The sequence below is a fragment of the Borrelia puertoricensis genome, from assembly GCF_023035875.1.
In the GTDB taxonomy this organism is placed as follows: Bacteria; Spirochaetota; Spirochaetia; order Borreliales; family Borreliaceae; genus Borrelia; species Borrelia puertoricensis.
Genome location: NZ_CP075379.1, coordinates 1 through 115,343, shown reverse-complemented (window position 1 = coordinate 115,343; position 115,343 = coordinate 1). Strand labels below are relative to the sequence as shown.

The window sequence follows — 115,343 nt, the reverse complement described above, 5'->3', positions numbered from 1 at the left end:
ATATTGAGCTAAACAATTCATTCTTAGGTATTGGTTCATTATGTGATGTGTATTTTTTATCTTTTTCAAACATAAACCTATTCTTCCCTTTGTGCTTTTTATTTTTTTTATTTTTAGAACATGCATTTGTTCTTATTTATTTTAGGTATATTAGTTCAAAAAAGTACATAAATCAAGTGATCAAGAATAGTTTAGTATGAAACTGAAGGCTAAATTGATGTTATTGCATAATTTTCTTCTTAAATTTTTTCTATTAATACCTTTTTTTTGTAAAAAAGCTATATAATGCATATTGTCTTAAGTTTTTGAATGGAGAGGTCTAGAGTGATAAATTTTTTAAAAGTTTTTAGATTTGCTAGTTTTCAAAAGTTTTCTAGTGCAGTAAGACTACCAATTTCTGTTGTGACAATTTTTTGTTTAATGCTTGGAATTGGATCTGCACTGCTAAATCCTTCTAATTTATTTTACATTGATAACTTTGTTGTTAAAGTTTTTTTGGGACTTATTAAGAGTACCAGTAATATCATTATTTTGAATATTCCATTGCTTTTTGTTATAGGGATTACTGTTGGGATCGCTAGAGTTCAAAAGGGGCCTGCTGCACTCTCAGGTCTTGTTGGATATTTGATTTTTAATATTACTGAAAATTATTTTCTTGATGTGTTTTCAAGACTTGTTGAGCCTAATTTAATGTCTTCTATTGGTCAAGTAAATATTTTGGGAATTCAAACTTTAAATACAGGTATTTTGGGGTCTTTATCAGTTGGATTATTAGTTGGATATTTGCACAATAAGTTTTATTGTATCGAGTTGCCTGGGCCTTTAAGCTTTTTTTCTGGTTTTCGTTTTGTTCCCATAGTAGTTTTTCCTTTTTGTATTTTATTAGGGATAATATTTGTTTTAATTTGGCCGTATTTTAATGAATTAATTACTTCTTTTGGATTTTTTATTGCTAAATTTAACTATTTTAATAGTTTTCTTTATGGATTTTTAAATAGACTGCTCATTCCTTTGGGGCTTCATTCCATTCTTACATTTCCTTTTAATTTTACTTCGTTGGGAGGAACAGAAGTTATTGATGGTCAAGTTGTTGGTGGTATTCAGAATATATTTTATGCTCAGTTAGCAGATCCATATCTTATTAGGTTTTCCTCAAGTATTTCCAGGTTCAATAGTGGGTTTTATCTCTCTATTATGTTTGGACTTCCTGGGGCAGCATTGGGAGTTTATAGAGGAATCATTCATGATGATAAGAGTAAAATCGTGTCTTTGCTATTTTCAGGTGCTTTTACAGCTTTTTTGACTGGAGTTACAGAGCCTTTAGAATTTTTATTTGTTTTTACTGCACCTTTGCTTTATTTTATACATGCCATTTATACTGGGTTTGCGTTATTGATTGCTAATATATTTGATATTGCAGTTGGTGTGACTTTTTCTGCTGGATTTTTTGATTTTCTAATGTTTGGGGTATTACAGGGACATGACAAGACAAATTGGCTTTATTTATTACCATTAGGATTTGCATTTTTTGCTTTGTATTATTTTACTTTTAAATGGGTTTATAATTATTTTGATTTTCAGATTTTTGGTGTTGGTGAGCCATTTTTTGCTGGTAGTGAAGGGGAAGTTGAAGGAATGGGCATTGCACATCTTATAGCTCAAGGTCTTGGAGGTCTTGATAATATTCAAGAGTTTAATGTTGTCTCAACAAACTTAAGGTTTGTAGTTTTCAGTCCTGAGCTTATATCAGAAAATTTTCTTAACAAAACAGGTGCTTTAAATATTGTTACAATTGATAATACAATTAAAATTGATTATGGAACAAATGTTTATTATATAAAACAAGCGATTAAAAATTATTCTCCTGAAAAACTTTTTAAGACCAGTGCTATTGTTGCATCTGATAATGTGAAACATGGTATTAAAGCATATATTGAAATGAAAGAAGATGATAAGCTTGAAGGACAAGGTTTAACAGGAAAAGTTTACAAACTCAATAAGGATGATGAGGATAATTAGAATTTATTTAGGTTAGAAGATGTACTTAAAATTATGAATTTGTGTGAGATAAGTTATTTTTTTGCTTTGTCTTTATTTTAAAGAGACCTTTTAAGAACTTAATATTTTTAACTGGGTTTATTGTATGGTGTATAAAAGGTACCTTTTAATAGAATAATTTTTAAAGATAGTGGGGGTAGGATTTTAATTGTTCTGTGAGGAGTGTTTTGAAAAGATTTTTTGCTCAATATTGAAAAAAAATAAGTATTTTTATATACTATTTAAATAATCTGTTATAGTATCGAGATAACCTTTGCCATAAATTTAAAGGGTTTATGGTACGATTAAGACCATAAGGAGTTATAATGATAAAAAAGTACGAAGCTTGTTTTTTGTTTAAGAGTGAAGAACTTGAATATAAAGCTGCTTTAGAAGAGGTAAAAAAACAGTTAACAGTTTTTAATGCTAGTGATTTTGCTGAAAATTCTCTTGGAGAGAGGGCATTAGAATATCCTATTAGGAAGCAGTTGCGTGGTAGATATGAAATAATAGAATTTAAGATGGATAGTGAGAATTTGAAAGAACTTGAAATTCAATTAAAACTTATTAAAAATTTGTTAAGACATATGATCTTGGTTAAGATTAACAAAAAGGTTAGTGTCAAAAAAGTTAAGAGAAGAAATTTTAGAGAGTTCAAGGATAATAGAGATATTAAAGAAAAAGAATCATCAGAGTTTAATTCTAATGTTGATGTAAAAGTAGATTGAGGAGGTTGTAGATGGCCGATATTAATTCCTTAGTATTATCTGGTAGGCTTACTAGAGATTCTGAGCTTACTTATACTGAGGCAGGTATGGCTATTCTTAAATTTGGTTTAGCTAATAACAGAAGGGTTAAAAAAAATGACGAATGGATGGATTATGCTCAATTTTTTGATTGTACTCTCTTTGGCAAAAGAGCTGAGAGTCTTGGTTCTTTTCTTAAGAAAGGAAAACAAGTTGTGATTAGTGGTTCTTTAAGGTATGAGAGTTGGCAAGATAAAAATACTGGAGATAAGAAGAATAGATGCAGTGTTTTAGTAGATGATATTCAAATGTTTGGCTCACTTATTGCTACTAAAGGTGCTAATGATGTTGGTTTTGAAAATTATAAGAAGCCAGATTCGTTTACGGATATTGGTTTTGATGACGGTTTTAATGAAGATATACCTTTTTAGGAGTTTGAATTTATGTATAAAGATATAGATTCCCATCAGAGAGATTCAAGGACTGATGGACATCAAGATGGTTTTAAAAAAAACCCTAATTTTAGATTTTTTAAGAAAAAAACATGTAGATTTTGTGATATGGACAGAGTTCCTGATTATAAAGAATTTGATTTCCTTAAGAAGTTTATTACAGAGCAAGGAAAAATATTGCCTAGGAGAATTACAGGCACTTCTGCTAAGCATCAGAGGCGTCTTGCACTAGAGGTTAAAAAAGCTAGATATATGGCTTTACTTCCTTTTGTGAAGAAATATTAAGGAGAGATGATGAGAGTAATTTTGAGAGAAGATTTTATTAATCTTGGAAAAGAAGGTGATATTGTTGATGTAAAGGATGGTTTTGCTAGAAATTATTTGTTACCAAAAGGTTTTGCTGTTTTTTCAGATAAGCATAATATTGATATTTTCAATCAAAAAAGGAGATCAATACTTAAGAGACAAGAAACAAGAAAAAAAGCAGCTTTTGAACTTAAAGAAAAACTTGATAAGATCAATTTAGAATTCGTAATGCAGTCTAATGATAGTGGAAAATTGTTTCATAGTATCAATAGCTTAAATATTGCCGATGAGCTTTTAAAGCTTGGGTTTGAAATTGAGAGAAGAAAAATAGATATACACCATGGTACATTAAAAACTTTTGGAATTTATGATGTAACTATTAAGCTTTATGAGGGAATTAATTCTGTCATTAAAGTTGAGATAAAAAGGGAAGAGAAAAAACATTCTCTTAAAAAGTCCAAAAGTGTTGAAAAGGAAGTTTAAAGAAGAGGTATAGTTTGTGGCTTTTACTTCAGTAAGTACAGCCTCTACACTTCTTTTTAACGAAGGCGCAGAAAAGGCAGTTATTTCTAGTATATTTTATAATCCAGGAAAGGTGGAAGAGGCATTATTATATTTAAAACCGGATGATTTTTATAGTCAAAATCATGAGATGATTTTTAAAGCGATGATTTCTCTTTATGAAAAAAGAGAAAATATTGATCCAATAACTGTATTTGAGGAAGTATCTTCTTTAACACCTAAATCACAGCTTTTAAGTAATTTTAAAGCTTTAACAGGATTGCAGGATTATTTGAGTTTTCTCTCAGGGTATCTTCCAACTGATAAGACTATAAATGTTTATGCGAAAATTGTTAAAGAACATCGCATTAGAAGAGATATTTCTAAAATTTCTAAGGAACTGAATGATTTAGCTAATGATTCTACAAAAAAAGTTGAACAATTTGTGGAAGAAGCACAAAGGCATATTCTTTCAATTGAATTAGATTGTTCTAGTAAAAATCTTAATCATGCAAAAATTATTGCTGAGAGAGTTCATGCTGAAATATATGAGAGAAGCATGAAAAAACGAGAAGTTAATTTTGGTATTCCGAGTGGTTTTAAGAAGGTTGATAGTCTTATTGGAGGTTTTAGAGAGAGTGATTTTATTATTATTGGTGCTCGTCCTAGTGTTGGTAAGACTGCCTTTGCACTTAATATTGCATCAAGTATTGCATTGAGGAATGATAAAAAGAGAAAAGTAGGTTTTTTTTCTCTTGAAATGACTTCTGATGCTTTGATTAAAAGAATAATAGCAGCTCAAGCTAATATTGATAGTTTTAAGATTCAAAATAGTATTTTGTCAGGTCATGAAATTAAGGCAATCAATGATGTTGTGAATGATATTAGTAATTCTGAATTTTATATCGAAGATACTGCTAATATTAGTTTATTAACGCTTGCAACTCAAGCTAGGAAGCTTAAGAGATTTTCGGGTATAGATATATTATTTGTTGATTATATTAGCCTTATTTCCCTCGAAGCTAGGAATATTCCACGTCATGAGCAGGTAGCCTCAATTAGTAAAACACTCAAAGAGCTTGCAAGAGAACTTAAGATACCAATTGTTGCTCTTTCACAGCTTACAAGAGATACTGAGGGACGTGAACCCAGTCTTGCTAGTTTAAGAGAATCAGGTGCATTAGAGCAGGATGCAGATATTGTTATTTTACTTCATAGGGATAAGGACTTAAGAAGTGGCTCTGATGATGAGAGAGTGATTAGTGCTATCGATACTAAAATTATTGTTGCTAAACATAGAAATGGGCCTACAGGAAGAGCTGATATATTGTTTTTGCCACATGTTGTTAAATTTGTGAATAAAGAACATGAAAATGATTATTAATATTATTTGTTGCATTCATATAACTTGACTAATTTGACGTATTTATATGTTTATTGTTATACCGATTCCAAGGTAATTAAAATTTAATTTATGTGTTTCTAAAGTATAATTTGTTGTGTTATAAACAATTGGGTGATAATTAATTTTTGTAAATATTTTTGCATTATATGTTACTTTATTGTATTTAAGTGTTTCTATTGATATGCCAGGTTCAATTTCAAGTCCTGCTTGCAGTGTATCTTTTATTTTTAATGGTCTGTAAATGGATTTTATATCTTTTTTATCTTGATTGTAAGATACAAATATTCCAGAACATATGTATAATATAAATCGATCTTTTGTGAATAATTCATACATCAATCCGGATGAAAATCTATTTGTACGGCTATTTAAGTCAGCTAAATTAATATCATAATTTGTTGCAATGGCAAAATAATATTTTAATGAGGGTATTATTATGTAATATATTAAATTTCTAGTTTGTAATGGAATCATAATGTCAAATCCAAAAGAAAAATTTTGGTTGAGGAGATATAAGTTATCTTTCGAGTGATTGTCGTATTCTTCAGTAAAGATTATGCCAAATCCTCCTACACTGAAAAATTTTTCCTTGGTTGAAAAATTGTTTAAATTAAGGTTATTTATTGTAAAAAAGTTTTTAGAATGAAGTCTGTATTGAATTCCAATTCCAGTTTCTGCTTCTTGTATTTTTGAATATGTTTCTATGCTATTTATTTTACTTTGAGTTTGATAAAAGAGTTTAGTTTCAATCCCTATAGACTCATTTCTAAAGTCCATTGCAATGCATGTTTTGAAAAAATAGTCTGCAAAATAAGATAAGTCTATATAATTTTCAATATTAAAAAATTTCATGTAAGAATAATTGATTGCTGTACTTAAGAAACCTCTGTAATTGTAATTTTCATAATTTTTAGGAATTGGTCTTAATTGTCTTAGGGTAAAATGCACTGCTTGTTGTATTAAAGCTCCGCCCCAGTTTCCATAGATTAAATTTTTAATACCAATACCAATATCAATGTTTCCAAAGTATTGTGTTTTTGTTTGTATTGAGAATGGAAAATAATACATAAATCCAATTTCTAAAAGATCAACTCTTCTTCTTAATTGTTCAGGAGAATCTTTATTTCCTCTAAAAGTTAACATGTGTGCTTCTGCATTTATCATGAAATTATATTTTGATTCATGGATAAATATTAAAGAGCCGCTTCTGAGGTCATCAAAAAAATCACAGAGTGCAAATCCAAGGCCGTCATTTAGATTGTTAAAATGGTATTTATTAACACTATCATTTTGATATTTGATTAAATGGTTATAAGCATGAGAATTAATTGCTAATATTATAATTGTCATTTTGAGGCTGAGTTTTGCTAAATACATTAGTAATTAATATAACATTTTTGTTTGAATATATCATTGTGTTTTTGGTGTATTTGATAATTAATATTGATGATAATTTTTATCAAATCATTTATAATATCTTTTATATTCTGTTTTTTCAAATTGTATTTTGTTATTATATAGTTGAAGATTAGTTTTTTTGTGTGGGGTTTTATATGAGAAAAATAGCAATCATTGACGGACTTAGATCACCGATTACTAAATTTGGAGGTGCCTTAAATGGAATGAATATTGTTGATGTGTCTTCAGATATTGTTAAGGCTTTGCTTGGGAGAAATAATATTGAGACAGTGGATGAGGTTATTATTGGAAATGTAATTTCTGCAGGGCTTGGTCAAAATATTGCCAGACAAATTGCTTTGAAGATTGGTTTAGGTGAAATTACTCCTGCTTTTACTGTAAACAAAGTTTGTGGCTCAGGACTTAAGTCTTTAGAACTTGCGTTTAATTCTATAGCTCTTGGTAATAGTGAAGTTGTTTTAGCTGGTGGTGTAGAAGATTTGAGTAATGCGCCTTATCTTTTGCCAAGAGGTGTCAGATTTGATGGTTTAAAATTTGGCGACTTTAAAATAGAAGATTCAATATATAAAGATGCATTAGTTGATACTCCAAGTAGTACTGTGATGGGACTTACAGCGGAAAATTTGGCTGAAATGTATAAAATTACAAGAGAAATGCAAGATCATTTTGCATATAATTCTCATATTAAGGCAACAGCAGCAAGAGATAGTGGATATTTTAATGATGAAATATATCCTTTATCAGTTTTTGATAAAAAGACAAAACTTAAAAGTGTTATATGTAGTGATGAGGAAATACGTGATAGTTTAAGTTTGGAGAAACTGTCGTCTTTAAAACCTGTCTTTAAGGAGGGAGGTACTGTTACTGCCGGCAATTCTTCTAGCTTAGATGATGGGGCTTGTTTTTTAATATTGGCAAGTGAGGATTTTGTTTGCAAAATGGGATTACAACCTTTAGCTTATGTTGGTGGTTTTAAAAGTGTAGGCTTAAATCCTCTTCATATGGGATTTGGAGCTTTTCTTGCTATTGAAGAGATTATAGAGGAATTTAACTTAACTCCAAGTGAAATTGATTTTATCGAAACAAATGAAGCTTTTGCAGCACAATCTTTAAGTGTTTTGAAAGCTTTACATCAAAAATATGATGTGAGAGATAGTATTATCAATGTTAATGGAGGGGCTATTGCCTTAGGGCATCCGTTTTCAGTTAGTGGCGCTAGGATTTTGTTAACCCTTGCACGTCTCATTAAAATAAATAATAAATCAAAAGGAATTGCCTCTCTTTGTATTGGAGGTGGACAGGGTATGGCGGCCTTTTTATATAGATGAATGATATTCTTATTTTAAACTAGATTTAAATTTAATGTTTTGTTAAAATCTTATGCAGTGATTTAGTTCGATGATTGATATAAAGGTGATTTTTATGGGTAATGTTTTGTGTTTTCTGTTATTTTTTGTTGTAGGAATAACTACTTTTGCTCAAAATACTCCTGTTGTAATTATTAATTTGCATAGTAATGAAATTATTACTAAGACAGAATTTGATTCTAAAGTAAATACATTGAAAAAGACACAAGGTAGAGAAGATTTAAGTAATGCTGAGAGAAAGCAAGTTTTGCAGATTTTAATAGCTGATGTCCTTTTTGGTCAAGAAGCTTTAAAGCAAGGTATTAAGGTTGAAGATTCGGAAGTTATGCAAACAATTAGAACTCAGTTTGGACTTTTAAATCTTACAGATGAGCAAATTAAACAAATGATAGAAAGTCAGGGTACAAATTGGAATGAGCTTTTATCTTCAATGAAGAGGTCTCTTTCTGCACAAAAGTTAGTTCTAAAGATTGCTCAGCCTAAATTTTCAGAAATAAAAATCCCAGGAGAAAAAGAAGTAGTTGAATATTATGAGGCTAATAAAACTAAGTTTGTTAATCCTGATATAGCAAGGATTAGTCATGTTTTCTTTTCTTCAAAAGATAAAAAGAGATCAGAGGTTCTTGCAAATGCAAAGGATATTGTAAATCAGATAAAATCGAAAAAAATTACCTTTGAGGAAGCTGTAAGAAAATATTCAAGTGATGAGGGTTCTAAGATTAAAAATGGTGATCTTGGATTCTTGACAAGAGGTGATCAAAATGCACAAAATGTTCTTGGATTAGATTTTATTAAAGAAGTATTTATGCTTAAGAAGGGAGACATTTCTCAGCCAATATCATCAAAAGAAGGTTTTCATATAGTTAAAGTTACTGAAATGTATTCTCAGAGATTTTTAGGCCTTCAAGATAAGATATCTCCTAATATTGATATGACTGTAAAGGATGCCATAAAAAATAATATGGTTAATATTCATCAGCAGCAAATTGTTGTTAGAGTACAACAAGAGCTTTATGATAAACTCAATAAGTCTGCTAGTATACAAATTTTGGATTCTAGTCTAAAATAAAGATAAGATATTTATATTGGTTATGGATTTGAGACATAAGGCTAGGGTATTAGCTTTTCAAAAAATTTACAGTATTGATGTTAATTGTAAGGCAAAAGATAATATTTATGATATTTTTAATCTTGAAGATCATGGATTTGAGTTAGAAGAAGATTTAAAATTATTTTATTCTGTTTTGGTTAATGGTACTTATGATAATTTAGAATCTATTGACAAATTGATTAGTGATATTTCTCTTAATTGGCGTTTAGACCGTATGGATAAAGTTGATCTTGCCATATTGAGGATGAGTGTGTATTCACTTAAGTTTCAAAATTTAGATGTTCCCAAGAGAGTTATAATAGATGAGGCTATTTTAATTGCCAAAAAGTATGGTAGTAAAAATTCTTATAAATTTGTTAATGGAATACTTGATGCTTTGTTGAAAAATATGGAGAGCTCATTTGAAAGTAAATAAGGTGTTGTTGTTTTTTATTTTATTTTTAGTCCTTTTTATATCAATTTTTGTTTATTTGAGCTTGCATCCATACGTTTTATATATGTTAAAGGGCGAACTAGATTTTAATGAGATTCTTGTAGAAGTTGATGGTTATCTTTTAAATGAAAGTTTAGAGAGTGCTGAAAATGCAATGAGATTTTATTCTTATTATGCTGATACTGAATACAAGTGGCTTTCTCTTATTAAAAGAGCAAAGCTTTATTCTGTTAAAATTAAACATTATTTATTGATGAGGGATATTTTGGACTTAAGTGTTAAAAGTTTGCCGGGAAATTTAAAGCTTAGGGCACTTGAAGTATATTCAAAACTTAAGGTGGGAGCTGTTTTAGAGGCTTATGATATTGCAAAGCAGTATCTTTTAGGATATAAGGAATATAAGCATTTGTATGATGAGGCTTTTATTAAAAGTTTAATTTTAAGCTATGATGTAAAAGATATTAAAAGCTTTTTAATCAAAATAGAACATGAAAGAGATGCTTTTGCTTTTGAGACTATAGGTTTAAATCTTCAGAATAATGCATTTTTAATTGATGCAATGCTTTTGTATATAGAGAAAAAGGATTTAGCTTCTGCTAAGAGAATACTTTTGAGGATAAAGGAAGATAAGGATTTTTCTAAAGAGCTTGCCTATATTTCTTATGGTCTTGATAATTTGGATTTTACTATTGCAAATCTTAAGCTTAATAATAGTAATGACCCAAGTTTGATGTTTTTGCTAGCAGACGCCTATTTGAAGAAGGGTGATATTAATAATGCTAAGATTGAATATTTAAAACTTTATACTGATTTTCCTGATTATAGTATGATGGTATATCTTGGTCTGGCATTTATTGCTAAGAAGGAGCATGATTTAAATCGTGCTATTGCTTATTTAAATAAGGCTAATGAAAATTTTAAAGAAAATGAAATTGTGAATTATTATTTGGCTAATGTTTATTTTGAAGCCAATGATTATTTTAATGCAAATGAGATTGCAAAAAAGTATAAAGAGAGTCCTTTATTTTTTAAACTTTACTTTGTGTTGAATTATTCAAATTTAAAATATGAGGCTAAAAAGTCTTTTTTATGGCGTTTATTTTATAGATCAAATTATAGTGCTGATGTTGCTCAGCTTTTGGCTTGGAATTTGCTTCTTTATTCTGATCTAAAAGATTTAGATTTATTTTTTAAGATTTATGATTCTGTCGATGAAGTTCAAGATTGGTATTATTTCTATAAATTTTATTATTTTTTTCTTAAAAAAGACTTAAGTGTTGCGGAAAAAGTGATTATTGAGAATCAAGTGGGCAAATATTTATATGGTTTTTATTATAATCTTGGGGTTTTAAAATTGTATCAAAAAAATTATAAAGAGTCTGAAGAATATTTTAGTAAGACAGTTTCTCTTTTGCCTTTCACTCTTGATGATAAGAGTAAAATTACTTTAAGAGAACGTGAAGATGTGGCAAAAGTGTATTTAAAGCGTGGAATTAATTATCTTTATTTAGGTGAATTTGAAAAGGGACGAGAAGCTATTTTAACTTCTAATTTTTTTTATGAAACTAATGAAGGTAAACTTTATATGAATATGATAGAAATACTTAAAGAGAGGAATTGATTATTTGAAATTAAGATTAAAGTCTAGAGCAGAGATTGAGAAAATTAGGGCATCTGCAAAACTTTTGGCCCAGACTTTTTTAGAGATTGAAAAAAATATTACTCCTGGAATTAACACTAAAACGCTTGATTTGATTGCTAATGATTTTATTGTTAAGAATGGGGCTAAGCCTGCTTTTAAGGGATATTCTGGATTTAAGGGAGCTATTTGTGCTTCTATAAATGAAGAAGTTATTCATGGAATTCCTGGAACAAGAGAACTGAAATATGGCGATGTTATTAGTGTTGATTGTGGGGTTATTTTAGATGGATTTTATAGTGATATGGCTAAGACTTTTAAGGTGGGTAAAGTAAGTCCTAGGATCAATAAATTATTAGAAGTTACAGAGTCTGCTCTTTATAGAGGAATTGATGAAATGAAGGCTGGTAATCGAGTTTTAGATATCTCAAAAGCTATAGAAAATTATATTAAACCATTTGGTTTTGGAATTGTTAGGGATTATACAGGACATGGTGTTGGTTTTGCTTTGCATGAAGAACCAAATGTTCCAAATTATTATGAGCCTTTTTTTAAAAATGTTAGAATTCAGGAGGGTATGGTTTTAGCGATTGAGCCGATGGTAAATTTAGGGAGCCATAAAGTTTCTGTTAAGAATGATGGTTGGACGGTGTTTACATCTGATTTTAGTTGTTCTGCTCATTTTGAACATACTGTTGCTGTTGTTGATGGTTTGCCTTTGATTTTGAGTAAGATTTGATAGATATTAATTAAGTGTTATTTAAAAGATTTGGTTTTATATTATGGAGGTGTATAAAATGAAGAAAAATTTTATTTCCGTATTTTTAGCAAGCTTTTTAGCTTTAACTATTGGATTTTTTGTTGGGATACATTATTTAGGATCTGATAAAAATACTATTGTTTTTGCACAGGAGAAAGGTGGTGCTGGCGAGTCTCTTCAAGATTCTTTTAGAAACGTATCTAAAAAGATTTTACCATCCACTGTGGAAATTTATGCTACTGGAATAGTTAAAACACGCGATCTTTTCCATTTATTCTTTTTTTTTGATATTCCAGGTCTTAACCTTGAAAAAAAGGCGCAATGGGGTGGTTCTGGAGTAATTATTGGAAGAGATTCTAAGAAAACAAATTTATTTTATGCTCTTACAAATAGTCATGTTGTAGATAATGCGATTGAATTTGAAGTTGGAACTTATGACAATAAAACTTATAAAGCAAAACTAGTAGGTAAGGATGATAAAAAAGATATTGCACTTGTTAGTTTTGAGGCTAATGATGCATCTATTGAAATAGCTGAACTTGGTGATAGTGATATGCTTGAGATAGGGGATTGGGTTATAGCTGTTGGGAGTCCCCATAACTTTAGTTTTTCAGTTACAGCAGGTATTATAAGTGGCCTTCATCGTTCGGTTAATCCTAATTTAAAAGCACGAAATTCATTTATTCAAACAGATGCAGCTATTAATCGTGGTAATTCTGGGGGACCTCTTGTAAATATTAAAGGAGAAGTTATTGGAATCAATACTTGGATATCAGCTTCTCCTTCTGGGGGTAATCTTGGACTTGGTTTTGCTGTTCCTATTAATAACGCTAAAAGTATTTTCGATGTTTTGATGAGTGGTAAGAAAAGTGAATCGGCTTGGATGGGAGTTGATTTGCATCGTTTAAGAAGTAAGGACCCGGAACTTCTTAAAAGCTTAGGTTATGAGGATAATTTTGAATCATTAGCAATTATTGCGGGGGTTTATGATGGTACGTCTGCTTTTAGAGCAGGGCTTAAAGCAGGTGATGTAATTAGCAAGATCAATGATGTTTCAATGAGTTTTTTCTATGATGTTAAGCAGTATATTAATGATTTTTATGCGAAAGAGAAAATTAAAGTTGAAATTTTAAGAGGAAAAGAGAAAAAGAATGTTGAAATAGAACTTGATGTTAAGCCCAAAATTAGTAATGAGAAAGAATATGTCTCAGAGCTAAAATTGATGCCAGGTTTTACTGTTTATCCTTTAACTAAGGAGGTTAGGACTCAACTTGGTTTAAGAAACTGGACTAATGGAGTTGTTGTAGACAGTGTTGATCCAACTTTAGGTACAAATCCTAAAATTTCAACAGGAGATATCATTATGGTTGTTAATTCAAAAAGTATTAAAAGCTTAAGAGATTTTTATGATGCTGTTGAACATAGGAAGAATACTTATACTGTTTTAAGAGATGGTCAAACTTTTAAAATATCTTTTTAGTAATAAACTTTATTTTTAGTTTAGGCTTAAAGAATGGATATCTTTAAGCCTATTTAGAGCTTAGAGTTATTAATTTTGTCTTATATTTTAAAATTTCTCAACTTTAGTAAGGCAATATTTTGTGAAGAGGTTAAAGTTTTAAATGGAAGTGATTCTAACTAAGAATTTATTTTTTAAGTGTTTTAGGAGAAGAGTTATTATTTATATTAATGAGTTTTGTTTTTAATTAAAGGTGAGTAATTATGAATTGTTTTGTAATGTTGAGCGCTTGCCAGAGTAGCAAATATGTTGATTTTATGCAAAGGTCAATATTTAGATAAATCTTAATTTTTATGCGTTTTGAGGTGTTATATTAATGAAAAAATTTGTTTCTTATGAAGAGATAAGAATAAATGGTCTTAAGCTTGCTTATAAAATTTATAAAAATGGATTTATTCCTGATATTATGTATGTTTCTTTAAGAGGAGGTGCTTATCTTGGTAATATTATTAGTGAATTCTTTAAATTTATTAAGCCAGAAAAACCCCTTCTTTATGCTGCTGTTGTTGCAAGATCATATGATGTTTCGAATAAGCAAAAAAAAATAATGATAGATGGATGGACTTATGATCCAAAATATTTAAGAGCAGGGGATAATGTTTTATTTGTTGATGATATTTTTGATACTGGTCGTACAATTATTTATTTGCGAGAAGAAGTTCTAAAGAGAGGAATAGATAGTCAAAATGTTAAGATTGCTGTTTATGATTATAAGGAACGTGGGTATTTGGATTATAAGCCGGATTATTATGTTAATAAATATTCAAGTGAAGATGAGTTAAACACATGGATACATTACAGTAATCATGAGTTAATAGGCTTATCAGAAGATGAGTATAAATTAAGTTTTTTTAATTTAGATGATGAACTGAATGATATTTTAAAATTTTTGTCTAGCAAACTTTAGTTTTGTTCTACTTTGATATATTCCAGTTCATTATACCCTATGATGTGTAATGCTTTTGTTATTTCTCCTAAATTATCTTCTGAGATTGGACCAATTAAAGCAAAATTATTTTCTATTTGTGTATTTATTTTATTTAGTGCTTTTATTTTTTTAAATCTATCTTTCGTATGAATTGAATGGACTTTAATGTTATACCATATATTTTTCTTTAATTTGGATTTTTGTATGTTGTTTTTGTCTTGGGGATAATATATTTTGTTAGATTTTCTTATTTTTACGATATTGTTTATGGTTTTTTGTGCGTCTTGCTTTTTATTGGTTTTATCAATTTGTAGATTTGTATTTTTTTTTCTTATAATGTTATGATGATAGTCTTCTTTTTTGTGTGGATAGTTTATTTTATTGGATTTGTTAATCTTGGGCGTTTCTTTACTGTATTGATAATTTGATTTTTTACCTGTGATTTCTTTGTCTATTGAATGTAACATCAATGCTGATAACATTAATGTTAGTTGACATAAAATTTTTATTTGCAATTGTTTCCTCATAAAGTTTTTTGTTAGAAATAAAGAGTTTTAGGAGTCCTTGGAAATGGGATGACATCTCTAATATTGGCCATTCCTGTTATATATTGTATTAATCTCTCAAGTCCAAGTCCAAATCCAGAATGAGGAGTTGATCCAAATCTCCTTAAGTCTAAGTACCAATTAAGAGTTTCTGTTTCTAAATTTAGCTCTTTTATTCTTTTATTCAACTTATCCAAATTATCTTCTCTTTCACTGCCTCCAATTATTTCTCCTATGCGTGGAACTAAAATATCCATTCCTTTAACAGTTTTATCGTCTTCATTCATTTTCATGTAAAATGCTTTAAATTCTTTTGGATAATCAATAATTATGGCAGGTTTTTTAATGATTTCTTCTGTTAAATACCTTTCATGTTCTGTTTGTAAATCCATTCCCCAGTAAGGTTTTATTTCAAATGTTTTTGTTGCATTTTCAAGTTTTTTAATTGCTTGGGTATATGTAATAACTTCAAAGTTAGAGTTTATTACATCTTCAATTTTTTTGATTAAGCCTTTTTCAATGAAATTATCAAAAAATTCCATATCTTGATTACAATTATTTAAAGTTTCTTTTAAAATGTACTTAAGAAAATCTTCTGCTAAATTGATATTGTCTTCAAGTGTAAAGAATGCCATCTCAGGTTCAATCATCCAAAATTCTGAGGCATGGCGTGTTGTGTTAGAATTTTCTGCTCTGAAGGTTGGTCCAAATGTATATATTTTTGATAAGGCCATTGCATAAGCTTCGCCGTGCAGTTGTCCAGTTACTGTAAGGAATGCTTGTTTACCAAAGAAATCGTCTGTAAAGTCAACTTCTTTTCCGTTTGTGATGTTATTAAAATCTAAGGTAGATACACGAAATATTTCACCGGCCCCTTCTCCGTCATTTGATGTAATAATTGGGGTATGTATGTATAAAAATCCATTTTTTTGAAAATATTCGTGAATTTTATAAGAAATTTGATTTCTAATTCTGGCTACAGCCCCAAATGTATTAGTACGAATTCTTAAATGAGGGATTTCTCTTAAAAATTCAAAGGTGTGCCTTTTCTTTTGTAAAAGATATGTTTCTTGATCCGCTTCTCCAATTATATTAAAATTTGTTGTTTTGATTTCATAGGTTTGTCCTTTTGCTGGGCTTAAGATTAAAATTCCGGTTAATGATACACTGGCACCTGTTGTGAGCTTTTTAAATTCTTTTTTTTCAAATTGATGATTTTCTTCATCAATGATCGCTTGAATTCCTTTAATATTTGAGCCATCATTAATTTCTACAAAAGAGATTTTACCATTACTGCGTTTTGTGCGAATCCATCCTTTCACTGTGATTATACTATCTAATATAGGATTATTTAAAATTTCTTTGATGCTCTTATGCATATTTTCCTCTTCTATGATTTGGTATTAATAATAATTATAATTTAAACTATGATAGTTTGAAAGTTTGTTAGGTTGTAAATATTATCAATTGTCATTGAAAGAGAATAAATTAATTTTTATACTTAAATTTAAGTAAGGCTTATGAGCAATTTAAAGAATGTTATAGTTATTTTTGATTCGGGTATTGGTGGACTTTCTTATTTTGAGTATATAAGCAAAAGGCTTGTTAATAGAAATTATGTCTATATTGCAGATAACAAGAACTTTCCTTATGGTGAGAAGAGTTCAGACTTTCTTTTAAAAGAGATTTTGAAACTAGTTTTGAAATTGGAACAAATGTATAATATTGCTGCAATTGTTATTGCTTGTAATACAGCTTCTGTTAGTGTATATGACAAGTTAAATTTTAGTTTTCCTGTAATATATATTTTGCCTTCAGTTGGTTTAGTAGAAGAGCTTGCATATAAGAGGGTTATTTTAATTGCGACACATGCTACCATTAATAGTAAATTTATTCAAAGGGAAAAAGATTGTCATTGGGATTTAGTTTTAAAACCTGCAAGTGATCTTGTGAATTTTGTAGAATATGGAGATAGATTTAAGGAAGATGCACTTAAATATTTAAATTTCTTAAAATTAGAGGTTAAAGCTAGTAGGCGGGATATGGTTTTTTTAGGATGTACACATTATTTGCACATTAAAGACATGATTGAAAATTTTTTAGGAATTCCTGTTTATGAGAATCGTGAACTTGTAACTAATGAGCTTGTTAAAGAATTAAAGAACATTGAGAGTTGTGATGATTGTTTTACACGTTATTTTTATTTAACACAAGATGAAAATTTGTATTTCTATAAGAATTTTTGTAAAAAATATGGTTTGCATTTTAAAGGAATAATCAATTGAATGACCTTAGATTTGAAGTTCTCTGGGGTGTGAATAATATTTATTCTATTGTTAATGTTAATACCAATAAAATTTATGAAGGAGTTATTAAGGGGAAGATTTTAAATATCCAGGATAAAGAATATAGTCCTTTAATTCCTGGAGATTTTGTTTGTGGAGATGTTTATGATGAGGGCAAGGTATATATTAAAGAGAGACTTAAACGAAAAAGTGTCATTTGGCGTTATAATAAAAAGGCTGCTCTTAGGCAAGTTATTGTTTCAAATATAGATAATGTTTTAATTGTTAGTTCTGCTAGTCTTCCTGAGATTAAAAATTCATTTATTGATAGAGTATTAGTAGTTGCTGAGGAACAAGGGATTACTCCTATTATTTTGATAAATAAGGTTGATGAGGGTATAAGCACTAAAGTTGAGACTCTAATTAAAATTTATGAAAATTTAGGTTATAGGGTTATTAAAACTTCTGCTATCACTTTGCAGGGAATTGAAGAAATAAAGGAAATTATTAAGAGTTCGAGAACTTCTTTTGTTGGGCAGTCTGGAGTTGGAAAATCTTCACTTATAAATGAGGTGGATTTAAATGCAGCGCAGGCTATAAATGAAATATCTTATAAATATGCACGAGGCAGACATACTACAGTTTATGCTATGGCTTTTCATTCTGATAATGGAGTGGTAATTGATACTCCTGGAATAAAGGAATTTGGAATTGAAAGCTTAGAACCCCTTAAGCTTAGATATTATTTTAGAGAATTTAAAGATTTGAATAATTTTTGTAGATTTAATTCTTGTTTGCATGCAAATGAGCCAAATTGTTTTATAATGAATCAAATTGGATTTAAAATTTCAGAAGTTAGATACAATAGTTATCTAAAAATTGTAAATGAGCTTAAGAGATATAAGAGTTATGCAAGAGAAATATTTGGAAAAAATTGATTTTTATCAAATATTAGCTTCAGTTGCTTCTTACGTAGCTATTTCAGATACGGTTAACCTTCTAGGTGAGCAACAAATATTGAAAACCGAGGAAGAAGTTAGTCGAGTATGTTTTTTTGTTAAACTTATCAAAAATCTTATTGAAGTTTATGATGAATATCCAAATTCTTGTCTTGAGAGTATAAGTGGTTCTATTGTTTTACTTCTTAAAGAGAACTCAAGAATTTCTCTTGAGGAGATTAAGAATATTATTTTTTTTCTAAGAGAAGTTTTAAGAATAATGCTTTTTTTAGATAAAAATGAGTTTAAGATTCAAAATGAAGTTGAAATTTTGAGAGAATTATTATTTGTAGATCCAAGTTTAAAGCATTTATTAGAGATTTTATGTAAGTATATTGATATTGATGAACTTAAAATAAAACGGGGTGTTGTCAAAAATTATGATGAGATTGATTTTGAAATTAGAAATTTAGATAAAAAAATTGAAAAACATCTCAAGCAGATAATAAGCTTAAATTTGCAATATTTAACCTCTACGCTTATTTATTATAAATCAGGCAAATATACTATTGCACTTAAATCTAGTTTTAAAAATAAAATCAAGGGTAATATCATATCTATTTCATCATCTGGTGAAACATTTTATATTGAACCAAATGATATAGTTAGTGAAAATAATAGATTAGGGTTTTTAAGTTTTGAAAAAAAGCGTATAGTTTTAAAAATTCTGCAAGAACTCTCAGATGAGATTCGCAAACATATTGTTCTTTTAAAAGCCCTTTATAATAAATTTTTATATTATGATTCTCTAAAGGCCAGAGCAATTTATGGAATAAAAAATCAGGGAGTATTTCCTAAATTTGATAGTAATATTAATATTATCAATGCCCGTCATCCTTTAATACAGCATGCAAAATCTATAAATTTTTGTCCTTTAAATAATAAAGTTGTAGTTATTACAGGTCCTAATGCTGGTGGTAAAACGGCAACTTTGAAAACAGTTGCTCTCTTGGGCGCTATGTTCCAATTTGGAATTCCTGTTCCAGTTGATGAGTCTAGTACTTTTAAGATTTTTGATAATATTTTAGTTGATATTGGTGATGATCAATCAATTGCGAATTCACTCTCAACTTTTTCAAGTCATATGAATAATATTGCTTATATTTTAAAGTGTGCAACAAGAGATAGTCTGTTAATATTTGATGAATTTTGTTCAGGTACTGATATTGAACAAGGACAAGCATTAGCTGTGGCTGTTCTTGAGCATTTAATTAATATTAATTCTTGTGTTATTATCTCGACTCATTACAATGTTCTTAAATATTTTGCATATACCCATGAATTTGTTGTTAATGCTTCTATGCAGATGGATTTAAACAAAATGGAACCTAATTATAATTTAATATTTTCTGTTCCAGGTGAAAGCTTTGCTTTTAGTGTTGCAAGTAAGTCTTCTATTGATTCTAATATAGTACTTAGAGCGAAAGAGATTCATTCATCTAATAAAACGGAAGTTAATGAAATATTGGAAAGACTTACAAAAAAGGAGCAGGAAATTCATTTACTTGAAGAGGAATTAAAAGATAAAGTTAAGCTTATTGAACTTAAGGAAATAGAGATTAATAATATTCGGAATAATATTATCTTGAAAGAAATAGATTTGGAAGAGAGATTGATAAATGAGCAGAAAGAATTTTTAAAAAATTCAAGGAAAATTTTAGAAAATTTAGTTAGAGAGATAAAAGAGGGCAGTGTTTGTACTACTAAAAATAAGGAATTTATATCTAATATTACAAATAATATAATTACCAAAACTGCTAAAATTAGATTGCTTAGTCAGGAGATTGCCACTAAGATTGAATTTAGTGTGGGTGATAAGGTCCGAGTCTCTGGGTCAAGTGCTTCGGGGGAAATAATAGGTGTTACTAAAAAAGGGTTTATTGTAAATACTGGTGTTTTTAATATTACGGTTGCATCTTCGAATTTAGAGAAAATATTGGATAATAAGAAGTCTAAAAATGATCGTGATAAAAATTTTAGTTTTTCTTTTGAGAGTCAAGATGATGAATTGAGTCTAACTGTTGATATTAGAGGAATGAGAGTGGTTGAGGCTATAGACTTTTTAAACAGGAAAATAGATAATATGTTACTGAGGAATGTTTGTAAATTTGAGATTATTCATGGCAAAGGAGAAGGTCTTCTTATGGAAGGAATACATGCATTCTTAAGAGATGTGAAATTTGTTAAAAAATATTATTTTGCTTATCCAAGTGATGGAGGAGTTGGAAAAACAATAGTAGAATTTTAAATGGGTATATCAAGATTTGAGGAATTTGAGAATGCATTGTTTAAGATTTGTCTTGATGTTGATTGTGTTCTTGAAGATGAATTTGGTAATTCTTATAAAGTGCATCCAAGTAGGCTCTCTAGAGGGACGGCAGCTAATGGACTTTTGGATGGGCTTTTTCGTGTTACTACTTCTTTTACCCTTGGATATGGTTCTAAATTTGGAAGAGGGTATTTAGTTATTATTGAAATAATAACTCTTGATATAGTCGATGTAGAATTTAGTAACAGAGTTATAGAAAGGGGTATTGAGGTTTTTGGTGAAAAGCTTAAGGAAAGATTTTCAGGAAAAAAACTTTCTATAGTTCATGATATGAATGTTTATAAAATTATAGGAGATTTTTTTAGTGATGTATAATTTTCAGTAATTTGGCTTTTAATGATTAAAAATTTATTGTTATACTTATTTATTGAAAGATTTGTTTATTAAGTATTTTGAGTTATTTTTTTGTATATTAAGGAGTTCTAGTGCAGTTTGAAGTTAAAGATCTGATAAATAAAATTAAAAAAGATGGACTTGAGGAAGCTGAAAAATTAGCAAATGAGATTATTCTTAATGCAAAGAGAGATGCTGAGGCTATTGTTTTAAAAGCTGAGAGTGATGCTAAGGACTTAAAAATACAAGCTGAAGCGGAAACTAATGAGTATAAAAGGCATTCTCTTGAGGCATCTCGTCAAGCAGTTAGGGATTTGATTATTGGTACTGAAAAAAATATTAAATCTCTTTTTAAGACTGCTTTAAAGGATTCTGTTTCTAGAGTGTATGATGATAATTTTTTGAGGGACCTTATTATTAAGGTTGTAGATATTTGGAGTAAGAACGATAAGATAGATATAATGCTTAATGAATCTGATTTTTCTAATTTATTATCTGTTTTAAGAGCAAAGATAGGAAATAGACTTGATGATTCAATTGAGATTAAACCTTTTGAAGGCATAAGTAAAGGTTTTAAAATTCAACAAAGAGATGGAAATTTGTATTATGATTTTACATCAGACACTGTTGCTGATATTCTTTTTGAATATTTAAATCCAAGGTTTAAAGAAGTTATAAAGTTGATTTAGGAGATGTAGTATGTTAAGTCCATATTACTATGTTATGTCGTCATTACCTTATCTTGATTTAAAAATTGGTAAGGGGGGAAATATATCAGGTTTTTTTGATAATATTGAGATTGCTTTAAGCAGGGAAGATTTTCTTTGTCTAAAGGGTTTGTCAGAATCTAAATTCGATAGGGTAAATTTGAAGGTAATTGATCAATTTCTTGAATTTGAAGAAATGATAAGATATACTTTGGCAACTATTAGAGCTGAGAAGTTGGGATTTCCAAAGGATGTGTATTTAGAATCCCCTTATTTTTCTAGTTATTATTTAGGAATTTTAAAACCTCTTTGTCTTAAAGAAAATCCTTTTGAGGTAGAATTAGGACTTGATATGTTAAAATGGCAGTTTCTAACAGAACTTGAAGTGGGAAATGATTTTAACTTTGAAAAATTAGTAATTTATTTGTTAAAGTTAATGTTAGTTTCAAGAAGAAATCTCTTTATAGAAGAGATAGGCGAGAAGAATTTTGATGATATTTGTCAAAAATTAAGTATGCAAATGAGTAAAAATTTTTAAAGGGAATTTGAATGGAAACTAGAGGAAAAGTAGTGGGAGTTATTGGAAATTTGGTTACTATTGAGATAGTTGGTACAGTTTCCATGAATGAGATTGTTTTTATTAAAACCGGTGGACGCAGTTTAAAAGCTGAGGTAATTCGTATTAGAGATGGTGAAGTTGATGCTCAAGTGTTTGAAATGACTAAGGGAATTGCCGTTGGAGATGATATAGAGTTTACAGATAAGCTTTTAACGGTTGAACTTGGTCCTGGTATTTTAAGTCAGGTGTATGATGGTCTTCAAAATCCATTGTCAGAACTTGCTGCTCAATTTGGTTTTTTTTTGGAGAGAGGTTTATACTTGAGTGCACTTGATAGGGGTAAGAAATGGAATTTTAATGCAACTGCAAAGGTTGGAGATATTGTTGTTGCAGGAAGTTATCTTGGATTTGTTGTTGAAGGTACAATTAAGCACAAAATTATGATTCCATTTTATAGGAAAGATTCTTACAAAATTGTTGAGATCGTTAGTGATGGCAATTATACTGTAGATGATAAAATTGCTGTTATTGAAAATGATGCTGGGGGTAGGCATATCATCACTATGTCATTTCATTGGCCTGTTAAAGTTCCAATTACCAGTTATAAAGAGAGACTTATTCCTAGTGAGCCTATGGTAACTCAAACAAGAATAATAGATACGTTCTTCCCGGTTGCAAAGGGTGGTACATTTTGTATTCCTGGGCCTTTTGGTGCTGGAAAAACAGTTCTTCAACAAGTTACAAGTCGTAATGCTGATGTTGATGTTGTAATTATTGCTGCTTGTGGTGAGCGGGCAGGTGAAGTGGTAGAAACCCTTAAAGAATTTCCTGAGCTTATAGATCCAAGGACAGGTAAATCATTAATGGAGAGAACATGTATTATTTGTAATACCTCTTCTATGCCAGTTGCTGCTCGTGAAGCATCAGTGTATACAGCTATTACTATTGGTGAATATTATAGGCAAATGGGTCTTGATATACTTTTACTGGCAGATTCAACTTCAAGATGGGCTCAGGCTATGAGAGAGATGTCAGGACGTCTTGAGGAAATACCAGGTGAAGAGGCATTTCCTGCTTATCTTGAATCTGTAATTGCATCATTTTATGAAAGGGCAGGTGTTGTTGTTTTAAATGATGGTAGTGTTGGTTCTGTAACTGTGGGTGGTTCTGTAAGTCCTGCTGGAGGTAATTTTGAAGAACCGGTAACTCAGGCAACTTTAAAGGTTGTAGGAGCTTTTCATGGTCTTACAAGAGAGAGGTCAGATGCTAGAAAATTTCCAGCCATTAATCCTCTTGAGTCTTGGAGTAAGTATAGAGGGGTTGTTGAATCTGAAAAGACAGAATATGCGAGATCTTTTTTGACAAAAGGGAATGAGATAAATCAGATGATGAAAGTTGTTGGTGAGGAAGGTATAAGTATTGGTGACTTTTTATTTTATTTGAAATCTGAGCTTTTGGATGCATGTTATTTGCAACAAAATTCGTTCGATAGTGTTGATACTGCTGTAAGTTCTGAGCGTCAAAATTATATGTTTGATATACTTTACGATATTTTACAATCGGATTTTAAATTTGAGAATAAATTGGAAGCAAGAAGTTTTGTAAATGAATTAAGGCAAAATATTTTGGATATGAATCTTACTCCCTTTAAAGAAGAAAAGTTTAATAGGTTAGAAAATACTTTAAAGGATTTAGTACGTTCTAAGAAGTTGGATTTTCGAGGTGCATAAATGAAGAGAGTATATAGCAAGATAGAATCTATTGTTGGGAATGTAATAACTGTAATGGCACAAAATGTTAAATATGGAGAACTTGCCATTGTGAGGTCAAAAGATGCAAGTTCTTTAGCAGAAGTTATTAAGTTGGATAGAGATAAAGTTTCTCTTCAGGTTTATAACGGAACTATAGGTATTTCAACTGCAGACGAGGTTAAGTTTTTAGGTCATCCAATGCAAGTGACATTTTCTGAGAATTTGCTTGGTAGAATCTTTGATGGAGCTGGTAATCCAAAAGATGGAGGACCGAGTCTTGAGGATGATTTGATTGAAATTGGCGGGCCATCAGCTAATCCTGCAAAGCGTATTGTTCCAAGAAACATGATCAGAACAGGAATTCCAATGATAGATGTTTTTAATACTCTTGTTGAGTCTCAAAAATTACCAATATTTTCTGTATCCGGTGAACCTTATAATGAACTTCTTGTAAGAATAGCTCTTCAGGCGGAAGTAGATTTAATTATTCTTGGGGGAATGGGACTTAAGAATGATGATTATTTGACGTTTAAAGATTCTCTTGAAAAGGGTGGTGCTTTAAGTAGGACAATCTTTTTTGTAAATACAGCTAATGATCCTGTTGTTGAATCTTTAACAGTGCCTGATATTTCTCTTGCTGTTGCCGAAAAATTTGCTTTGCAAGGGAAAAAGGTTTTGGTACTTTTGACTGATATGACCAATTTTGCAGATGCTATGAAAGAAATTGCTATTACTATGGAGCAAGTTCCATCTAATAGAGGTTATCCTGGTGATTTGTATTCTCAGCTTGCGTATAGATATGAAAAAGCTATTGATTTTGAAGGGGCAGGTTCAATTACTATACTTGCAGTTACTACAATGCCTGGAGATGATATTACCCATCCAGTTCCTGATAATACGGGTTATATTACTGAAGGGCAATATTATTTAAAGGGAGGTAGAATCGAACCTTTTGGTTCTCTTTCAAGACTTAAGCAAATGGTTAACGGGAATACAAGAGATGATCATAGAACGATTATGGATTCGATGATTAAGCTTTATGCATCTTCAAAGGAATCTATAGAGAAAAAAGCTATGGGATTTAATATGACAGAGTGGGATGAGAAGCTTATTAAGTACAGTGGTATGTTTGAAAGTAAGTTGATGGACTTATCTGTTAATATTCCTTTGGAAGAGGCCTTGGATTTGGGGTGGGAAATTCTCTTTAGTTGTTTTGAACCTAAAGAAACTGGAATTAGAACAGAACTTGTAGAGAAATATTGGCCTCAAAAAAAGGATGGGCAATGCCTAAAGTTAAATTAACTAAAAATGAGCTTAAAAAACAAAAAGATAGCCTTAAAATGTTTAGTAGGTATTTGCCTACTCTTCAGCTTAAGAAACAACAACTTCATTTAGAAATTAGAAAAGTTGAGGCTCTTAAAAGAACTCGCAAGCTTGAGCAAGACAGGCTTAAGAGGGATATTAAATCTTGGATTTCTTTATTTGGTGAAAAATTTACTTTCCAAGATTGGATTCAAATTAAAAGGGTAGTAAGGAGTTTTGCAAATATTGCAGGCATCAATATTCCTGTATTTGACTTTATTGAATATGAGGATATTAAATATAATCTTTTATTGACTCCTTATTGGGTAGATAGGGGAATAGAGGTTATTAAGAGTATGGTTCAGATAAATGCAGAGCTTGAGGTTTTAGATGAGCAGATTAGGTTGTTGGAATCCGAACTTAATACTACTTCTCAAAGGGTAAATTTATTTGAAAAAGTGATGATACCTGCTGCAAAAATTAATATAAAAAAGATTAATATTTATCTTGGTGATCAGCAAACAGCAGCTGTTGTAAGAGGTAAAATGGCTAAAGCTAGCTTGATTAAAAATAGATAGGGATGTGTTTATGATTGTAAAAATGAGCAAAGTTTTGATTTTGACTTTATTGAAATATAAAAGAGAGTCACTCGAAATTTTAAGAGAACTGGGAGTTGTTCATATTAATTTTTGCAATAGAATTTCAGAATCTTTAGAGAAAGTTATTGAAGACAGGGGAATTTTGGTTCAGGCTTTATCTTTACTTGGGGATGATTCTGAAGTAAAACTTTTAAGCTCTTCAAATGAGAATTTTTTAGATGTTGCAAAGAGTATAATTAGTTTAGGTTCTGAAATTAAAGATTTAAGGGATATGCAGCAGTCATTACTTCATAAGAGAGATATTATATCTTTTTGGGGATATTTTTCTCTTGAACTAGTTAATAAATTGAGAGAAAGTAATATTTACGTGCAATTTTTTAAGTCTGGGATTGGTGAATATAAAAAATTGTTGGCATGCTCTGAAACAAAAGTTGCTCTTATTAATAATTATAAAGGTATGGCCTATTTTGTAACTATTAATTATTCTAAACAAACAATAGATACAGCTGATGAATATGAGTTTGAGTTTGACCTTGATTTTATTGAGAATAAGTTAAGATTTGTTGATGAAATTTTAGATCAAAAGTTAACTCAATTATCAATTTTAAATAAATATAGGGATGTTTTAAGAGAAGAAATAAAAGAGTATGATCAAATTGTTGAGTTTGAGCAAGTTATGGCTGACATGGATGTAGTGTATGATAATTTTGTATATATTACAGGATTCGTTCCGGAAGATAAGCGGGAGGATCTTAAAAATCTTAAGGGTAAATTTGTGGTACAATTTGCAGAGCCGGATGATGATGTTGTTCCCACTTATATAAAGAGAAGGGGAATTGCTAAGCTTGCTAAGCCTATTTTTGATGTTTTAGATACAATTCCTGGCTATAAAGAGAGAGATGTTAGTTGTGTTTTTATGTTATTTTTCTTTATGTTTTTTGGAATGATAATTGGTGATGCGGCTTATGGAATAATATTCTTACTAGTAGGTATTTTTCTTAGTTTAGGCAATTTTATAAAAGGTAAGCCTTTAACATCTATTCATGCTTTAATATTTTATCTAAGTACATCAGCAATAATATATGGTTCGATGACTGGTACTTGGTTTGGCAGTAATCTTTTTATTCTTGAGTTATTTCCTATTTTAAAGTCTTTAAAACTTGGGTATTTGACGGGTACAAATGGTGTTCAAAATATTATGTTTATATGTTTTACAATAGGTGTTTTGCAAATATCACTAGCTCATATGTGGAATTTTATTCAAAAAGTGAAGGAAAAACCACATATACATTCAATTGCTCAAATTGGTTGGCTTATTATAATGCCTGGGCTTTATTATCTTGTTCTCAATTTAATACTTGACAAAGGTAGGTTTCCTATGCATAGCATTGTTCTTAATATGATATATTGTGGAGTTATACTTGTTTTTATTTTTGAGAAACAAGATGGTTCAAACTTTTTTATGTGCGTATTAAAGAGCTTTGGAGGCATAATAGAGCAATTTTTAGCTACTGTTGCAGGATTTGCAGACATAATATCTTATATTAGACTTTTTGCTGTCGGACTTGCGGGACTTGCAATTTCTGATAGTTTTAATAGTATGTCAGCAGCTTTATTAAAATCATCTAATATTGGTCTTATAATAAGTGGCATTATTGTGATACTTTTTGGACATATTTTAAATATAACGTTATCTTTGTTATCTGTTGTTGTTCATGGGGTAAGACTTAATATGCTTGAATTTTCAAACCATTTGGGGCAAGAATGGAATGGGTATTCTTATAGGCCTTTTAGAAAAATAAAAATTAAAGATTAGATAAGGAGGGAATTATGAATATAGGTTTAATAGGAGTTAATTCGGCTCTAGCAATAGCCGCAATAGGTTCAGCTTTGGGTATGGGAGCTGCTGGAAGTGCTGCTATTGGGGCATGGAAGAGATGTTATATGCAAGGTAAGCCAGCTCCTTTCTTATTAATTGTTTTTGTATCAGCACCTTTGACACAAATAATATATGGTTATATATTGATGAATACTTTAGCAGGGATAATGACACAGGCAGATCCTTGGTTATTATTTGGAGCTGGTTTTGGTGGTGGTCTTGCAATTTCTATTTCTGCTTTTGCGCAGGGTAGAACGGCTGCAGGTGCTTGTGATGCTTTTTCTGAAACTGGCAAGGGATTTGCGACAAATCTTTTGGTTTTAGGTCTCATAGAATCTGTTGCCCTTTTTGTAATGGTCTTCTTGATGATATTTAAATTTGTTTAAATTTGAAGGATTAGGCATTAAATTTTCTCGCAATTTGTGAGAAAATTTAATATATTTATAGATATGCTAAGGCTTTTTTTGCTCCTTTTTATTTTCAGTTTTGTCTTCAATTTAAGTTCATCAGGTGTGAAAGAATTTCCGTATTGGATTTTACTTGAAAAGGGACGACAATTTATTTATTCTAAGGAAGGATTTATTAAATCTAATCTTACTAGTGCAATTAGTTATTTGCAGGAAGCTTTGCTTAGAAAAGGAATATATCCAGAAGCTAATTATTATTTATCCATTGCTTATAGCATGATTGGCAATGTTGTGTTTGAAAAATTACATCTTCAAAAGGCTTTGGAAGATAAAGATTATTTATTAGATAAATCTTTTGAAAAAAATATACTTTTTGCTTTGGCAAAGATTGCTGAGATTGAAGATAATTATGTTGATATGATTGATTACTTGAATGAAATTTTGAGTAAGTTCTCAAGTAGTGATGATTATTATAATTATCACTACTTCGTTCAAAAATATGAGAATACTGCAGGTAATAAATTTAATATATCGTTTTATTTACATTCTTATTTAAAACAGGTAAGGGGAACTTCTGGTTTAGATTTTACTTTTAATCTTTATAGATTTAATAAATACAATATTATCGATACCCATCAGTCATTATCAAAAGTATATTTAAAGATTGGTGCTTATGAACTCGCAATTACTCATGGACTTGTAGCTGCGATTGGTATTTTGACTAAAATGTATGACTGTGTTAGTTATTATGAGCCGCTTTATGAGTTTAAAAATTTAAGATCTTTTGTTCAAAAAATAAATGAATATACTGATGTTAAAACTAGTTTTGAGTCTACAGATTTTTGGGAAATAGTGTATACCATTGCTTATGCTACTTATGGTTATGATGATCATAAACACACGTTAAGAGCTATAGATACTTGGAAGTTGATTGTTGATCTTGCTCCTAAATTTTCGCCTTATGTTTTAAAATCAAAAATTCATATCAGGAATTTTTTGCTTAATAAAAGTGTGTATTAGTATAATATTCCTAAATATTTTATTTTAATTTAGGGGAGGTTTGACAATTAGTTCTTATAAAAAAAATTTTTGTATTATTGCACATATTGATCATGGTAAATCAACTTTAGCAGATAGATTTATACAAAAGGCCAAGATAGTTTCAGATCGTGAATTTAAAAGTCAAATTCTTGATAGTATGGATATTGAAAGAGAGCGGGGTATTACAATTAAGAGTCAAGCAGTTACTATTGATTATAAGTGTAGTGATGGCAATATTTATGAACTTAATTTTGTAGATACTCCAGGGCATGTTGATTTTTCTTATGAAGTTTCAAGAGCAATTTCATCTTGTGAAGGAGCACTTTTACTTGTTGATGCTAGTCAGGGAATAGAGGCTCAAACTGTTTCAAACTTTTATATGGCATTTGAACATAATCTTGAAGTTATTCCTGTTATTAACAAAATAGATCTCCCAAGTGCTGATATTGATTTTGTAAAAGGGCAAATAGAACATGATTTAGGATTAGATTCAAATATTGCTGTTTCCATATCAGCTAAAAATGGAATAGGAATTGATGAGTTGCTTGAGGCTATTTGTAAATATGTTCCGTCTCCCAAAGGGAGTGTTAAGAGTCCATTAAAAGCTTTAATTTTTGATTCACATTATGATTCTTATCGTGGTGTTATTGTGCATTTTAGAATTTTTGAAGGACAAATCAAAACTGGCGACAAAATTAAACTGATGCATGCAGATAGGGAATATTTGGTAGAAGAGATTGGAATTTTTAAAATAATTCTTGAAAGAAAAGAGCTTTTGGAAGCAGGTGATGTTGGTTATTTTATTGCGGGAATAAAGAATATATCAGATGTGAAGATAGGAGACACTGTCACTCTTGTTGATAATCCAGCAAGTGCGCCTCTTGAAGGGTTTAAGGAAGTTAAACCCGTTGTGTTTTCTTCTATTTATCCAGTTGATGCTAATCAGTATGATGATCTTTTGAAGGCAATGGATAGACTTAAATTAAATGATGCGTCACTTACTTTTGAAAAAGATGCCTCGGCTGCTCTTGGGCATGGATTTAAATGTGGATTTTTGGGACTTTTACATTTAGAGGTAATTCAGGAAAGAATTGAACGTGAATTTGATCTTAATGTGATATTAACATCACCATCAGTGCGTTATAAAATTATTCCCAAAAAAGGGAATTCCTATTTTATTGAGGGTTCTGAACAATTTCCTGGAAATGAGAACATTGAAGTTGCTCTTGAGCCTTATATTAGAGCAAATATTATTGTTCCCACTGAATTTTTGGGGAATGTTATGAGTGTTTGTTTGCTTAAAAGAGGTGTGCAAGAAAATTTGATTTATCTTGATACAAAACGTGTTGAAGTTATTTATAAGATGCCACTTGCTGAGATACTTTTTGATTTTTATGATAAGGTTAAATCTGTAAGTCGTGGATACGCTTCTTTTGACTATGTACTATTAGGATATGAGGAAACAGATTTAGTTAAGTTGGATATTTTAGTTAATGGTGATAGAGTTGATGCATTATCTCAGTTAATCTTTAAGGATGGTGCTAGAACAAAGGCTTTAAGTATTTGTAAAAAATTAAAAAACGAGATTGCAAGACAACAATTTAAAATAGCGATTCAAGGAGCTATTGGTTCAAACATTATTGCGCGTGAAACAATTTCACCTGTTAGGAAAGATGTTACTGCTAAATGTTATGGGGGTGATATTACTCGAAAAAGAAAGCTTTTAGAAAAGCAAAAAGAGGGGAAGAAGCGACTGAAGATGATAGGGAATATTGAGATACCACAAAGTGCATTTCTTGCTATTCTTAAATCAGATGATAATTAATTTTATGCTTAAACAGTTAAATTTTTATTGCAGCGATATTAATTGTTGATGATTGGTACAATTATTTATAACCAAGTTATAAAATATTTCATTTTTATAAAATATTGTTAAATTGTTTTAAACTGTTATAAAATTATTTTATACCAATAAAATAATTTTATATGGAGATAGTTTATGCTTAAACGTAATAAGGTTGTTCTTGTTGGAGCTGGTGGTGTTGGCTCAAGCTTTGCTTATGCTTTGACAATAGATAACTCACTTGTTCATGAGCTTGTAATTATTGATTTAGCTCAAGACAAGGCTAAGGGTGAAGTCATGGATTTAAACCATGGTCAGATGTTCTTAGAAAAAAATATTAAAATAGAATTTGGCAATTATGATGATTGTTCTGATGCTGATATTGTTGTAATTACAGCAGGTCTTAATCAAAAACCAGGTGAGACAAGACTTGACTTGGTTGATAAAAATACTAAAATCTTTAAAGAAATTGTAACAAGTGTTGTTTCAAGTGGATTTAGTGGTATTTTTGTAATTGCAAGTAATCCTGTTGATATTATGACCTATGTGACAATGAAATATTCCAATTTTCCAACTCATAAGGTTATTGGTACAGGGACAACGCTTGATACTTCAAGACTTAGATATTTTTTAGCTGAGCGTTTTAATGTTAATACTCAAAATATACATTCATATATTATGGGTGAGCATGGAGATAGTTCTTTTGCTACTTGGGATGAGACTAAAATAGCTATGAAGTCTTTATCAGAATATCTTGCTGAAGGAAAAATAAGTGATGCAGAACTTGATGAGATACACAAGAATGTTGTTAATGCTGCTTATGAGGTGATTAAACTTAAAGGTGCAACTTATTATGCTATTGGACTTGGTATTAAAAGAATTGTCAATGCAATAATTAGTGACCAAAACCTTATTTTGCCGATATCTTCATATATTAATGGGCAGTATGGTAATTTTGTTAAGGATATTTATATTGGAGCACCTTCTGTTGTTTGTAAAGATGGTGTAAAAGAGGTTCTTGATTTTAAGATAAGTGATAGAGAACTTGAAAAATTTAAAATTTCTGCTACTCAACTGAAAAGTTATATTGATAAAATAGAGTTTTAATTTCGCCCCAATTGGGGCTTTTTTACTCTTCTAGTAATCTTTCTCCATGTTTTCTATGTTCAATTGCTTCTAGTAATGATTCTCTGGAGATATGGTTTTCTTCTTTTAAATCCGCAATTGTTCTTGCTATTTTTAAGATTGAATGAGTTGCTCTTGATGATATGTTAAGTTTATTTAACATATAAATCATTTCTTCTCTTAGTATTTTATCTAATTCACAAAATATAGCAATATGTTCTGGTTTAAGATCAGAATTCTTGTGAATATTTTCAGTATTTGCGTATCTTTTACTTTGTATGTTCCTTGCCTTTATTATTCTCTGTCTTATTTCACTCGAATTTTCATTATCTTCTTGGAATAATTTTGTATTGTCTACTGGTTTAACTGGTACTCTAATATCAATTCTGTCAAGCATTGCTGCTCCAAGTTTTTTCCAGTAGTTTGAAACCTCTTGTTGTGAACAAAAACATTCTGTATCATTTTTTCCAAGGTTGCCACAAGGACAGGGGTTTGTAGCAATCATTAACTGAAAATTTGCAGGATATTTGAATGATTTTGAACTTGCTCTTACTATTGATATCATTTTATCTTCTATTGGTTCGCGGAGTGATTGTAGTATTGATTTTTGGAATTCCAAAGCTTCATCTAAGAATAAAATTCCATTGTGAGCAAGTGATACTTCACCAGGAAGTGCATTAGAGCCTCCACCAATTATTCCTTCTTTACTTGCAGTTTGATGTGGTTGTCTAAATGGTCTTTGTCTTATGATTTTTGTATCTATTAATTTACCCGAGACTGACCAGATTCTATTTGTTTCAATGATTTCTTTATTTGTAAGTGGAGGTAAGATTGACTGTACACATTTTATGCTGAGAGTTTTTCCACTTCCAGGAGGACCAAATATCATGATATTATGACCTCCAGCGACTGCAATTTCGAGTGCTCTTTTGGTTCTATGTTGTCCTTTGATATTTTTAAAATCGTATTCAAATTTTTCTTCATTGTATTCTGTTTTAAAGTTAATTGTTGGTTTTGCTGGAAATATATTATTGTTAAGATTACTTATTATTTCTAGGGTTTCTTTTAAAGTTTTTACTCCCCAGATGTTTAGATTTTCTATTAAAAGAGATTCTTCTAAATTGTCGAAAGGTATGATTATACATTTGATGCCTCTTTTTTTTGCAAGTGAAATGGCAGGCAATACCCCTTTAATTGCTCGTATTTGTCCGTCTAATTGTAATTCACCTAGTATTAAAACTTCTAAGTTATTGTTTTGATTTTCTTTTATAGCTATAATGCTTGTTGCGATTGAAAGATCAATTGCTGTACCGATTTTTTTGATACCGGCTGGTGCTAGATTGATTAATATCCTGTCTTTTGGAAAGGTAAATTCTGAATTTTTGATAGCGGATTTTACCCTTTCTCTTGATTCTTTGATTTCACTTCCAGCTAGTCCAACAATATCAATTCCTGATATTCCTTTTCTAATATCTACTTCAATTTCAATGAGTTCTCCTTCATATCCTATTGATGAGTGAGAGTATATTTTCATATAATTCTCCTTAAATTAAAAGTTATATGTGGTATTTAAGATCTCTTTTAGAGCTTTGTATGGTAGCATGAAGCAATCTTTTCTATTTGTATATAAGAAATTTTCAAAATTTTTAAGGCTTTTATCAATTTCTTCTAAATTTTCAAAATCTTTATTGATTGTTTTTGTTATTATTTCTAATATTTCTTTTTTAGGTTTGTTATCACATAGCTTAGTTAAAGTATAAGCACTTGAGAGAAAAATTATGCATCCATATGCGTTGTATTTTAATCTAATTTTTTCGTTGTTTTCATTGGTTTTAAAAGTTATTTGGTCGCCGCACTTAGATTGGTGATATACTGAACTTTGATTTTTATCTGTTTTAAAATAATACTTTTTTATTTTGCTGAATCTTATTAGTTCTTTTTTTGTTTCTTCTGAAAACATGTTTCAATTTTAAGAGGTTTGCTTGATTAAATCAATAATAATTTTATATTGATTTAATTTAAGTTTTATGTAATGACTAGATTTTATACACATTATCTTTGATATTATTGAGTATTGTAATCTTTATGTAAGCTAATTAATAACTTTTGTGAGCTTTTTTAAAGATAAATTTAATAAAATGCTTTTATTGTTTTCTTTAAATAGGATATGAAAGTATCAATTTCTTCTTTTGTATTGTATAAATAAAAGCTTATTCTTAGTAGATGGTCTTTTTTGATATTTTCTGAAAAAAATGCAAGGTAAGCGCAAGTTTTTCCAGATCTAATTGCAATTCCCATTGTATCAAGATATGTCTCGATGTCATGTGAGTGAATATTTTTTACTGTAAATGATATTATTGATTTCCGTTTGATATCTTTATTGAGAATGAATTCAACTTCATCAATTTCTTTTAATTTTGTAACACAATATTCAATCAGTGCTCTATCATGTTCTTGAATAAATTCCATTGAGACGTTATTAATATATTCTATTGCTTTGCCAAGACCAATGATTCCTGCAATGTTTGGTGTGCCCGATTCAAATTTATTTGGAGATTCAAGAGTTTTAAAGTTAAGCTCTCCATTTTTTATGAAAATATTTTCTATGGTGTTACCTCCTAATTTGGAACTGTTGAGTTTATCTATAATTTTGTCTGATATATATAAGACCCCAATGCCTGTTGGAGCAAGCATTTTGTGTCCTGAGAATACTAAAAAATCACAGTCTATTTTTTTTACATCTATATTCATATGAGGCGCCATTTGAGCTGCATCTATGAATAAAATAATTTTATTATCTCTAGCAAGCTTTCCAATTGTTTCTAAATCTTGTATAGTTCCTAATATATTGTTTATGCTAGATATAGTAATAATTCTTGTTTTATCTGTAATTAAGTTTTTTATTTGTGATGGTTGAATTATTCCCATTTCATTAAATTTTGCAAGTTTAATTTTTAATTTTAAAAATTTGGCAATATTTATCCAAGGAAGCAAATTACTATTGTGTTCGAGCATTGTTGTGATGATTTCGTCATTTTTTTTTAAAAGTTTTGAAAAGATTAATGAATTTACTACTGTGTTTATTCCATCTGTAGTGCCAGAATTAAATATTATGTTTTTATAAGACTCTGCATTGATAAATTTTTTAACAATTTTTCTTATTTTTTCTACTTTTAAGCTGGATTGTATTGCAAGTTCATGTCCGCTTCTGTACACATTTGCATTATAATTTGTGTAGTATTCAACTATAGATGAAATCACACTTTGTGGTTTTTGAGAAGTTGCGGCATTGTCAAAATAAATGATTTTTTTGTCATTAATGGTTTTATTTAGAATAGGGAAGTCTTTCCTTAGGATTTTGACTTTTTCATTTGTGTTTTTTACAAGGTTAAGATCCATTTGTTTAGTACTCTTTATTTTTATGTAAGAATTTTTATTTTAAAAATTATACCATTATTTTTTATTTTATAAATTTTATTTTGACATATAAAATTTCTTATATTTTTTTGTTAAGTCAGTTTGTGTTCTGATGTCTATATTTTATCATTATGTTTAATTTTAAGCTTTTATATTAAATATACGTTTATGTTATAATTCGTTTTATGAAAGAAATAATTTACAGATTTGAAAAAGCAGAGGATTATAAATTAGTACCTATTAATAATATTTATGGCAGTGTAACTAATACTGGAGAGATTTTTTGTGATCTTGTCTTTGAATCCACAGAAATTCCTGAAGAAATTGTTTATACTAAGACTAAAGAGGGTGCTTTGGAAGAGATTTCTGGAGAGTTTAAGAGTTCTAAAGAGAAGATAATTTTAATAAATTCTTTTGTTGGAATTTCTATTACAAAAGATACTGCTAAAAATATTGCTTATTGGCTCTTAAAAAAAGTTGATGAATTAGAAGATAATGAGTAAGACTTCTGAAGAAAGAATTAAGATTTATTTATCTAAACTGGCTAAATATAAAAATAAGATTTTAAAAGAAAACGGTATAAAAGATATTATTGAACGAGCAGATATCTCTGATGCTGATATTGAAAATATTGAAATGCGTTTTTCTAAGATATATGATAGAGCTCAGCGATTAGAAGAAATGGGGGAACTGAGTGATTCTTTAAGAGAACTTGAGACTATATATTTGTATTCTCTTCATAATAAATCTATTTTTGCTTCATTTTTTAATTTTTATAAGAGACTTGTAAAGAGAATAGATGGTAAAAATGTAAATAAAAAATTGATTCATATAAGTTTACAGGCTCGAGAATTTGGAATAGTGAGTGGAATTAACTTAAAAGAGTATGATGAAGCTGAGAGATTAAAACATCGAGTGCTAATATTATTGTTAAGTTTTGTATTAATAGCTATTATTGCATTTATTACATATACAATAATGCATCCCTTTATTAATGGCTATGAAGAGCTTGATGAAGTAAAAGATGTTAATAGGACCACGTTTCAAGGGTTACCTTCAGTTACAAGGGCATCTGATTTAGTGGTTGAATCTGTTAATCTTGCTGCAGGTCCTTATGTTTTATATCATGTTGAAGTTGAAGATGCTAAGGTGTTAGTTTTTGGAGATGCACATGCTTATCAGCTAAGAGCAGGGGTTGTTTCAGATAAAGAGCCTATTAAAAGGATTTATTATGGTGTTACTGTTTATGATGATTTAGGAAGGCCTATTTTAAATAAGGTTTTTGAAAAAACAAGTGATTTTCCTAATAAATGGAGTAAAGGTGTATATGCACCAATTGATTTTATATACAATATTTCCAAAGAGATTAATGGACATCCTAAAAAAATGGTTCTTGATATACGTTTAGTTGAATTTTTTAGTGAAGTTGATAATTTGTCTAGTGTTAATTTAGAAACAAGTTCTTCAATATTAAATTTTAAATATCTTGGGAGTTATTTTAATGAATCTTTTGGAATTTATGAGGCTAATTCTTTAATAGAGGTTTACAATGGTTCAAAAGATAATATTAAAGGTTTGGAAATTGAAATGACTTATGTTTCTAAGGATAGTCAGATTATTAGATCGCTGCAACGAAAGTTAATTTCTGAAGCCAATTCTTTTCTTAAGCCTTACTCTAGGCAAAGTTTTTCGTTAAAGACGATTTTCCCAAAGGAGATTTATCCAAATATTAAAGAAGAGTTGTCCTCTATTAAGATTGTGAATGTATTTGTAAGATAGTATTTTTATGTATAAAATATTGATTTATTTATAGAATTTCTTTTTCTTTAAACTTTGAAATAATATTTAGAGGAATAAGCGTTGTTGTAATACTAATTAGCGTGTAAGATAAGAGAATAATTAAGCTAAATTTGTAGCTTATTTTGATATTAAATTCAGAGATATAATAATCAGAGTTTAAAAGTTCTGTGTTATAAGTTCCAAATATTTTTAAAATTGTATTAATAATCATATCTATTATATTAATTAAATGTTCGATATTAATGGTTATGTAATTTCCAATGATTATTCCTATTATGCAAGATATTGAGCTTAGAACAAGTGCTATTAATATAAATATTAGTTTGAGACTTGAATTATTCATTCCAATTGATTTAAATATTGCAATTTTCTTTTTATTTTCAAGTATTAACATACAAAGAGATGAGGATATATTAATACTTGCAAATATTACAATAAATGCCATAATAAATATTAAAAGTTTTTTGCTGATATCTAAGTTTGTATATTTGTTTAAATAAAGCTCATAAAATGTTTTTATTTTGTATTCTTGAAATTCTTTTTGAATATTTTTCTTTAAATTATCAGTTTTTTCTTTGATATTGGGTTTGATAGAAATTCCAATTATTCTTTTAGAAAATTCTTCCGACATGATATTTGAATCTTGTAGTGAGATGAGAACTAAGTTTTTGTCAACTTCTCTTAAACCCGTTTCAATGATTCCTGATATATTAAACTTTTTTGCTTTGGGGAATATTTTTTGATGCTTATTATTTGGTACTACTATATAAATAGATTCGTTGATGTTTAAATTAAGTCTGTCTTTAATTTGTTTTGATATCAATATTTCATTTTTGTTGAAGCTTTTTGTGCCGTCTATTAATTTTATATGCTTATTTTCATCAATAAATTTGTTTTCTATTGCTCTTATTAATACACCTTGTTTTTTATTATTTCCGATTATTCCGTAGGTTCTTCTTTCAAAAAAATATTTTAGTTCATCATGTTGGTATTCTTTTTTTAATTTTTCTAATTTAGACTTAAGATATGTATCTTTTTGAATTTCATTATATTCAATTTGTACGGAAAATCCTTCATTTTCAATATATTTTTCTATTGTAGAATTCATTATATTGTTTGACATGTAGTAGACAATAATTAAAGGAATCATTACTAAACTTAAAGATATTCCAGAACCAATCAAGGCTTTTTTATTTTTTGAATTTATAAATATTATGTATGCTATTTTTGTGAGTTCTTTGATATTTGGACGCATCATATTCTCTTTAGTGTTTTTTCTTTAAGTTCATATTTTATATCTGCTTTATTTGAAAATTCTGGATTGTGACTGACTAAAATTAGTGTTTTGTGAAATGTTTTAGCTGTGTTTATTAATAAAGATTCTACCGTTTTTGCGGTGTTAATATCCAGATTACCAGTAGGTTCATCGCATAAGATTATGTTTGGTTCATTTATTAAAGCCCTTGCAATTGCTGCTCTTTGTGCTTCTCCTCCTGAGAGCTCTGAAGGGTAGTGATCTCCTCTTGTATCTATTTCTAATATTTTCATTAAGCGTAGAGCTTTTCTATTTATTGTTTCTAAGTTATCTTTCCCCTCAATTATTTTAGGTAAAATAATATTTTCAAATACACTAAACTCATCAATTAAATTGTGATTTTGAAATACAAGACCTATTTTTTTGTTTTTATATAAACTTAGGGTTTTTTCACTTGCATTCTTTAAAGATATTCCGCATGAAATTATGTCGCCTGAATCCATTTTATCAATTCCTGATATGATGTTAAAAAGTGTAGATTTCCCACATCCGCTTTTGCCTTGAATTGAAATAAAGTCCCCATCTTTTACATTTAAATTTAAATTTTCTAATACTTTTATTTTTGTTTTGTTTTTAGTGTATGTTTTATGTATTTCCGTTATACACATAATATTTTTCATTTATGAGGCTCCGTTTATTTTATCAACATATTTGATCTTTTTTGTTACCTTTAGGCTTGAGCATATGGTAAACAAGCAAGCAAAAAATAGTGTGAACATTAAATCACTTAAAAATATTTTAGGTGTAATTGTGTTTTTAACTATTTTGATTTCTATATTTTCTAGTTTTAATTTTAATACATAATTTATAGTATTAATCAGGCTGTTTATTAAAATATCAATTACATTTAAAATTTCATTGATATTTGAAGATATTATAATGCCCGCAATTAATCCAATAATTCCTCCGAGTATGCAGATTATTACTGAATGAATTAAGAAAATTTCCCTGATTTTTTGCGATTTAAGCCCTAAGGATAAGATTATTGAAATCGATTTGCTTTTATTGATTATAATTCTTTTTTGTAAATAATATGTGTTAACGGCAATGACAAGAAATATGCTTGTTAAAATGATTAACATTGTATTCCTTTCTATTTTTAGTGCTTTATAGAATTCTTTATTATATTCGTTCCATGATTTAAATTGGATGTTGGGATTAATATTTTTTATTTTGTTTATTAAGCTTTTGCTAGGATATAAATTTTGTGTTTTTATTTGATATTTAATATCTGAATCTTTTATAATTTGTTTTTTGTAAAAGTAATTAATATTCATAAATATTGTGGATTCATTTATTTTGGCATAGTTGCTCTTAAAAATGGCTTTTATTTTAAAATATTTTACTTCGTTTTTTAATATTTGTAAATTTTTTATTTCATCACTTAATATTAATCCTATTATGTCGCCTTCAAGTAGGCCTAAGTTATATGAGAGTACATCTCCTATTATGATTTCATCATCGTTAAGTTGGAGTTCAGATTGTGTAAGGCCTGTTAGTAGGATAAAATTTTTATCTTCTATGATGTCTTTTGTGTCAAGTGCAATGATATTCAAGATACTTGGATAGTAATAGTTTTCAATTCCAATGCCTTGTGTTTCATAGATTTTATTTATTTGAATTATTTCTTTAATCTCTTTGAGAGCATTAAGCCCTTGATCATTTAATTGGCTTTCAATTTTTAAATTACCACTCTCTAGAGTAGATATGCTTGTGAAAAAGTCATTTTGAAAACCATTCATTATTGATATTGTGATAATGATAATTATTTGTCCAAGCACTATGCTTAAAACTATTACAATTGTGAGTGATAAACTATTTTGTTCATCTAAAATCAATCTTTTCAATAAGAATTTATTTAATCCCATTTTTATCTCTGTTAATATTTTTATTTATTTCTTCAATAATTTCGTCATTTTTGTATCTTACTTTAAAGATAGGATTTCCATTGTAGTATATTTCTTGTTCGTATTCATGATCATTAAAATAGTCAGTTTTTAATAATATTAAGTTATTCTCATAAATTGTTTTTGACGTTAATCTATTATCAGAATTATATTCATATTTTGTTTTAGTGTTATGTTCTTTTTTGTTTTCTTTTACAGTTACATTTTCAACTATAACGTTTCCAGATTCATTATATTCAAAATCACTGATCTCTGTTATTTTATTGTTTTTGTATATTTCTTTTTTGATTAAGTTAGGACCTTTATATTTTGATATAATTTTTATGTTGCCTTCTTCTTTTTCTTCGGTATTGATTATTTCATTATCATCTAAATATTGATTTTTTTCTCTAGATTTGATTTTGTTATTGTCTAATATTATGCTTTCTAAATTTCTTTTTTGATCATCATATTGAATTACTTTTGTTTTGGACTTTTTTATGTCGAAGTATGTGGACTTTATCTCCCCATTGATTCCGTAATTCCAAACTTGAAAATCTGAACCTGTTATTTTTAAAAGCTTGCCACTAGAATCTTTCATGTAGTATAGTGTTTTTGGCTTTTGATTTAAAATTTTGATTTCTTTATAAATTAAATCATTGTTTTTATAAAAAAAATTGACAGATTCAAGAATTATTCCTTTAGGACTATATTTTATTTCTTTTATTTTATTGTTCAAATTGTCATAAATTTCTTCTTTTGTTTTGATATCTTTTTCATTATAGAATGTTAATTTTTTTTTATCATCTTTTATTGTTTTTTGTGTTTTGTATTTTATTAGTTGTAGGTCTTTAAAGAGACTAAATTTTTCAATTTCATTAATTTTCGTGTATTCAATGTAGAATCCTGTTTGTGGGATTTCATATATTTCTTGATATTTATTGAAAAATATGTCGGATATAAAGTAATTTTGCCCATATGTACTTGGTATTATAAATATTAAGAATAATATTACTATCTTTTTTGTCATAATAATTTATTCAAGTAGTCATCAATGTTGAATTCTTTAATATGTTCTACTTGTTCCCCAAATGTAAAGAAGTATATTGGTTTCTTAAATAATTTTGAGATATTTATTATTCCACCTGCTCTAGATGATGAGTCAAATTTTGTGGCTATTATTCCATCAATTTCTATTGCTTTGTTAAATATTTCTGTTTGATTATTTATATTCTTTCCAGAGATAGAGTCTATTACTAATATTTTTTTATAGTTAGCATTTGTTTTGCTCATTTGCTTTTTGATTACATTATCCATCTTTTGGAGTTCTTTGATTAGATTTTCTTTGTTTTGAAGTCTTCCTGCTGTGTCAATTATTAATATATCATAATTTTTGGTCTTTGCACTTGAGATGCTGTCAAATATTACTGCTGCTGCGTCGCTTCCTTGATTTTGAGATATGACTTTAATTCCAATTTTTTCGCTCTGTATTTTAATTTGTTCAATTGCTGCTGCTCTGAATGTGTCTGCTGCAGCTATTAATACGTTTTTATCTTCATTTTTAAATTTATTTGCAAGCTTTATGATGCTTGAGGTCTTGCCAACTCCATTCACCCCAATTATCAATAATATGTTTAATCTTTTATTCTCTAAGTTTAGGGATTGTTGGTTTATGTAACTTTTAAGAAAATCTTTTAGTTTTAAGAGTGTTTCTTCTTCATCTTTGACTTTAAGTTTTTTTATATTTTCTATTATTTCAATTACTATATCATTTTTAATATCTGCTTCTAAGAGAATATCTTCTAAATTTTCAAATATTTGTGTTTTTTCTTTGTTCTTAAATAAATTTTTTATCTTGTCGAAAATGCCCAAAATTTTCATTCTCCTATTTTTTATTGTTTGCTAAATAATTTTACAATAATTTATTCACCTCTGCTTGCTTCTTGAATATATTGTACCATATGAATTATTAACGGTATAAAACTGCCAACAGAAAGTGTAATTCCTGTAGCAAGTAAAAATGTTGTAATCATTTGTTCTGATTTTGTGTTATATAAATCATGAGGTGTTATTTTACGTCTAATAATATTCTTTAAAGCGATATTATAAAGTTCTGATGATTCATTGTATTTTGTTATGGCAAAGGCAGTACCTATTAAATTTAATGTGAAGATTCCGAGATTTATATAGAATTGATCTCTTTTTATAATAAGTTCATTTTTATTGTCTTTTAACATTTCAATATTAATTTCTTTATCTTCTTTGCTGATCATTTTGAACATGTTTTTGTATCCTTTAGCTTGTAATAAAATAGATTCTATGCCCTCAGGTTCTTCAATTTCAATTGGAGTTTCTCCTATGAATATTCCTTTTTTAAATACTTTGGATGTTACATTACTTGTAATTGGTATTTTTCTAGAATTTGTTTTTTGTAAGTTGATATTTAAGTTAATTGTATCTCCGCTTTTTACCTTTTGCTTTACTGTATGGGGTTTGTAAGTTGTGCTTGTTATGTTAATGATAATTTCTTTGTTCGGGAGTTTAGAAATATCCCATATATCATTGTTATATATTCCTTTTGATACAAATTGTTCGTTTATATATATTTTAGCATCTAAATTATTGATGACATTGATCTTAATTTTAATAAATTCTCTTCCTAATATTTCTTCAAAACTAAGCTCTGCTATTTTGTTTGCAATATCATCAACGGATGATGATAGGTGAAAAATTTCTTTTTTAACCTTGACTCCTTGAGGAGTGATATTGCTAATTTCAACTAGATAATATTTTTCTATTTTTTTAAGATGTATATAATTGATGAAAAATAGCTCTTGACTTATTAAAAATTCTGTGTTTAAATTTGATGGATGTATTTTTTCTTTATGTTTTATGTATTTTGTTTTCATTTTTTTTAAATTTATAAGGTACTCTTCAAGTTCTTTTTGTTTAATTTTAATATTTTCAATGTCTTTTTTAAGCTCGTTTATCTTGATTGCTATTTTATTTTCTTCTCTGGAACTTATTGCATTTTGTAGCTTTTTTTTGTCCATATCTTCTTTTAGTTTGCTAATCTCTCGTTCTTTATTCACTATATTTTGATTTATGTAAATGTGTCTGATGAAATCTTTATCATTATTATTTACAATATGTTCATTGATTGTCTTATAAATTTTATCTAGTGTTTGCTCAATGCCTTCTTGAAGATTTTTATTTTCATCTTGTGTGTTGATGATATAAGAAAAACCATACTCAATTTTACTTTGAGGATATGCTAGTTTTAATGTTAAGATTAAAAATAATGTTATAATTAACTTAGATTTTTCCATTTAAGATATTCTTCTATAAAGTTATCAATGTTTCCATCCATAACAGATATGATGTTTGGATTTTCAAATTTTGTTCTGTGATCTTTGACTAAAGTATAGGGTTGAAAGATGTAAGATCTTATTTGATTGCCCCAAGATATATCTTTTTTCTCCTCTTGTTTAGATTTATTTTTTTGTTGTTCTAGTACTTTGTAGTGTTCATAAAGTTTTGATTTTAATACTCTCATTGCTAGATCTTTATTTCTATGTTGGCTTCTATCGGTTTGAGATTGAGTTACTATTCCCGTTTGAAGGTGTGTAATTCTAACAGCAGAAGATGTTTTATTGACATGTTGCCCTCCTGCTCCTGAGGCTCTATATGTATCAACTCTAATATCTTCTGGTTTAATTGTTATTTCAATTTTATCATCAATTACAGGATCAATGAAAACAGATGCAAAAGATGTGTGTCTCTTTTTTGCAGCGTCAAAAGGAGAAATTCTTACAAGACGATGTATTCCTACTTCACTTTTTAAAAATCCGTAAGCATATTCTCCTTTTATTTCAATTGTAACAGATTTAATGCCCCCCTCAGCTTCAAGTAAGTCTATGATTTCTGTTTTGTACCCATGTCTTTCAGAATATCTTAGGTATATTCTATATAACATGCTAACCCAATCACAAGCTTCTGTGCCACCTGCTCCTGAGTGTATTGTCAAGAATGCATTATTGATATCAATATCTTCTTTAAAATAAGATAATGTTAGGAGATGCTTATACTGTTCTTTTAGTTTATTAATGTCTTGATCGATTAGCGCTGTATCTTCTTCGTTTTCTGCAATTTCGCAGAGTTCTCTTAAGTCTTTGAGTTTACATATCAAATCTTCCCAAGGTTCAATTTTGGCTTTTAAAATATTTTGATTTTTAAGGATCTCTTGTGCTTTTTTATTATCATTCCAAAAATTTTCATCATTCATTTGTTTTTCATATTCTTTAAGTTCTATCTTGATCTTATTGCTGTCAAAGTTTCCTCCATACATTTTCAATTTGTTCCAAAAGTTCATTTATTTTTTCTCTCATTATAAACCCTCGATATTATTTATTAACATAATTATATTTGGAATTAAAGATAAAATGAACATTATAAAAAAATATATTGTTTCATTGGCTAATATTTTTGATGTTAATTTTTTTTCAAAACTTTTCTTTGTTAGGGTTATTAATATAAGAGCTATTAAGATACTGAATGAAGATAAAATGATTATTTTAATGCCTTCTAAAAAGTTATGACTTTTATCTAATGCAAAGAATGTTATTGCAATTAAACTACTATTGGATAGCAGAAAGTCGTTTGAATATTTTGATTTGTTGTTGTAAACAATTAAGATATTGTTTAATGTTTTTAGTATTATCGTTAGTATATAGATCAATGTTATATATATAATTGGTATTATAAATAATAAGTTATGTTCTGAGAATAATTTATAAACGTAAAAAAGACTTGAATAAATTAATAAAGAAGTTATTATAACGACCAAATACTTTTTTGATAATGTCTTGTTATTGTTGATTTTTATGTCTTCAATTCCGATAAAGTGTATTAGTAATAGATTATTTACTAATAGATACATTATTAAACTATTTTTCATAATTTATATAATTTCTTCTCCATTTTCGTTTTTATATTTTATTGTTTTTGCTTGATTCATGCTTAAATGATGCAATATTTTTTTAATCTGAAATGTTAAGCTATATTTTTTTATTAATGTTGAACTTATCTGTAGGATAAAAATGGATATTACAGCTGCTAAAGTTTCAAGTGGAATATAGCTTAATGTTATAAAATATGCTAAAGATAATGTAATTCCATAAAGTATTTGTTCAAATTTAAAAGGGGGGGCTATTTGTAATTCTGTGCTCATTGTAAATACTAAAATCATTGGAATTGGTGATATTATTAGAGTTAGCATATCAAAACTTATATAACTGTAAAGACCAAGACTTTTGAGGATATAAGCAATTAGTAGCAGACTTACATAAAAAGATAGTGGTATTAATTTATTTATGATAAATTTTTCAAGAATAAATGAGAAACCAATGTAAATCAAAATGGGGGATAAATATTTTTCGTTTTGTAATCCTAACAAGTTTTCAACGTGAAATCTTGGTATCATTATATTTAGATTAGATAATATATTGTCATTTATAAATTTTTCAATCATATCAATGTGCTTGTTTTCGTATCTTTTAAATTCTTTTAGGCTTTCTAAATTTTGAGTGTTTGAACTTTTCTGCATTATTTTATTCCAGGTAGGAATTATATCTTCTTGCTCTGAGAGTTTTTTAGAATATGTATTCTTAAAACTTGATGGAAAGTTTAGTAATAAAAACATGAACGATATTAATATGGGGTTTACAAGAAATTTGGAAAGCTTTGAGAAATAAAAAAATACTAAAAATGTAAAAAGTAATGTCATTATTTTTAATATGATAGGGAAATTTAAAGGTAAGATTATATTGATAATTAATGAAGTATATATAAAGAATGAGAGATATTTATGTTTGGATTTTAGCATTATTGGAATATATGAGCACAAGCTTATCATTGTTAATATTAAAGTATCAATTAAAAATTTTATGTTGTTTGTAAAAGAGAATATTAAACTAGGTATTAAGGCTAGGATAATGGTTAAATAGATATCTTTTAAGTTATTCTCAGTGTATATTGGTTCATTGTTGAGGCTTAAATTTAAAATCTTTTCCTTTATTTCTTTTTTTACTTTGTTTATTTCATCTTCTGTTTCAGTTTCAGTATATTGCAGATATTGTAATTGTTTATTAGAAATGTTATTTTTGCCCTTAATCTTTGATAAAATAATTCCTTCCATATATAGTGGTGAAAAACTAGGTGTTTTTAAGAATTTTATTTTACTCAATATTGATTCTTTTTTTAATATTGTAATGCTGTATATATCTCTTGTTATAGGTATATTTAGATTGTTTATTTTTATCTTATTTGCAGGATTGTTTATAAATATGTCATATTTTTTTGTATCAATATCTTCATTTATTATTTGTTGGATAGATGTTCCAATTTTTACTTTGATTAGTTTACTTTGTATTTTTTTGTTGCCGTTTATGGTTATAAACTTTTCTTTATACGGGGAGTTTGTTTTGAGTGTCCTATATACATTATAAAGGTCTTCGACATTAGCTAAAAGTATGTTTTTATTTGGATTTATATTATTTTTTATGCTCTCTTCATTGTATAAAAAGTGCATGATTACTTCATGATTTGAATATGGATATGAAGTATTGGGAATTAATTTGATAGTTAATCTTTTGTCTTGAAATATATTTAAGTTTGCAAGTTCTTTTTTTAAGTGATAGTTGCTAAGTACTATTAATATTTCTTTGAATTTAAATATTTTGTCTATTGTTTTAAAACCATAAATAATTTCATCTAATTTTTCTTTTATTAATATTTCTGAGATATTTGTGAATGGATCTTTACCATTTATTAAGAAAAGCATTTTATCTATTTTTTTGCATTTACTTACATATTGAAACAGTGAATGTTCATTAAACCAGGGAATTCCTAGTCGAATTAACTTTTCTAGTGTTTTTTCTCTTGATTCTTCCTCAACTGAGAGTTCTTGTTCGTTTTTTATTCTTCCGTGAAATCTTATTAATGCTGATTTTAATTGGTGTTCACCTGGAAGATTAGCTGTATATATTTTTTCGATTGTTCCAGATATTGGGGAATATGTATATAGTTCTGCATTTTTATTTTTTGATAATATTTGTCCTTCTGTGATTCTTTGATTTTCAATGATGTATATTGTAGATTTTGCATTTTCTGTTTCTAGTGGAATTAAAACACATTCAGGCATTTGAATTTCATCTATATTTACTTTATACTGCTTTTTTATTTTTAGTTTTTTTGAGTTAGACATCAAATATTTCCTCTAATATATTTTTTATAGCTTTTTTCACTCATATTTAAAAGAATTGTAAATCTTATTGCTTTAAATAGGAATAGCAATAAGAAAAACGGTAATGAGAGAGTGAACAAAGTTGTAAAATTATCTTTATTGATTGCAATATTAGCAGGTGTTTCTTTATATATTAAAATTGGATTTCCATTATCTAAGAATAATTTTGAGAGTTCTTTATTAAGGTTTTTGGATATAAATCCTTTGTCTACTTTGTATACAGTTTTTTGGTTGATAGTTATTTTGTTGTTTTCTATTTCAAAGTAGTCTTCTTTTACATGTGTGTTTACTTTGCCATATTGAGATGTGATTTTATATTTAAGTTCGTTTTGGTAAAATATGTGATACATATAACCCACAATATTTGGAATTTCTTCATTATGTCCTACCATTAAGTAAATATTGTTGGGGTTTAAATAGTCAAAATAGTTCAATTTTTTACTGTAAAGATAATTTAAGTTGTTATAATCATTAAGTATATTTTGTGCATAAAAGAATGGCATTAATGATGCTATGAATAACATTATATGTATGAGGATCTTGAATTTTAGTATTTTTGTTTCTCGTTTTTGTTCTTTTATTTCAATTAAGGATAAAAATGTGTGTTTGAGATTGCTTTCAGTTTTTATCCAAGTGAATATTAAAAAAATACAAAGTGTTGATATTGATACAAAAACAATCAGAAGTGCTTCGAGGTTGGTTGTGAGAAAATTAATGATAACAATAAAGTAAAATACTATAAATAAAAATAAAAATATTGGAATTTTAATTTTCTTAATTAATACTGTGAAGCTAATATCTCTTGGGTATATTTTATTGTAATTTTTATTAAAATTATCAATTAATGTAAATAATAGGTAAGAGAGTATAGTTAAAGGATAAAAATATAGTATTTCATCGCTAAATATGAATATAGTACATGAACTTATTAGAAAAAGGATTATAAAGGGTGCATATTTGATGTTTAATAGTAATAAAAGTATCATAATTGTTATGAATGTTATGCTTGAAAAATATTTAATTTTAGTTTTGTAGTTAAGTGAGTGCATTTCTGCTTCAATCTTTTGATCTTGCTTTAATTTTCTAAGATCGCTATTGGTGAATGCTGATTCGACATAAAGTATTTTTTTCTTTTCTATATTGAAGAGGTTAAATAATTTTTTTAAAAATAGATCTTTGCGAAGATCATAGTCATTAAGGTGAATTAATTTGTCTATTGTTATCTCTTTGAAATTGGGGAAGTCTAATATATTTACTTTTGTTGTGTATTCAGATATTGTTTTATATCCTAATGAGTTTATGTAGTCATTTGCGGTTTTTAAATCTTCTTCTCCTTTGAAGTATATTGGTTTATAATCTCCAAATTTTGCCATATTGCAAGAGATTAGTAATAGTATTAACAGTATATGTAAAAATTTTGGTAATTTCATTTTTTCCTTTATAATTTGTTATTTATATTATTCTATATTATTCGGCTGCATATTACCCATGCGGAAATTATACCAATAAGTATTCCTGTAAATACTTCCTTTTTTTTGTGTCCCTTAACCACTTTGATTTTTAAAGGTTCAATTTTGATTTTCATTTTTAATTGTTCTGACAAAGCGTTTAGGTATTCTGCTTGAACCCCTGCCATGTATCTGACTCCGAATGAATCTCTTATTGTTATTAAAGCAAAAGCCAGAGCAATGATAAAGTTAGTGTTTATTCCTTCTGTTATTAATATTGATGTGGCAAGAGCTGTTACTGTTGAAGAGTGGCTACTGGGCATTCCTCCTGTTTCCAAGAAAATGCTTTTTAAAAGGTGTTTTGGGTTTGTTTTGAATTTTTTTGTCTTCATTGCTTGAATAATATATTTAATCATTTGTGCAATAATGCCTGAAACGAAACAAGACAGGAAAAGGTCATTTGTGAATAACTCTTTTATCATGATTTGATTACTCCGTTTTATATTACGAATTGTCCATTTTGTATTATTGTATGTTCTTTGTTTGATTTGTCAATGCCAATGACGTTTATGTCATTACTACCAATCATAAAGTCTGTATGAATTAAAGAAACATTACAGCCATAATCTAATTTTTCATCATCAGTCTTTAGTTCTTGTCCGTTGTTTAAACAAGAGGGATATGCATTGCCCAGTGCAATGTGGCAACTTGCATTTTCATCATATAGTATATTGTAAAACGTTAAACCACTTTGATATATTGTAGAGTTACAGTCTACTAATGCAACTTCTCCTATATATTGTGCTTGAATGTCAGTTTCCATATGTTTTTTTAATATGTTTCTTGAATGTTCATTGTCACATCCAAAGTTGATTACTTTTCCATCTCTGAATTCTAGCCATATTCCGGTTATTAAGTTTCCAAGTACCGTTATTGGACGGGTTACATACATGATTCCATTTGTTCTTTTGTAATTAGGGGTTGTAAAAATCTCTTCAGTAGGCATATTTGCATTAAATTCAATATCCGTTCCTCTTATTTTTTCACTTCCTCCTGTCCAAATAGAACTTTCTAGAAGATATATTTCTAAATTTGTTTTCTGGTTTTTAAAAATTATTTTTTCTAATTTGAGTTCATTTAGAATTTCGCATCTTTGATGAAGTTTTTTTCCATGGTCTTCCCATGCCTTTATTGGATCTTTTGAGTCGAGTAACATGATTTTTTTTTGAATTTTAAAAAATTCTTCTAATGTTTCTTGATTTTCAGGTTTATTTAAAACTTTTGCAGCCCATTTTGGACCTGGAGCACAAATTATGCACCATGCTAATTCGTTATTCATTATTGCACTTGAAACTTTTCTTGATGCTATATTTAGTGCTTTAAAGTATTTTGATATTTTTTTACTGTCATTATCTTTCAATGTGTCTAAATTTTCTGTGTTATCAATTCGTATCTTTGCCCATTTTTCATTTATCATTTCTTCAAAAAATTTATGCTTGAAATCTGGAATAAACTCTAAGAGATCTTCTGGTGATGATTTTAATCTGGTTTTTAAAATGTCAGTGTCTTCAATATTGAGTTCTACGTATTTTGCCCCATATTCATAAGCTTTTTGTGCTAGAATTTTTAAAAATTCGTAATTTTCAATTGAACCTGTAATAAGTACGCATTGATTCTTTTGTAAGTTAATTCCTTTTAAGATAATGAGCTCTGCATATTTTATTAAATCTGTTTTCATATTGTGTCCTATGCTATACAGGTTCTTCTAAAATGTTGTCATTAATATAATGTGCAACAGCCTCATTATCATTAGTGCCTATTATTTCTAAATATGATAACATTTTCTTTAGTCTATAATTTGCATTACCCATTAATAATCCTTTGTTTACATTTTCTAACATGTCAACATCATTAAACCCATCTCCAAATGCAATTGCTTCATTTAAATTAATATGGATGCTTTTAAGGACGTCTTTTAATGCATTTCCCTTTGAAACTCTGTTATTAACAATTTCAAGTGAGTGTGGTGTTGATAAATAAGCATTTATTTCTTTTCTGTATTTTTCTAAAATTATTGCTTCGTATTTTATTAATTGAGGTTCTTCATCATGCAGTAATAATATTTTTGCTATATTGTTAAAGTTTTTAATTTCTTTAAAACTGTTGACTTCATGATATTTTATACTTATATCTTTTAGTTCATGTTCTATATATTTGTGTTTCCTTAACAATGCATGTTTTTTAAATATATTATTAATAGCATTTTTAGTTATGTTATCAGCGTAAAGCCTTTCATCTATATCTTCAGATTTTTGTAAAAAATGGGGTATATCTTTGTATTTGTTCTCTCTGAGATTTAAAATCTCATTTACAATTTCAGAGGACAAGTCATAACTACTTATCAACTGCCATTGATTGTTGTAGACTCTTGCTCCATTTAATGTTATAAAAAATGAAACATGTGAGTTTAAGTGTTCTGTAAGGGAAATTATTTCATTTTTGCTTCTTCCTGTTGCAATAATAAACTTTTTGTTTTCTTTTGTTAGTTTTTTTATTACAATCTCACTAAAAGCTCCTATCTGGCTATTTGAGAGTAGAAGTGTGCCATCAAGATCAGAAATAATAGCCTTAATATCTTTCATACTTTTGTCCTTTGATTTTACCGTTGGATTTAATTATAACAAATAAAGAAATTTTTTAAAATTGAATTATTTGTTATAATTAAATAAAAGTTACTTTTTAAAATCTAAGGAGCTTGCTTTTATGGGAATTAGTACAAAAATATTTTTATTGAGAAATTTGATGATGAAAAGTGAAATCGATGCGTATTTAATAGCAAGTTATGATCCACATATGAGTGAATATTCTCATGTTAGATTTAATATTCGTGAATTTATTACAGGATTTACAGGAAGTGCTGGGACAGTAATCGTTACAGAAACAGAGGCAGTGCTTTTTACAGATGGTAGGTATTTTTTACAAGCATTGAGTGAACTTGAAGAAACTGAGTTTAAATTGATGAGACTTGGAGTTAAAGGGTATCCTGATATTTTTAGTTACATAAATGCAAATCTTAAGGGCTTAAGGCTTGGAATTTATTCTGAAGATGTTAATATAAAATTTTATAATGATTTGGTTCAAAATTGTAGACATACAGATATTGAGATCTTACATGAAGATTTAGTTTCTAAAATTTGGCAGGATAGACCCGTTTTAGAAAGCAATAAGATATTTGAGTTGAGTGAAGCTCAAAAAATCGATAGAAGAACGGATAAGCTTGATAGAGTTAATGCAAAATTAGAAGAAAAGGCAATTGATTTTTTTATCATAAGCTCTTTGGATGAAATAGCTTGGCTTTTAAATTTAAGAGGTTTGGATATTGAATCATCCGCTTTATTTTATGCTTTTTTGTTTATTGCTAGAAGTGAGAGATATAAGAATGTTCTTTTTATTAATATTGATAAACTTGATTCTGAGTTAAGAGAGAGGTTTGAGGCCGAAGGTTTTGAGATTGAAGATTATGGTAATTTTTATTCGTTTTTAGCAGAGATTAATCATGAAGGGAAATTTTTTATATCAGTTGAGAGTAATGTTAAAATATTGGAATCTATTGGTAAACCAAATGCAGTACTTGGAGGGAGTATTGTTAATGAACTTAAGGCGATAAAATCAGATTATGAGATTAGTAAGATGAAAGAGGCTCATATTATTGATGCTGTGAGTTTGATTAAATTTTTGTATAAATTTAAGAGTTTAAGCAAAGATGAGCTTTCTAAGTTAGATGAGGTTGATGTTGCAAATATGTTGTTAGAATTTAGGACAGCAAGAGATGAATTTTTTAGTTCTAGTTTTGATTCAATAGTTGGATTTAAAGAAAATGCGGCTTTGCCTCATTATCGACCTACAAAAGGAGCTAAAAATCTTGATGGTAATGGATTGCTTTTAATAGATTCTGGAGGTTCTTACCTTGAACTTGGTACAACAGATGTTACAAGAACTATTTTAATTGGAGAAGCATCTTGTAAAGAGATGGAAGATTATACTTTAGTCCTTAAGTCTTTTATTGCTCTTGCGTCTTTAAAATTTCCATTTGGGACTTTAGGTTCTTCTCTTGATGGTATTGCTAGATTTCCTTTGCTAAAGCAAGGATTGAATTTTGCTCATGGAACAGGTCATGGGGTAGGCTTTTTTCTTAATGTTCACGAACTTCCTGTTTCTATTAGTCCTTTGTCTACTTATTCTTTTAAAGGTTCTGAAATTGCTTCAATTGAGCCTGGGCTCTATCGAGATTCTGAATATGGAATTAGAACTGAAAATTTAGTTTTTGTGAAGCAAAGTTATTCAAATGAATTTGGAACTTTTTTGGAGTTTGAAAATCTAACTCTTGTGCCTTTTGAAAAAGAATTAATAGTTACCGAAATGCTTTCAAAGGATGAATTAGACTATATTAATAGTTATCATGAATTTATATATTCTAGTTTGAAAGAATATCTTAGTGGTGATGAGCTGAAATTTTTAGAGATATTAACTAATAAGATATGAGATTTGTAAGCTTATTTGTAATATTTATTGTTTTTGGTTTTGTGCATTTATTTTCGCTGTCATCAGATATTATTTTTCATGATTCTTATAAAGATGCTATGAATGAGGCCCGAAATTTACATAAAAATGTTTTAATATTGGTTGGAAAAGATATTAAAGGTAATTTGATAAGAGATTTTTTAAAGTCGTTTGAAGATGATAACCTTCTTAAGGCTATTGCTAAAAATAATGTTTTTTTAATTATTGATGTGAATAATGAAATTTTTGGTAAGATTAATTTAAAAAAAAGTCCTACCTTGTTTTTTGTTAATTCACAGAGTGAGCAAATTAAGGCCGCGTATATTGGTTCTATTAGGGATACTGTTCAGAGCAATCAAGAGTTTTTAAATTATGCTTTGGGAGTTTCTAAATTAGATGATATTCTTTATAAAAAGAATAACTATGAAATTAATACTCTTGATGACAAAGTTTTTTTTTATAAAACATTGGACGGTCATTGGAGATTAAAAATGAATGGTCAAGACAAAAAACTCCTTCCTTCAAAAATAGAGCTTAAGGAATTTTTAGTATTTAAGGATGAAAATGAGGGTAAGCTTTATGCTTTTCCTAAGTCTAGGAAAGGGAGTATTTATTTCTCAGAAGCAGAAAATGAGGAATGGAAGCTTTTTGGACAAATAAAGTTATAGTTTAAATTTTAGTTGAGGGTTTTATGAAAATATTTTTTTATCCTAATGATCTATTGCGAGTAAAGACAAAGGCGGTTTTAAATATTGATAATGAGCTTAGAAATACTGCTTTTAAAATGGTAAATTTGATGGATGCTAATAATGGTGTTGGGCTAGCGGCACCTCAAGTAGGTCTTGATTTGTCTATTTTTGTGATCAGAGAAAATGCAATGTCAAAACCTTTAATTTTTATTAATCCTTTGATAACAGAAACTTCTGTTGAACTTGTTCTTTATAAAGAAGGTTGTTTGAGTATTCCTGGAGTTTATTATGATCTCTTGAGGCCAAAATCTATTGTAGTTGAAGCTTATGATGAAAATGGTGAGTTTTTTAAGATTGAAAGTTCAGATTTGTTAGCCAGAATTGTTCAGCATGAAATGGATCATTTAAAAGGTGTGCTTTTTATTGATTATTATGAGGATAAACTTAAGAATGAATTGTTGGAGCCTTATATGAAAAAAAGGAGGTTTATTAAAACTTGAGGATTTTTTTTGCAAGTTCTGACAGTATTGCTTTAGAGGTTTTAAAGAAAGTCTCAGATCATTATAATGTAGTTGGTGTGTTAACTGCTCCTGATAAGCCTAGTGGTCGTGGTCTTTTTTTAAAAGTTAATGACATTAAAGTTGAGGCCATTAATAGGAATATTACTGTTTTAGATCCCGTTGTACTTAATTCTGATGTAATAGGAATGGTTAAGAAATTAAAACCTGATCTTATGTTAGTTTTTTCTTATGGAAAGATATTTAGGCAAGAATTTTTAGATATTTTCCCAATGGGTTGTGTTAATATTCATCCTTCTCTTTTACCAAAATATAGAGGACCTTCCCCCATTCAAACCGCTATTTTAAATGGTGATGCTATTGGAGGGATTACTATTCAAAAAATGGCTTTGGAGATGGATAGTGGCAACATTTTAGCACAGAGTCAGTTTGAAATAAAGAGCTTTAATACAAGTGATGATGTTTTTAAATATGTTTCTTTAAATAGCTTTAATCTTGTTTTGGAAGCTTTAAGTAAACTGAATAAAGGACATATTGGCATTGTTCAAGATTCAAGCCAGGCAACATATTGTTCTTTTTTAAATAAGCAACATAGAATGCTTGATTTTAATTTGAGTGCCTTTGAGATTAAGAATAAGATCAATGCTTGCAATCCTTGGCCACTTGCAAGAGCTAAGCTTGATAAAGATGAAATTATTTTTCATAGAGCTGACTTTATAAAGACTACTGATTATAGTGATCAGACAATAGGAAAAATTGTTTCATTTGATCCTAGTAAAGGTATTTTGGTGAAGACAGGAGATGGAATTTTATTGTTATTAGAGCTTCAAAGATCTGGGAGGAAGGTTGTAGATTATAAGTCTTTTTATAATGGAAATAGGGATTTGATAGGTGAAATTTTTCTTAAATCTTAAATATGAGGCTATAAGGAGATGATATAGCATTGAGTGATAATAGACCACCACATAATAAAAATTTTTTAGATGATAAAAATTTAAGTAGTAGTAATGATTTGTGTGAATATAATGAAAATTTCGATAGGAAAGTTCTCACATTGCCCAAACATGTAGCTAAGGGTTTAATACTTACTATTTTTGGTTCTTTAATTATTTCGTGTGCAATATTTTTTATTTTTTTAAAAAGTAGTGATATTGTTGTTGTTCCGAATCTTAGTGAACTTTATCTTGAAGATGCAATTACTGAGCTTCAAAATAAAGAACTTATTCCTTATGTTGAACTTAAATTTTCATCAACTTCTCTTGATAAGGGAAAGGTAATAGATCAAAATCCTAAGAAAGGTACTGTTTTAAGACTTGATAGTAAGGTTAAGATCTTTATTAGTAAAGGAGCTGTGATCAATAAAGTTGATAGTTTTATTGGAAAAAATATTGATGATGTGCTTATTAATTTAAAAGCCAATTCAATTAATAATAACAGGATGCTTTATCATTTGTTAAAACCCATTGAAATTGAGAGTACTCTTCCAAAGGGGACAATAATTCGTCAGGAACCATCTCCAGGTACTAAGATTTCAAGCTTAGTTGATCTTCAATTTTTAGTAAGCAAGGGGCAAGGAGGCTCCCCTGTTAAATATGCAAAAAATTATATTGGTCTTTATTATAAAGATGCGATTATTTCTCTTTTAAATGATGAGATTGCTTTTGATGTGAATTTGTCAAGTGGCAATGATTTTGGAAGTGTTATTTTTCAATCTTTATCTCCCGGTAGTAAAATTGAAAATTTAGATAAATTAACAATTACTATTAATGAACCAAGGAGAAATGATACAAGTGTTTTTGGGTTTTTGACTTATAAATTGGATATGTACTCATCTAGTGTGGATATAATGGTTAAGATCAAGGATTCTAGTGGAAGTAGTTCTTTGCTTTATTCTTTTAGATCTAAGGGCGGACTTATTAAATTGCCTTATGAGGCATTAAAAGGTTCGATAATTGAACTTTATATTTATGATAAACTTGTGAATCAAACAGTAGTAAACTGAGTTTATTTGTTTTATTTGTATTCTTTTCACTTTTAAAGTGAATTTAAAAGTGAAATGTTTGGTAATATGCTTATTTGTTTGATACATATTTAAGATGTTAAAAAATATTATTTAATATTCATTTTTGATGTGATAATAGCGGATGCTACAATTGTGGCCGTTTCTGTTCTTAAAATATTTGATGAGATATTATAGGCATTAAAATTATATTCTTTGATTAAGTTTATTTCTTTTGTTATAAATCCTCTCTCTGGTCCAATAATAACAGCTGTATTCTTTGTTTGTATATTTAAGTCAACTAATTTGTTTTTGCTTTCTCTTTCAAGTAGTATTTTTGTGGTATTATCTCCCTCATATTCTGTGTTCTTTAAAACTTCTCTTAGATTATTAAAAATTTTGACTTTTGGTATGTAGGTGATTCCACCTTGCATGGCACCTTCTATTAGATATTTTTCATATTCCCTTTCTTTAAAGAGTTTGGAACATAAATAAGATTTTTCGCTAAGTAAAGCATTAAAAAAAATCAGTTCAGATATTCCGATGCTTCCAAGATGTGTAATTATTCTTTTTGCTGCAATTGGTCGCACTAAACCAATTATTACTTTTAACTTTTTTAGTTTGTTTGACTTTGCTATTTTACGATTTTCTCTAAAAAAAAGTTTTACATCTTTTTGATATACGCATGAGTAAATGTATTTTTCCCCAATAATACCAAACTTAAATGTTTCATTGTTTTTAAGTTTTAATATCTCATTTATGTGTTTTACTCTTGAATCATTGAGTATCAATCCGTTTTTAAGTTCATCTGGGTTTATTAATATTAAGTTCATTTCTATATGTAATCCTTTATTAATTATATTGTATATGTTGTATTTATGTTATAATGAAAAATCGATTGATTTAGGAGAAAATATGGCAATTAGTTTAACTAAGCAGGAATTTATTGATAAGGTTTTTGATTATAAAAATAATAAAGAGTGGGATTTTAAGGGAAAAAAACCTGCAATAATTGATTTTTATGCTGATTGGTGTGGCCCATGTAAAATGCTTGCTCCGATTTATGATGAACTTTCAAAAGAATATGGAGATAGAATTGATTTTTATAAAGTCAATACTGATAAAGAACAGGAAATTTCTATGGCACTTGGTGTTCAAAGTCTTCCTACTATTATTTTTGTTCCTGTTGGAGAAAAGCCAAGGGTTTCTGTTGGTTTTATTCAAAAAGATTCTTTTGAAGATGCAATTAAAGATTTATTTAAAGTTTAGCATGTGTAAAGAATTTTAATAAAAAATTAAAATCTTGTCTGTTTATATAATATTTTTTTAAGTTATAATTATTTTAGGATATAGTGAATTGATAAAAGAAGAGTTAAACTTATGGGCAGAAGGTGTTGAGTTTAAACATTGGGATGCTTATTATAATTTTATTTTATCTGTTCTAGGTTTTCTTTGTATTAAAGAATATGAATTTTCTGTTATCTTGTGTAATAATGAGTACATTCAAAAGTTAAATAGTCAATTTAGACAAAAATCTGAGCCCACTGATGTTCTCTCTTTTAATTATCTTGAAGAGAGTGGACAAATAGATCATAAAATACAAGGTGATCTTATAATATCTCTTGAATATTTAGAGTTTAGTTCTTTGGAGTTTAATGTTGAACTGTACGATGAACTTCAAAGGAATACTATACATGGTATTTTACATTTAATAGGATATACTCACAAAACAAATGACTTCCAAAATGAAGAGATGTTAATTATTCAGGAGAAAGTTTTAAGAGAAACCAGAAGGGTATTTTGATGTTCAAGTTTTTGAGTTTTAAAAATAAAAAAATAAGAGATGCTGATTATAAAAATGTTGAGGAAAAGTCGAAATTTGAAACATCTTTGCTTAAGAATTTTAATTCTCTAAAGGAAACAATTGTTAAAGAAATTATGATTCCAAGAATAAGTGTGGTTTTTGTTGATTATTTTGGGAGTAAAGATGAAATTTTGAAAGTTGTGACATCTAGCAATCATTCAAGATTTCCCGTTTATAGAGAAACAATAGATGATATTATTGGGATAATTCATACGAAAGATATACTTTTGCATATGTGGAAGAGAGATTTTTATGAAATAGATCTAAGAGATATTATGCGAAAGGTTATGTTTGTTCCTGAGAGTAAGAAGATTGATTCACTTTTAAAAGAGTTCCAGGAAAATCATATTCATATTGCTATTGTAGTTGATGAATATGGGGGAGTTGCAGGTCTTGTCACTCTTGAAGATATTCTTGAGGAGATTGTAGGAGATATTCAAGATGAGTTTGATAATGAGCTTGATGAAATAGTACCTCTTGATGATGGGAGTTATCTTTGTACTGCTAGAGTTTTGATTGAAGATTTAAATGAAAAACTTGGATTAAGTCTTCCAGATGGGGACTTTGATACTCTTGGGGGATTTGTTTATGATCTATTCGGAAGGATTCCTTTGAAAAATGAAAAAATAAAATATAATAATTTAACATTTACCATTAAAAATATGCATCAAAGAAACATTAAAGTAATAAAAATTTCCCAGAAGGAAGGTTTATGAATTTGAAGAGATTTTTGATAATGCTTTTAATTTTTAATTTAAATTTTGGGAGTTTAATAGGTAATACTACAACCGCAATCAAATATTATCAAAATGCGCAAACATATTATCTTATGCAAAAGTATTATGATGCTATTGACGAACTTCTTGAGGCTGTAAAGATTAATCCTAATTATTATGAGGCATATAAGTTTATTGCAGAAATTTATTATCTATTGAAGATATATAATCAGGCTCAGTTTTTTATAGAGAAAGCCTATAAAATGTCAAATGGTGATACTGAATATAAGATTCTTTATGCGAATATATTGCTTAAAAATAATGGAACAGCACAGGCTAAGAAATTTTATTCGGAAGTTTTAGCAAAGCAAAAAAATAATATTGATGCTTTAGTGGGACTTGCTTCAATTTTTGAGGAAGAAGGATTACTTGTTGCAGCTGCTAATTATTATCTATCTATTCTTGAATATAATCAGACAAATTATAATGCCTTTGAGCGTCTTATGAGCATTTATGAAAAATTGAACATGAATGATAAGGCACAGCATTTAATAAACAAAGTAAGGGGTAATTTTACTTCTTTGCCAGATTTTCATAAAAGGGTGGCAGAATTTTCTATTAAGACTAATAGTTTAGGAGTTGCTGAGAAATATGCTCAAAATTACTTAATGTTAGTAAGAACTACTTATAGAGATTTTGGACTTGTTGATGCTTACCGTTTACTTGCCCTTGTTTATTTATATCAGTCTAAATATGAAGATGCAACCGATTTTCTTCAAAAGGCAATACTTGTTGATCAAAATTCTGATGAACTTTATTATTTGCTTGGTTATTCTTATTTGAAACTTGAAATAGTTGATAAAGCTGTTTTAAACTTTGAGAGAGCTAAAAGTATGAAAAAGGACTTAGAATTTTACGATATAGCTCTTGAAGAAAGTTTTTTTGTATCTAATTTTAGGAGTTCATTTCAAAAAAATAATGGTACTAATATAGGAATTTCTAAAAGATATGAAAATGAGGGATTTAAGGCTTTTAAAAATTTAAATTTAGATAGAGCAGTATTTAATGTAAGGAATGCTATTGATATTTATCCTGATAATGATAGTGCTAGGTTTTTGCTTGCTAAAATTTATAAATTTATGAAATTAGATGTGATGGCTTATGAGGAACTCTATTATTTAATAGAGCATAGAAAGGTTACAGATACTAAAATTTTAGATTTTTATGATGTAGTTACATTTGATATTAGAAGTTCTTTGTTTTTTAAGTATGGTTATAAGACTATTGGTGATTTAAATAGGCTTTATAATAATCAAACAGTTTATAGGGTAGGTATTTTTACTCAAAATGAGAACAAAATTTTTGGTGCAAATGATTTAATTTTAAAATATGCTGAGAGAATACTTGATCGTAATTTAAATATAGAAGTAGTTAATTATAGATTCGATTATAATAAAGATAAAGATTATTTGGTAAGTAGTTTTTCTGAAGAATTTTCTTATGCAAGGGATAATAATCTTGATTTGTTTTTGATGTTCGATCTTGATGTAGATATTTTTAAAAATTCGGCTAATTTAAGAGTAGATATTTTTTCAGGTAAGACGGGTGTTAAAGTTAAGACTTTTGATTATAATTCGGGAGGAGTTCTTTATTTAAGTGATATTTTAAGTTCTTTTTCTAGAGATTTTAATAATTATTTACCTAAAAAGGGAGAGATCCTTCAGATTAAGAGAGATGATGTTCTCATTAATCTTGGACATGTGAATGATGTGAAAAAAGGAGATGTTTTTTTAGTTCTTAAAGAAGGGGCTTTAAAGTATAATAGTGATAGTTCTAGTTTTATTAACTATAGTAAGTCAGATATTTTAGGTGAAATTTCTATTGAAGAGATTGGTGATTACATTTCCAGAGGAATTTTAAAAGCACCTACTCTTTTAAGAGATTATATTCAGGAAGGATATACAGTTTTTATAAAAAAATAGTTTGACACTTGTGGTTAATTAATTTATTATTTAATAATTCTAGTAGATAATACAAAATGATGGAGGAGTTGTATGAAGCTAGCTATTAATGGCTTTGGGCGTATAGGTAGAAATATTTTTAAAATTGCTTTTGAGAGAGGAATTGAAGTTGTTGCAATAAATGACTTAACAGATTCTAAGACACTTGCTCATCTTTTGAAATATGATTCAACTTTTGGAATATATAATAAAAAAGTAGAGGTAAGGGATGGATCAATTGTAGTAGATGGAAAAGAAATAAAGATTATTGCTGAACGCGATCCAAAAAATCTTCCTTGGGGTAGGCTTGGAGTTGATGTTGTAATTGAATCAACAGGTGTGTTTTCAACAGCAACAACTGATAGAGGTGGGTATCTTGATCATGTTGAGCATGCCGGTGCTAAAAAAGTAATTTTAACAGTACCTGCTAAGGATGAGATTAAGACAATTGTACTTGGTGTAAATGATCATGAGATTACTTCTGATTTGAGAGCTGTTTCTAATGCTTCATGTACAACAAACTGTCTTGCACCTCTTGCAAAAGTTTTGCATGAGACTTTTGGGATTGAACAAGGTCTTATGACTACTGTTCATGCTTATACAAATGATCAAAAAATCCTTGATTTGCCACATGCTGATCTTAGACGAGCACGAGCTGCGGCTCTTTCAATTATTCCTACTTCAACAGGTGCTGCTAAGGCTGTTGGACTTGTTTTACCTGAACTTAAGGGTAAACTTAATGGTACTTCTATGAGAGTTCCTGTTCCAACAGGTTCTATTGTTGACTTTACAGTGCAACTTAAGAAAAAAGATGTTACAAAAGAAGAGATCAATTCTGTGCTTAAGAAAGCATCAGAGTCTAGAGAACTTGGTGGTATTTTAGGATATACAGAAGATCCAATAGTATCTTCAGATATTAAGGGAAATTCTCATTCTTCAATAATAGATGGTCTTGAAACAATGGTGTTATTAAATGGTTTTGTAAAGGTACTCTCATGGTATGATAATGAATTTGGGTATTCTACAAGAGTAGTTGATCTTGCACAAAAGTTAATGAAATAAGAAAAAAATGGTCTTGAGGTAGTTATAAATGTCAATAAAAACAATAAAGGATTGTGATTTTTCAGGCAAGCGTGCTTTAGTAAGATGTGATTTTAATGTTCCCTTAAAAGAAGGGAACATTACTGATGATACTAGAATTAAGGCTGCATTACCTACAATAGAGTATCTTAAGTCTCAGGGAGCCAGAGTTGTTCTTATGAGTCATTTGGGTAGGCCAAAGGGAGAGAAAAATCTTAAATATTCTCTTATGCCTGTTGCTAAAAGGTTGTCAGAACTATTAGGACAAGATGTTAAGATGATACCTGATTGCATTGGTGATGAAGTAGCAACTACTGTTTCTTGTATGAAAAATGGAGATATTGTTTTACTTGAGAATTTAAGATTTTATAAGGAAGAAGAAGACAATTGTGATGCTTTTGTAAAGAAATTATCTCAAAATGGTGATATTTTTGTAAATGATGCTTTTGGCACTGCTCATAGAGCACATGCTTCTACATCAGGCCTTGCAGCTTATTTACCAGCTGTTGGTGGATTTTTAATGGAAAAAGAAGATGAATTTTTGGGCAAAATTTTAAGAAATCCTGAGAGTCCATTTGTTGCAATAATTGGTGGTTCAAAAATTTCTTCAAAAATTGCAGTACTAGAGTCTCTTTTGCCAAAATCGAATGTAATGGTAATTGGTGGTGGAATGGCATATACCTTTTTAAAGGTAGAAGGGTATTCTATTGGAAAGTCTCTTTTGGAGAGTGAATATATTGATGTGGCTTCATCTTTTTTGAAAAAGGCAAAAGAATTAGATGTGAAAGTTATTTTACCACTTGATCATATTGTTGCAAGTGAATTTATGGAAGATTCTATTCCTGAGTATGTTGATTCTGTTGATATCCCTAATGATAAGATTGGTATGGATATTGGTGAGAAAACTTTGAGAAAAATTGGAGAAGTTCTTGTTAGTGCGAAGACTGTGATTTGGAATGGGCCTCTTGGGGTCTTTGAATTTAATGCTTTTTCTAAAGGTACAGCAAAGGTTGCAGAATATGTTGCAAATTGTTCTGGAATTACGGTTGTTGGTGGAGGAGATTCAGTGGCTGCTGTGAATAAATTTAATTTATCTGAAAAGATAACCCATGTTTCAACAGGGGGTGGTGCTTCTCTTGAATATCTTGAGGGAAAAATTTTACCAGGTATAAAAGTGTTGGAGAAGTAAAATGAGAAAGATATTTTTAGCGGGAAACTGGAAAATGCATTATACAAGTATGGAAGCCGCAGGTGTTGCTAAACAAATTGTAGACGGAGTTAAAAATATTAAGGATGATGTTGTGGTTATGATAACACCCGCATTTACATCTCTTTGTAAGGTTTGTGAAGTTACGAGGGGAAGTAATGTTCTTCTTGGTGCACAAAATATGTCTTATGAGGATAGTGGAGCAAGAACAAGTGAAATTTCACCTTCTATGCTTTTGGAATTTGGGGTCGATTACGTAATACTTGGGCACTCTGAATGTAGAACTTATCTTGGGGATACTGATGAAGTAGTAAATAAAAAAGTTCTTGCAGGACTTAAACATCCATTTAAGTATTTAATTTTTTGTATTGGGGAAACTCTTGAGGAGAGAGAGAATAATAAAACTTTAGATGTGGTTTTAAATCAGATTAGAAAAGGATTAATTTCTGTGTCTGAATCTGATCTTAAACGAATAATTTTAGCTTATGAGCCTGTATGGGCAATTGGAACTGGAAAGACAGCAACAAAAGAAGAGGCACAAGAAGTTCACAGAGCAATTAGGCATGAGATTGAATCATTGTATTCAGCTTCAGCGGCAAATAACATTATTATTCAGTATGGTGGTTCTGTTAATATTGATAATGTAGAAGGCCTTATGGGTGAGAGTGACATTGATGGAGCATTGATTGGAGGTGCATCTTTAAAGGCCGATTCATTTTTGAATATAGTTAATAAGGTGGCTAAATAGAGGGGGGTATTTTGGAGTTATTTAGATTTTTAATCTTTGTCTTTTTTATTATTACTTCATTTATGATTGTTTTGTTAGTCTTATTTCAAGATGAACAAGGTGATAGTATTGGAGGCGTGTTTGGAGGTGGTAGTTCTTCTATTTTTGGAGCAAAATCTTCAAATATTGCGATAAGGATTACAGCATTTTTTATTATGCTTTTCTTTATTTTTGTGATAGCATTGTCTTTTATTAATACCAAAAGAGTTGATAACAGTTTGTTAAAGGATGTTAAGGCAAATGAAAAAAGTTCAACGTTTTGGAATGATGATACAAATCAAAATGATGATCTTGTTAATGAAGATACTTTAAAGAAAGAAAAATAATGTTTAGGATGACTTGTCTGATAGGCTATTGAAATTAAATATTAGGCAAGTTAGTCTATTGAAAGTCTATTGCAATTTTATTGTGTTCTTTTAGATATTTTAAAGTTTGACTAAAATGATTTGAGCCTAAAAAACCGTTATGTGCAGAGTAAGGGGATGGGTGACTTGTTTCAAGAATTAAATGTTTTGATGCGTCTATTAATTCTTTTTTTCCTCTTGCAAAATTACCCCATAACATAAACACAATATTATTTAGATTGTTTGAAATAATTTTTATTACTTCGTTTGTAAAAATTTCCCAGCCAATGTCCTTGTGAGATGATGGACATCCTTCTTCTACTGTTAATATTGAATTTAGTAAAAATACGCCTTGTGTTGCCCATCGTGTTAGATCTCCATTTGGAATAGTTTTAATTTTTAAACTTCTCTCTATTTCTTTAAAAATATTTTGTAGTGATGGGGGTATTTTGATATCTGAATTAACAGAAAAGGCTAAACCATTAGCTTGTCCTTTTCCATGATACGGATCTTGTCCAAGTATGACTATTTTTATATCTTTGAATGGCAAAGAATCAAATGCATTAAATATTAATTTTGGTGGTGGAAATATTTTGTCCTTTTTAGTTTTATATTCGTTTTTTATGAAATTCACAAGCCTTTTGAAATAGCTTTTACAAAATTCACCTTTTAACATTTCTTTCCAAGATTCTTCTATCTTTACTTCCACTCTTATAATTATATAAAAAATAAATTGTTTTTTAACATTTGAATTGGATTTTATTATTTTTTTATATAAAATTGTATTTTGTGAGTAATGATATCTTGAAGAGAATAGAAATTTTGTCTGAATTTATCACGCAAAGAAGGCGAGAGAGAATAGATGAAGTGTTAATTAATCGCACAAATTATTTGACACTTGTACTTGAAGATATTTTTCAGCCTCAAAATGCAAGTGCGACGATGCGTACGATTGAAATTCTGGGACTTAGTAATATTCATATTATTGAGACCAGTAATAAATATACTTTAAATCCAGGTATTGTTCTTGGAGCTTCAAAATGGATAGATATAATTAAATATAAATGTGTTAGATCTGCATTTGATAATCTTAAGGATAATGGATATAAAATAGTAGCTACATCGTTAGATAATAAAGCTATATTTCTTGAGGATTTTCCAATTGATTCTAAAATGGCAATATTTTTTGGAACAGAATTAACAGGACTTAGTAATACAGTTTTAGAAAATGCTGATTTGCATTTAAAAATTCCAATGTATGGGTTTACTCAAAGTTATAATCTTTCTGTAGCCGTTTCAATAGTCTTTTATTCATTGATTAGTCGTTTAAGAAAAAGTTCTATTGAATATTTGTTGAATGAAGATGAAAAATTGGTTTTAAAACTTGATTATTATAGAAAAATTGTAAAAAAGTATCAAACTATTGAAAAACTTAAGCTTTTCTAACTTTCAAAGTATTTAAGAAATAATAGATAAAAGTATCAATTATCATGATTGTGATAGTAAAAATCCATGAGCTTTCTACCATATTGATATTATTGCCAGGATATAATTGTGCTATCACATGCATTGAGATGTTAGCTAATATATAAGCTATACATGAGGAACATAATCTTGACAAATTATGATTTATAAGTTTATTGCTTATGTTGTTATTTTGTAATGTAGAGTATATTTTTATGTTAATATAATTACATAAAAATATAATGTATGTTCCAGTGAAAATTATTGCAGTATAGGAAGCATTGTTAAACAATACTTTTAAATGTATATTAGAAGTATCAAATTCATTTTGTTGAAAATATAATGTAAAATAAATCATTGTTACAAAAGTTATATGTATAAACATGTTTAATGTTATTGACTCTATTGCTAATTTATCATTGTATTTTTCTGTAATCAGGTTTAATGAGCAGAGAATTGAGAGGAATATTATTCCTGCTAGGCTTATTTGCTGTTCGAATATAAATATTTTTTTAAGTATAATGAGATTTGAAAGTATTGTCATAATGCTGTTAAAGCAAAAAAGACCCGATTTTCCGAATAGATAGTATAATAATATTAATTGTAGGTATACAAATGCTAGTAAGGTTGTCCATAAAATCATGTCCATCATATCATTAATTATAGCATAGATTGGTAGGCAATAGTTAGAGGGATATTGCTGTTATATTGAATTTTTTTTGTTTTGATATACACTTTTTGCAATGTAAATGAAAGGAGTTCCTAGTATGCCTGCAAATCCTTTAATGAAATATGTGGAGATTACTATATCTAAATAAGCTTCTTTTGGAAATATATTAAAATATGTTACAATACTTATAAAGATTATTGTATCTATTAGCTCGCTTACTAATGTTGAGCCGTTGCTTCTTATAAATAAGAATTTTGGGAATTTATCTTTAATAAATTGGTATAGGTATATGTCATTTAGTTGAGATATGATATATGCGATAATTGATGCAGTTAATAGAATTGGAATTGAAGAAAAAATGCTTTCTAGGTTTTTTAAATATATATCGGAACTACTTGTTGAAAAATAAAGTTGAATATTTGTCATGAATGCAAAAGCTATGAAGCTTATAAATCCAATATAAACTGCTTTTTTTGAAGTTTTTCGACCATAAAATTCTGATAAAATATCTGTTGCAACATATGATGAAGCATAAATAATATTACCAAGTGTAGCATTAAATCCAAATATTGAGATTTGCTTTAAAACTTGAATATTTGCGATAATGACAGATGATGTTACCCATGCGAACAATCCCTTTTTTCCAAAAAGTTTGTATATAATAATTAGAACTGAATAAATACAGATTAGCATAATGAACCATAAAATTTCATTATTCAAAAGGACTCCTTTCATCATTGATTATTTTATTTTTTATTAATAATATTGTTTAAATATATTAGGACCATTATAAGCTTTTAGATGTTGTTTTGCAAATTGTATTGTTTTGCCTTTTTAGGTGCATTTATGTTATACTTTTTCTTTAAATTATGATCAGGGGATGTTTTGGATTTGACTAAAAACTTTAGTAGCATAAATTGCAAGCAGAGGGAATCTCTTAAAACTTCTTTAATAAATGCAAAAAATAATGACTTTACAAGTTCAAATCTTGTAATGGCTGCTTAAATTAGCAGAGAGTTCTGTTGGATTTTGCTTTGAGGTTCAGCTTATACTCTTTTAAGACATCAAGGCTTGCTTAAAAATATTTCAAGTTGATTTTTAGGGACTTTTAAACTTGGGAGTAATTTGGCGGTTTGCTAGTTTTCCCAAACCTTGTTACTTTTTTTAAACACTAGCTAAGCTTGTAGATATTTATGATATTATTTTTAGGACGCGGGTTCAATTCCCGCCATCTCCAATATTGTCATGCATTAGGATACACACTTATTTAAGGTATTATTTGAAAAGCGTCCTATCGGAATTGAACCGACATCATTAGCTTGGAAGGCTAAGGTAATTAACCATTATACGAAGGACGCATAAAGAACAGAGTTGATTTTATAAAAAAATTGTACTTTATGTCAATTGATTTTATTATTAATTTTGGCTAGTATTTTTTTTGTTTAGTAAGTACAATTATCTTAACTTTTGTGTGGGTTGATATAATATAAAGACTTTTTGTGTGGAGGACTTAATGGGCGAGAGAGGGGAAGTATATTCTGATAAGTTATTTACAAATTCTGATAGAACTTATTTTTTTAATGTCAAAGAAAATAGAAAGGGCGATTATTTTTTGAATATTGTAGAGAGTAAGAGAAATGTTAATGGAGATTTTGAGAGACATTCAGTTTTTGTTTATGAAGAAAATATTGAAGAATTTGAGTCAAATTTATTAAGAGCTATTTCTGTGGTTAAGAAAAAAATTTCTAAGAATTCGGTTACAAGAGGGGAATATCATAATGATTTTGATCGACACAAAGAAAGGAGTAAAAACGGCAATCTTAGTTTTGACAGGAATTATCGTTTTTCAGACAAATTTAGAGATGATAATAACTAAAATTTTATTTAAATGAGTTGAAAGCTTCTTCTGTGAAGCCTTAAAATTCCATATTTTTTTATTGCATCTTTATGTTCTTTTGTTGGATATCCTTTGTTTTTTTTAAGTGCATACAAAGGATAAATTCTATCGTATTCATCCATCAATTTGTCTCTTTGTACTTTTGCAATGATTGATGCTGCTTTTATCTCATTAATTATGGAATCTCCTTTAATAATTGCTTGGATTTTTTTAGCTTTTATTTTTGGAGTAAATTTTCCGTCTACAAGTACTAAATCACAGTCTATATTTAATTTTTCATATGCAATTTGCATTGCAAGGAGCGAAGCATGATGAATATTGATTTTATCAATAATTTTATTAGGTACTTCTGCAAATGCATAATATGAATTTTCGAGTATTAATGATGATAAGTATTCTCTTTTTGCTTTATTAAGTTTTTTTGAATCATCTAGTTCATTTAAAAATTTGGGATTTCCTTTAAAAATAACAGCTGCACTTAAAACAGGTCCAAAGATACAGCCTCGTCCAACTTCATCAATTCCACAAATCATCACTATTGATTATAATATGAAATTATTCTTAGTAAATTAATTTTATTTATAATTTAATTGGGAGTGGCTTTGTTTTTAGAAAAAATAGGACTTTTAGGTTTTAAATCTTTTGTTAAGATGCAGGAATTGAAATTAAATAGTAGTTTAAATTTTATTGTTGGGCCTAATGGTTGTGGAAAAAGTAATTTGTTAGATGCAATTCGTTTTTGTATAGGGGAAGATAATTTAAGTGTTTTAAGAGTTAAATATATAACAGATTTGATTTCTGCTGCTAAGTCTGGAGAATCTAATTTTGCTGAAGTAACTCTTTTTTTTAATAATGAAGATTTATCTGTGAGTGATTTTAGAGATAGGTTTTACATTAGAAGAAGGCTTTATAAAGATGGTACAAGTGAATATTTTTTGAATAATGATACTTTAAATCTTAAAAGTTATGAAAGTCTTATCAATAAGTTAAGGCTAAAGAATTCACCTTATATGTTTATTAATCAAGGTAGAATTGAGAAAATTTCTTCCAGTGGAAATATTAATTTGAAATCTTTAATAGAAGAGGCGAGTGGAATAGATATACTTAGAGTTGAAGAAGAACAGGCATATAAGAAGTTGGAAAAGTCCAAAGAGAATTTGAATTCTCTTTGGACTTTAAGAGATGAGTTGAATGAAAAATATGAAAAGATCAAAAATGATTTTTTTCTTAAGGGTAAGTATCAAAAATTAAAGACAGATTTAGAGATATTGGAGAAGAATTTAAGATTAAAAAAACTCTTTAATATTAATTTTGAGTTAAATGAACTTAAGAACAAACTGGATATTAAGGATATAGATAAAATTTTATCTTTAAATAGCTTTTCTATTGAAAGTGTTAAGGAAAAGTTAGAATTTTATTCTTTTAGAGAAAAAAATGTTATTAAGAACATTGAGGTAATAAAGAAAGAAATTGAAACTTTAAAATCCAAATTGCTTGAAATAGAGATCAAGATTCAAAAATTAGAACATGACAGAAAAGGAAAAATGAACTTAACAGATATTTTTATGAGCAATAAAGTGCAAATTGAATCGGTAAAGGTTGGCATAAATGAAGAATTAATGAATTTAAATAATTCACTTCAATCTAAGAAGAAAGATTTTTTTGCTGTTACTGATGAAATAAATAGGTATACTAGGAGTTTTTTTGAACTTGTTGATTTAGTTTTATCAATTTCTAAGGAGAGTAACATAGAAGAATTTGAACTGCTAAAGAAAAACATTTTGAATGCTTTAAAATCCTTTGAGGATACTTTAAGTATAAAATATATTAAAGAGATTAGGGAAAATTTACTTAAGTATATAGTCAAAGAAGATAAGCTTTTAAATTTATTAAAGGAAAAAATTGAACCTATCTTTGAGCAAAATGTTGATTTAAGGAAATTTTTGCTTTCAAAAAATAATTCAAAGACTAGTCTTGCAAAGGAAATCACTACTATTGAGGGGCTTGTGTCGAATAAAACGGCAAAATTAAACGAGATATTAGGAGAAATTGAGTATACAGAGCTTTCTAGGCTTAAGAATGAAGATGAGATTAAGTTGATAGATAGTAATTTAAGATTTTTATTTGAAACTAGGGATGAACTTAGAGAAAGACTTAATAATTTGAACTTAAAATTAGATGAATTAAGTTTGGAGAGAAGTGATATTAATGTTAATTTGGATAAATTTTTAAGTGAAGCTAAGGGTAGTGAATTAGTTCCTAGTAATGAGATTAATTCTTTAAATTTATTAGATGCTTTTAAAAATTCGTCTTATTATGAATATATGAAAAAACAGGCAGAATATGACATTTTATTTAATTCTAGTTTAGATATTGCAGATGAGATAAAAGATTTTAATCTTGTTAATAATAATTTAGAAAAATTTGAATTTACAGAAGATATGGCCAAAATAGATGCTTTACAAAAAGAAATTAATATGATTGAACATAATAATTATATTTTTTTTAATGTTGAGAGAGAATATAATGAGATAAAAGAAAAGGTTGAGAGAATAAATTTACAAATAGATGATTTAAATTCGACTAAGGAATCTTTAAATAAGCTGAGAAAAAAAATAAAAAGGGAAATTGATAAAAGATTTAATGATGCTTTTAATGAAATTAATAATCATTTTATTTATTTTTTTCATCGAATGTTTAAGGGCAATGGGAGTCTTTTTTATGGTAAGGATTCAGGTGAGATAGAAATCAAAATAGACTTTAAGGATAAATTAGCAAAGGGAAATAAAATGCTTTCTGGGGGTGAACATTCTTTAATTAGCATAGCATTTTTATTTGCTTTGTATTATTATTCCCCTGCTTCATTTTGTGTTCTTGATGAAATAGATGCTTCTCTTGATTTTGAAAATAGTAATAAGCTATCAGTACTTTTTAAGGAACTTGGTCAGAGAGTTCAATTGTTTATAATAACTCATAATATGTATGTTGCTCAAGGAAGTAAAAATTTAATCGGTGTTACTAGTGATAATGGAGAAAGTGTAATATTTAATATATAATTTTATTAAGTATATTAATTAGGGAATTTATTATGAGAGAGAAAAAATTTCGTTTTCAAAAATATTTTTTAATTTTGATATTTTTATCGATTATTATTTCTTTGCTTACTTATTTTTATTCATATAAAATGATTGAAAAGACTCGAAGTAATACAGAAGAACATTTAAATCAAAAATTAAAATTACTTAATATAGAAGATTTTTATTTTGATTTAAATTCTAGTCTAAATATGGATGATTTTTTCTTTCCTAAGCCTAATCTTCCTGATGGTAAGTTAGGAGATAGTGTAATGCCTCATCAGTCAATTAGTGAAGAACTTCTTAAGAGTCTTTGGGTAAAGTCGGATAATTTGTTTAATATTGATTTAGAGAAAGAAAATGAATCATTAGTTGATAAAATTTTGGAAAATTATAAGTGAGTAGAGAATGTTTTATTTATTGTAATTTTTTATTTTTTATTATTAATGTTATACCTTCTTTTGCTTTTGAAAATCGATATAGTACTTATGAGCTTGATTTTAGTAGTGAGAAGCAAGAATTTTTGGTGAGTACTAATTCAAAATTTAATTTTTTTTTTAAAGATGCTACTTGGATTTATATTAAAAATGTTAAAAATAATGCCTTCATTAGGCTTTTAGCAGAATCTTATCAAAATGGAGCTATGTTTACTTTTCAAACTTCAAAGAATGTTGGAATTATTATGTTGACTTTTAAATATCAAAATGTGAAGGATTCTAGGGAGTTTACTAAAAATGTAATTTTGAAAATTGCTAAGGGGGAAGAATCTTCCAAGTTGAATGGAATGAATCCCGAAGATAATTTAAATTTAGATAAGGTTATTAAAACTGATAAGAGTAATAATAATTTAAACTTGAGAGACATTATGAAGAGAGCTTTAAATTTATCTTACATTAATGACTATAAAGGGTCAATTGCATTACTTAATAAATACGATTTTGATGATAATGAATATACTTTATTAAAAGCCGAGCTTTATTATAAGAGTGGAGATTATCTGAATTCTTACTTAAATTACTTGAGTTTAAGAGATGTATACTTTAATAAGATTTTTTTAAATCTGATTGATCTTGGAATTAAATTAAGTAATGTGGAAAATGTATTAAGAGATGTTAGATTCTTAGTGGAAAATAATATTGATTTTAGTGAGAATATTTATCTTGATGTTCTTGAGTTTTTGTTAATGAATGGCGAATATGAATTTTTTTTGAATTTAAGTTTGCTATACTATCCAAAGTATTTAAATTCAAGGTTTCCAGATAGATATAACTATTTGTTGGGCAAACTATATGAGACTGAGAGCAAGTATAAAGATTTTATAAAGTCTCTTAGTTATTATAAGAGAGTTATTGATAGCTATCCTTTTAGCAATTATTATGAGCTTTCTAAATTGAGATTTTTATTTTTAAAACGGTTTTTTTAGGAGAATTTGGTATGATTAGACGTAGGCTTACTAAACAACTTGAAGTTATTAAAGATTATCTTTGGGATATGAAGGAGTGTGTTCTTAAAATCATAGAAAACTCGTTAATAGCTTTGGAATCTAGAGACAAAAATTTGGCTAAAAAAATTATCAATGAGGATGAGAAAATGATAGATGATTATCAATATGATATTGAGGATTTATGTGGACGAATAATTGCTACTGAACATCCTGTTGCTACTGAACTTAGAGAGATTTTGGCAATTATTAAAATAATTAGTTCTCTTGAGCGTATTGCGGATCATTCTACTAAAATTGTAAAGGTTGTACTTCTTTTAGAATCTAATGTAGTTGATTTTTCTTCGGTTGATATTTATCAAAAGCCTTTAAGGGAGATGGCAGACACAGCAAAAGATATGCTTGCGAATATTTTTGATGCGTATTTTGATGGAGATTTTGTTAAAATACTTAAAATAGTAAAGTATGATAACATTATAGATAAATTATTTTCAAAGCAAAAAACAATTGTAATTGATGCGATGAAAAATAATCCAGAGAATTTAGATTATCTTTTAAATATATTATTTTTAAATAGTTTTTTAGAAAGGGTAGGGGATCATGTTGCAACGATAGGTGAGTTACTTTATTTTGTTAAAGTGGGAGAAAAAGTAAATCTGACTTAAAGAAATATGATTTAAGTTATGAATAAACAATTTTCACTTGTTTTATTCAGTTGATTTTTTATATGTTGCTGGCATGATGTACTTTAAATTTTTACTGTCTCTAATTGCTTCTGAATGACCAATTAGCAAATAAGAGTCATCTTTTAAATGTTGAGTGAATTTTTCAGCGAGTTTATTTCTAGTTTTTTCATCAAAATAAATCATTACATTTCTACAAAAGATTAAATTAAATTTTTTTTTGAATGGAAAAATTTCATTCATTAGATTCAATTTTTTAAATTGAATCATTTTTTTTAGTATGTCTTTGACTTCAAATTTGTCATTTGTAAGCTTATTTAAATATTTGCTTTTTAGATGATTGGGGAGTGTCTTTACCCGATCTTCAGAATAAATTCCCATTTTAGCTTCATTAAGAACAGTAATGGAAATATCTGTTGCTAGTATTTTTGCTTTGCAGTGAATTTTGTTGTTGTTTATGTATTCATTTAATATCATTGCAATTGTGTATGCTTCTTCTCCACTTGAGCATCCAGCTGACCATATTCTAATTTCTTCTTCTCTTGATTGAGCCATTTGCTTAAGCATTTTGGGTAACAATTTTTTCTCAAGAAATTCAAAATGGTTAGGTTCTCTAAAAAAATAAGTGTGGTTTGTTGATATTTTATCCACTAGTTCTATTAAAGATATTTGATTATTTTGTTTTTCTAAGTAATTAATGTATTCTGTAAAGTTGCTCAAATTTTTTGTTCTAATTGTTGATGATAATCGACTTTCAATTAACAATTTTTTTTTGTCGTTCAGATTAATACCAAAATTATTATAAATTATTTTGGTAAGCCTATTAAACTCTTCTTGATTTATTTTGATATTAAATTCATTATTCATATGGCATTGTCTTCTATAATATTTTTCATCATTAAGTTGTAGGATCTCTTAAATTCTCAAAAGCATTTACGTATATTTATGATACCAAAAATGCTTTTTGATATAAATATTTTAATTGAAATAATATGTTAATTATGCTATTTTAATATCTAAAATGTTATTTTATTTAAATTACAAAGGTTATGTTTATGAGTAAGAGAGTAAATCAAGCAAAAGAAGTTATATCCAAAGTTGATTTTAATGATAGAAAAGTTGGAATATGGGGGCTTTTAGCACTTATCTTAATTGTATTTGGGTTTATTATTGCACCCTTAATGCCAGGTTTATTTGATACTACTGATTCATCTAGTTTAAAGTTTGGATCTTATAAGGGACAACCAGTTTATTATGAAAAAGACAATAAATTTGCTCAATATGTTAAATCTTACTCAAATTTTTATTCTAAATTGAAAAAAAATAATAGTCTTGATATAGAGTATTTTATTTGGAACATGGCTTTTATGAAATATATTGAAGATATTGCCTTTATTGATTTAGCAAAGACTAATAGTTTCTATGTTTCAAAAAATATTTTGAATAAGAATTTAATGAATTCTCCTGTGTACTTAGACTCTAGTGGTAATTTTAGTTCCAAGAGATACAATAAAGTTTCTGATTATCAGAAGTTTAAAATTCATAATGAAGCAGTAGACAATTTGCTCTCTACAAACATACAGGTTTTGTTAAGCAGCAGCTTCATATTGCCAGATTCTCTTCTAAATTCTATTAAAAATATGAATGAGATTAGACGCAATATTGTATATGTTTCACTCTCATACCAGGACTTTCCAAAAGATGAGGTGATCTCTTATGCTGATCAGAATCAGAAATTATTTAAGAGTTTAGATATTGTTTCTATTCGTTTTAAAAATTTAAGCGATGCTGGTGGTGCTTATGAGAAATTATCTAAAGGTATGCCTTTTGAAGAAGTTGCTAAATTTTATTCCGAAGACGTTACTAATTTTAAAGGTATTGCATCTTCTAAGAAGTATTATTTTGATTTTGATCTTGTCCTTGAGAAAAAGGAAGATCTTGCTGCAATTTTTGCTTTGAAGATGAATGAATTTACTAGCCCTATTAAATCTAAAAATGGAAATGGATATGATATATACAAAGCATTGAGCAATATTGGTGATTTTGATAAAAATTCAGAGCATGATATTAGTTCTGTTAGAAACTATATAGAAACTTATGAACCTAGTGTTATTGAGACTTTTCTTGAAAAAAAGCTTAATGATATTTTGACTGAAGTTAATTTTGATGGACCGCAACAAGTTTTTAAAAAACATAATTTGGTATTGAAAGAGGATGTTGTTAATCTTGCATATAATATGAATATTTATCCTAGTACGTTAAGGGAACTGTCAGTTTTCAGTAATAGTAAAGATTTTTATGATGTCATCTTTGATTTGAAAGAAGGTCAGTGGTCTAAGCCCTTTTTAGCAGATCAGCGAGTTTATTTATTTTCTTTTAGTTCAAGTGTTAATAATTCTGATAATTTAATTAAAGAAGATCGTATTATTGATGTCCTTTATCAGGCAAATAATAAGTTGGTGTTGGATTATATTTTGAATAAAAATAATTTTAAGGAAAATTTTAATGAAGCATTCTTTTCTTTACAGGATTTTAGTTTAAAGGCCAGCAATTAGTATGTTTAGACATTTAAGTTGTTGTTGGTATAGATGAAAATCATGTGATATGTGTTTTAAAAAATGGATTATATTTCTTTTTGTAACTTTATTCTCTTGTGTTGAAGGCAGCAAGGATTTTATTATTTTTAATAAAGAGATGAAAAAAATTAGTGAAATAAGTTATTCTGATACAGATTTAAGTGGAGATACTGGAGAAGATTTTTTTGGTTCTTTGATTGACCTTAAGGGTTACAAAATTTTGTCAGTTCATCAGGAAAATTTAAATTTGGATGTTTATTTTGAACAGGTGGTTTTAGCACAGAATTTTGCAGATCTTAAAACTTATTTATTTATTATTGGTTTTGATCCAAAGAATCATGAAGCAGTCGTTCTTTTTAAAACCCAAGTAAATATTGATTCTAAAAGTTCTTACAATATTTATCTTGAAGATATTACTGGTGATTATAATTTTGATATAGTAATCCAAGGTTTTTTAGATGAAGATTCTGTGTTGTATGTCTTTCAAAGAGCGGTTGCTAATGATGTCGCTTCGTATAGACCTATATTTTTTGATAAGGTGAATGGAAGTATTATTATAAATAAGTATGATAGATCCTCAGCTTATGATGATAAAAAATCAAGGGAGAGTTATTCTATTTCTTTGGAAAGGTATGAGAAGCAGGGTGAGGATATGATAGTAAGTAAAATAGAAAAGTATGAGTATTCTCAATTGCAAGGTAAATATTATCCTTTATCTGCTAGTGAAAAAGTCAGGCGGATAGATAATGATGTATATAAAACTTTAAAAAATTTACCCAAAGAAGAAGTTTATAAATTTTTATATGGCGTTTGGTATGATAGTAATGCACATCAGCGTTTAAGGAAGTCAAATTTTGAGGATGCTTTATTTTTATCATTTAATAGGCATCTTAATGAAATTAGTATTTTTAAAAACAATTCTCAAGAAATTGCACATATTGAGTATATCTCAAGACCTGCTTATAATACTCTTAATATCAGTACCAAATCTATTTTTTCAGATTTAATAGTATATAATTTTTGGATTAAAATTATTGACATTGATAATATTGAGATAAAAATTGATACTGGAACAGATGCTTATGATAAATATGGATTTTCAGGTGTTTTTAAGCGATTTAATGATTCTGTTTTAGTTGAGGATGATAAGAATTCTTTGTTTATTCCAAGTGGTAATTATGTGTGGAAGGATATCATTTATGATTTTTCTTATCCTAATCTTACTTATATTGTTGGAGATAACATTTATTATGGAATTTTTAATGTTTTTAGTTTAGATAGTAATTTAGTACTTGAGTATGAAATTAGTATGGATGAAAATAAGATAAGTGAAGCCTTTATTATTGAGTATAGCGAGAGAATAGTTCAGAAACAAAAATTTTCTACAATTCTCCTTAATCCTATTAAAATTTTAAAAGATGAAGTAAGTCTGGTTAAGGGGCAAAAATTGAAACTTGAAAGGATAGAAAAATTAGGTTAAATTTTATGAAGATATTAAGGAGTATTGTTACTTATATTAATTTTTTTTTCTTTGTTTTGGTTTTTACTGTTTTATTTCCAGTATTTTTAATTTTTAAGATTTTTAGGTTTGAAAATTATTTTATAAAGTTTAGTTTTATATTAGTTAGATTTGCTATTAAGATCAGTTTGTGGTTTTCTGGAATTAAAGTTATTGTTACAAAGGATGATGATTATTCTTTACCTGAGGATGGTGTAGTAATTATGGCAAATCATATTGCTTCAATGGATCCACTTTTTTTAATTTATGTCTTTATGAAACCTTTTGTGATAGTTGCTAAGAAATCCCTTTTAAAAATACCGTTAATTAATTTTCTATTAATTTCTATGGGATCTATTTTTATAAATAGGAATAGTCTAAAATCTTCTGCTATTGCTCAAAGGAAAGCAGCGAAAGTTATTCAAGAAGGTGGAGCTATTGGAATTTTTCCTGAGGGGACTAGAAATCGAGGTGGTAGGACAAGAGATTTTAAAAGAGGTTCTGTTAATCTGGCTTTAAGAACAAATTCTCCAATTATTCCTGTGACTTTGTTTAATACACATAAGGTTTTTGTTAAAAATTTGATATTGAATTCAGGTTTATCCATATATGTACATGTTCATTCTTTAATAGATGTTTCTAATTTGACAGATGATGATAAGGCGAGGCTTCATATTATTGTTAGAGATAAGATAATTAAAAAATTAGAAAATATGAAAATTCAATATAATGTTGATAGGAATTTAAATGAAGACAAATAGTTATGATGAGAGTAAGATTGTTACCTTGTCTTCCCTTGAGCATATTAGGTTGCGGTCTGGAATGTATATTGGGAGATTGGGAGATGGTTCTAATATTGATGATGGTATTTACATTTTAGTTAAAGAGATTATTGATAATTCAATTGATGAATTTATTATGGGCCATGGCAAAGAAATTTTGATAAAAAAAGAAAATAATATAATTAGTGTAAGAGATTATGGTCGTGGAATTCCTCTTGGAAAAGTTGTAGAGAGTGTTTCTGTTATTAATACTGGTGCTAAGTATAATGATGATGTTTTTCAATTTTCTGTGGGACTTAATGGAGTTGGAACTAAAGCGGTTAATGCTTTAAGCTCAAAGTTTTTAGTAAGGTCAATCAGAGACGGAAATTTCTTTGAGGCAATTTTTTCAAAAGGTAATTTAATTAATACTACAGAAGGAAAATCGAATGAGCAAAATGGCACTTATATTGAATTTTTAGCTGATACAGAGATTTTTGGTAAATATAAATATAGTGAAGATTTTTTACGAAGAAGATTCTTTCATTATGCTTGTTTAAATAAAGGTTTAAAAATTAATTATAATGGTCAAATTTTTCAATCTGATAATGGACTTCTCGATTTTATAAATGCTGAGATTAAGGGTGAAGATTTACTTTATGATTTTGTTTATTATTCCAGTAAGACTTTAGAATTTGCCTTCTCTCATACAAATAATTATGGTGAGACATATTTTTCATTTGTGAATGGACAATATACTAGTGATGGAGGTACCCATCAGACAGGATTTAGAGAAGGTTTTGCTAGAGCCATTAATGATTTTCTAAAAAAAACATATTCATCTACTGATATTAGAGAAGGTCTTATAGCTACACTTTCAGTTAAGATAAAAGACCCAATATTTGAAAGTCAGACTAAAAATAAGCTTGGTAATATTGAAACTAGAAGCAGTGTTGCTAAAGAAGTACAAAGGATAATTTTGGAAATCCTTTATAAGGATAAGACCCTTGCAAAGGCAATTGAAAATAAAGTTGTTGATAATGAGCGTCTTAGAAAAGAATTAAGTAGTGTACGCAAAGAGGCAAAAGAGAGAGCAAAGAAAATATCTTTTAAAATTCCTAAACTTAAAGATTGTAAATTTCATTTTAATGAAAAGAGTATGCATTCTGATTCGACTATGATCTTCTTAACAGAAGGAGATTCTGCAACAGGGTCAATGGTGTCTTGTAGAGATGTATATACGCAGGCTATATTTTCTCTTCGTGGGAAGCCACAAAACATGTTTGAAAAAAATAAATCTGAGATATATAAAAATGAAGAACTGTATAATATGATGGTGGCTCTTGGTATTGAAGAATCAATTGAAAATTTGAGATATAATAAAATAGTTATTGCTACAGATGCAGATTTTGATGGTTTTCATATTAGAAATTTGCTTATAACATTTTTTTTGACTTATTTTGAAGATTTAGTTTTGAATGGACATATGTATATTTTAGAGACACCACTCTTTAGAGTAAGAAATAAAAGTTCCACTATTTACTGTTATTTTGAAGAAGAGAAGCAAAAAGCTATTCGTGAACTTAAGAATCCTGAAGTTACAAGATTTAAAGGACTTGGAGAAATTTCTCCAAGTGAGTTTAGGAGTTTTATTGATGTTTCTAGTATTAGACTTACAAAAGTAGATCTTGTCAATATTAAGGAAATAAGAGAGCACTTAGGGTTTTATATGGGACCAAATACTCCTGAGAGGCGAAACTTTATTATGGAGAATTTAATTTAATGGATATTAAAACATTACTTAAGGATAATTTTTTACAGTATTCATCTTATGTCATTAAAGATCGTGCAATTGCTAGTGTTATTGATGGATTTAAGCCTGTGCAAAGACGAATCATACATTCTCTTTTTGAGATGAATGATGGCAATTTTCATAAAGTTGCGAATGTTGTTGGAAATACAATGAAATATCATCCCCATGGTGATACTTCAATTTATGAAGCGCTTGTTAATATGGCAAATAAGGATTTATTTATTGAAAAGCAAGGAAATTTTGGTAATCTTTTAACAGGAGATCCTGCTTCTGCATCGCGTTACATTGAATGTCGATTAACCCCTCTAGCATTTGAAGTGCTTTATAGCAAGGAAATAACCTCTTATGAACCTTCTTATGATGGTCGCAATGATGAGCCTTTAATTTTTCCTGCTAAAATTCCTGTAATACTTGTGCAGGGAAGTGAAGGGATAGCTGTTGGCATGGCTGCTAAAATTCTTCCTCATAATTTTAATGAGATTTTAAGTGCTGTTAAAAGTGAGTTGCTTGGGGAGTCTTATGAGCTTTATCCTGATTTTCCAACTGGTGGAATAGTCGATGTTAATGAGTATGCTGATGGAAATGGAAAAGTTTTGGTTCGTGCAAGGATTGAACCTACAGATGATAATAAGGCCATTTTAATAAAGGAATTGCCATTTGGAGAGACTACTGAGAGTTTGATAGCTTCAATTGAGAGAGCTATTCGGAAAAATTATATTAAAGTCTCAAGTATTAATGATTTTACTACCGAAAATGTTGAGATTGAATTAACCCTCCCAAGAGGAGTTTATGCGAGTGAAGTTATTGAAAAATTGTATCATTATACAAATTGTCAAGTTTCTATTTCTGTTAATTTGCTTTTACTGAGTGATAGATATCCTGTTATCTATACTGTTACAGATATTATCAAGTTTCATGCTGAGCATTTGCAAAAGGTTTTAAAGATGGAACTTGAATTGGAGAGAAATAAAATACTTGAAAAAATATTTTCTAAGACCCTAGAACAAATTTTTATTGAAAAGAAGATTTATAAAATTCTTGAGACTATTTCTAAAGAATCTGATATTGTTAATATTGTTTTAAGTGAAATTTTAAAATATAAAGATAGTTTTTTGTATAGAGAGATTGTTTTAGATGATATTGAAAATTTACTTAAAATTCCTATTAGGAAAATCAGTATGTTTGATATTGATAAAAATAACAAACATATTCGAACTTTAAATAAAGAATTAAAAAGTGTAGAGAGTAATATTAAATCAATTAGAGGTTTTTCAATAAATTTTATTGATACTCTGCTTGCAAAATATTCTAAAGTTTATCGTAGAAAAACGGAAATATCCCTTATTAAGTCAAAAAATGTTAAAGAAATAGCTACTAAGAATATGAAGGTTTATTTGAACTTAAAGGCAGGTTTTGTTGGAACTAGTCTTATTGATGGTGAATTTATTGGTAATGCTAGCTATTATGATAAAATATTGATATTTAAGAAAAATTCTTATGTTTTGAAAAATATTGAAGATAAAACATTCATTGATAAGAATAATGTGAATATTTTAGTGTATGATATCAATAATTCTAAAGATCAAGTATTTTCTATAATTTATCTAAATAAACCTAATAATTTTTATTATGTTAAGAGGTTTAAGATAGATAAGTTTATCACAGACAAGGTTTATGATTTTTTAAATGATGGAGATGAATTTATAGATTTTGCTTTAAATCCAGAATTTGTAGAATTTTCTACTAGTAAAGATATTGTTAAAATTATTAGCATTGATGATTTTATAATTAAATCACGTATTTCTATGGGTAAGAGAATTTCAAGCGGTGTTATTAAGAAGGTTAAGTTTAAATGATTCGTATCAAAATTAAAGATTGAATAATTTGATTAATAAGTATATAATAAAAAATGTAATAAGTATGTAATGAAGTATATGATACGATATATACTGCAAAGATTGAGCAGTTTATATTTGGGAGGTATTTTATGAAAAAAATATTGATTTTAATGTTGGTTTTCTTTTGTGCTTTTGTTAGTTTTGCTCAAAATCATGATGAACTTGTGAGTAGTAATGGCAGTGTGGAAAAGATGTTACTTTATGAAACTTATAAAAAAGATCCTGTAATGCCTTTTTTATTGAATGTCTTTGTAGGTTTTGGGGTAGGATCTTTAGTACAAGGAGATATTACTGGTGGTTTGCTGAGTTTAGGCTTTGATGCTTTAAGTATTGGTTTGTTGAGTTATGGTACATATTCTATAATTGAATCTCATTATAAAAAGAAGGAAAAACCAACAGTACTTGCTTTATCTTTAGCGGCGGCAGGGGGAGCTACTCTAATTTTAACACGAATTATTGAAGCTATACTTCCTTTTACATATGCTTCTAGTTATAATAGAAAACTTCAAGAGAATTTGGGAATAACATTGGGAGGATTGCAACCAGAAGTTGATATGAATTTTAATGAAGATGCTAGGTTAATGTTTGAAGTCTCTTTCACTAAGAGGTATTGATTATAAAAATCAAAATAAAAATTGAGTAATTGTAGTATATTAATTATGATTACTCATTTTATGAGAATTTTGGTAATATTTGTTTTTCATTACCTATCAAGAATATGTTTCATTTTTCTAATTTATAATGTTTTGTTATTGTGTTGTTTTTTAAGTAAGTGATTTTTATTTGTGCTTTAATATTATTTATTACATGGTTTATAAATTGTATTTGATTCATCTGTATTGTTTGATCTCACGGTTCAAATCTTTTTTTATGCTTTTTTGTTTTAACACTTCTCGTTTATCAAATAATTTTTTTCCTTTACATACCCCAAGTTCTACTTTTATTAATGAATTATTCAGATAAATTGAGATAGGGACTAATGTGTATCCTTCTTTTTCTTTAAATTTTTTTAGTTTTTGTATTTCTTTTTTTGTTAAAAGAAGTTTTCTGTGTCTTATCTCTTCATGATTGAAGAGATTACCTTCTTTATATTTTGCTATATGTAAATTTTCAAGCCATACTTCATCTTTTTTAATGCTAGCAAAGCTGTCATTAAATGAAAATTTTTTTAATTTAATGGATTTAACCTCAGTTCCTTTTAAGATGATTCCACAGTTTATTTTATCTTCAATGAAGTAATTGAATCTTGCTTTTTTGTTTTCAAGCAGTAATATACTCACACCTATTCCTTTTCAATAACTAGTCTAAATCCAATGTTTGGTGAACACCAATGTTTTAGGAATGAAGCCTGAGTTGAAGGTTGAAGTGTTGAGTTGTTATTATAATTGTATGTTCTAATCTCAGTGATTAGTGAGTTAAAGTTTGAATTCGCATAGTATATATCGTTTTCGTCTTGAAATAATATGGAGTTATTAATGTTTGGATTTTGCATTAAATTCCAAAAACCAACTTTTTTAGATATTTCATTCATATTTAAACTTTCTATAGATTTTGGTACTTCTTTTTGATATACTTCCCATTCTTGAGATATAGGAAGTCTTGCTTTAAATCCTTTAGGTAAATTTGAAGAATACCATTTAGTATATTCTATTGCTGCATAATAAGATATGTGAGTAATATCTTCATTTGAAGGCATTTGTTTAAAGGTTTTAAGGTAACTTTCGTCTACAAGTTCTTCTTTTATTAAATTATCTTTATTATTTAGTGTCCATTTTGGATTTTCATTTAAAAATTTTTGATATTCGGTTTTAGTTACATTTCTGTTTTGGATTAAAAATTCTTTTAATTTATATGTAGTCTTAAGTGTGAGATTTTGTGAATATAATTTGTAATTTTGGATACTTTCAATATTTTGTGGAGCTATCTTTTTAAAATTCTTTAGATGTAAATTTATATTTTTAGTTTCAAAGTTTAATACTTTATTTTCATTTTTTATTTTTTCTATTAGTGTTTGAAACCATGTTTCGTTGGATATTTGTTTTTGTTGTTCTTTATCTAAATTTTTAAAAAACCAAATTATTGACCTATTTTCCAAATTAAAGTTTTGTTGAAGAGATTGCCATATTTCTTTGCTGTTATTATTGTTTATTGAATAAATATTTTTGTATGCTATGAGAAAGTCTTTAAACATTGTATTTGAATGTATATGTGGAATGGATGTTTTAAAGAATTTCTTTATATGTTCTGGGCTGTTCTGTAAGTCGTTTACAATTAATGAGAATACGGGGATTAATTGTATATTGTCGTTATTGTTTTTAATTTTTGTCATAACTGAGAGTTCTTTTTGTCTTTGTGCAATGATCTTATCAGGATTTTTTAGTTTTAAATCAATGTTGAATTGATAGCTTGTGAAAAATTTATTTTGTATATCAATTTTCTTTTCATAAGTATCAAATCCAAGTCTTTGAATTTTTAAGGTTCCTTTAGTAGCATTTATGTATTTTTTTAGTGGGGTTCTTCCAATGTATTTTTCGTCTAAGTAAACATATGCATTATTGACATTGGTTTTTATCTTTAAGTATGCTCCAGGATTGTTTAATTTGGTATTTATGATTAAACTAAATACTAATATTAAAGGTAGGATAATTATTGTAAATAAAACGTAAATTTTTGGGGTTATTCCTAATATTGGCTTTAACTTTACTGTAAGTAATTCTTCATTAATATCAAGACCATCATTCTCTTTGAGCATATATAACGATTATAAAAAAGTATGAAAAGAAATTCAATATTACATGTATTTTTATTTATGTTAGTTAAAGAAAATATAAACAAATATATTTATGTTTTCTTTCATATTTTGTTCTTTTTAATAAAGCTTTGTGATTATGAAGATAGTGATAATTATTTATTTTATGTATAATTTATTTTTGAGGATAAGTGTATGTATTTAGAAAAATTAAATAAGTTTGCCAGCTTTTTAGTGGAGATTATTGAAAAATATTTAACTTATAGGAAAAAAAGTAAGTATTTTTATAAACTTAAAGCTAAAAGACGAGGCTTTATGCTTAATTTTTTACTTGAACTTTTGGGTGCTTCGATTTTTGTTTTGGGAATAAATCAATATTTTTTACAAGCATATAGAATTCCATCAGGATCAATGGAAAATACTCTTCAAATTGGAGATTTATTATTTGTAGATAAATTTTCTTATGGACCTGAACTTTTGCCAGGAGTATGTAAAATAAATGGAATAAAAGAGCCAAATGAAGCAGAGATTGTGATTTTTGAAAATGTAGAATATGAATCAAAAGGGCTGTTTTTTGATATTTTGCATAGATTACTTTACATGTTGTCTTTTAGTTTTGTTGATCTTGATAGAGATGAAAATGGAAATCCTAGTGTTAGATTCTTTGTTAAAAGAGCGTTATTTGCGGATGGTAAGCTTGTAAGATTTCGAAATGGGACAGTTTTTGTTAAGAAGGAAGGCGAAGAAAATTTTATAGAAGAAAATTCTTATAAAGCTTCATTAGGATATAATTTTGGTATTAAGAAGCTTATAGAAGATGCGGACTATAAGGTTTATGATAATCTTGCTATGTTTATTGCATTAAATCAATTGAGTGTTGATTTAGAGAATATATCTGATTTTTCATTTTTTAATGTTAGGGAAGTTGATAGATTTGAAATTGAAAGATTGGAATATCGTTATTTGGTAGCTTTCATGCCATATGTTGATTATTATATGGAAAAGGCAATAATAAGGGATTATGGAATATATGTGCCTTATGGATATGTATTGCCTATTGGGGATAATAGAGATAATTCTTATGATGGTAGATTTTTTGGTGTTATAAATAAAAGTAAAATTCTTGGTAGAGCTTTTTTCATGTATTTCCCTTTTTCTAGAATAGGTTTGATTTAAATATGGCAGCATATTTAACTTTTGAACAAAAACTTTTAAGAAAAAAGAGAAGACAAAAATTTATTAAGATTATTCTGTTGTTTTTGGTATTAAATTATTTTTTTACAAAATTTGTCTTACAAATTTTTATTTTTCAAGGTGATGAAATGTTGCCTTTAATAACAAAAAATGATAGTTTGGTTTTTATTTCAAAATATATGCGATCTTTTTTTGTTCCTTTTAAAGTGAATGATATTGTGCTTTATGAAGATTCAAATTTAAGGAGAAATTTTGTTTTAAATTTTTTTAGGGATTTATTTTTTTTAAACAAGATTTTTAATACAAGAAGTTATAAAATTGCAAAAATAGTTGCTACTCAGGGAGATCTAGTTTATGTTAAAGGTTTTGATATCTTGGTTCATAGGATAGATGATAATTCTTATTATTTGAATGGTAATTTTATGAGTGGTTATAGATTAAATGATTTTTTTAACTTTAATGAAGTAATTAAGTGTTTTGCTTTAAAGAAAAATGAATTTTTTCTCTTAAATGAGAATTTGAAAATTTTAAATGATTCTAGAGTATTTGGGCCTGTTAAACAATCTCATATTTTGTCTTTCTTAGTATTAAGGATAATGGATTATAAAATTGTTAAATAAAATTTTTGTTGATGCTGATTCTTGTAATTTACAAATAATAAAATTTTTACAAAATTTTGTTTCCCATAGAAATGTGAGGCTTATTTTGGTTGCAAACAGGCATTTAAATTTAGAGATGTCAAAAAATACTTCTGTTAAAATTGTAAGTGATGTTGATTCTTTGATTTTAGAATTAATTGATAAGAATAGTATGGTGGTTACCAGGGACATATTATTTGTTAAAAACTTATTGAATTTGCAAATTAAAGTTATGAATGATGAGGGACAAATTTTTGATACAAATAATATAAATTATTTGCATTTTAGATCTAAATTAAATATTAATTTAGGTATTAAAGTTAAAAAATATTTTCATGAAGAAACTAATAAAGTTCGGTATTCAAATTTTGCAATGAATTTTCATCGTTTATTCTTTAATTAGCTTTTTATTTTCAATTTTCCATAATCCTTTTCCTTGGGTTAGTATGTAAATTGTTTTATTTGATGTGGGTATAATATCATTAAGTCTTGTTTTACTTAGTTGTGAACCATTATAAGAACCTGGTAATACAGATTGTGAAGGTGGTTGCAGATCAAATGTGTTTTTATCCCTTACAAGTTCTACAAATCCATTATTACTGCCGATAAGTATTATTCCATCAACTTCTCTTGCAAAGTATGCAATAAATTCTCCTATGCCATTTCGATTGAATATTGGATCTTGATAATTATTTGTGCTTGAGTATATTTGGAATTTGTGATCTGATGTATCATGATCTTTTCCAGTAAACACCAAAGTTTCTTTGGTGCCACGGATACTTGTTTCTATTATTGCCATTATTTCATTTGTTGATTTAACATTTATAACTCCGTCACCGTTTAGTTTCCAGATTTTTGCAAATTTTCCTGTAATGAACTTCTGGTCATTTGAAATTTGATAAAATTTATCATTGTTAGTTGTGTTGTTGGGAGTTTCATTATTTCCATTTATATTTAGAATAGTTTGATTTCCATTTTCTCCTAATGCTAGGATGAAAGCAGAAGTAATACCACTTGTTCCTATGGATTTTAAGAATTTAATTGGGATTAGATTCTTTTGAAATAGAAGTTTCCAATTATTGCTTTCAAGAAAGTAGAGTTCTAGTTGCCCATTTTTATTTTGAACTAGTAAATATGTTTTGCCTGATATATTTACAAGGTCAATTACAAATTCATAAGAATTGCTAAAATTTACTCTTTCAACATTTCCATTTGATTTTTTAAATAAATGCATGGCTGAAATATAAAGGGTATCATTGACTAATGAGATGCCACTTGGACTTGAAGTGTCTAAAATGTTATTATTACTATTTATTTTTTGTAACTTGCTGAGCTGAGAAAATATAGATTCACTTGAACATGATAAAACTAACATTATTAACATTATTATCATGAATTTTTTGTAACTTTTTTTATCCATATTTACCTACAATTTATTGATATTCACTATTACCGAGAGTGATATTATTAAAAAATGTCCGGTTTTAGCCATATTTCCAAATTCAAACATTGTCCACCATGCAGTTGTAATTCCTAAAGCCCATTGGTAGTTGAAATTCCATAAGATTCCAGAGCCAATAGACATTATAGGCATTGCATCAAAAGTCCTTAAATTTGAGATATTATCACTTTTATCTCCGTAGGAGCTTAAAGAAAATCCTATATTTGAAAATATGGGTATCTGAAACATTTCACCTATGTCAAAAACATAGGCTATTAAGAATGTGATAGGCACTGTACTAAATGTCTTACCTATGCCCGAATCAGGATTTAATAGGTTAAATGAATGATTGATATCAAAATTGAACATGTATCTAATCTCAAACCCTATAGCTAAGCTGCTTAGGATGTGATATTTATATTTAAGTGCCCCAATTCCTCCTGGGTACAGATTTGAAGAAAAGACTTTTGATAAACTATGGTAAAAAAGGGGAATTCCTAAGCTTAAATCTACTTCTATAATAGAATTTCCGTTTCTATCAATTGAATATGCTTCAATTTTGTTCACATTTGCATGCAATAAGAATAGTAAGATGAGACCAACTAAAAAATTCTTTTTCATTATTCTCCATATTTCAAAAACTCTTTATTTAAAAGTTATTATATTGAAAAATATGTTTTATTACAATTAATTTTTGTGTGAATCTATTTTTATTTATACTTACAATACAAGTATAGTATAATATATAATGTTTTGATCTAAATTGGTGAGGGAACTGAGTTGAGCAATGTTTTTGATGGTAAATTTTTTGCAAATCAATATTATTTATTACTTAAAGATTTTTTAATTCATCATGATTTAGTGAATAAAGTTTCTTTAAAAGTGATTTTGGCAAATGATAACCCTACAAGTAAACTTTATGTTGCTGTTAAGGAAAGAGTATCTAGAGAAATTGGTATTAATTTTCATGTTATTAAGTTAGCTGGTAATTCGGGACAAGATAATATTTTGACATTGATCGAGACTGAAAATATAAATGAATATACTGATGGAATTATTGTTCAATTGCCCCTTGCTAGTGAAATAGATGTAAATATGGTTTTAGACAGTATAATGAGTACTAAGGATGTAGATGGACTTTCTGCTATTAACTTGGGCAAGTTAATTTCGGGTGATAGGAAAGGATTTATTCCTTGTACAGCTTTTGCTGTTTTAAAAGTTTTATTTGATAAGGGAATAGAAATTTCTGGTAAGACTGTTGTTGTGATTGGAAGAAGTTCTCTTGTTGGGAGACCTATTTCTATTTTGCTTTCTTCTAAGCCCTATGATGCTACTGTAATTACTTGTCATAGTAAAAGTACTAATTTAGATATTTATGTAAGACAATCAGATATTATTATTTCTGCTGTTGGAAAACCTAAATTAATAAATGCTAGTATGATTGATGGACATCCTTATATTATTGATATTGGTATTTCTAGAGTAGAGATTGATGGTAATAATGTTCTTATAGGAGATGTTGATTTTGAATCAGTTAAAGAAAAAGCTAAGTTTATTACTCCTGTAGTAGGTGGAATCGGCCCTGTTACGGTTCTTATGTTGATGTTTAATACAATTAAGGCCCATCTAATTAGGCATAATAAGTTTTCTATTTTAGAAAAGTTAGAAAAGTTGGTGGAGGTTTGAATGTCTGGTCATAGTAAGTGGTCAACTATAAAGAGAAAAAAAGGTTCTCTTGATGCTAAGAGAAATAAGATTTTTACTAAACTAATTCGTGAAATAAGCATTGCTGTTAAGATGGGAGGAGGTGATATTGAATCTAATTCTAGATTACGACTTGCTGTTAATAAAGCCAGAGTTGCTAATATGCCTAAGGATAATATTGAAAAGGCAATAAAGAAGGGCATTGGGGATCATACAGGTGCTGAATATTTTGAACTTACTTATGAGGCTTATGCGCCCTATGGTGTAGCTTTAATAATTAAGTGCTTAACTGATAATAAAAATAGAACGGCAAGTGAGGTACGGAGTGTTCTCTCAAAGAGCGGTGGTTCTCTTGGTGCTCCAGGTTCTGTATCTTATATGTTTCATAAAAAAGGATTAATTTCTTATGGTTTAGATAAATATTCTGAAAATGAAATAATGGAGCTTGCATTAGAAGCTGGTGCAGAAGATATTTATAGTGAAGGGCCTCAGATAGAAGTAATAACAAGTGCTGAAAATTTTGAAGCTATTTCATCTATTTTGAGAACTAAGTTTGAGGAAGATATAGCAGAAATTGTTCTTATTCCTGAAAACAAGCTTTCTTTAAATAAAGAACATATGGATAGAGTTCTTGCTATTATTGAAAAATTAGAAGATTTTGATGATGTTCAAGAAGTTGTGCATAATTTAGAAATTGTTGATGAGATTGATTAGTTTATCATTGAATTTTTTCTGAAAGTTAATTATGAGAATATTAGGTATCGATCCTGGGCTTGCAAATGTTGAATGGGGAATTTTAGATAGGAAAGATAGTAAGTACATGTATGTTCAAGATGGAACTGTCATAACTCATCCTTTGATGTCTTTGAAAGATAGGTTAAAATTAATTTCTGATGAAATTATTCTTATTATTGATAATTTTAAACCTGATGTTGCAAGCATTGAAAATATTTATTTTGCTAAGAATAAAAAAACAGCTATGAGTGTGTCTGAAGCACGAGGAGCTATTATTTTAACTTTTGCTTTGAAAAATTTAGATTTTTATGAGTATACTCCAATACAGGTCAAGAATTCAATTTCTGGGTTTGGTAGAATTGCAAAAGTACAAGTAAAATATGTCATTCGTATTTTACTTGGAATGAAATCCGATTTTATTTTTACTAGTGATCATAGTAGTGATGCATTAGCGCTTGCAATTTGTCATGGTAATTATCATATTTTGTGAAATTTAATAAAAGAAATGAAATATATAATAATAATTTGGATATAAATAAGGTATGCTTGAGTTTTTATGTATTATAGTTTAAGTCTATGATCAATAAAATTTGTGGTAAAATTATAGAGAAACGAGAGTCTAGTATTGTCATTGTAGCACTTCCTTTTGAGTTTGAAATTTTAGTTAGTTCTTTTTGTAATGCAGAATTAGGGTTGCTAGAAGATGTTGAAATATTAACTTATCTTCATCTTAGAGAGGATGAAATTAGACTTTTTGGTTTTTTAAATGTATCAGAAAGAGAAGTTTTTGAAAAACTTATTAGTGTTGATGGAATAGGTCCAAAAGCGGCTTTAAGGATATTATCTGGAATAAAATATAATGAATTTAGAGATGCAGTTGAAAGGGAGGATGTTAAGCTTATTTCTAATGTCAAGGGTATTGGAAATAAAATGGCGGGTAAAATCTTTTTAAAACTTAGGGGAAAACTTATCAAAGTTAATAATGAGGCAAGTTCAGGTGTATTGAAATTTAAGGAGCTTGAGCAATCAATTGTTAATATGGGTTTTGATAGAAAATTGGTTTCAGCTGCTATGAAGGAAATTATGCTTATTGATGAATTTTTAATGTTGAGAGAAGTTGATCAAGAACAATTTTTGTTTAGAGAAATTTTAAGAAAGCTTTCAGGTTAGATTAGAGGCTTATAGGTGATTGTTTATTAAAGAGAGGGTGATTAGATGGATTTTGGAGGGGGAGCTAGGGTTTTAAGTTCTGACAAGAATTTTTTGTATGATAGAAATGAGAGTGAACTTAGGCCAAAATCCCTTAAAGATTTTGTGAAACAATCTCATATTAAAGAAAATTTGAATATTTTTATAAAGGCATCTAGAGATAGAAATGAAGCGCTTGATCATGTTTTTTTAAGTGGTCCTCCAGGGCTTGGGAAAACTACTCTGGCTAGTATTATTGCTTTTGAAATGAATACTACAATTAAGATGACTTCAGCTCCAGTTCTTGATAAGCCAAAAGATATTGTTGGTATTTTAACGACGCTTGATGATAAGAGTATTTTATTTATTGATGAGATACATAGGCTTAAACCCGTAATAGAAGAGATGCTTTATGTTGCAATGGAAGATTATAAGATAGACTGGATAATTGGACAAGGTCCTGCTGCAAGGACTGTAAGGATGCCAATTCCTAAGTTTACTTTAATTGGTGCTACTACAAAGCCGGGGAAAGTGGCGTCACCGCTTTATGCGAGATTTGGAATTTTATTTAGATTTGATCTTTATAATGAAGATGAACTTGTGAAAATAATACAGAGAAATTCGATTATTTTAAATATTGAATTGGAAAATAAAGCTGCCTGGCTTCTTGCAAAAAGTTCAAGAGGAACGCCTCGTATAGCAAATAGGCTTTTAAGACGGATGAGAGATTTTGCACAAGTTGGTGGTTATGATTTGATTACAGAGAGTATTGTGAGTTCTGGACTTGAAATGTTAAAAATTGATCATAAAGGACTTGATGAACAAGATAGAAATATTTTAAGGAGTTTAATACTGAAATTTAAAGGTGGACCTGTTGGTGTTGAAACTTTAGCAATTTCTGTTGGCGAGACAGCAGATTCTCTTGAGGATTTTTACGAACCCTATCTTATTTTAAAGGGTCTGATTGAGAGGACTAGCAGAGGACGCAAGGCTACTGATTTTGCATATTTTCATCTAAATTTGAATAAAAATAATCATGATGACTTAAATAATGGAGAAAATGGATACTAAAGAATTTTATTTTGATCTACCATGTAATTTAATAGCACAGTATCCGAGTGAGAAAAGAGGCTTATCAAGATTAATGGTGCTGGATCCTGGCAATCAGAAGATTTATCATAATGATTCAATAAACGATATTTTTAAGTATATTAATAGCAATACTTTTTTGGTTTTTAATGATTCAAGGGTTAGGAAATCGAGAATATATGCCAAAACGGAGCATGGAGGTAGTATTGAGTTTTTAATTCTAGATAGATTGTCAGGGAATAAGTTTACGTCTTTAATTTCTAAGGCTAAAAAACAGAATATTGGCAAAGTCTATATGTTTCCTCAGAGTTTATTGGCTCAAATAATTTCAAAAACAGGTAATGAATTTATAATTAAATTTAATAAGTGTGTGAATGAGTCTTATTTTGAACAGCATGGACTTATTCCTTTACCACCTTATATTAAGAGAAACTATGATAGAAAGGATGAGGAGCGTTATCGAACGATTTATTCAAAATATATTGGTTCATCAGCATCAGCTACAGCAGGGTTACATTTTAGTGAGGAACTTTTTTCTAAATTGGATGAAAATAATATTGAATACGATTTTATTACACTTCATGTTGGGCTTGGTACTTTTCTTCCTGTAAGAACTAAGACAATAGAGGAACATAGAATGCATTTTGAAAGTTTTTCAATAAAAAATTCTGTAGCGCTTAGACTTGAGGAGGCAAAGATTTTAGGTAAGAAGATTTTGGCTATTGGAACTACTACTCTTAGAGCATTGGAATCTGCTTATGATAAGCAAAGAGGTTTTGTGAGAGGTGAACAAAAGACTAATCTTTTTGTTTACCCAGGTAAGGGATATGAATTTAAGTTTGTTGATATGCTTTTTACAAATTTTCATACACCAGAATCAACTCTTTTAATGTTAGTCTCTTCATTTGGTGGTAAAAATTTTGTATTTAATGCTTATAGGGAAGCTGTAAAAATGAATTATAAATTTTTCTCTTATGGTGATGCTACTTTATTTTTAAATCATATGTAGATATTCATGGTTAATTATTTTACTATTTATTTAATAATAATTAGATACATCTTGAAAGGAGAAGGTATATGATGTCAGTTTTTCAAAAAGAAAGATATAAATATATTCCAAAACTGCCGAAAATTTTGAAAAATGATTTTCAAAATATTAGTGTGGTTTTTGGTGAAAAAACAGAAGCCCTTGAGGATAGAGATGCTTTAAGAGAAATTTTTAAAAATACTTATGGGTTTCCAGTTGTAAATTTTATCCAAGGTTCTTCAAATGTGGATTTTACAAGGGTTTTAAATGTAGGAGTGATTCTCTCTGGTGGACCTGCTCCTGGAGGGCATAATGTTGTTGCTGGCATTTTTGATGCGATAAAAAAATCTAATCCGAATTCAAAAATTTTTGGGTTCAAAGGTGGACCTTCAGGTTTATTAGAGGATAAAAAAATTGAGATTACACAAGATTTAATAGATTCTTATAGAAATACAGGGGGGTTTGATATTGTATCTTCTGGTCGAACTAAAATAGAGACCGATACTCAATATAAACAGGCTTTGTCAGTTGTTCTTAAAAATAATCTTAATGCTCTTATTGTTATTGGTGGAGATGATTCAAATACCAATGCGGCTTTATTGGCAGAGTTTTTTAAGAAAAAACGTCATGATATTCAAGTTATTGGTATTCCAAAAACAATTGATGCTGATTTGAGAAATGCACATATTCAGATTTCGTTTGGATTTGATTCTGCTACTAAGACTTATTCTGAAATGATAGGCAATTTATGTCGTGATGCTATGTCAACTAGGAAATATTGGCATTTTGTGAAGCTTATGGGAAGAAGTGCATCTCATGTTGCTCTTGAGTGTGCATTAAAGACACGTCCTAATATCTGCATTATATCTGAAGAAATTTTAGCAAAGAAGAAAACTTTATCGGCGCTTGTAAGAGACATAACTTCTGTTGTAGTCAAACGTTCTTTGAAAGGATATGATTTTGGAGTTATTATAGTACCTGAAGGTGTTATTGAATTCATTCCCGAAATTAAATCTTTGATGATTGAGTTGTGCAGCATATTTGACAGTAATGAAAGTGAGTTTAAGGGATTAGATGTTGAGGATGTACGAAAAATTTTTATCTCTAAGCTTAGTGGTTATATGAGGGAAGTATATGTATCTTTGCCTTTATTTATTCAAGTTGAACTTGTAAATTCTGTTTTAGAGAGAGATCCCCATGGTAACTTTAATGTGTCAAGAGTTCCTACTGAGAAACTATTTATGGAAATGGTTAATGTTAGATTAGAAGAGTTGAGAAAGATAGGTGAATATAGTGGTAAATTTGTTCCTATTAATCATTTTTTTGGCTATGAGGGTAGAAGTGTTGCTCCTTCCAATTTTGATAGTGATTATTGTTATAGTTTGGGATATAATGCTGCAATCCTTGTTTTAAATGGCTTAACAGGTTATATGTCTAGTATTAAAAACTTAAATAAAAATGCTACTGAATGGCTTGCAGGTGGAGTACCTTTAACAATGATGATGAATATGGAAGAGAGATATGGTGTTGCTAAACCAGTTATTAAGAAGGCCCTTGTTGATTTGAAAGGAGCACCTTTTAATGAGTTTGTGAAAAATCGTGAAGAATGGGCTGTGAATAATTTATATGTTTTCCCAGGACCTATTCAATATTTTGGTATTTCTGAGCTTGTTGATGAAATTACTTTAACATTGAAATTAGAATTGGAAAATTAAAATATTGATGATTAGATTTTTGCTCTTGCTTTTTAATGTTTTTATTCTTTATTCAAATTCTTTGGATTATTATAAATTTTCGCTGCGAGATAAAATTTCCTCCAGCGAAAATAATATTGATTTTAGTAGTGAAGTTTTTGTGAGGCTTAAATCTGATGATGATTTTTTTTATAAAGATGTTCAAGAAAATAAAGATTTAAACATAGAAAAAACTATTAATTTTAATTGGGGTAAGAAATTATTTAGATTTTCAGCAATAAGTGTTGGCACTTTTCCTATAGCGTTATTTATAGGTTTGTATTGTTTTGATTTATCTTATTATTTTAATAATATGGATGGGAAAAATTTTCCATATCCTTTTTCAAGTGGTTTTGGGCTTTCAAAAGATGAAACTTTTAAAAAATTTATGATTTCAGCATCAGCTGGTTTAGCAATATCTTTAATAATTGCCTTGATTGATTGTTTTGGTTATTAGATGAAAAAATTTCAAAAAGAGTTTATTATAAGGAAAGATTCTCAAAGACTGGATATTTATTTATCTGAAGATTTATGTCTTTTTACTAGAAGTCAAATTAAGAAAAGAGAGGTAAAAGCTTTTAGATATCATGATGGTGTTTTTGTTGCGATAAAATTATCAAGACCCGTTTTTGTGGATGATAAAATATTAATAGAGTTTAATGAAGAAATTAATTTAAGGGAATATTTAAGACCTTTGAATTTGTCTATTAGTATTCTTTATGAAGATATAAATGTCATTGTTGTGGATAAACCCCAAGGTATTTTAAGTCATCCTGGTATATCTAGCTTGGAGAATACTGTTGTAAATTTTCTTTTATATCATATCTCGGGTTTAAGAGATAGTTTTCAGGAGGATAAAATTAGACCCGGAATTGTACATAGGTTAGATAAAGAAACATCTGGTGTGATGATTTGTGCTAAAAATTTGAAAACTTTAAATTTCTTATCTGGACAGTTTAAGGAAAGATTTGTGAAGAAAGTTTATATTGCAGTTGTTAAAGGAAATTTTAAAATTGATTCTGGTATTATTGAGACTTTTATAGATAGAGATAGACATGATAGAAAAAGATTTAGCGTGCATGATAATAGGGGAAAGAGAGCATTAACTGAGTATAGAGTATTGGCTAGTATAGGCAATTATTCCTTGGTAGCTTTAAAGCCTAAAACAGGACGTACTCATCAATTAAGAGTTCATATGAAGCATTTAAATCATCCAATATTAGGAGATAGTATTTATGCTAGATTGGATAAAGAGTTTAAAGAAATGTCTTTGATGCTTCATGCTTTCAAACTTGAAATTAATATTGAAGAATGTTCTTTGAAAAAATTTATTTCAGCATTTCCACAAAGATTCATTGATTTTTTGTCGATATTTTATGATAAAGAGACGTTAAGTATGCTTGTTAATGATTTTATTGTGTTTTTAGATAAGTTTTAAGTTGTAGTATCGTATTTATTTATAATTGGTGATTCAATAATTTTTTTTCCTCCAGTTATTTCATTTGTGTTGAGTACTGTAATAAAGCAGTTAGGGTCAACTTTTTGAGAAATATATTTAATTCTGGACATACGCATTGTAGGAACTACTATGAAAACTATAGTTTTATCGTTTCCAGCCCAAGCACCTTTTCCATCAAGTAATGTAGCTGCTACTTTTAATTTATTGGTAAGCAAATAAGATATTTCTTTTCCTTTATCTGAGATAATAAGTATTGCTTTTTGATTACCAAATCCTGTACTTGTCTTATCCGTCATTATAGCTGTTACAAATGAAGCAATTAAGGTGTAAAGGGCAATTTCAATATTGAAAAATACAGCTGCAATTAGTAATATTGCAAGGTTAAAGAGGAAATTTGTAGTTCCAATGCTAATTGAATATTTTTCTTTAATTATCATGGAGACAATGTCTGTACCACCTGATGATCCCTTTGCTCTAAAGATTAGACCAAGTCCAAGACCTGATATTAGACCTGCTAAAATTGATACAAGTATCATATCATTTATTTGCATTTTGTATTGTAAAAATTGTGAATAATTGACTATGAGTGAATATAAAGCCATTGCGATCCAGCTTTGAATTACAAATGTTATATTTAAGAACTTGATTCCAATAATGAATAAAGGAATGTTTAATATGAAGATTGTAAGTCCTAGATTAAAGTTTAAGAGGTAATGCAGCATAAGTGCAATTCCTGCAATGCCACCACTTAAAAGTCCGTGTGGTATGTATAGAATGTTTGTGGATATTGCCATTAAAAGTGAACCAGTTGTTATTTGCAATGTGCTAATCAGTATTAATTTTGGATCTTTGAGAATATTCTTTAGCTGTTTTCTCAGTATTTTTAATATAATGAACTTAATCTTTTGTTTTGTTCTAGTCCATTTATTCCTTTTTTTTTTCATTTTTTTATTACTTACTCTTTAGTATAAAATCATTGATTTACTTGAATTTTATATTAATTTTACTAAAAAACAATTCAATTTTATTGCATTTATTTCTTTTTTTTTGATATTATTGTTTTATAAAAGATATGATTGTTAATTATATAAAGCTTATATGCTTGATGGTTTTTCTCTTTTTTTATATTTGGTTCTTTATTGTTTTAAAGATGAAAAGAACTAATTTGGTATTACTGGAAAAAATTAAAAATGGTGCAAAAATATTAGATATTAGATCTCCTAAAGAGTATAGTAAATCTCATTATGCAAAATCAATCAATATTCCTTTTAAGGATTTGTTTGCTAAAAAAGATAAGTTAGGTAATATTGAAACTCAAATAATAATTTATGGTAAAAGTTTTAACAAATCTATTGAGGCTAAGAAAATTTTAAAAGGATTAGGCTTTAATAATGTATTTGTTGCAGGAACTTTAAAAAATATGCCTAAATTGCCTAGTTCTAAAGAAGAGGTTAATGGTTAAGATTATCGGAATAACAGGTGGATCTGGGAGTGGGAAAACTACAGTTGTTAATAAAATTAGTGAAGTTATTCCTGAATTTGTTCTTATATCGCAAGATAATTATTATAAAAGTGTAGGTGATTATGAATATGAATTTTTAGATGTTAATTTTGATCATCCAGATGCTTTTGATAACAATTTGTTTTATAAGCACTTAAAGAAACTAAAAGAAAATAAGTTAATTCATATGCCTCTTTATGATTTTATTAATCATAAAAGAAAAGATGAAACCGTTGAAATAGTTCCAACCCCTGTTGTTATTGTTGAAGGTATTATGATTTTTGTTGAAGAGAGAGTGCGCAATTTGATAGATTTAAAGATATATATTGATACGCCTAACGATATTAGATTTATTAGGAGACTTGAACGAGATATGTCTAAGAGAGGGCGTACATTGAAATCCGTTATTGAACAGTATTTAAATACTACTAGGGCAGGATATTATAGGTTTATAGAACCTACCAAGGAATATGCTGACCTTATTATTCCTGAAGGAGGACATAATGATAAAGCCCTTTATGTTCTCTCATCTTTCTTAAGGACTCTTGGGAAAGAGAGTTCAGGTTTTTTTTAAAGCAATGAAATTGGGTAATAATCTATTTCAATATACGTATCTCTCGTTAATTTTATTTTTTCTTTTGTGTAACGTATTAGCTTTTCAAGTAAATTGAATGATTTTGATAAATATATTATGTTATACCTATAGTGTTTGGATATTTTTGACATGGGTGCTTTTGATGGGCCAATATATTCGATTTTATCATTTAATAATTCTTTAGATATTTCAAAAAATTCTAAACATTTATGTCTAGCAGCTTCTTGTTTTTTACTTTTAACTACTATTCTAATAATTTTTTTAAAAGGAGGGTAATTTAATTCTTTTCGAATTTTTATTTCTTCTTTATAAAATTCTTCATATTTGCCCTCATATGCGTATTTTATAGGATAATAATCCGGATTTTTTGTTTGAATAATAATTGTGTTATCACTTTGGAATCTTGCAGCTCTGCCTAGTACTTGTGAAATTATTGCAAAAATTCTTTCACTACTTCTAAAATCAGGTAAACCCATTCCAATATCTGCATTAATGATACCTAGTGTTTTGATCTGTTTAAAATTAAAACCTTTTGCAATGATTTGTGTTCCAATTAAGATATCTAATTGTCCATTTTCAAATGCATTTATTGATTGAATAATTTCTTTTTTATTAAGATCAGAGTCTGTTCTTGCTATTCTTGCATTCGGCAAAAAATTTTTTAATTCTCTTTCAATAAATTGAATCCCATATGTTTTGTATATGATGTCTTGTGAGTTACAATTAGGACAATTGTTTATTATTTTTGTTTTGTAATTACAGTAATGACAGATGAGCTTATTTTCGCTTTTATGGTAAATTAAATTGAAAGAACAATGTGGACAGTAAATTATATATTCACAGATCTTGCATTCAAGTGTTTTTGAATATCCTCTTTTATTGATAAATATTAGTGCTTGTCTTTTATCAATTAAACTTTTTTGTATGCTGTAAAGCAATTCTGAAGATATTATTTGGCGTTCTTTATTCATGTCTATTATTTTAAGTTCTTTGAATGTTCTTTCAAAAAATTTATTTTTTAAAACCATTTTTTTTATTTGATTATTTTCCATAGCAAGATATGCTTCAAGTGATGGCGTTGCACTTCCCATTACAAATTTGGCATTAAATGTGCTTTGTAGAAAAAATCCTATGTGTCTTGAATGAAATCTTGGAGTATTTTCAGATTTATATGTGTATTCATGTTCTTCGTCCATTATTATTAACCCTAAATTCTTAAATGGCAACATTAATGCGCTCTTAACACCAATTATAATTAAATTTTCTCCATTCTTGACTTTATTCCATATTAAGGTTTTCATTGAATTTGATACTTTTGAGTTATATTCATAGACTTTATTTGTACTTAGATTTGATTTGATTCTTTGAATTATTTGATAGCCCAGAGAAATTTCGGGAATTAAGAAAATTATTTGTTTTTTTTGTTCCAAATAGCTTTCGCATAGTTTAATAAATATTTCTGTTTTTCCAGAGCCGGGGACACCAAATAAGTAAAATGTATTTTGTATGTTTGATTCAATAATTTCTTTATAAATATTATTTTGTTCGTCATTTAATTGAATGGGTAGTTTATAGCTTAAATTTTTATTGTCATTATTTTTTATTTCTTTATTTGAAGTTGAAATTTTAGGTAATCCACAAAATAGAGTTTCTCCAAATCCAGAAAATGTTTTTTGACTAATCCAGTGTGCAAGATTGATGTTATGTTCTATTATTATTGCATTCTCGTCAATGACTTTTATTATATCTTTTATTTCAAACGTGAAATTTTCCCTAAGTTCTTCCTTGGCATATCTTTTAATTATTATTCCAATTGTGTCTTTTCCATTAAAATTTGTTATTACTCTTATTCCTGTTTTTAATTTTAAGTTGTACTTATAAAAAAAAAGTCTATTTACGGGAATATTAAACGCAATTTCATAGTAAAAATTGTGTTCTGAGTTTTTATCCATATTTTATTATACCTTTTATGATTTTTAAGTCTTGCCAGATTTCTTTTTTGAGTTCTGGATTTGTTAATTGGTTTTTAGGGAGATATGTAAATACTATTGGAATTCCTTTAAAGTTTAATTCAAATCCTCTCACAATTTGGATTCTTAAGTGTTGGTTTAAGAATAATGCTACCTCTTCACATGCAAGAATTGCTTTAGGTTGTTGGTTGTTAATCTCTAATGTTAAAGTGTTAGGATTATCTATTATTTTGTAATTTAATATTTTAATACTTTCACACCATTTTTTTACTATTATTTTTGCATTTTGATTTAGATGTTTTTTATCTATATATATTATTAATAAACTTTTTTTGTCATTTTTATTTATTTTGTATCCTATTGATTTTATTAATCTATTATTTTCTTTTGTATCTTTTTGTTCTGTGTGTTTTAAAATTTTTATGTTTCTAGCTTTAATTATTTGATTTTTGAGTTTCTCAAATTCTTCTTGTTTGCTATAAATATTTTCCGATATATTGTTTTTAAGTATTCTGAGAAGTATCAATTTTTTAAGCAATTTGCTTTTATTCATAAAAAACCTTATCTAAAAATAAAGCTTTAGCAGGTGCTGTTTTTCTTGTAAATTTTCTATTTTTTGAGTTTAAAATTTTTTTAAAAGTATCAACAGGTTCATTTTTTATCTCTATATCGATCATTGCTCCTACTATTGATCTTACCATTTTCCATAAAAATGAGGATCCTATTATTTCAAAGATTATAAATTTATTTTTTTTCTTAAATCTAGCAGAATAAATTTCTTTCAATTTTGAGTTTGTTTGGTCTCTTTTGCATGCAAAGGTAGTAAAATCATGTATTCCAATTAGCATTTTAGCCATTTCATTTAGTCTATTAATATTTAATTTTTTCTTTACATAATAAGCCTGATATCCTTCCCAAGGATAGTGTTTTTCATTGTTGAGTATATAATAGCTATATTTTCTTCCCTTGGCATCAAATCTAGGTTGAAATTTATCTTCTACATACTTTAATTTTATTATTCTAATATCATCCTTTAATAGGGAATTTATAGCTGTCTTTAGATTTTTAAGCTTAATATTTATTTTTATATAAAAAGATATTATTTGTCCTCTTGCATGTACTCCTTTATCTGTTCTTCCTGCTGAATGAATTTTAATCTTTGTTTTACTTATTTTCTCTAATACCTTTTCAATTTCTCCTTGAATTGTTGGTTTTTTTGGTTGGATTTGAAATCCATAATATGATGAACCGTCATATGTTATTTCTGCAAGTACTTTTTTCATTTATTTAAAAGTTTTTATTTCTTTTGAAATTTTAAAATAAACTTCTTTTATTTTATTTAAAAGTATTGAAGGTTTTTCTTTTGATGATTTTCCCATTCCGGTTATTTTAGATAGTAGAGTTTTTATCTCAGTTAATTGATTGTATCTGTATTGTTTATCTTCTTTATTACCATAAAAATATTCTAGTAAACTTGATAGGTATAAAACACTGTCATATCCATAATTTTTATCTGTATCAGGACCAAATACTATTTCAGCGTTAATTGGTTCTGAATTGTTTTGCTCTTTTTCGATTGTTAATTTATAAAGGTATGCTGCTTTATGATAAAATATTTTTTGCAAATAGTTATAGTTTTGATTTGGATATTCTTTGTCTAGATCTTCAAAAATCCATGCCGATCTTATTGCACATTTTGCTTGATTAAAAGTTGGATTATGAGTTTTATCCAGATGTTCATAACACATTATAGCAAGGATATAACTAGCAGCTCCTTCTTGAAGTCTTCTTGGTTCATTAAAATTTAGGTTGTCTTCAAAAATTGAGTTTATTTCTTTACGTTCATCAGTACGGATGATTAGAATTTGTTTTATTCTGTTGTTAATAAGTGCTATTGCATTGAACTCATTTGGGAATGCAGCCAGATAACAATTGGGACATACTGTTATTGAATATATCCTGGGATAAATGTTGCCATATTTTTCATTTTTTATATACTCTCTCTTTAAATCAACTTTTAACTCCCCAGCTATTAATCTGCTACTTCCTGTTAATAGTTCTTCTTTCCTAAATTTGTGTTTGCATAAAGGACATTCAATTTCGTATTTTGTCAAATATGATATTTTTTTCATAAATTAATTCTCTACTATTACAAACGCAATAGCATACTCCCTTTCATGTGAAATTGTCAAGTATAATTTTAGGTTCATTTGGTTAATCAAAGTTTTAATATCATTGTGTAACTTAAATATTATGTTACCTTTTGGTAAGCTTATAATTTCAATGTCTTTAAGTGAATATTTTATTTTGATATCTATTAGTGGGCTTAGCGCTTTAATTAATGATTCCTTTGCTGAAAATTTACCAGCTAAACTTTCTAAAGCCCCTTGTCCTTTCATTTCTGAATTTTCAATTTCTCTTTGTGTAAAAAATCTTTCTAATTTTTTTCTATTTTGTAAAAAACTATTAAATCTTGTAACTTTGATTATATCACATCCTATTGATTTCGTCATTTTATTGCTCTGTTGGGATTACTTCAATCTTTATTGTTTTAGGTTCATATTCATACACTTCTATGCCATTAGTGTTATTTTTAAGTATTATATCTGTGTTAATATTATAAATTCCAGGAGTTGCAATTTGACTTAAATCGAGATTGAGATTAATATTTTTGTTAGCTATATGCATTTTAATTATCTTTTCTGAGAGTCCGCTTCTTATCTTAATAAACATCTCATTTTCTGGGTCTAGGATTTTTTCTTTGTTTTTTATTTCCAGTCCATTTTTTAGGTTATTGAAAATTAAATTTGGGTTTTTTATTGTTGTATGTATATATTTTTTACCTAGTGTAATATTGACTATTACGTGATTTTTGTCAAGAGTTATTAGTGGGTTTGGAGAGATTACTTCTAGGTGTTCTGAAATAAATACAGTATTTATATCGAGTTCTTTTATTTTGGTTTTGATTGACTTTGTTGTCTTGATTACTTTTTCAGGACCATGTATTTTTAATTTTTCAGGTACTATATTATATTTGGCAATGAAATATTCCCCTTTACCCTCTTTATCCTCTTTTTCAAGTAATTTAAATTTGGGTTCAACTTTGACTAATTTTGAGATTTTTTTATCAATGTTTAGTGTAATTTTATTTTTTGAAAGCTTATATTCAACAATAGGTATGGGATTAAAGTTTTTGATCTTTATTGGCAGTTCATATTCACCAGCTTCTTTTATGTTATTGGCTTCAACTAATAAGGTTATTCGGTCAAGATCTAAATATTTTAAGTCTTTTTTGTTGATTTTGACTGTAAGTAACAATTTATTAAAATCAGGTATTTTACCTAGTGTAACTTCATCTTCTAATAAAATATTAAATTTTTTTTCTATTGTGATTGATTCTATACTATTAAAGTAAGATGTCGTGAACATAATAATAGCTATTAGGATAGAAATAGCTTTATTTTGCCAATCTTCAAATAATAATTTTATTATATTCATAAGTTTTTTAGTTATAATCATTATTCATTCTATTAATGCAAGATTTAATTTTTTTTTGATTTCATTTAAGCTTAAATTATATTCTAATTTTCCGTTTTGTGTGAGTGAAATAGAACCAGTTTCTTCAGATGTTATTATTGTTATTGCGTCTGAATTTTCAGAAATTCCAAGCCCTGCTCTGTGTCTTGTTCCAAAGGTTTTGCTGATAGATTCGACATTAGATAATGGTAGAAAAGAACTAGCATAAACTATTTTGTTATTGCTAATTATTACTGCTCCATCATGTAAAGGTGTTTCATAATCAAAAATTGATATTAATATTTCATTAGATATAATTGAATCTAATTTTATGCCTTTATTTATTATTTGATCTAATTGTATTTTTTTTTCTATGCAGATTAAGCTACCAGATTTATTTTCTGATAAATGTTTAACTGCTTTTATTATCTCGACAATAGTTTTGGTAGTTTCTTCTTTGTTATTTGCAAGTTTAAAAGATAAATTAAAATTTCCAATTTGCATAATTATTTTTTTTATTTCTTGATGAAATAGTATAAGCATTGCAATTGGCAATATGTTTGCTATGTAATTTAATAGCCAATTTATTGTGTATAAGTTGAAATAATAAGATACGATACCAATAGATGTAATGATGATCATTCCTTTGAGTAAATTTACAGAATAAGAATTAATGACATTTTTATAGATATAATAAACTAAAATGCTGATTAAACTTATATCTAATACTTTAGATGTAATATCTTTTATTTGATTTATACTACTTATATCTATCATAATCATTTTTATTCAATATATACTTATATATGGTATTATCTTACCATATATAAGTATATATTATAATACGAGTTAATGTTGATTTAAATTTATTTTTTGTTTATGGGTAGAAAAGAAAAGATTATAGCTTTGATATTTGATTTTGATGACACTTTAATTTATGGTAATATGCAACAGGTACTTTTTGATGAGTATAATGTTGATGCTAGTTTATTTTGGAGTGAAGTTGAAAATTTATCTATTACTTATAATAAAAATTATTGTAATATCATTGCTAATGAAATGATATATTTGTCACATTTTTTAACATATGTCAGGGAAGGTATTTTTAAAGGTTTAAATAATAAAATATTATTTGAATTGGGCTCAAAATTGAGATTTTTTGAAGGAGTTCTTTCTTTGTTTAAAGAAATCGATGAAATAAATCGAAGTTTAAAGAAGTCAGCTACTGTGATAAATATTTATGTTGTTTCAAGTGGTTTTAGGCAGATGATTTTGGGAAGTAGTATTGCTCCTTATGTTACTAAGGTTTGGGCTTGTGAATTTATAGACACATACCTTATGCCTTTTTATCAGAATTTAGATAATAAATTTTCAGAAAATGTTGTTTTAAGTAGCGTATGTTATTTCGTAGATCATACAATAAAAACCCGGGTAATTTTCGAGCTAAATAAGGGATCTTATGATAAAATTAATAAGAGGATTCCTAAAGGTAGAAGAGAGATTCCTTTTGAAAATATGTTTTATATTGCAGATGGTTTTAATGATATTCCAGCCTTTGAAATTTTGAATAACAGCTTAAATCATTATAAAAATACGTTGACGGTTTATCATGGCAATGATGAGAATGCTAAGAGGCTAGTTAAAGAGAAAAGAGTAGGGGATTTAGCCGAAGCTAATTATAGTAAGGGAACTAAGTTATATAATTGGATAATGGAAAAGATTCATTTAAATATATAAATTGATTTTAAATTTTGGCAAATATTCGTGAGTGAATATTGATTTTGTTTTTAAATATTTTTCATAATAATTAAGATATATTGAAGGAGCAATGAGATGTCTTTAGAGCTAAAATCAACTGATAGATTAAAGTTTGTTAAATTACAGTCTGTGTTTTATGTTGTAGCTTTGATTGTAATGTTAATTGCTATTTTAAAAATAGCACAAACAATATTTAAACCTTTAGCTATTGCGGTGGTTCTTGGGTTTTTGGTATATCCCATTTATACTTTTCTTAAAAAACTAAAGATCCCAAGAGTTTTAATAGTTTTTGTAATTTTTTTTGTTCTTTTTCATTTTCTTATTTGGTTTTTAGTTTTGTTTATTATAGTGTTACTGTATTAATTGATCAATTACCTTATTATCAGAAGCAGTTAATTTTTATTATGGTAGATATTCTTGAAAAATATAAGTTAGATAGTGATATTATTAGCAATATAGATTTTTCTAAATATATTTATCCTTTTTTAACTCGGATATCTAATGAGATTATTGGATTTGCAAGTAGTTTGGTTGTATTATTTTTATTGTTATATTTTTTACTATCAGAAATACACATTTTTGATATCAAGGTTAAAAATGCTTTTAAACAATCTGTTTCGAGTATATTTATTGAGGCTTTAAGTACAATAAATAATCAGATTAGTAAGTATCTGGGAATAAAGCTCTTTGTTAGTTGTCTTACAGGGTTTTTAGTGTTTATAGGTTTAAAGTTGTTTGGACAAGATTTTCCTCGTGTATGGGGGGTTCTTACATTTGTTTTTAATTTTATTCCAAGTATAGGTTCAATTTTGGCGGTTTTTTTTATTGTGATAGCTGCTTTAGTACAGTTTTATCCTAATTTAAATTTGGTTTTTTATATATTTATATATAATACATTTGTTCAAATGTTGATTGGGAATATTCTTGAGCCTAAGATGCAAGGACATAGGCTTGATCTTTCTCCTTTTTTACTGCTTTGTTTTCTTTTCTTTTGGGGATGGCTTTGGGGTATTGTGGGACTTTTAATAGCCTATCCTTTTACAGTGATTATAAAAGTAATAGTAGATAATATAGTGTGTTTAAAACCTTTTTCTGTGTTTTTAAGTGGTTCAAAGATCTTAAGTGTTGATAATAATAAGGAGAGTTAGGTTTGCAGAGAAAAGTTATGCTTACAGGGGATAGACCTACAGGCTCTCTTCATTTAGGGCATTATGTTGGGTCTATTGTTAATAGATTAAAGTATCAGGAGGAATATGAGACTTATATTATTATAGCGGATTTGCATACTCTTACTACAAAACCAGATTTAAAAAGCATTAATGAAATATCTGTTAATGTTAGAGAAATGGTTTTGGATTATTTGGCGTGTGGGATTAATCCTGAAAAAGTTAATATCTATTTGCAATCAGCTATACCTGAGCTTTTAGAGTTAAATTTAGTACTATCAATGATTGTAATGGTTAATCGTTTGCAAAGGATTCCTAGTATCAAGGACATGAGTATTGCTGCTGGACTATCTGAGATTCCTTATGGACTTTTGGGTTATCCTGTTCTTATGAGTGCGGATATTTTGATGACAAAGGCTAATTTAGTTCCAGTTGGACGTGATAATGAGGCTCATATTGAACTTACAAGAGAACTTGCTAGGAAATTTAATTATCTTTATGGAGATTTTTTTCCAATCCCTGAAGCTGTCTTTACAGATTCTCAGGCTCTTGTGGGAATTTATGGCAAGGTTAAGATGAGTAAAAGTTTTGGTAATGCGATATTTTTAAGTGATGATGAGGAATTATTGCGTAAGAAAGTTATGTCTATGTTTACAGATCCAAAAAGAGTGAGAGCAGATATACCAGGAGAAGTTGATGGTAATCCTGTTTTTATTTATCATGATCTTTTTAATAGTAATATTGATGAGCTTTATGAGTTTAAAACTAGGTATAGGAAGGGTACAATTGGAGATGTTGAAGTTAAAGAGAGGCTTTTTGAGGTTTTAAATCAATTTTTAATACCAATTAGAGAGAGAAGAAAATTTTTTAAAGCTAAAAAGGGTTATATTGATGAAATAATATTTGAAGGGACAAGTAAAACTAGAAAAGTTGCAGTAGAAGTTATAAAAAATGCTAAAAATTTGATGGGTATATCAAAGACGTGGGATGGGGTTAGAAGAAATGTAGAGAAAATTTTAAAAAATAATCCAAGTATGTAAGTTGTACCGCGTAATTAACCATAAGAAATCAATTTGTTTGAATTTTGTGTCATAATTTCTGTATGTTAATTAGGTTAAAGAGTTAGCCGAGTGTATTAAATCTGTATGAAAATCTAAGAGAGGATATAGTAAATCATTATGTTCAGATATGACCTCACTTAATACTCTAAATATTGGTTCCGTTTTTGAGCCACGGAACCATAAACTAGCAATTATTTCATGTTTATTATTTTTAAATAAAACTTTAAGCCCTCCTGATGAGTCACCTGTTCTAGATAGAGTTTGTTTAATACCCTCATAATTTATAATTTCATAATTATGTATTGGTAGTTTTTGTAATACGGTATTATTGTTGAATTCTTTTTCTAATAATTTTTCATAGTTGGTTTTTAGTATTTCTTGATTTTTTGCTTTTATTTTAAGCATGGCTTTTTCTGATGATACTTCTACATTGCTATAAAAATTGATTGTCTTTAATATGTCCTCAAGAGTATAGTGTTCATTATATGAATTATTAGATATTGAACACCATATTTTGTAAAGATTTTTGATTTTAAGCAATTTTATGATGCTAAAGAGAGTTGTTAGTGGGTCTCTTACTTTTGAAGGGTATGTAATATTTCCCCCATTTGATCCTTCTCCCAAAATTTTTACTATTAATCCTTTATTTCGTAAAAGGTCAGCCATTTCTGTTAAGTTAGCTTCACCAACTTCCACTCTATAAACTTTTGTGTTAAATAACGAGGCTATTTTTTCAATGTTTAGTGAGGTTGCATCATTAACTACGACAGCTAAATTGTCTTTAATTCCCGTATGGTAAAGATAGCTAAGCTCTGAGAGTACTGAGAGTGCAAATATTTTTTGTGGTGTAATGATACTCGCTTGTTCTTTTTTTAAAATTGCGACCAAATTGCCTCTGTCTCCATCACAATCAGGGACATATCCTAATTTGAAAGAATTGTCATTCTTAAATTTTTGTTCTAATATTTGTTTGCACATGTTTAAAGATGTCCCTTCAGGAGTCATTCCATGTTTAAAGATACCAATTTCTGTGTTATGAAATTCCAATTTTATTCCCAAAGATTCAATCATTTCCCTATCAATTGAATTAATGCGAGAACTACCATTCATCTCTCCTATGATTCCTATAGGTTCTTTTTTTATAGTCTTTTTTAGTATGTCAATGTTTTTTTGATTATGTGTATCTGAATATATTATTTGTTGCATTAATGACTTATATGAGTTATAAGATTGTGTTTTATGTCTAGCCTGTGAAGTGATAATTGCTTCATATGTTTTTAATTGCATAGCATTGGTATTAAACTTTTGTAAGCCTGTTATTAGATTGTTTATTAAAGTTTCATTTTCAATGTTGGATCTGATCTGACGTATTATTTTATTTGTTTCATTTGAATTTAGCACTCCTCCATCATTTAATCCAATTTTAATGCCATTATATCCTGTAGGATTATGACTGGCAGAAATGTATATAAATCCTTTTGAATTTTGATTTTCTTTTGTATAGGCTAAGATTTCTGGTATTGGGAGTATTCCAAAAAAATTTACACTGTTATTATTTAAAATTAAGGTTTTAATTATTATCTCTGAGATTATATTTCCTGTTGCTCTTGAATCTAATCCAACATTGATGTATTTTCTTGGTTTATCTTTAAAATAATTTGATATTGTAAAGGTTATAAGAGCAACCAATATTTTGTCGTCATCATTTATTTCATATTCTATTGAATTTTCATTTTTTGATTTTGCAAATATCTTTCTAAATCCTGAATGAGAAAGTATCATTTCATTAATAGCATCTCTTAGATTTGTCATATTTAATGTATACCCTTTTAGCATATTTTTCTGTTCATTAGTATATTTTATTTAATATTTGTCTTTATTTGTAGTACTATGATTATAGTAACATATTCTATTACAATAGACATTATTTATTGCTTTTCTTATGTTTACTAAGGAAGCGTGTGGTTGAAGGTGTGTCTAGGGCTTCAGTGTTTGCGTTCTTAGAGAGAGTAGCAATTATTTGTATTAATCTTGCTTCATAGTTTTATATGTATAATCTAAGCTCAAATGTTTATTCTTGGCAAATTCTATACGATCATTATTATTCTTTATCTTAATATCAATACTAGATATTTCACCTTCAATTATTCTCTCTTTACTAGAGAGTAGCTTACGAATCCCTTCTTCCTTTTCTCCTTGACTTTTTTTAATACTTACAACAGTATACCTAAGTATACCTAATAGTATCTTCAAACATCAAGCTAAAAAAACTCTCAAAACTCATCCATGAACTTACAGATTTTGTTACAAGTCCTATAATTATTACATGAGAGAAATTGAGAATGCAACCAAAGAGAATAAGATTTTGTTTAATCAAAGGGATGAGCATTTACAATCTTTAAGGGATTTGCGTTTTAAACTTAGTAATTTGATTGAAATAACAGCTATAAATAATAATCGCATTAAAGCGGCTAATGTTTTGAATGGGACGTCTGTTGTTATTGCTAGTGATGATTATCTTAATATAATTTTTGTTTATTCATTACTATTATTGTCTGTATGTCTAGATATATTTTTAGCAATGGTATTTTGTATAATACAGAATGCTTATCATAAGTTTTACAAACAAAAGTTATTACACTCTGTTCCATTATCTACAAGAAGTAAGGTTAAAAAGGTACAAGGTAGTCGCATTCAGAGTGTAGGAGGGAATAAAAAACCGTCTAAAAGTGTTGATGAATCACTTGAATTTATTGCATCTAATTTAGAATATGATAATCGTACCATAAAGTCTTTGAGGGACATTAAGAGAGATACGAATTTATCGTATTATAGAATAAGGAATTATCTATCGGATTTAATGAATAGAGGTTTGGTTATAAGAGAGAAACAAAGATTGGTACTTAATGTTGATGATATGCTGAATAATAATAGTTAAAAGTTCTAATAGATTTAATATAGAAGTTATAATGAATATAAAAAAGGAGAATTTTAATGGTAAGAGTAAGTATAATGTTTTTTGTTGTGTTTGTGATAAGTTGTGGTTACAATGCAAAAATAAGAGAAGAAGGAAGTTTAGCTCAAAAATTATTTGGAGCTAGGTCAAATAAAATGGTCCATCCTCCTAGTGGTGTCGTTACTCCTCCTGATGTTCCTCCTCCTCCTGATGTTCCTCCTCCTCCTGATGTTCCTCCTCCTCCTGATGTTCCTCCTCCTTCAGGTGAACAAAATGATATAATTGTTGAGCCGATAGATTTCGATTTATTTTTAGAGGATCTAGAAAAACAAGAAGCAACAACGAAAGAGGAAGCTTTAAAACAATTTTATGAAGCAAGAGAAGAGCTTTATACATTTAGACATGATATTAAACGTTATGAACCTGTTAATCATGCAGGAAAAGGTTTTCCGTTTTTGGTCTTTGATAATATATTTGACGTAAGAGAATGGGGATATAGTTTCAATGAAGAAATTATTTATGCTTCTATGAGGTATCATCCTGCGCTTATTTATGCTGTAGCATTTGCAATATATACAATGTATCCCCCTCGTAGTGTTTCTGAGTCCGCTTATCGTAGTATGGATGCATCAGAGAGGTTGAGGCTATATAATCGATATCGGCCTGCTATTAGAGATTTATTGAATATGTTAGGCAGAATGTCATGTTCTACTTTATTTCCCTTAAGTGGTAAATTTGCGGAGCCGAGAAATCGCCTTATTTTTGACAAATATTCGACTACGGAAGAAGTTATAAATCTTACGCAGAAAGTAAGAGAATATAGTATCTTGATAGGTTCTGTATCGCATATTCTTCTTGTTCTGACAAATTATAATTTGTCGAAAGAAGAAATGACAGCAGAAAGATTTTACAAGGTATTTAATAGACTGATCAATAGTAAAAATGGTAATGATGCAGTTATAGAGGTTGAAAAAAGAGGAAAAGAGATTGGTGATTTGTTGCAAGAGATATTCTATAGAGGAGAAAAACTAGAATAGGAAGAAGAAATGAAAAGAATAGAAGAAAAGAATATGATGAAAAAGAGGAAGAATAAATAGAAAGAATGGGATAGAAGTAGTAAGCAATAAATCATTTAATGAATAAAGTTTTTGTTATAAGACATTTATAACAAAATGGGTAGCATGGTAAGAGAATGATTAAGTTTTTATATGTTATAATATGGATATTATGAAAATGTTGAGCATTTTTTGGGAAGGTAAGGTGGTGTTTATGAAACAAGTATTAATTTTAATGTTATTTTTTGTTTGTATTGTTGTTAGTTTTGCCCAAAGTTATGATGAGATTGCTTCTGATACTGTAGCTACTGAAGGTAATATGGATAACAAGTTGTTGATTTATGAACTTCATAAACAAAATACTTTAGTGCCTTTTTTATTGAATTTTTTTGTGGGTTTTGGTACAGGTTCATTCATGCAAGGAAATTTTACTGGTGGATTACTGATTTTAGGATTTGATATGTTGGGTGTAGGTTTGATTAGTGGTGGTATATATTCTCTTTCTCAATATAAAGGTATTGAAACACCAACGTTTGCATTATCTTTGGTGTCTTTAGGTGGAATTACTTTATTTATAACACGAATTGTTGAGATAATAAGTCCCTTTACATATGCGTCTAGTTATAATAGGAAACTTCGAGAAAAATTGGGTATATCTTTGGGAGGATTTAAGCCCCAATTTGAAGTAAATTTCAACGAAAATGCTGGTTTGTCGTTTGAACTTGCTTTTACTAAGAAGTATTGATTATAAAATGTAAAATAAAATTTGAGTATAGTTTTAATATGTTTACTTACGGTTACCTTGTAATAAGGTAACCGTATTGAATATGTAATTCTTAAATTTTTGTTGAAATTATGCTTTATTTTATAAAGTTGCAATATAATGACATATTATGATCCTTATACATCAATTAAATGAAATGTATATTATGGGACGCAAGGTAAGTTTATTATCAATAGTGTTTTTAGTTTTATTTATTACAAGTTGTAATCATGGTGAAAGTTTAAGAAATATTATCAGTAAGATTAGTAATGATGGTATTGTTGAGGATAATATTGGTAGCGTTCCCTTCAATAGAGATGGTAATAAGGTTTTGGAGCAAGATTTTGAACTTGATGAAATTAAGGAAGAAAATGTTAATGTAGGTCAAGAGGATATAATTTTTGAAGTTCAAAATGAGAAAAAAGATGAAATTGGTTTTAATATACCTTCTTTGGAAAATTTTGATAATGAATTTAAAAAATTGCAATGGTGGTGTGGATATAATGAAAAGACTCTGTCAAATCTTTATAAAATGTCCTTTGCGGCTGGAGATATGGTTGGTAAATTTTATGATATTTGGACTAAATCTATTGAAGAGTATAATAGAGCTGATAAGGCTTTGGATCAAGCTATTTCTGAACTTGCTCAAATTAAGAATTCTGTATCCGTTGAAGATAATAAGGATAATAGAATTTTTGATGCTGAAAAAAAATTGGATGTTGCTATTGACGCTTGGAAAAAAGCAGGAGAAGTTAAACAAAAAGCTGAGGAAGACTGTAGGGCTGCTGATGATTATGCCAGAAAGATTGAGGCAACCATTGAGGTTTTGCTTAGATCTTTAAAAAATATATAGGGAGAAGAATTGGAGGAAAAAGGATTAAAAGAAGAGATACAAGAATTATGGAATAGGTTAGAAAGTTTATTTCGATTTTATTTGTTTGGTTAGCTTTGTATAATGAATGATTTGATATCTAATTTTTCTTATTTCTTATACTAATAAAAACTAAATAT

Annotated in this window: 114 protein-coding genes, 1 tRNA gene, 1 other RNA gene and 1 pseudogene (1 of these 117 running past the window's edge); 76 read left to right on the top strand and 41 right to left on the bottom strand. The window is 28.1% G+C overall.

Annotation, left to right across the window (positions count from 1 at the left end):
- On the bottom strand, positions 1–73 hold the start of the coding sequence (trhA, locus tag bpuSUM_RS00585; protein WP_247065287.1) for a PAQR family membrane homeostasis protein TrhA. It extends 617 nt beyond the left edge of the window; 73 of the gene's 690 nt are visible here — the first part of the coding sequence; the start codon lies at positions 71–73; its stop codon lies beyond the left edge, outside the window.
- Positions 74–324: 251 nt separating this feature from the next.
- On the opposite strand from trhA, the gene bpuSUM_RS00580 reads away from it, so the two are divergent.
- The 6 genes from bpuSUM_RS00580 (at position 325) to dnaB (ending at position 5,426) form a co-directional block, all read left to right on the top strand.
- Positions 325–2,019, top strand: coding sequence for a PTS transporter subunit EIIC (locus bpuSUM_RS00580; protein ID WP_247065285.1), 1,695 nt, complete (start codon positions 325–327; stop codon positions 2,017–2,019).
- Between the two features lie 344 nt (positions 2,020–2,363).
- Positions 2,364–2,765: a 30S ribosomal protein S6 gene (gene rpsF / locus bpuSUM_RS00575; protein ID WP_011772075.1), complete on the top strand. Its 402-nt coding sequence runs from the start codon at positions 2,364–2,366 to the stop codon at positions 2,763–2,765.
- 11 nt (positions 2,766–2,776) lie between these two features.
- The gene (locus bpuSUM_RS00570) at positions 2,777–3,214 is read left to right on the top strand and encodes a single-stranded DNA-binding protein (RefSeq protein ID WP_247065283.1); all 438 of its coding nucleotides are present in this window, start codon (positions 2,777–2,779) and stop codon (positions 3,212–3,214) included.
- A gap of 12 nt (positions 3,215–3,226) precedes the next feature.
- Entirely contained in the window at positions 3,227–3,520 is a 294-nt protein-coding gene (gene rpsR, locus bpuSUM_RS00565) for a 30S ribosomal protein S18 (RefSeq protein WP_025375161.1), read from the top strand.
- Between the two features lie 9 nt (positions 3,521–3,529).
- The gene (gene rplI, locus bpuSUM_RS00560) at positions 3,530–4,024 is read left to right on the top strand and encodes a 50S ribosomal protein L9 (protein ID WP_247065281.1); all 495 of its coding nucleotides are present in this window, start codon (positions 3,530–3,532) and stop codon (positions 4,022–4,024) included.
- A 16-nt stretch (positions 4,025–4,040) separates the two neighbouring features.
- A complete protein-coding gene (dnaB, locus tag bpuSUM_RS00555; RefSeq protein ID WP_247065280.1) occupies positions 4,041–5,426 on the top strand; it encodes a replicative DNA helicase in 1,386 nt (461 codons plus the stop codon).
- A gap of 42 nt (positions 5,427–5,468) precedes the next feature.
- On the opposite strand, the gene bpuSUM_RS00550 is transcribed toward dnaB, so the two are convergent.
- The gene (locus bpuSUM_RS00550) at positions 5,469–6,824 is read right to left on the bottom strand and encodes a hypothetical protein (protein ID WP_247065277.1); all 1,356 of its coding nucleotides are present in this window, start codon (positions 6,822–6,824) and stop codon (positions 5,469–5,471) included.
- Positions 6,825–7,000: 176 nt separating this feature from the next.
- Between bpuSUM_RS00550 and bpuSUM_RS00545 the strand changes: the two genes are divergently transcribed.
- The 7 genes from bpuSUM_RS00545 (at position 7,001) to bpuSUM_RS00515 (ending at position 14,602) form a co-directional block, all read left to right on the top strand.
- Positions 7,001–8,194, top strand: coding sequence for an acetyl-CoA C-acyltransferase (locus bpuSUM_RS00545; protein ID WP_247065275.1), 1,194 nt, complete (start codon positions 7,001–7,003; stop codon positions 8,192–8,194).
- A gap of 70 nt (positions 8,195–8,264) precedes the next feature.
- The gene (locus bpuSUM_RS00540) at positions 8,265–9,302 is read left to right on the top strand and encodes a peptidylprolyl isomerase (protein WP_421622964.1); all 1,038 of its coding nucleotides are present in this window, start codon (positions 8,265–8,267) and stop codon (positions 9,300–9,302) included.
- A 22-nt stretch (positions 9,303–9,324) separates the two neighbouring features.
- Positions 9,325–9,759 (top strand): transcription antitermination factor NusB, encoded by a 435-nt coding sequence (gene nusB / locus bpuSUM_RS00535; RefSeq protein WP_247065271.1) that lies wholly within the window; start codon positions 9,325–9,327, stop codon positions 9,757–9,759.
- A complete protein-coding gene (locus bpuSUM_RS00530; protein WP_247065269.1) occupies positions 9,746–11,398 on the top strand; it encodes a tetratricopeptide repeat protein in 1,653 nt (550 codons plus the stop codon). Before nusB ends, bpuSUM_RS00530 begins: the two co-directional genes overlap by 14 nt.
- 4 nt (positions 11,399–11,402) lie before the next feature.
- Positions 11,403–12,155: a type I methionyl aminopeptidase gene (map, locus tag bpuSUM_RS00525; protein ID WP_247065267.1), complete on the top strand. Its 753-nt coding sequence runs from the start codon at positions 11,403–11,405 to the stop codon at positions 12,153–12,155.
- Positions 12,156–12,213: 58 nt separating this feature from the next.
- Positions 12,214–13,656, top strand: coding sequence for a trypsin-like peptidase domain-containing protein (locus bpuSUM_RS00520; protein ID WP_247065265.1), 1,443 nt, complete (start codon positions 12,214–12,216; stop codon positions 13,654–13,656).
- Positions 13,657–14,011: 355 nt separating this feature from the next.
- The gene (locus bpuSUM_RS00515) at positions 14,012–14,602 is read left to right on the top strand and encodes a phosphoribosyltransferase (protein ID WP_247065263.1); all 591 of its coding nucleotides are present in this window, start codon (positions 14,012–14,014) and stop codon (positions 14,600–14,602) included.
- On the opposite strand, the gene bpuSUM_RS00510 is transcribed toward bpuSUM_RS00515, so the two are convergent.
- Positions 14,599–15,138: a hypothetical protein gene (locus bpuSUM_RS00510; RefSeq protein WP_247065261.1), complete on the bottom strand. Its 540-nt coding sequence runs from the start codon at positions 15,136–15,138 to the stop codon at positions 14,599–14,601. The two genes, bpuSUM_RS00515 and bpuSUM_RS00510, sit on opposite strands and share 4 nt — an antisense overlap.
- A gap of 23 nt (positions 15,139–15,161) precedes the next feature.
- Positions 15,162–16,547 carry an asparagine--tRNA ligase gene (gene asnS, locus bpuSUM_RS00505; RefSeq protein WP_247065259.1) on the bottom strand — a complete coding sequence of 462 codons (1,386 nt, stop codon included), beginning with the start codon at positions 16,545–16,547 and terminating at the stop codon, positions 15,162–15,164.
- Positions 16,548–16,688: 141 nt separating this feature from the next.
- On the opposite strand from asnS, the gene murI reads away from it, so the two are divergent.
- The 14 genes from murI (at position 16,689) to bpuSUM_RS00435 (ending at position 32,308) form a co-directional block, all read left to right on the top strand.
- The gene (gene murI, locus bpuSUM_RS00500; RefSeq protein WP_247065257.1) at positions 16,689–17,453 is read left to right on the top strand and encodes a glutamate racemase; all 765 of its coding nucleotides are present in this window, start codon (positions 16,689–16,691) and stop codon (positions 17,451–17,453) included.
- Positions 17,450–18,391 carry a ribosome small subunit-dependent GTPase A gene (gene rsgA, locus bpuSUM_RS00495; RefSeq protein ID WP_247065255.1) on the top strand — a complete coding sequence of 314 codons (942 nt, stop codon included), beginning with the start codon at positions 17,450–17,452 and terminating at the stop codon, positions 18,389–18,391. Before murI ends, rsgA begins: the two co-directional genes overlap by 4 nt.
- Positions 18,363–20,699, top strand: a complete 2,337-nt coding sequence (locus tag bpuSUM_RS00490) for an endonuclease MutS2 (RefSeq protein WP_247065253.1) — start codon at positions 18,363–18,365, stop codon at positions 20,697–20,699. Before rsgA ends, bpuSUM_RS00490 begins: the two co-directional genes overlap by 29 nt.
- A complete protein-coding gene (locus bpuSUM_RS00485; protein ID WP_247065251.1) occupies positions 20,700–21,095 on the top strand; it encodes a hypothetical protein in 396 nt (131 codons plus the stop codon).
- 110 nt (positions 21,096–21,205) lie between these two features.
- Positions 21,206–21,802 carry a V-type ATP synthase subunit E gene (locus bpuSUM_RS00480; protein WP_247065249.1) on the top strand — a complete coding sequence of 199 codons (597 nt, stop codon included), beginning with the start codon at positions 21,206–21,208 and terminating at the stop codon, positions 21,800–21,802.
- A gap of 10 nt (positions 21,803–21,812) precedes the next feature.
- Positions 21,813–22,358 carry a DUF2764 family protein gene (locus tag bpuSUM_RS00475; protein ID WP_247065247.1) on the top strand — a complete coding sequence of 182 codons (546 nt, stop codon included), beginning with the start codon at positions 21,813–21,815 and terminating at the stop codon, positions 22,356–22,358.
- Positions 22,359–22,369: 11 nt separating this feature from the next.
- On the top strand, positions 22,370–24,109 hold the full coding sequence (locus tag bpuSUM_RS00470) for a V-type ATP synthase subunit A (RefSeq protein ID WP_247065245.1): 1,740 nt from the start codon (positions 22,370–22,372) through the stop codon (positions 24,107–24,109).
- Positions 24,110–25,432 (top strand): V-type ATP synthase subunit B, encoded by a 1,323-nt coding sequence (locus bpuSUM_RS00465; protein ID WP_247065243.1) that lies wholly within the window; start codon positions 24,110–24,112, stop codon positions 25,430–25,432.
- A complete protein-coding gene (locus bpuSUM_RS00460; RefSeq protein ID WP_247065241.1) occupies positions 25,414–26,010 on the top strand; it encodes a V-type ATP synthase subunit D in 597 nt (198 codons plus the stop codon). The genes bpuSUM_RS00465 and bpuSUM_RS00460 overlap by 19 nt, the downstream gene beginning before the upstream one ends.
- Positions 26,011–26,020: 10 nt before the next feature.
- Complete coding sequence (locus bpuSUM_RS00455) at positions 26,021–27,847, top strand: V-type ATP synthase subunit I (RefSeq protein ID WP_247065239.1); 1,827 nt, start codon at positions 26,021–26,023, stop codon at positions 27,845–27,847.
- Positions 27,848–27,861: 14 nt separating this feature from the next.
- Positions 27,862–28,296 carry a V-type ATP synthase subunit K gene (locus tag bpuSUM_RS00450; protein WP_247065237.1) on the top strand — a complete coding sequence of 145 codons (435 nt, stop codon included), beginning with the start codon at positions 27,862–27,864 and terminating at the stop codon, positions 28,294–28,296.
- Between the two features lie 63 nt (positions 28,297–28,359).
- The gene (locus bpuSUM_RS00445; RefSeq protein ID WP_247066201.1) at positions 28,360–29,337 is read left to right on the top strand and encodes a hypothetical protein; all 978 of its coding nucleotides are present in this window, start codon (positions 28,360–28,362) and stop codon (positions 29,335–29,337) included.
- A gap of 40 nt (positions 29,338–29,377) precedes the next feature.
- Positions 29,378–31,183, top strand: a complete 1,806-nt coding sequence (gene lepA, locus bpuSUM_RS00440; RefSeq protein ID WP_247065235.1) for a translation elongation factor 4 — start codon at positions 29,378–29,380, stop codon at positions 31,181–31,183.
- 174 nt (positions 31,184–31,357) lie between these two features.
- On the top strand, positions 31,358–32,308 hold the full coding sequence (locus bpuSUM_RS00435) for an L-lactate dehydrogenase (protein WP_247065233.1): 951 nt from the start codon (positions 31,358–31,360) through the stop codon (positions 32,306–32,308).
- A gap of 22 nt (positions 32,309–32,330) precedes the next feature.
- On the opposite strand, the gene bpuSUM_RS00430 is transcribed toward bpuSUM_RS00435, so the two are convergent.
- The 3 genes from bpuSUM_RS00430 to bpuSUM_RS00420 all read right to left on the bottom strand — a co-directional run bounded on the left by bpuSUM_RS00430 (position 32,331) and on the right by bpuSUM_RS00420 (position 35,725).
- Positions 32,331–33,860, bottom strand: coding sequence for a YifB family Mg chelatase-like AAA ATPase (locus bpuSUM_RS00430; RefSeq protein ID WP_247065231.1), 1,530 nt, complete (start codon positions 33,858–33,860; stop codon positions 32,331–32,333).
- Between the two features lie 15 nt (positions 33,861–33,875).
- Positions 33,876–34,286 (bottom strand): iron-sulfur cluster assembly scaffold protein, encoded by a 411-nt coding sequence (locus tag bpuSUM_RS00425; RefSeq protein ID WP_247065228.1) that lies wholly within the window; start codon positions 34,284–34,286, stop codon positions 33,876–33,878.
- Positions 34,287–34,456: 170 nt separating this feature from the next.
- A complete protein-coding gene (locus bpuSUM_RS00420; RefSeq protein WP_247065226.1) occupies positions 34,457–35,725 on the bottom strand; it encodes a cysteine desulfurase in 1,269 nt (422 codons plus the stop codon).
- 203 nt (positions 35,726–35,928) lie between these two features.
- On the opposite strand from bpuSUM_RS00420, the gene bpuSUM_RS00415 reads away from it, so the two are divergent.
- Both bpuSUM_RS00415 and bpuSUM_RS00410 read left to right on the top strand, forming a co-directional pair.
- A complete protein-coding gene (locus bpuSUM_RS00415) occupies positions 35,929–36,246 on the top strand; it encodes a hypothetical protein (protein WP_247065224.1) in 318 nt (105 codons plus the stop codon).
- The gene (locus bpuSUM_RS00410) at positions 36,239–37,522 is read left to right on the top strand and encodes a hypothetical protein (protein WP_247065222.1); all 1,284 of its coding nucleotides are present in this window, start codon (positions 36,239–36,241) and stop codon (positions 37,520–37,522) included. The genes bpuSUM_RS00415 and bpuSUM_RS00410 overlap by 8 nt, the downstream gene beginning before the upstream one ends.
- A gap of 28 nt (positions 37,523–37,550) precedes the next feature.
- Here the strand turns inward: bpuSUM_RS00410 and bpuSUM_RS00405 are convergent, their stop codons facing one another.
- The 13 genes from bpuSUM_RS00405 to bpuSUM_RS00345 form a co-directional block, all read right to left on the bottom strand.
- A complete protein-coding gene (locus bpuSUM_RS00405) occupies positions 37,551–38,801 on the bottom strand; it encodes an ABC transporter permease (RefSeq protein ID WP_430644638.1) in 1,251 nt (416 codons plus the stop codon).
- Positions 38,798–39,478 (bottom strand): ABC transporter ATP-binding protein, encoded by a 681-nt coding sequence (locus bpuSUM_RS00400; protein WP_247065220.1) that lies wholly within the window; start codon positions 39,476–39,478, stop codon positions 38,798–38,800. The genes bpuSUM_RS00405 and bpuSUM_RS00400 overlap by 4 nt, the downstream gene beginning before the upstream one ends.
- Positions 39,479–40,726, bottom strand: coding sequence for an ABC transporter permease (locus bpuSUM_RS00395; protein WP_247065218.1), 1,248 nt, complete (start codon positions 40,724–40,726; stop codon positions 39,479–39,481).
- Positions 40,713–41,774: a hypothetical protein gene (locus bpuSUM_RS00390; RefSeq protein WP_247065216.1), complete on the bottom strand. Its 1,062-nt coding sequence runs from the start codon at positions 41,772–41,774 to the stop codon at positions 40,713–40,715. Before bpuSUM_RS00390 ends, bpuSUM_RS00395 begins: the two co-directional genes overlap by 14 nt.
- Positions 41,771–42,616 (bottom strand): signal recognition particle-docking protein FtsY, encoded by an 846-nt coding sequence (gene ftsY, locus bpuSUM_RS00385; protein WP_247066179.1) that lies wholly within the window; start codon positions 42,614–42,616, stop codon positions 41,771–41,773. The genes bpuSUM_RS00390 and ftsY overlap by 4 nt, the downstream gene beginning before the upstream one ends.
- 50 nt (positions 42,617–42,666) lie before the next feature.
- On the bottom strand, positions 42,667–44,073 hold the full coding sequence (locus bpuSUM_RS00380) for a coiled-coil domain-containing protein (protein ID WP_247065214.1): 1,407 nt from the start codon (positions 44,071–44,073) through the stop codon (positions 42,667–42,669).
- Positions 44,055–45,132, bottom strand: a protein-coding gene (gene prfB / locus bpuSUM_RS00375) for a peptide chain release factor 2 (protein WP_247065212.1) whose coding sequence is annotated in 2 segments (ribosomal slippage) — positions 44,055–45,078 and positions 45,077–45,132 — 1,080 coding nt in all. Because the reading frame shifts where the segments join, the coding sequence is not laid out codon by codon here. The genes bpuSUM_RS00380 and prfB overlap by 19 nt, the downstream gene beginning before the upstream one ends.
- Positions 45,132–45,701: a hypothetical protein gene (locus tag bpuSUM_RS00370; RefSeq protein ID WP_247065211.1), complete on the bottom strand. Its 570-nt coding sequence runs from the start codon at positions 45,699–45,701 to the stop codon at positions 45,132–45,134. Before bpuSUM_RS00370 ends, prfB begins: the two co-directional genes overlap by 1 nt.
- A gap of 3 nt (positions 45,702–45,704) precedes the next feature.
- A complete protein-coding gene (locus bpuSUM_RS00365; RefSeq protein WP_247065209.1) occupies positions 45,705–48,008 on the bottom strand; it encodes an RnfABCDGE type electron transport complex subunit D in 2,304 nt (767 codons plus the stop codon).
- Positions 48,008–49,477, bottom strand: a complete 1,470-nt coding sequence (locus bpuSUM_RS00360) for a hypothetical protein (protein WP_247065207.1) — start codon at positions 49,475–49,477, stop codon at positions 48,008–48,010. The genes bpuSUM_RS00365 and bpuSUM_RS00360 overlap by 1 nt, the downstream gene beginning before the upstream one ends.
- Before the next feature lie 32 nt (positions 49,478–49,509).
- Positions 49,510–49,977, bottom strand: coding sequence for a divergent PAP2 family protein (locus bpuSUM_RS00355; protein WP_247065204.1), 468 nt, complete (start codon positions 49,975–49,977; stop codon positions 49,510–49,512).
- A 17-nt stretch (positions 49,978–49,994) separates the two neighbouring features.
- Positions 49,995–51,233 carry an aminopeptidase gene (locus bpuSUM_RS00350; RefSeq protein ID WP_247065202.1) on the bottom strand — a complete coding sequence of 413 codons (1,239 nt, stop codon included), beginning with the start codon at positions 51,231–51,233 and terminating at the stop codon, positions 49,995–49,997.
- 13 nt (positions 51,234–51,246) lie between these two features.
- Entirely contained in the window at positions 51,247–52,137 is an 891-nt protein-coding gene (locus bpuSUM_RS00345) for an HAD family hydrolase (RefSeq protein ID WP_247065201.1), read from the bottom strand.
- Positions 52,138–52,258: 121 nt separating this feature from the next.
- Here bpuSUM_RS00345 and bpuSUM_RS00340 point away from each other — a divergent pair, with 121 nt between their 5' ends.
- The 5 genes from bpuSUM_RS00340 to bpuSUM_RS00320 are packed head-to-tail and all read left to right on the top strand — an operon-like array spanning position 52,259 to position 57,264.
- Entirely contained in the window at positions 52,259–54,037 is a 1,779-nt protein-coding gene (locus bpuSUM_RS00340; RefSeq protein ID WP_247065199.1) for an aminopeptidase P family protein, read from the top strand.
- Positions 54,034–54,723, top strand: coding sequence for a hypothetical protein (locus bpuSUM_RS00335; protein ID WP_247065197.1), 690 nt, complete (start codon positions 54,034–54,036; stop codon positions 54,721–54,723). Before bpuSUM_RS00340 ends, bpuSUM_RS00335 begins: the two co-directional genes overlap by 4 nt.
- Before the next feature lie 23 nt (positions 54,724–54,746).
- Positions 54,747–55,244, top strand: coding sequence for a peptide deformylase (def, locus tag bpuSUM_RS00330; protein WP_247065195.1), 498 nt, complete (start codon positions 54,747–54,749; stop codon positions 55,242–55,244).
- A complete protein-coding gene (gene fmt / locus bpuSUM_RS00325; RefSeq protein WP_247065193.1) occupies positions 55,241–56,176 on the top strand; it encodes a methionyl-tRNA formyltransferase in 936 nt (311 codons plus the stop codon). The genes def and fmt overlap by 4 nt, the downstream gene beginning before the upstream one ends.
- 29 nt (positions 56,177–56,205) lie before the next feature.
- Positions 56,206–57,264 carry a PASTA domain-containing protein gene (locus bpuSUM_RS00320; RefSeq protein WP_247065191.1) on the top strand — a complete coding sequence of 353 codons (1,059 nt, stop codon included), beginning with the start codon at positions 56,206–56,208 and terminating at the stop codon, positions 57,262–57,264.
- A gap of 107 nt (positions 57,265–57,371) precedes the next feature.
- Here bpuSUM_RS00320 and bpuSUM_RS00315 read toward each other — a convergent pair whose 3' ends face one another.
- Complete coding sequence (locus bpuSUM_RS00315; protein WP_247065189.1) at positions 57,372–58,094, bottom strand: 16S rRNA (uracil(1498)-N(3))-methyltransferase; 723 nt, start codon at positions 58,092–58,094, stop codon at positions 57,372–57,374.
- A gap of 82 nt (positions 58,095–58,176) precedes the next feature.
- Between bpuSUM_RS00315 and trxA the strand changes: the two genes are divergently transcribed.
- The 8 genes from trxA (at position 58,177) to secG (ending at position 65,241) form a co-directional block, all read left to right on the top strand.
- Positions 58,177–58,530 (top strand): thioredoxin, encoded by a 354-nt coding sequence (gene trxA, locus bpuSUM_RS00310; protein WP_011772022.1) that lies wholly within the window; start codon positions 58,177–58,179, stop codon positions 58,528–58,530.
- Positions 58,531–58,618: 88 nt separating this feature from the next.
- The gene (gene ybeY / locus bpuSUM_RS00305) at positions 58,619–59,065 is read left to right on the top strand and encodes an rRNA maturation RNase YbeY (protein ID WP_247065187.1); all 447 of its coding nucleotides are present in this window, start codon (positions 58,619–58,621) and stop codon (positions 59,063–59,065) included.
- Positions 59,065–59,841 carry a hemolysin family protein gene (locus tag bpuSUM_RS00300; protein WP_247065185.1) on the top strand — a complete coding sequence of 259 codons (777 nt, stop codon included), beginning with the start codon at positions 59,065–59,067 and terminating at the stop codon, positions 59,839–59,841. Before ybeY ends, bpuSUM_RS00300 begins: the two co-directional genes overlap by 1 nt.
- Positions 59,838–61,823 carry a tetratricopeptide repeat protein gene (locus bpuSUM_RS00295; RefSeq protein ID WP_247065183.1) on the top strand — a complete coding sequence of 662 codons (1,986 nt, stop codon included), beginning with the start codon at positions 59,838–59,840 and terminating at the stop codon, positions 61,821–61,823. The genes bpuSUM_RS00300 and bpuSUM_RS00295 overlap by 4 nt, the downstream gene beginning before the upstream one ends.
- Before the next feature lie 72 nt (positions 61,824–61,895).
- Positions 61,896–62,903, top strand: a complete 1,008-nt coding sequence (gap, locus tag bpuSUM_RS00290; RefSeq protein WP_247065181.1) for a type I glyceraldehyde-3-phosphate dehydrogenase — start codon at positions 61,896–61,898, stop codon at positions 62,901–62,903.
- 28 nt (positions 62,904–62,931) lie between these two features.
- Positions 62,932–64,110 (top strand): phosphoglycerate kinase, encoded by a 1,179-nt coding sequence (locus tag bpuSUM_RS00285; RefSeq protein WP_247065179.1) that lies wholly within the window; start codon positions 62,932–62,934, stop codon positions 64,108–64,110.
- Between the two features lies 1 nt (position 64,111).
- Positions 64,112–64,876, top strand: coding sequence for a triose-phosphate isomerase (gene tpiA, locus bpuSUM_RS00280; protein ID WP_247065177.1), 765 nt, complete (start codon positions 64,112–64,114; stop codon positions 64,874–64,876).
- 11 nt (positions 64,877–64,887) lie between these two features.
- Complete coding sequence (secG, locus tag bpuSUM_RS00275) at positions 64,888–65,241, top strand: preprotein translocase subunit SecG (protein ID WP_247065176.1); 354 nt, start codon at positions 64,888–64,890, stop codon at positions 65,239–65,241.
- Between the two features lie 55 nt (positions 65,242–65,296).
- On the opposite strand, the gene ung is transcribed toward secG, so the two are convergent.
- On the bottom strand, positions 65,297–65,968 hold the full coding sequence (ung, locus tag bpuSUM_RS00270; protein WP_247065174.1) for a uracil-DNA glycosylase: 672 nt from the start codon (positions 65,966–65,968) through the stop codon (positions 65,297–65,299).
- 80 nt (positions 65,969–66,048) lie between these two features.
- Here ung and bpuSUM_RS00265 point away from each other — a divergent pair, with 80 nt between their 5' ends.
- Positions 66,049–66,705: a TrmH family RNA methyltransferase gene (locus bpuSUM_RS00265; RefSeq protein ID WP_247065172.1), complete on the top strand. Its 657-nt coding sequence runs from the start codon at positions 66,049–66,051 to the stop codon at positions 66,703–66,705.
- Here bpuSUM_RS00265 and bpuSUM_RS00260 read toward each other — a convergent pair.
- Together bpuSUM_RS00260 and bpuSUM_RS00255 are read right to left on the bottom strand one after the other, a co-directional pair.
- Positions 66,692–67,267, bottom strand: a complete 576-nt coding sequence (locus bpuSUM_RS00260; protein ID WP_247065170.1) for a VUT family protein — start codon at positions 67,265–67,267, stop codon at positions 66,692–66,694. The genes bpuSUM_RS00265 and bpuSUM_RS00260 overlap by 14 nt on opposite strands.
- 159 nt (positions 67,268–67,426) lie before the next feature.
- Positions 67,427–68,113 (bottom strand): queuosine precursor transporter, encoded by a 687-nt coding sequence (locus tag bpuSUM_RS00255; RefSeq protein WP_247065168.1) that lies wholly within the window; start codon positions 68,111–68,113, stop codon positions 67,427–67,429.
- Between the two features lie 156 nt (positions 68,114–68,269).
- Here bpuSUM_RS00255 and ssrA point away from each other — a divergent pair.
- Positions 68,270–68,633: a transfer-messenger RNA gene (gene ssrA, locus bpuSUM_RS00250) on the top strand.
- Between the two features lie 45 nt (positions 68,634–68,678).
- Here ssrA and bpuSUM_RS00245 read toward each other — a convergent pair.
- Positions 68,679–68,751: transfer RNA gene (locus tag bpuSUM_RS00245), tRNA-Gly, on the bottom strand.
- Positions 68,752–68,906: 155 nt separating this feature from the next.
- Between bpuSUM_RS00245 and bpuSUM_RS00240 the strand changes: the two genes are divergently transcribed.
- Positions 68,907–69,269, top strand: coding sequence for a DUF3276 family protein (locus bpuSUM_RS00240; RefSeq protein WP_247065166.1), 363 nt, complete (start codon positions 68,907–68,909; stop codon positions 69,267–69,269).
- 8 nt (positions 69,270–69,277) lie between these two features.
- Here the strand turns inward: bpuSUM_RS00240 and rnhB are convergent, their stop codons facing one another.
- Complete coding sequence (rnhB, locus tag bpuSUM_RS00235) at positions 69,278–69,823, bottom strand: ribonuclease HII (protein WP_247065164.1); 546 nt, start codon at positions 69,821–69,823, stop codon at positions 69,278–69,280.
- 69 nt (positions 69,824–69,892) lie between these two features.
- Between rnhB and bpuSUM_RS00230 the strand changes: the two genes are divergently transcribed.
- The 4 genes from bpuSUM_RS00230 to phoU are packed head-to-tail and all read left to right on the top strand — an operon-like array spanning position 69,893 to position 74,470.
- Complete coding sequence (locus bpuSUM_RS00230; RefSeq protein ID WP_247065162.1) at positions 69,893–72,346, top strand: AAA family ATPase; 2,454 nt, start codon at positions 69,893–69,895, stop codon at positions 72,344–72,346.
- A 32-nt stretch (positions 72,347–72,378) separates the two neighbouring features.
- Positions 72,379–72,765: a hypothetical protein gene (locus bpuSUM_RS00225; RefSeq protein WP_247065160.1), complete on the top strand. Its 387-nt coding sequence runs from the start codon at positions 72,379–72,381 to the stop codon at positions 72,763–72,765.
- Entirely contained in the window at positions 72,762–73,787 is a 1,026-nt protein-coding gene (locus bpuSUM_RS00220; protein ID WP_247065159.1) for a hypothetical protein, read from the top strand. Before bpuSUM_RS00225 ends, bpuSUM_RS00220 begins: the two co-directional genes overlap by 4 nt.
- An 11-nt stretch (positions 73,788–73,798) precedes the next feature.
- Complete coding sequence (gene phoU, locus bpuSUM_RS00215) at positions 73,799–74,470, top strand: phosphate signaling complex protein PhoU (protein WP_247065157.1); 672 nt, start codon at positions 73,799–73,801, stop codon at positions 74,468–74,470.
- A 42-nt stretch (positions 74,471–74,512) separates the two neighbouring features.
- Here the strand turns inward: phoU and bpuSUM_RS00210 are convergent, their stop codons facing one another.
- Positions 74,513–75,355 (bottom strand): CheR family methyltransferase, encoded by an 843-nt coding sequence (locus bpuSUM_RS00210; RefSeq protein WP_247065155.1) that lies wholly within the window; start codon positions 75,353–75,355, stop codon positions 74,513–74,515.
- Between the two features lie 188 nt (positions 75,356–75,543).
- Here bpuSUM_RS00210 and bpuSUM_RS00205 point away from each other — a divergent pair, with 188 nt between their 5' ends.
- From bpuSUM_RS00205 to bpuSUM_RS00180, 6 genes are all read left to right on the top strand, one after another.
- On the top strand, positions 75,544–77,043 hold the full coding sequence (locus bpuSUM_RS00205) for a peptidyl-prolyl cis-trans isomerase (RefSeq protein ID WP_247065154.1): 1,500 nt from the start codon (positions 75,544–75,546) through the stop codon (positions 77,041–77,043).
- Between the two features lie 49 nt (positions 77,044–77,092).
- On the top strand, positions 77,093–78,544 hold the full coding sequence (locus bpuSUM_RS00200; RefSeq protein WP_247065152.1) for a pallilysin-related adhesin: 1,452 nt from the start codon (positions 77,093–77,095) through the stop codon (positions 78,542–78,544).
- A 5-nt stretch (positions 78,545–78,549) separates the two neighbouring features.
- The gene (locus bpuSUM_RS00195) at positions 78,550–79,323 is read left to right on the top strand and encodes a lysophospholipid acyltransferase family protein (protein WP_247065150.1); all 774 of its coding nucleotides are present in this window, start codon (positions 78,550–78,552) and stop codon (positions 79,321–79,323) included.
- Positions 79,310–81,106, top strand: a complete 1,797-nt coding sequence (locus bpuSUM_RS00190; RefSeq protein WP_247065149.1) for a DNA topoisomerase IV subunit B — start codon at positions 79,310–79,312, stop codon at positions 81,104–81,106. Before bpuSUM_RS00195 ends, bpuSUM_RS00190 begins: the two co-directional genes overlap by 14 nt.
- Complete coding sequence (locus bpuSUM_RS00185; RefSeq protein WP_247065147.1) at positions 81,106–82,992, top strand: DNA topoisomerase IV subunit A; 1,887 nt, start codon at positions 81,106–81,108, stop codon at positions 82,990–82,992. The genes bpuSUM_RS00190 and bpuSUM_RS00185 overlap by 1 nt, the downstream gene beginning before the upstream one ends.
- Before the next feature lie 131 nt (positions 82,993–83,123).
- A complete protein-coding gene (locus bpuSUM_RS00180; protein ID WP_247065145.1) occupies positions 83,124–83,648 on the top strand; it encodes a P13 family porin in 525 nt (174 codons plus the stop codon).
- Between the two features lie 216 nt (positions 83,649–83,864).
- On the opposite strand, the gene smpB is transcribed toward bpuSUM_RS00180, so the two are convergent.
- Both smpB and bpuSUM_RS00170 read right to left on the bottom strand, forming a co-directional pair.
- Positions 83,865–84,314 carry an SsrA-binding protein SmpB gene (smpB, locus tag bpuSUM_RS00175; RefSeq protein ID WP_421623012.1) on the bottom strand — a complete coding sequence of 150 codons (450 nt, stop codon included), beginning with the start codon at positions 84,312–84,314 and terminating at the stop codon, positions 83,865–83,867.
- 2 nt (positions 84,315–84,316) lie between these two features.
- Positions 84,317–85,786, bottom strand: coding sequence for a PEGA domain-containing protein (locus bpuSUM_RS00170; protein WP_247065143.1), 1,470 nt, complete (start codon positions 85,784–85,786; stop codon positions 84,317–84,319).
- 192 nt (positions 85,787–85,978) lie between these two features.
- Between bpuSUM_RS00170 and lepB (bpuSUM_RS00165) the strand changes: the two genes are divergently transcribed.
- The 3 genes from lepB (bpuSUM_RS00165) to bpuSUM_RS00155 are packed head-to-tail and all read left to right on the top strand — an operon-like array spanning position 85,979 to position 88,018.
- Positions 85,979–86,959, top strand: a complete 981-nt coding sequence (gene lepB / locus bpuSUM_RS00165; RefSeq protein WP_247065141.1) for a signal peptidase I — start codon at positions 85,979–85,981, stop codon at positions 86,957–86,959.
- 2 nt (positions 86,960–86,961) lie between these two features.
- Entirely contained in the window at positions 86,962–87,597 is a 636-nt protein-coding gene (gene lepB / locus bpuSUM_RS00160; protein WP_247065139.1) for a signal peptidase I, read from the top strand.
- Complete coding sequence (locus tag bpuSUM_RS00155) at positions 87,587–88,018, top strand: DUF188 domain-containing protein (RefSeq protein ID WP_247065137.1); 432 nt, start codon at positions 87,587–87,589, stop codon at positions 88,016–88,018. Before lepB (bpuSUM_RS00160) ends, bpuSUM_RS00155 begins: the two co-directional genes overlap by 11 nt.
- On the opposite strand, the gene bamB is transcribed toward bpuSUM_RS00155, so the two are convergent.
- Both bamB and bpuSUM_RS00145 read right to left on the bottom strand, forming a co-directional pair.
- Entirely contained in the window at positions 88,004–89,035 is a 1,032-nt protein-coding gene (gene bamB / locus bpuSUM_RS00150) for an outer membrane protein assembly factor BamB (protein WP_247065135.1), read from the bottom strand. The two genes, bpuSUM_RS00155 and bamB, sit on opposite strands and share 15 nt — an antisense overlap.
- A gap of 6 nt (positions 89,036–89,041) precedes the next feature.
- On the bottom strand, positions 89,042–89,677 hold the full coding sequence (locus bpuSUM_RS00145) for a BB0027 family outer member beta-barrel protein (protein ID WP_247065133.1): 636 nt from the start codon (positions 89,675–89,677) through the stop codon (positions 89,042–89,044).
- Between the two features lie 159 nt (positions 89,678–89,836).
- Between bpuSUM_RS00145 and bpuSUM_RS00140 the strand changes: the two genes are divergently transcribed.
- From bpuSUM_RS00140 to bpuSUM_RS00100, 9 genes are all read left to right on the top strand, one after another.
- A complete protein-coding gene (locus tag bpuSUM_RS00140; protein WP_247065131.1) occupies positions 89,837–90,742 on the top strand; it encodes a bifunctional 5,10-methylenetetrahydrofolate dehydrogenase/5,10-methenyltetrahydrofolate cyclohydrolase in 906 nt (301 codons plus the stop codon).
- Positions 90,743–91,474: a YebC/PmpR family DNA-binding transcriptional regulator gene (locus bpuSUM_RS00135; RefSeq protein ID WP_247065129.1), complete on the top strand. Its 732-nt coding sequence runs from the start codon at positions 90,743–90,745 to the stop codon at positions 91,472–91,474.
- 31 nt (positions 91,475–91,505) lie between these two features.
- Positions 91,506–91,985: a crossover junction endodeoxyribonuclease RuvC gene (ruvC, locus tag bpuSUM_RS00130; RefSeq protein ID WP_247065127.1), complete on the top strand. Its 480-nt coding sequence runs from the start codon at positions 91,506–91,508 to the stop codon at positions 91,983–91,985.
- Between the two features lie 86 nt (positions 91,986–92,071).
- Entirely contained in the window at positions 92,072–92,665 is a 594-nt protein-coding gene (gene ruvA, locus bpuSUM_RS00125; RefSeq protein ID WP_247065125.1) for a Holliday junction branch migration protein RuvA, read from the top strand.
- A gap of 45 nt (positions 92,666–92,710) precedes the next feature.
- Positions 92,711–93,754: a Holliday junction branch migration DNA helicase RuvB gene (gene ruvB / locus bpuSUM_RS00120; RefSeq protein WP_247065123.1), complete on the top strand. Its 1,044-nt coding sequence runs from the start codon at positions 92,711–92,713 to the stop codon at positions 93,752–93,754.
- Complete coding sequence (queA, locus tag bpuSUM_RS00115; protein WP_247065121.1) at positions 93,744–94,781, top strand: tRNA preQ1(34) S-adenosylmethionine ribosyltransferase-isomerase QueA; 1,038 nt, start codon at positions 93,744–93,746, stop codon at positions 94,779–94,781. The genes ruvB and queA overlap by 11 nt, the downstream gene beginning before the upstream one ends.
- Before the next feature lie 68 nt (positions 94,782–94,849).
- Positions 94,850–96,514: a diphosphate--fructose-6-phosphate 1-phosphotransferase gene (locus bpuSUM_RS00110; RefSeq protein ID WP_247065119.1), complete on the top strand. Its 1,665-nt coding sequence runs from the start codon at positions 94,850–94,852 to the stop codon at positions 96,512–96,514.
- Positions 96,515–96,518: 4 nt separating this feature from the next.
- On the top strand, positions 96,519–96,989 hold the full coding sequence (locus tag bpuSUM_RS00105; RefSeq protein ID WP_247065117.1) for a hypothetical protein: 471 nt from the start codon (positions 96,519–96,521) through the stop codon (positions 96,987–96,989).
- Positions 96,990–97,970, top strand: a complete 981-nt coding sequence (locus bpuSUM_RS00100) for an RluA family pseudouridine synthase (protein WP_247065115.1) — start codon at positions 96,990–96,992, stop codon at positions 97,968–97,970.
- Here bpuSUM_RS00100 and bpuSUM_RS00095 read toward each other — a convergent pair.
- Positions 97,967–98,935: a YitT family protein gene (locus bpuSUM_RS00095; RefSeq protein ID WP_247065113.1), complete on the bottom strand. Its 969-nt coding sequence runs from the start codon at positions 98,933–98,935 to the stop codon at positions 97,967–97,969. The genes bpuSUM_RS00100 and bpuSUM_RS00095 overlap by 4 nt on opposite strands.
- Before the next feature lie 128 nt (positions 98,936–99,063).
- Between bpuSUM_RS00095 and bpuSUM_RS00090 the strand changes: the two genes are divergently transcribed.
- Together bpuSUM_RS00090 and udk are read left to right on the top strand one after the other, a co-directional pair.
- Positions 99,064–99,453: a rhodanese-like domain-containing protein gene (locus bpuSUM_RS00090; protein ID WP_421623025.1), complete on the top strand. Its 390-nt coding sequence runs from the start codon at positions 99,064–99,066 to the stop codon at positions 99,451–99,453.
- The gene (udk, locus tag bpuSUM_RS00085; protein WP_247065108.1) at positions 99,446–100,066 is read left to right on the top strand and encodes a uridine kinase; all 621 of its coding nucleotides are present in this window, start codon (positions 99,446–99,448) and stop codon (positions 100,064–100,066) included. The genes bpuSUM_RS00090 and udk overlap by 8 nt, the downstream gene beginning before the upstream one ends.
- Here udk and priA read toward each other — a convergent pair.
- The 7 genes from priA to cdaA are packed head-to-tail and all read right to left on the bottom strand — an operon-like array spanning position 100,063 to position 106,350.
- On the bottom strand, positions 100,063–102,039 hold the full coding sequence (gene priA, locus bpuSUM_RS00080) for a replication restart helicase PriA (protein WP_247065106.1): 1,977 nt from the start codon (positions 102,037–102,039) through the stop codon (positions 100,063–100,065). The genes udk and priA overlap by 4 nt on opposite strands.
- A complete protein-coding gene (locus bpuSUM_RS00075; protein WP_247065104.1) occupies positions 102,032–102,610 on the bottom strand; it encodes a uracil-DNA glycosylase family protein in 579 nt (192 codons plus the stop codon). The genes priA and bpuSUM_RS00075 overlap by 8 nt, the downstream gene beginning before the upstream one ends.
- Positions 102,603–103,340 (bottom strand): tRNA pseudouridine(38-40) synthase TruA, encoded by a 738-nt coding sequence (truA, locus tag bpuSUM_RS00070; RefSeq protein WP_247065102.1) that lies wholly within the window; start codon positions 103,338–103,340, stop codon positions 102,603–102,605. The genes bpuSUM_RS00075 and truA overlap by 8 nt, the downstream gene beginning before the upstream one ends.
- Complete coding sequence (locus bpuSUM_RS00065) at positions 103,341–104,189, bottom strand: DUF2225 domain-containing protein (protein WP_247065099.1); 849 nt, start codon at positions 104,187–104,189, stop codon at positions 103,341–103,343.
- A 3-nt stretch (positions 104,190–104,192) separates the two neighbouring features.
- Positions 104,193–104,570 (bottom strand): holo-ACP synthase, encoded by a 378-nt coding sequence (acpS, locus tag bpuSUM_RS00060; RefSeq protein ID WP_247065097.1) that lies wholly within the window; start codon positions 104,568–104,570, stop codon positions 104,193–104,195.
- A 1-nt stretch (position 104,571) separates the two neighbouring features.
- Entirely contained in the window at positions 104,572–105,576 is a 1,005-nt protein-coding gene (locus bpuSUM_RS00055) for a YbbR-like domain-containing protein (protein WP_247065095.1), read from the bottom strand.
- 3 nt (positions 105,577–105,579) lie between these two features.
- Entirely contained in the window at positions 105,580–106,350 is a 771-nt protein-coding gene (cdaA, locus tag bpuSUM_RS00050; RefSeq protein WP_247065093.1) for a diadenylate cyclase CdaA, read from the bottom strand.
- Positions 106,351–106,452: 102 nt separating this feature from the next.
- Between cdaA and bpuSUM_RS00045 the strand changes: the two genes are divergently transcribed.
- The 3 genes and pseudogenes from bpuSUM_RS00045 to trpS all read left to right on the top strand — a co-directional run bounded on the left by bpuSUM_RS00045 (position 106,453) and on the right by trpS (position 109,537).
- Positions 106,453–107,310: a hypothetical protein gene (locus bpuSUM_RS00045; RefSeq protein ID WP_247065091.1), complete on the top strand. Its 858-nt coding sequence runs from the start codon at positions 106,453–106,455 to the stop codon at positions 107,308–107,310.
- Positions 107,311–107,487: 177 nt separating this feature from the next.
- Positions 107,488–108,479: pseudogene (locus bpuSUM_RS00040) on the top strand (AI-2E family transporter).
- Positions 108,480–108,481: 2 nt separating this feature from the next.
- Positions 108,482–109,537 (top strand): tryptophan--tRNA ligase, encoded by a 1,056-nt coding sequence (gene trpS / locus bpuSUM_RS00035; RefSeq protein WP_247065088.1) that lies wholly within the window; start codon positions 108,482–108,484, stop codon positions 109,535–109,537.
- Between the two features lie 69 nt (positions 109,538–109,606).
- Here the strand turns inward: trpS and bpuSUM_RS00030 are convergent, their stop codons facing one another.
- Together bpuSUM_RS00030 and bpuSUM_RS00025 are read right to left on the bottom strand one after the other, a co-directional pair.
- A complete protein-coding gene (locus bpuSUM_RS00030; RefSeq protein WP_247065086.1) occupies positions 109,607–111,394 on the bottom strand; it encodes a phosphoglucomutase in 1,788 nt (595 codons plus the stop codon).
- Between the two features lie 189 nt (positions 111,395–111,583).
- Entirely contained in the window at positions 111,584–111,811 is a 228-nt protein-coding gene (locus tag bpuSUM_RS00025) for a hypothetical protein (RefSeq protein ID WP_247065084.1), read from the bottom strand.
- 73 nt (positions 111,812–111,884) lie between these two features.
- Here bpuSUM_RS00025 and bpuSUM_RS00020 point away from each other — a divergent pair, with 73 nt between their 5' ends.
- The 4 genes from bpuSUM_RS00020 (at position 111,885) to bpuSUM_RS00005 (ending at position 115,185) form a co-directional block, all read left to right on the top strand.
- Complete coding sequence (locus tag bpuSUM_RS00020) at positions 111,885–112,496, top strand: hypothetical protein (RefSeq protein ID WP_247065082.1); 612 nt, start codon at positions 111,885–111,887, stop codon at positions 112,494–112,496.
- Between the two features lie 56 nt (positions 112,497–112,552).
- Positions 112,553–113,551: a hypothetical protein gene (locus bpuSUM_RS00015; RefSeq protein ID WP_247065080.1), complete on the top strand. Its 999-nt coding sequence runs from the start codon at positions 112,553–112,555 to the stop codon at positions 113,549–113,551.
- A gap of 232 nt (positions 113,552–113,783) precedes the next feature.
- The gene (locus bpuSUM_RS00010; protein WP_247065078.1) at positions 113,784–114,314 is read left to right on the top strand and encodes a P13 family porin; all 531 of its coding nucleotides are present in this window, start codon (positions 113,784–113,786) and stop codon (positions 114,312–114,314) included.
- 148 nt (positions 114,315–114,462) lie between these two features.
- On the top strand, positions 114,463–115,185 hold the full coding sequence (locus tag bpuSUM_RS00005) for a hypothetical protein (RefSeq protein WP_247065075.1): 723 nt from the start codon (positions 114,463–114,465) through the stop codon (positions 115,183–115,185).
- Positions 115,186–115,343 lie beyond the last annotated feature (158 nt).

Bases quoted from the DNA above. Each gene is read 5' to 3' on its own strand.
- rpsF (WP_011772075.1), top strand. From the start codon at position 2,364: ATGATAAAAAAGTACGAAGCTTGTTTTTTGTTTAAGAGTGAAGAACTT.
- bpuSUM_RS00570 (WP_247065283.1), top strand. From the start codon at position 2,777: ATGGCCGATATTAATTCCTTAGTATTATCTGGTAGGCTTACTAGAGAT.
- rpsR (WP_025375161.1), top strand. From the start codon at position 3,227: ATGTATAAAGATATAGATTCCCATCAGAGAGATTCAAGGACTGATGGA.
- rplI (WP_247065281.1), top strand. From the start codon at position 3,530: ATGAGAGTAATTTTGAGAGAAGATTTTATTAATCTTGGAAAAGAAGGT.
- bpuSUM_RS00550 (WP_247065277.1), bottom strand. From the start codon at position 6,824: ATGTATTTAGCAAAACTCAGCCTCAAAATGACAATTATAATATTAGCA.
- bpuSUM_RS00545 (WP_247065275.1), top strand. From the start codon at position 7,001: ATGAGAAAAATAGCAATCATTGACGGACTTAGATCACCGATTACTAAA.
- bpuSUM_RS00540 (WP_421622964.1), top strand. From the start codon at position 8,265: ATGATTGATATAAAGGTGATTTTTATGGGTAATGTTTTGTGTTTTCTG.
- nusB (WP_247065271.1), top strand. From the start codon at position 9,325: ATGGATTTGAGACATAAGGCTAGGGTATTAGCTTTTCAAAAAATTTAC.
- bpuSUM_RS00520 (WP_247065265.1), top strand. From the start codon at position 12,214: ATGAAGAAAAATTTTATTTCCGTATTTTTAGCAAGCTTTTTAGCTTTA.
- bpuSUM_RS00515 (WP_247065263.1), top strand. From the start codon at position 14,012: ATGAAAAAATTTGTTTCTTATGAAGAGATAAGAATAAATGGTCTTAAG.
- asnS (WP_247065259.1), bottom strand. From the start codon at position 16,547: ATGCATAAGAGCATCAAAGAAATTTTAAATAATCCTATATTAGATAGT.
- murI (WP_247065257.1), top strand. From the start codon at position 16,689: ATGAGCAATTTAAAGAATGTTATAGTTATTTTTGATTCGGGTATTGGT.
- bpuSUM_RS00490 (WP_247065253.1), top strand. From the start codon at position 18,363: ATGCAAGAGAAATATTTGGAAAAAATTGATTTTTATCAAATATTAGCT.
- bpuSUM_RS00485 (WP_247065251.1), top strand. From the start codon at position 20,700: ATGGGTATATCAAGATTTGAGGAATTTGAGAATGCATTGTTTAAGATT.
- bpuSUM_RS00475 (WP_247065247.1), top strand. From the start codon at position 21,813: ATGTTAAGTCCATATTACTATGTTATGTCGTCATTACCTTATCTTGAT.
- bpuSUM_RS00470 (WP_247065245.1), top strand. From the start codon at position 22,370: ATGGAAACTAGAGGAAAAGTAGTGGGAGTTATTGGAAATTTGGTTACT.
- bpuSUM_RS00465 (WP_247065243.1), top strand. From the start codon at position 24,110: ATGAAGAGAGTATATAGCAAGATAGAATCTATTGTTGGGAATGTAATA.
- bpuSUM_RS00460 (WP_247065241.1), top strand. From the start codon at position 25,414: ATGCCTAAAGTTAAATTAACTAAAAATGAGCTTAAAAAACAAAAAGAT.
- bpuSUM_RS00455 (WP_247065239.1), top strand. From the start codon at position 26,021: ATGATTGTAAAAATGAGCAAAGTTTTGATTTTGACTTTATTGAAATAT.
- bpuSUM_RS00450 (WP_247065237.1), top strand. From the start codon at position 27,862: ATGAATATAGGTTTAATAGGAGTTAATTCGGCTCTAGCAATAGCCGCA.
- bpuSUM_RS00445 (WP_247066201.1), top strand. From the start codon at position 28,360: ATGCTAAGGCTTTTTTTGCTCCTTTTTATTTTCAGTTTTGTCTTCAAT.
- bpuSUM_RS00435 (WP_247065233.1), top strand. From the start codon at position 31,358: ATGCTTAAACGTAATAAGGTTGTTCTTGTTGGAGCTGGTGGTGTTGGC.
- bpuSUM_RS00430 (WP_247065231.1), bottom strand. From the start codon at position 33,860: ATGAAAATATACTCTCACTCATCAATAGGATATGAAGGAGAACTCATT.
- bpuSUM_RS00425 (WP_247065228.1), bottom strand. From the start codon at position 34,286: ATGTTTTCAGAAGAAACAAAAAAAGAACTAATAAGATTCAGCAAAATA.
- bpuSUM_RS00420 (WP_247065226.1), bottom strand. From the start codon at position 35,725: ATGGATCTTAACCTTGTAAAAAACACAAATGAAAAAGTCAAAATCCTA.
- bpuSUM_RS00415 (WP_247065224.1), top strand. From the start codon at position 35,929: ATGAAAGAAATAATTTACAGATTTGAAAAAGCAGAGGATTATAAATTA.
- bpuSUM_RS00410 (WP_247065222.1), top strand. From the start codon at position 36,239: ATGAGTAAGACTTCTGAAGAAAGAATTAAGATTTATTTATCTAAACTG.
- bpuSUM_RS00405 (WP_430644638.1), bottom strand. From the start codon at position 38,801: ATGATGCGTCCAAATATCAAAGAACTCACAAAAATAGCATACATAATA.
- bpuSUM_RS00400 (WP_247065220.1), bottom strand. From the start codon at position 39,478: ATGAAAAATATTATGTGTATAACGGAAATACATAAAACATACACTAAA.
- bpuSUM_RS00395 (WP_247065218.1), bottom strand. From the start codon at position 40,726: ATGGGATTAAATAAATTCTTATTGAAAAGATTGATTTTAGATGAACAA.
- bpuSUM_RS00390 (WP_247065216.1), bottom strand. From the start codon at position 41,774: ATGACAAAAAAGATAGTAATATTATTCTTAATATTTATAATACCAAGT.
- bpuSUM_RS00380 (WP_247065214.1), bottom strand. From the start codon at position 44,073: ATGGAAAAATCTAAGTTAATTATAACATTATTTTTAATCTTAACATTA.
- bpuSUM_RS00370 (WP_247065211.1), bottom strand. From the start codon at position 45,701: ATGAAAAATAGTTTAATAATGTATCTATTAGTAAATAATCTATTACTA.
- bpuSUM_RS00365 (WP_247065209.1), bottom strand. From the start codon at position 48,008: ATGTCTAACTCAAAAAAACTAAAAATAAAAAAGCAGTATAAAGTAAAT.
- bpuSUM_RS00360 (WP_247065207.1), bottom strand. From the start codon at position 49,477: ATGAAATTACCAAAATTTTTACATATACTGTTAATACTATTACTAATC.
- bpuSUM_RS00355 (WP_247065204.1), bottom strand. From the start codon at position 49,977: ATGATAAAAGAGTTATTCACAAATGACCTTTTCCTGTCTTGTTTCGTT.
- bpuSUM_RS00350 (WP_247065202.1), bottom strand. From the start codon at position 51,233: ATGAAAACAGATTTAATAAAATATGCAGAGCTCATTATCTTAAAAGGA.
- bpuSUM_RS00345 (WP_247065201.1), bottom strand. From the start codon at position 52,137: ATGAAAGATATTAAGGCTATTATTTCTGATCTTGATGGCACACTTCTA.
- bpuSUM_RS00340 (WP_247065199.1), top strand. From the start codon at position 52,259: ATGGGAATTAGTACAAAAATATTTTTATTGAGAAATTTGATGATGAAA.
- bpuSUM_RS00335 (WP_247065197.1), top strand. From the start codon at position 54,034: ATGAGATTTGTAAGCTTATTTGTAATATTTATTGTTTTTGGTTTTGTG.
- def (WP_247065195.1), top strand. From the start codon at position 54,747: ATGAAAATATTTTTTTATCCTAATGATCTATTGCGAGTAAAGACAAAG.
- bpuSUM_RS00315 (WP_247065189.1), bottom strand. From the start codon at position 58,094: ATGAACTTAATATTAATAAACCCAGATGAACTTAAAAACGGATTGATA.
- trxA (WP_011772022.1), top strand. From the start codon at position 58,177: ATGGCAATTAGTTTAACTAAGCAGGAATTTATTGATAAGGTTTTTGAT.
- bpuSUM_RS00300 (WP_247065185.1), top strand. From the start codon at position 59,065: ATGTTCAAGTTTTTGAGTTTTAAAAATAAAAAAATAAGAGATGCTGAT.
- bpuSUM_RS00295 (WP_247065183.1), top strand. From the start codon at position 59,838: ATGAATTTGAAGAGATTTTTGATAATGCTTTTAATTTTTAATTTAAAT.
- gap (WP_247065181.1), top strand. From the start codon at position 61,896: ATGAAGCTAGCTATTAATGGCTTTGGGCGTATAGGTAGAAATATTTTT.
- bpuSUM_RS00285 (WP_247065179.1), top strand. From the start codon at position 62,932: ATGTCAATAAAAACAATAAAGGATTGTGATTTTTCAGGCAAGCGTGCT.
- tpiA (WP_247065177.1), top strand. From the start codon at position 64,112: ATGAGAAAGATATTTTTAGCGGGAAACTGGAAAATGCATTATACAAGT.
- bpuSUM_RS00260 (WP_247065170.1), bottom strand. From the start codon at position 67,267: ATGACAATACTTTCAAATCTCATTATACTTAAAAAAATATTTATATTC.
- bpuSUM_RS00240 (WP_247065166.1), top strand. From the start codon at position 68,907: ATGGGCGAGAGAGGGGAAGTATATTCTGATAAGTTATTTACAAATTCT.
- rnhB (WP_247065164.1), bottom strand. From the start codon at position 69,823: ATGATTTGTGGAATTGATGAAGTTGGACGAGGCTGTATCTTTGGACCT.
- bpuSUM_RS00225 (WP_247065160.1), top strand. From the start codon at position 72,379: ATGAGAGAGAAAAAATTTCGTTTTCAAAAATATTTTTTAATTTTGATA.
- phoU (WP_247065157.1), top strand. From the start codon at position 73,799: ATGATTAGACGTAGGCTTACTAAACAACTTGAAGTTATTAAAGATTAT.
- bpuSUM_RS00210 (WP_247065155.1), bottom strand. From the start codon at position 75,355: ATGAATAATGAATTTAATATCAAAATAAATCAAGAAGAGTTTAATAGG.
- bpuSUM_RS00205 (WP_247065154.1), top strand. From the start codon at position 75,544: ATGAGTAAGAGAGTAAATCAAGCAAAAGAAGTTATATCCAAAGTTGAT.
- bpuSUM_RS00200 (WP_247065152.1), top strand. From the start codon at position 77,093: ATGTGTTTTAAAAAATGGATTATATTTCTTTTTGTAACTTTATTCTCT.
- bpuSUM_RS00195 (WP_247065150.1), top strand. From the start codon at position 78,550: ATGAAGATATTAAGGAGTATTGTTACTTATATTAATTTTTTTTTCTTT.
- bpuSUM_RS00190 (WP_247065149.1), top strand. From the start codon at position 79,310: ATGAAGACAAATAGTTATGATGAGAGTAAGATTGTTACCTTGTCTTCC.
- bpuSUM_RS00185 (WP_247065147.1), top strand. From the start codon at position 81,106: ATGGATATTAAAACATTACTTAAGGATAATTTTTTACAGTATTCATCT.
- bpuSUM_RS00180 (WP_247065145.1), top strand. From the start codon at position 83,124: ATGAAAAAAATATTGATTTTAATGTTGGTTTTCTTTTGTGCTTTTGTT.
- bpuSUM_RS00170 (WP_247065143.1), bottom strand. From the start codon at position 85,786: ATGCTCAAAGAGAATGATGGTCTTGATATTAATGAAGAATTACTTACA.
- lepB (WP_247065141.1), top strand. From the start codon at position 85,979: ATGTATTTAGAAAAATTAAATAAGTTTGCCAGCTTTTTAGTGGAGATT.
- lepB (WP_247065139.1), top strand. From the start codon at position 86,962: ATGGCAGCATATTTAACTTTTGAACAAAAACTTTTAAGAAAAAAGAGA.
- bamB (WP_247065135.1), bottom strand. From the start codon at position 89,035: ATGGATAAAAAAAGTTACAAAAAATTCATGATAATAATGTTAATAATG.
- bpuSUM_RS00145 (WP_247065133.1), bottom strand. From the start codon at position 89,677: ATGAAAAAGAATTTTTTAGTTGGTCTCATCTTACTATTCTTATTGCAT.
- bpuSUM_RS00135 (WP_247065129.1), top strand. From the start codon at position 90,743: ATGTCTGGTCATAGTAAGTGGTCAACTATAAAGAGAAAAAAAGGTTCT.
- ruvC (WP_247065127.1), top strand. From the start codon at position 91,506: ATGAGAATATTAGGTATCGATCCTGGGCTTGCAAATGTTGAATGGGGA.
- ruvA (WP_247065125.1), top strand. From the start codon at position 92,072: ATGATCAATAAAATTTGTGGTAAAATTATAGAGAAACGAGAGTCTAGT.
- ruvB (WP_247065123.1), top strand. From the start codon at position 92,711: ATGGATTTTGGAGGGGGAGCTAGGGTTTTAAGTTCTGACAAGAATTTT.
- queA (WP_247065121.1), top strand. From the start codon at position 93,744: ATGGATACTAAAGAATTTTATTTTGATCTACCATGTAATTTAATAGCA.
- bpuSUM_RS00110 (WP_247065119.1), top strand. From the start codon at position 94,850: ATGATGTCAGTTTTTCAAAAAGAAAGATATAAATATATTCCAAAACTG.
- bpuSUM_RS00100 (WP_247065115.1), top strand. From the start codon at position 96,990: ATGAAAAAATTTCAAAAAGAGTTTATTATAAGGAAAGATTCTCAAAGA.
- bpuSUM_RS00095 (WP_247065113.1), bottom strand. From the start codon at position 98,935: ATGAAAAAAAAAAGGAATAAATGGACTAGAACAAAACAAAAGATTAAG.
- bpuSUM_RS00090 (WP_421623025.1), top strand. From the start codon at position 99,064: ATGATTGTTAATTATATAAAGCTTATATGCTTGATGGTTTTTCTCTTT.
- udk (WP_247065108.1), top strand. From the start codon at position 99,446: ATGGTTAAGATTATCGGAATAACAGGTGGATCTGGGAGTGGGAAAACT.
- priA (WP_247065106.1), bottom strand. From the start codon at position 102,039: ATGGATAAAAACTCAGAACACAATTTTTACTATGAAATTGCGTTTAAT.
- bpuSUM_RS00075 (WP_247065104.1), bottom strand. From the start codon at position 102,610: ATGAATAAAAGCAAATTGCTTAAAAAATTGATACTTCTCAGAATACTT.
- truA (WP_247065102.1), bottom strand. From the start codon at position 103,340: ATGAAAAAAGTACTTGCAGAAATAACATATGACGGTTCATCATATTAT.
- bpuSUM_RS00065 (WP_247065099.1), bottom strand. From the start codon at position 104,189: ATGAAAAAAATATCATATTTGACAAAATACGAAATTGAATGTCCTTTA.
- acpS (WP_247065097.1), bottom strand. From the start codon at position 104,570: ATGACGAAATCAATAGGATGTGATATAATCAAAGTTACAAGATTTAAT.
- bpuSUM_RS00055 (WP_247065095.1), bottom strand. From the start codon at position 105,576: ATGATTATAACTAAAAAACTTATGAATATAATAAAATTATTATTTGAA.
- cdaA (WP_247065093.1), bottom strand. From the start codon at position 106,350: ATGATAGATATAAGTAGTATAAATCAAATAAAAGATATTACATCTAAA.
- bpuSUM_RS00045 (WP_247065091.1), top strand. From the start codon at position 106,453: ATGGGTAGAAAAGAAAAGATTATAGCTTTGATATTTGATTTTGATGAC.
- bpuSUM_RS00030 (WP_247065086.1), bottom strand. From the start codon at position 111,394: ATGCTAAAAGGGTATACATTAAATATGACAAATCTAAGAGATGCTATT.
- bpuSUM_RS00020 (WP_247065082.1), top strand. From the start codon at position 111,885: ATGAGAGAAATTGAGAATGCAACCAAAGAGAATAAGATTTTGTTTAAT.
- bpuSUM_RS00015 (WP_247065080.1), top strand. From the start codon at position 112,553: ATGGTAAGAGTAAGTATAATGTTTTTTGTTGTGTTTGTGATAAGTTGT.
- bpuSUM_RS00010 (WP_247065078.1), top strand. From the start codon at position 113,784: ATGAAACAAGTATTAATTTTAATGTTATTTTTTGTTTGTATTGTTGTT.
- bpuSUM_RS00005 (WP_247065075.1), top strand. From the start codon at position 114,463: ATGATCCTTATACATCAATTAAATGAAATGTATATTATGGGACGCAAG.